Raw genomic sequence first — 110,078 nt, 5'->3', positions numbered from 1 at the left:
GAGCGTCGACGTCGACGCCGCCGACCCGGGGTTCGCGCCGGGGACGGGGACGCCCGAACCGTTCGGGCTGGAGCCCCGCGAGATGCGCGACGTCGTCCGCGCGGTCGCCCCCTCGGCCGAGGGGTTCGACGTCGTCGAGGTCAACGACAGGGACGACGGCCAGGCCGCGTCGCTGGCGGCGAAACTGTGTCGGGCGTTCGTGTACGCACACGCCGACAGCCGGGAGCGCTCCGATTGAGAGCCCGCGACCGGGGAGTACAAACCGCCGGCGGCCGACGCGCCGAGTATGGATCTGTCGACGCTCACAGACCGGCTCGACGACCGGCTCCGGACCGAAGAGTACGCCGACGTCGACGCCAGCGCCAACGGCCTCCAGGTCGGCCCCGACGACGCGGCGGTCGACCGCGCAGCCTTCGCTGTCGACGCCGCCGCGGCGACCATCGCCGAGGCCGCCGACCGGGGCGCGGACCTGCTCGTGACCCACCACGGCCTCGTGTGGGGCGGGCTGGATCGGGTGACCGGCCGGGAGTACGACGCGGTCGCCGCGCTCGTCGAGAACGACATCGCGCTGTACGTCTCGCATCTCCCGCTCGACGGCCACTCCACGCTCGGGAACGCCGCGGGGCTGGCCGACTTCCTCGACCTCGCCGACCGGGAGCCGTTCGGAGCGATGGGGCCGGTGACGATCGGTCGCCGGGGCCGCGCACCCGACGCCTACGGGGTCGACGGGCTTCGCGGGCGGGTCGCCGAGTTGGACACGGGCGGGCGGGAGCCACAGGTGCTCGACTTCGGCCCCGAGCGGATCGAGGACGTCGCGATCGTGACGGGGTCCGGCGCCGACTGGCTCGGGGAGGCCGCCGAGGCGGGCGCCGACGCCCTCGTCACCGGCGAGGGGAAACAGCAGGTCTACCACGAGGCCCGGGAGGCGGGCGTGACCGTCGTGCTCGCGGGCCACTACGCGACCGAAACCTTCGGCGTCGAACGGCTCGCGGACCTCGTCGCCGAGTGGGGCGTCGAGACCACGGTGGTGTCGCATCCGACCGGGTTGTGAGGCGAGGACGCCGGTCGGGGAGCGCAACGCACCGGATCGGCCGGCGGTGAGGAGGCCGGACCGCGGGACCTAACCCCGCGGGCCGTCCACAGGGTCGTATGAGCGACGACGGCCCCGACGGCAACGGCCACGCCGCGGACGATCACGACCCCGACCGCGAGGAGTTCCACGAGGCGCCCATCGACCACGCGCGGGTCCGGGGCGGAATGACCGTCGGCGAACTCGCAACCGAGTACGGGAAGGCCGGGATCGGCGCCGCGACGGTCGACGAGGCCGTCGACGTCTACGCGGAGATGCTGGCCCGCGAGGACGTGACCACGTTCTTCGGGCTCGCGGGGGCGATGGTCCCCAGCGGGATGCGGGCGATCGTCGCGGACTTGATCCGCGACGGCCACGTCGACGCCCTGGTGACGACGGGCGCGAACCTCACCCACGACGCGATCGAGGCGATCGGCGGGAAGCACCACCACGGCCGCGCCGACCCCGACGACCCACATCCCGCCGGCGACGGGGCACGCGGGGGTGGCGGCGCCGAATCCGGAACTCCAAGGGAGCACGACGAGACCCTCCGCGACGAGGGCGTCGACCGGATCTACAATGTCTATCTGCCCCAGGAACACTTCGCGCTGTTCGAGTCCCACCTCCGCGAGAACGTGTTTCCGGAAGCGGAGCGTCGGGTGACGATACAGGAGTTCACCGCGGAGCTGGGGCGGGCGAACGCCGAACGGAACGCCGAACGCGGCGTCGACGAGGATCCGGGGATCGCCGCCGCGGCCCACGAACACGACGTGCCGATCTACTGTCCGGCGATCCAGGATTCGGTGCTGGGGATCCAGGCGTGGATCTACTCCCAGACCTCCGAGTTCGCGCTGGACGCGCTGGGCGACATGACGCACCTCTCGGATCTCGCGTTCGACGCCGACCGGGCGGGCGCGATGGTGGTCGGCGGCGGGGTGCCGAAGAACTACGTGCTCCAGACGATGCTGACCATCCCCGACGCCTACGATTACGCCGTCCAGCTGACGATGGACCCCGACCACACCGGCGGGTTGTCGGGGGCGACACTCGATGAGGCGCGGTCGTGGGGGAAACTGGAGAAGTCAGCGCGGAACGCTACGGTCGTCGGCGACGCGACCATCACGCTGCCGCTGGTCGTCGCCGCCGCGCGCGAACGGGCCGGCGAGCGGGAGTAGCCGGGACCGCGGCGGATTCGACGCCCGGCGTCGGTTCGGTTCCCGAGCGGATCACTCCCTCCGATCGAGGTACTCGCCCGCGGCGTCGACGTCGCGGAAGCGGGAGCCGTCGGGACACGACTCGAAGAGGTCCGTCAGCGCGTCGAGGCGCAGCGGCCGGAAGTTAAGGAGTTCGCTGCTCACGTTGACGCGCCGTCGGTCGTGGGCCACGAACGGGTACGTTTCGGTGTCGTTGTTGTGGTGGTGACCGTGGAGCACCCACCCGTCCCAGCCGTCGGGGACGTCCGCCGGCCGGTGGGTGCAGTAAAAGTCGTACCCGTCGTGGGACAGCGTACAGTGGTCGACGACGGGAAACGGGGCGTCTTCGGGATCGAGTCCCACGTCGTGGTTGCCGCGCACCAGGAGGTCGGCGTCGAGTTGTTCGAAGTACGCGATGGTGTCCTCGCCGGTGGACATATCCATCGCGACGTCGCCGAGGTGGACGAGCAGGTCGTCGGTGTCGACGGTTCCGTAGTGTCTGTTGAGCAGGCTGGTGTCCATCTCCCCGACGGAGCTGAACGGTCGGTCGCAGTACTCGATGATGTTGTCGTGTCCGAAGTGGTGGTCGGAGATCAGGAACCGCGCCATACGGCGGTCTGCCCCCGGAGGGGGTAAATGGCTTGTGTACGACTTCGACAGCAGTCGATCGGGGCCGATCGCGCCGGTGCCGACAGTGGGCGGTGTAAACGCGTCACACGGAACGGATTTACGCCCCCGTATACTCCCTCTCGTATGAACTACGCAGATTCTCTCGACCGGGCGCTTTCGGAACTCCCCGAACGGAACGTAGAGGAGTCGCGGCTGAACGTGCCCGACCCCGAAGGCGAGACAGACGGCGCGTTCACACGCCTCACCAACCTCGGCGACATCGCGGACGCGCTGGGCCGGGAGGTCGAACACGTCCACCGGAACATCCAGGGCGAGTTGGGGACCAACGGGCAACTGGAGGACGACCGCGCGCGGTACAACGGGTCGTTCACCGTGGCGGACTTCGAGGCCGCGATCGACGAGTACGTGACCGAGTACGTGGCGTGTTCGGAGTGTGGCCTCCCCGACACCCGGCTCGTGACCGAGGACGGCGTGGATATGCTCCGGTGTGAGGCCTGCGGCGCGTTCCGCCCGGTCGCAAAGCGCTCGGCGTCCACCCAGAGCTCCCAGTCCGGGCCCGCCGTCGAGGAGGGGACGACCTACGAACTCGAGATCACCGGGACCGGCCGGAAGGGCGACGGCGTCGCCGAGAAGGGGAAGTTCACCATCTTCGTCTCCGGGGCCCAGGAGGGCCAGACGGTTCGGGCGATCGTCGAGCGGACCAGCGGGACGCTGGCGTTCGCGCGAGTGGTGTAGGGCGCGGAACGTTCTTTTGTGGGTGTGGCGTAGCACGGGCCGGCCGATGACGACGGCACCGCTCCGAGCCGGGGTGGCGCTCGGCGATGACGATCCCTATGAGTGCCGAGGTCTGCATCTCCTGTGTAAGGGGATGCATCCGTTATTGAACAGATGCGCAGTGGAGCGTCCATAATGGGTCTACTAAGCGGAAAATATAACAATCAACTCGGGTGTTGGCTTACGGCCGAAGGCCGGGTGCCGATTAGAGTAATCACTGAAGATTGAAACCGTAATGGCTGACAACGTATCTCAGTGGACGGCGCACGATTTGATATCACCGGTGTCGAATCTGTTAAACGGATCGGATCTAGCGATCCCGCTCAGTGACCCAAACAACCTGTATGATTTTCACCCGAATAATTAAACTGCGGTAATCCTTAGCATACCACACAATGGGGAGGGCCAGTAACGCGATACGAGTTCTTCACGTTGATGATGAGCCTGATTTCGCTGACTTGGCCACGACCTTTCTCGAACGTGAGGACGACCGGTTCAACACTGAAACAGCAACAAGCGCCGCCGAGGGACTCGACCGTCTCTCCGGCCGTACGTACGACTGTATCGTCTCAGACTACGACATGCCGGGGCAGAGCGGGAGTGAATTTCTCGAAACCGTCCGCGACGAGCACCCCGACCTCCCATTCATTCTCTTTACCGGAAAGGGAAGTGAGGAAGTCGCCAGTGACGCTATCTCCGCTGGTGTGACCGACTATCTACAAAAACAAAGTGGGTCCGACCAGTACACTCTCCTCGCCAACCGGATCAAAAACGCTGTCGAGCGGCGGGAGGCGCAACAACGACTCGAACAGGCTGAGACTATGTTCGAGAACGCTCAGGATTCATTCTTCCTTATTGATGTATCGGAGGAATTTACTTTCGAGCGGGTGAATCCAGCGTACGAGGAAGCGACGGGGCTAACAAACGGCGCGCTGTCTGGTCGGACACCCAGAGATATCCTCGGCGATGATCGGGGAGCCGAAATTGAGCAAAAGTATCGCGAATGCGTCGAGGACCGGGTGGAACTCGACTACGAGGAGACCCTCTCAATCGATGGTAAGCAGACACACTGGGAGACCCGGATTGCGCCCGTAGTGATCGATGGCGAGGTTGAGAAAATCGTCGGCGCAACTCGTAACATCACGAGTCGGAAACAACGCGAACAGAAATTACAATTGGTCGAGACATTATTCGAACACGCTGAAGAATGCCAGTTCATCGTTGACGTTGCGGACAGTGAGTTCAAACTACGCCACGCAAACAAGTATTACAAGCGTACGGTCGGACTTCCGGCCGACGAACCGGTTACAGGTCAGACACCGACTGATTTGTTCGGAGAAACTGGCGGACAGGAGATCCTTGAGCGCTACGGGGAATGCGTCGAAACACACCAGTCGGTCACGTACACAGTTGAACTACCCGTTCCGGAGGAAGGAACGGTCTACCGGACGATACTCACGCCGGTCATCACCGACGACGAAGTGACACACATCGTCGGGACAGCCCGTGATATCACCGAGCTCAGGGAACGCGAGCAAGAGCTCCGGGAAGAACGTGCCTTCATCGAGCAGTCGCTTGACGCGCTTGGCGACGTGTTCTACGTATTCAGCGCCGACAGGGAAATTCTGCGGTGGAATGATCGTCTCTCGGAGGTGACGGGATACCCCGACGAAGAGATCGCAGGGATGGAACCGACGGATTTCTTCCCGGAGGACCACCAGCCTCGGATTGCCGACGCAGTCACAGGGATCATAGAATCAGGGAGTACAACAGTTCAAGCGGACTTCCTGACAACAGACGGCGAGCGGATTCCACACGAGTTCACAGGGTTTCGATTAACCGATCCGGACGGAGAGGTGCTGGGCTTTGCCGGGATCGGACGTGACGTGAGACGGCAACGCGAATACGAGCGACAACTCGAACAGCGCAACGAACGGCTGGAAGAGTTCACGAGTATCGTCAGCCACGATCTCCAAAGTCCGTTGAACGTGGCTGACGGACGGTTAGAACTTGCCCGTGAGGACTGTGAAAGCCAACACCTGGACGAAGTCGACCGAGCTTTAGATCGAATGGACACCCTGATTGAAGACGAACGGGACAACGTGTTCGACGCAGGGTATACCACGACCGAGGAGGGGACTGGCTTCGGGTTGAGCATTGTCAAGCAAGTCGTCGACGCCCACGACTGGGAAATCCGTGTGACTGAGGGGACTGACGGAGGTGCTCGGGTCGAAATTATCGATCTGAAATTTGAATAATAAATAGAGCTACCTCGTTCGAAGATATAAGAAATATGGATGTTTGATTACTTCTCAGCGATTTTGATTTCTATCGAGCCCCTCTTAAGAGCTTCTTGAACCTCTTCAGCCGTCAAAAGGATAGACGCGCCAATGAGGTCATCGTCCCGATCCTTCCATTCGGTTACTTCATACGTTTGAGAGATCAATCACCTCCGTAATTCAGAGATTGATACTGTCGGCTATAGTCCCGTGAAGGATTTCGACACCCCGGGGTGTCGAAAATCTTCACGTAGTTATAGCCAACAGTATGAGGGTCTTGATACAGTCCAGGTACTCTTTGCGAGCGTCCTCTCGATCCACTCGCGTATAGATGTCCATCGTCTCGTTCGCCGCGTCACCGCGGATGTACCGCAGGATGTACTGTTTCATCCCTTGATTGCGCATCAGGAGTGGGAGGATTGGGCCACGCAGGTGCACGGGTCAAACTACAGCCGGCTCGCGAATGTGAAGGCGAAATACGACCCCGAGAACGTGTTCAGCCGGAACGTCACCGTTCGGCCCGCCGACTGAGCACCGGGCGACGCGGCTCCGATCCGAATACCAACCCGAGAGCTGTCCACAGACGGACGAGTCAGCGGCCGATCCCGGCTCAGAACGCGATACCCCCGAAGTGGCCGCTCAGACGGTCCCACGGACGAGCAGGTACTCGATCGTGTAGACGTTGTCCGCGAAGTAGTCGCTGGCCACGTCGACCCACTCGTCGTAGAGGGCGTCCTGGTCGGTCGCCTGCTCGAACGGCGTCCGGATGGCGCCGCTGATGTCGAGCGTGTGCTCGACCATATGGGTCGGCGAGAGCCCGTGCATATGCACCTCGCCGCGGTCGAACTCGAGGTCCTCGAAGAGGTCCGCAAAGCGGTTCTCGACGAACTCCGCGTCGCCCCAGTAGAACGGCTTGACCACGTCGTCTCCCCTCGGGTGGTAGTCGGCGAGCGCGTCGTAGGCGTCGCCGACGACGCCGTCGAGCGCGTAGGCGGTGTAGGCGACCGTCCCGCCGGGGTCGGCGGCGCGGACGAGTTCCTCCGTCGCCGTCACCGGATCGGACGTCAGGTGGTGACCGAACGACGACAGCACGACGTCGTACCCCCCGCCGACGGGCAGGTCGGTCGCGTCCCCGCGCTCGAACGCGATCTCCGCGTCGATCAGGTCGGCGTTCTCCTGGGCCCACTCCAACATATCCCCGTTGAGGTCGATTCCCGTCACGTCCGCGCCGCGGCGCGCTGCGGTGATCGCCACGTTGCCGGTGCCGCAGGCGACGTCGAGAACGCTGTCGTCCGCCGTCACGTCGGCGGCGTCGACGAGGTGTGCCGCCGCGGGCGCGACCACGCGAGCGTACTGGTGGTACGGAACGCGCGACCAGAGTGCTTCGACACGCTGTGCCTCCGTCAGTTCGGGTTCTGCATCCGACATCGCTGCTCCGGGGCCTCCCGCCCCGGGTCGACGCATTCGGCGATGGACAGTTAGTTATTATCAGTGAAATAACACGAACCGGGTAGAACGAACACGGCGGCCAGTTCCGCACGGGGTGATCGTTTCACACGGCGTGAACGGCGCGGGTGCGACCACCCCCGTTTCAGGGTTCGAGATCCTCGGCGGTCAGCGGTTCGGCGTCCGCCTTGGCCCGCTCGTACCGGGACCGGGTCCACTCGACGATCGGGTCCGCGCGGGATTCGAGGTGGACCTGTGGCTTGCTGTCCGACCCCCAGCCCGCGATGGCCGCGAGGTCGTCGAACATCCCGACGCTGTACGGTTTCGGCTGATCCTCGGGGGCCAGGTAGTAGTTTCCGCCGGCGTCGATGATCTTCTGTTTGAATTCGCGTGTAGTCGGGTCGGACCGGATCTGTTCGAGCTCCGACGGCGGGACGACCGCCTCCAGTTCGAGGGTTCCGGCCTCGATCCCCTCGTAGATCGGCTCGGCGACGATCCGTCCGGTTCGGTACGCGAACACCTCCAGCCGGTCGGCCTCCCTGATGAGCGTGATCCACCGGTCCACGATTTCGAGGACATCGACGTCGTCGGGGTCGGAGATCCGCGCCTCCGAGAGCAACCGCAGGTCGAAGTCCATCTCGTCGACCGGCAGGAGGTCGACGACCGGCCCCACGTGACACGCCACGTCCATCGTTCCCGCTAACCGCCGGTAGTCGGCGGCCAGCAGTTCCCCGACGGGTGTCGTCGTGTACCCCGTTTCCGTCTCGCGGATCCACCCCCGCTGGCGGAACGCGTCGATCGCCCGCTTGACGGTGACGTCGGAGATCCCGGTCTCGTCGGTCAACTCCTGTTCCGTGTACCGGCCCCCAGCGAGCGTTTCGAGAACCGTGATCCGGTTCTCCGACCGCGTCAGGAAGCTGATTTCCCCGAACGGATCCACCATAGCCGTTATAGCCGCTGGCGATACAAAGATCGGGGGTACGGGTCGGAGCGGACGGTGTTCCGACGGCCGAGCGCGGACCGACCGTCGATAGATTACGACGATCGAACGCGGATCGGGCGTCGGTGACAGGCCGGGCGATCGGCCGCGAGTGGCCGGGCCGCGAAACGCACAAACCCACGCGGCCGTATGAGACTGTATGAGTCAGCGACGGCGCCCACCCAACCCGCCCGAGGCCAACGTCATCAACGCGCTGCGGTTCACCCGGACACCGCTGCGGTTCTTAGAGGGCATCCAGTCGCGGTACGACGACGTCGCCGAAGTGTCGCTGCCGGTCGGCCCCTCGATCGTCGTGGTGACGAACCCGTCGCTGTGTCACGAAGCGATGGACCGGATCGACGACTTCTCGCGGGTCCCCGCAAGCGGCGCGGCGGCGCTCATCTCCGAACACGGGCTCGTCCAGACCGAGGGGCCGCTGTGGCAGAACCAGCGCGAGGACATCTCGCCGGGGTTCGGCGCCGGTCCCTTGGAGACGTACGTCGACGCGGTGGCCGACCGGGTGACGTCGCTCCGCGAGGAGTGGGACGCCGCCGTCGACGCGGGCGAGCCGGGTCGTGACCTCCACCGCGATATGACCGGCGTGACCGTGCGGGCCGCGAGCGAGGCGCTGTTCGGCACCGACATCGGCCCCGAGCGGGCGGCGGAGATGCACCGGATCGCCCGCCAGGCCGCCACCGAGTTCGAGGTGTCGGCGACGACGATCACGCCGGAGTGGTTCCCCGATCGACCCGCCGCGGAAACCCGGGGGATGGCCGCGCGGCTCCGGGAGATGGGCGAGGAGATCATCGAAACCAAGCGAGCGGAGCGCGACCCCGAGGACCCGCCGCAGGATATGCTCGACTTCCTACTGCTGGCCGAGGCCTCCGGCGATCGCGACTACCCCGAGAACCACCTCCGCGACCAGGTGGTGTCGTTCCTGATCGCGGGCCACGAGACGACCGCGCTGGGGACCACCTACACCCAGTCGCTGCTGTCGTGGAATCCCGAGGTGCGCGAACGGGTCCGCGAGGAGGCCCGCAAGGTGATCGGCGACGACAAGCCGGGGTTCGAACACGCCGCCGACCTCACGTACACCGGCAAGGTGTTCACCGAGGCGCTCCGACTATACCCACCGGCGTGGGCGGTGCTCCGTAGCGCTCAGGGGGCGCAGTCGCTCGGCGGCTACACCATCGACGACGGCTCGCTGGTGATTATGCCGCAGTGGTCGGTCCACCGCGACGGGCGGTACTTCGAGAATCCGGCGGAGTTCGACCCTTCGCGGTGGGACGACCGCGGGCCCAGCGAGCGGCCGGCGTACTTCGCGTTCGCCAGCGGGCCGCACGCCTGCGTCGGGCGCGGGTTCGCGGAGAACGGCGCGCGGGTCGCGCTGGCGACGCTCGTCCGCGACTTCGACCTTGACGTCCCGCGGGATCAGCTCTCGAACCTGATGGTGACGCCGACGCTCCGGCCGGGCGACGGCGTCGACGCCACGCTCTCGCGGGCGGAGTGAGGGCGAGGAGAGAGCCGCGACCGAGGTAGACCCTGACCTACACGGCCACGACCGGGGGTGTCGATCCCTCGGGTTTGGGGCGGATTTTTGATCGTGTGTACCGTATCGACTGTATGCACAGCGGACTCCTCTACCGCGCCTCGGTCGCGGTCTGCGGCGGCTGTCTCGGCGCGGCCGGGCTGTCGATGCTCCTGTCGGGGCACGTTACCCTTACCGCGGTGCTCCTGTCGGTCGGCGGGGTCGGGATGGTCGGAGCCGTGGCCTACGATGCGGTGGTATCGACTGGATCGCTCACGACCGTCCCCGACGACCGGGTCGTGGCGGTCACGACGACGATGGCGCTTCTCACGGTCGTCGGCGGGCTCTGGGAAGCGGTCGTATGAAAGCCGTATGAGCGGGGTGACACCCGGCGACGGGGCGGACAGCCGCGGCCGACTATCCCCCGAAGGTGCCCGAGTCGCCCGACGCGAGGAACGACAGCAGGTTGCCGGTGAACTCCTCGTTGTCGGCGTCGTAGAGTTCGGGCTGGGAGAGGAACGACCCGTCGGCGACGAACACCACCGAGTCGTTGCGGACCACCACGGGGTAGGTACCCGCCCGCCGGGTGTCGAGGGTTTTGGTCCCCTCGACGGCGGTGTAGTGGACGGCGACGTCGTCGCTGTTGGTCACGACGTACCCGCTCCGGTGGAAGGTCACCGTCTCGACGCCCTCGGTCAGCACCCCGCCGCGGGTCGGCGTCGCGTAGATGCTCTTGAAGTTGTTGTCGTTCTGCTCGTCGTTCACGTTGTAGAGGCCCTCGGCACCGACCCGGATCCCGTAGCTCTCCGATAACTCGGTCGCCCCGAAGGAGACCTGCGAGATGGTCGCGAACAGCCCGCCGCCGATCCGGGTCTGGGTCGGCTCGCCGGCGATCACCGCGTGGCCGCCCGCGTCGACGTAGTCCCGGATGGCGTCGCGCTCGCCGTCGGGGTACGGGCTGGCCGGCTGGACGATCAACAGCCCGGAGGAGTCCTCGAGGGCGTCACCGAACTCCTCGTCGTTGCTGCCGTCGAGGACCGTCACGGAGTGCCCCGCCTCGAACATCGCCCCGAGGATCGGCTCCAAGTCCGTCCGGCTCGTCCCGCTCGATCGACGGATGTCGATGACGATTCGGCTGCCGTTCTGCGTCGAGTCGACGGCGAGTTCGCCGTCCTCGGGGTCGGCGCCGATGTCGACGGCGTCGGGCTGGTACTGCGCGGGCGATTGCCCCTCGATAGTTGCCCCGTCGGGCGAGCCCGTCGGCGCCGAGCCGACCAGCGCCGAGACGGCGAACGTCCCCGCCAGCACGACCGCCAGGGCGACGATCAGCACCGCAAGCGGCTGGACGATGTTGCGGTCACTCATCGGCATCCCCCTCCGCGCCGGCCGTCGCCTCGACGGGTACGCCCCACACGGCGTAGTACCGCACCGGGCGGACGAACTCCGTCTCCCCGGCGTCGGCCTCGGTATAGTAGATGGTGTTCCCGTCGACCTCCTCGACCGCGGCGGCCTGGATCGACAGCGTGATCTGCACCGTCCGGGTCGTGTACGCGACGTCGTAGTTGTCGCCGTCGATCCGGTCGGAGCGGGCGGCGGCGGTCTCGATCGCGGAGCCGATGTCGCCGATCCGGTCGGCGAACCCGTTCTGGACCGCCTGGGTGCCGAGGTAGGTCCGGCCGTTGGCGACCTCCTCGCGGCTCAGACTGAGCTCGTCGCTGCGGTGGGTCATCACCGTTCCGACGAACGCCCGTTGGAGGCGTTCCAGATCCTCACGGAGCCGGTCCTGATCGATCTGTGCCTTGTCGGGGCCGGAGCGGACGAACGTCCCCGAGACCTGCTCGGCCTGTTCGACCGCGCTCAGCGGCGCCTGGACGATCACGCCGATGCTGCCGACGGTCGAACTGGGTTTGACGATGATCTCGTCTGCCGGGACGATGCCGTAGTAGCCGCCGGAGGCGGCCGCGCCCTCGACGTACGCGACCACCGGCATCTCCGCGGCGGTTCGGTTGACCGCGAGGTAGAGCTCCTCGCTCGGTGCGACGGGGCCGCCGGGGCTGTCGACCCGGAGAACGACGGCGGCGACGGAGTCGTTGTTCCGCGCCTCGCGGAGGGCGGTCGCGACGGCGTTGACGTTCGCGTCGGTCGTTCCACCGCGGAGCGTGATGACCTGAACCGTCGGGTTGTCGTCGGCGGCGGCCGACCCGATGTTCCACACGATCGGGGCGGCGACGGCGGCGAGGACCACCAGGACGGTCACGACCACCACGTACGCGGCCTTCGTTTCCGAGATGGGCCAGCGGTTGTCGGCCATAGACACGAGTTGGGCCACGAATTCATAAACCATTGGCCGGGGTGGCGCGTCGAACCGGGACTGATTCGGGACGAATTTTGAACAACGGTTTAGTGTACCCTCCCCGACCGTGCCCCTATGCGTGATCGAAGCACCGACGACACCCGGACGTTGCATTCCCGCCGGGCGCTGCTCGCGGCCGGCGGCGCGGCGGGAACGGCGCTCCTCGGCGGCTGTCTCGGCGGGGGCGGCGACCCCGGATCGGAATCGGGGTCGGGTGGCGACACGACGACCGACGCCGCCGGCACGGACTGGCAGTCGGTCGAGCTCGACGAAGTGCGCGGCGGGGAGACGTTCACGATCGCGGGCCTCCAATCGCCGACGATCGTCCACTCCTTTGCGGTGTGGTGCCCGAAGTGCGAGCGGCTCTCGAACCAGTTGACCGCAATCGACGGGGAGTACACGATCCTCGGGCTCAACACCGATCCCAACGAGGACGCGGCGAAGGTCCGGGAGTACGCCGAGGAAAACGACTTCGGGTGGCGGTTCGCGGTGGCGCCGACCGACCTGACCGACGCGCTCGTCGCCGAGTTCGGGTCGACCGTCGTCAACGCCCCCAGCACGCCGGTCATCGTCGTCTGTGGGGACGGGAGTACGACCTTTCTGTCGGGCGGCGACAGCACCCGGCCGACCATCACGAACACCGCCGAGGGCTGTTGAGATGCCGCTGGCCGGCGAGGTCGCGACCTCGTTCGCCCTCGGACTTGCGACCCCGCTGTCGGCGGTGTGTGTGGTTCCGTTGTACCCCGGGTTTCTGGCGTTCCTGTCGAACCAGGGCGAAGCCGCGCCGTCGGTCGCGACGCTGTCGGCGATCGTCGCGGGCGGCGTGATCGCGTTTATGAGCGTCGTCGGCGTGGTGTTCACGACGCTGCTGCAGTCGTCTTTGACCGCCGTCGTCGAGGTGGTCTCGCCGATCGCGTTCGGGCTGCTCGCGGTCCTGGGTGTCGTCCTGATCGCCGACCTCCATCCGCAGTCGCGGCTCCCGACCGTCGAGCCGCCACAGACCCGCTACCCGTCGGCGTCGGCGTTCGCGTACGGCGCGTTCTTCGGCGCGATCGTGTTACCGTGTAACCCCGGGTTCATCTCGGTGTTCTTCGCCCGGGCGTTCCTGTTTGCGGACCCGGTGGCGAGCGTCGCCAACTTCGGCGCCTTCGGGGTCGGGATGGCGGCGCCGCTTCTGGGGTTCGGGGTCGTCTCCGAGCCGTGGCGCGATCGGGTCCTCGGGGCGCTGACGCGGCACCGCCGCGGCGTCAACGCCGTGACCGGGAGCGTCCTGCTCGCGGTGTCGGCCTACTACCTGGTGGTCGTCTTCGAGGTGTTCGGGTCGGTCGGGTAGCGTCGGACCGCGGCAGTGGGGTCGGTCAGGGCACGTACCAGATCCCGCGCTCGGTGTCGAACACCGACCCGACGAGGATGTGCGGGAGCGCGACGATGCTGATGAAGACGCTCCAGAACGCGACCGCGCCGGGCAGCACCGACACCCCGGCGAGGGGGTTCGGGAACAGGAGGTAGATGGCCGCCAACACCGCAAACGTCGCGAACGCGCCGGCGACCGCGACGCCCCAGGCCCGCAGGGCCGCGGTCTCGGGGTCCTCGCCGAGGAGGTCCCACTGATCGTCGCCGACGTCGTCGCGGACGTGGTTGGTCCGGGCGACCTGGCGGGCGGAGTACCAGAACGGGAAGTAGAGTCCGACGGCGACGAGGACGGGCACCAGAGCGAAGAAGGCCGCAAGGAGGACCGACTCGCCGGCGTCGACCAGCCACGACCGGCCGCCGCCGCGGGCGTAGCCGAGGCCGACGTGGGCCACCAGACCAGTGCCGTAGCCCGCCGCGATGACCGTGCGGGTGGTGTCGAAGCCCCCGGCGTAGGTGGAGAGTCCGCCGGGGTCGACCAGCCCGACCATCAGCGAGCTGAACGTGTAGAAGGTCTCGGGCCAGAACACGATCGGGACGAGCATCACCGCCCCGCCCCGGACCGCGGCCGCGAGATACCGCTGCCCCCGTGTCCGGAGGTGGTCGGTGCCGACGGTCGCGTCCAGCACGTGGAGCCCGCCGATCCCGCCTTTCGCCATCGCGACGATCAGTGCGAGCCCCAGTCCGAGGACCGGCGCGACCACGAACAGCCCCACGAAGCCGGCGATGGCGGCGAGGTAGCCCGCGACGTACCGGAGCCGGAACTCCGGCCGGCGCCGCCGGAGGTTCTCGAAGTGTTCGTAGCCGCCGTGCGGCAGGTTCAACGCGACCATCCCGACGAGATACACCACCATCTGTGCGTCGAGCGGGATCGAGACCCCCGCCGCCCCGAGGGCGCCGAAGCCCACGGCGAGGACCGCAAGCGTCCCCCGGGAGAGCGTGAGCGACATATGCCCCCCACGGAGCCGGTTCCACGACCGAACGAACCCCGGCGTGAACGTACTCATCACCGGGAAGATCGGACCGCTGGTATATAAACCGGCGCGCCGATTCCAGGATTCTGAAAACGCCTCAATGCCCGTGTAAGCCCCTCTACCGGTACTCGGGGCCGTCAAAGATTTACAGACAAGGTCAAAAAGTCACGTATGAACAACTCCCTGTCTGGCGAGCCGACGGTGACGGTAGTCGGGGGCGGCTTCGGCGGCCTGTCGGCGGCGGCGTACCTCGCCGCCGCCGGCGCCGACGTGACGGTGCTCGAACAGCACGACCGGGTCGGGGGCCACGCGGGAGTGATCGAGCGCGACGGCTTCCGGTTCGATTCCGGGCCGTCGTGGTATCTGATGCCGGACGTTTTCGAGCGGTTCTTCGATCACTTCGACCGCGAGCCCGACGACTACTACGATCTGGAGCGGCTCGACCCCCAGTATCGGGTGTTCTGGACGGACGGCGACCGCGTCACCGTCCGCCCCAACCGCGAGAACATCCACGAGATCTTCGACTCCTACGAGGACGGCGCCGGCGACGCGCTCGCGGACTACCTCGACGAGGCCGAGCGCAACTACGAACTCGCGATGAACCGGGTGATCTACCCCGGCCGCGATTCCATCCGGGAGTACGTCGATTCCGACCTGCTGCCGTTGCTCCCCCGGTATCGCCTGTTCGGGGACATGGACGACTACGTCTCGCGGTACGTCGAGCACCCGAAGCTCCGGCAGCTGCTCGAATACACCCTGGTCTTCCTTGGCGGGGCGCCGCACAACACGCCCGCGCTGTACAGCGTGATGAGCCACGTCGACCTGAACCTGAACGTGTTCTACCCCGAGGGCGGGATCGCGGGCGTCGTCGACGCCGTCGCCGACGTGGCCCGCGAGCAGGGCGCTACGATCGAAACCGGCGTCGAAGTCGAGGCCATCCGGGGGCGGGCGGGCGAGTTCACCCTCGCGACCGGCGCGGGCGAGCGGCACGCCGACGCGGTCGTCAGCAACGCCAACCCGGCGTACGTCGAACGGGAACTTCTCGATCCCGCGGACCGCGCCGCCGACCCCGGGTACTGGGAGTCGCGGACGTACGCCCCCTCGGCGTTGCTGCTCTATCTGGGCGTCGAGGGCGACGTCGACCCGCTGGCGCATCACTCCCTGGTGTTGCCGACCGACTGGGACCCCCACTTCGAATCGATCTTCGACGATCCCGCGTGGCCGGAGAACCCTGCGTACTACCTCTCTGTAGCCTCGAAAACCGACGACACGGTCGCACCCGACGGCCACCACGCGGTGGTGGTGTTGGTCCCGATCGCACCGGGGCTCGACGACGGCCCCGAGCGGCGCGCGGAGTACCGCGACTTCGTGCTCGCTGATCTGGCCGAGCGGACCGGCGTCGACCTCCGCGACCGGATCGTCGTCGAGGAGTCCGCCTGCGTGAGCGACTTCGCCGCGCGGTTCGGCGACCCCGAGGGGACCGCACTGGGGCTCGCCCACACCCTCCGACAGACCGGGCCGCTCCGCCCGGACCGACGTGGCAGCGTCGACGGGCTCTATTACGCCGGCGCGTACACCCGCCCCGGCGTCGGGATGCCGATGTGTCTGATCAGCGGCGAACACGCCGCACGGGCCGTCGTTGAGGAAGCCCCGCACGCCACGCCGTCGGCGGCGCCGTCCCGGCCGCGATAGGATAACTATCGAGAATATCCCTTCCGAATATAATACCGCGATTCATATATCCGGCGGGGTCGACTCCCCGGTCACTCGAACGTCCACCGACCGCATCCGTACGACACGCGTCGGGAGCCTCCCGCGGGCGCCCGACCTGCTGAAGCGCCGGCAGGACGGCGAGTCGGTCGACGACGACGTGTGGGGCCGGACCCTCCGCGAGGCAACCGAATCCACGACCGAGCGTCAGGCGGCGGTCGGCCTCGGCGTCGTGAACAACGGCAAGCAGCCCCGGGTGTCGTTCAACTGGTACGTCGCGAATGTCGGGGGATCGGCGAGCCGCGGGGCGCCGCTGCGGGAGACCTCGCGGACTACCCCGAGTACGCCTTCGGAGCGGAGGTGATCGGCCTCACCGAGCAGCCGTCGGCTCCGTGGAGCACCGCGGCGACGACGCCGCCCGCGAGGAGGTCGACACCTCGTTCGAGTTTCTGAAGGTCTCGGACGCCGACTTCGAGGACACCTTCCTCGGCGGCCTCGCCGGGGATCGCGGCCGCAGCCCTGTCAACGACTTCTACGACTCCCACGAGGAGTTCCTCCACGCCGTCGACGAGGCGCTCAAACCCGAGGACGAGCGGATCGTCGACGCGGGCCGCTCCTCCTTCGACGCGCGGGATCTCCTGACCACCGGCTGCCGCGGGTTGGGGGGCCGCCCGATCGAGAAGCTGAAACCGGTGGTGCGGATGCACGTCGAGGCGCTCGAGGAGGCCACGCGGTCGATCCCCGACTGCGGGTTCGACACCCAGTCGGGGCTGGCGACGGTCCACCCCGGGATCGCGTGGGCGAGGGTCGACGCACTCGTCGACGGTGCCGCGGTCGCGACCGAGCGGCTGTTCGGGTGACGTAGGCGAGAGGCCACCGGCGGCGGGGCGTCGGCCGCGCAGTGGTTCTACCCCGAGGAGTCGGTGACTCGTAGCGGCAGGTGGCGGCGCCGGACGGTCTACGACGCGGTCCTCCTCCTCGGCGCGATGTTCGGCTACGCCGTGCGCTACCGCCCCGGATGCGCGTCTCCGAGAACGACGTCGTCACCGTTCTCCGCTCGCTGCAGGTCGTCGTCCGGACGTTCACCGCGACCGGGTTCGGCTCACTCCGCCCGAAGCCGGTCGACCACGGACGGATCCACGTCGGCGTCGATCGCCCCCGGTTCGGTCGTCGTGGCGGCGGCCGCGGCGTTCCCGAACGACAGCGCCCCCGCCAGTCCCAGCCCGTCGGCGAGCCCGCGGACCGCGCCGGCGGTGAACGCGTCGCCGGCCCCCGTCGTGTCCACGACGTCGACCTCGTAGCCGGGGTGTGCCGCCTCGGCGGGGCCCCACGGGGCGTCCTCGGTCGCCCGCGCGGTCGCCCCCGCCTCGCCCAGCGTGAGGAGGGCCGTGTGGGGGCCACGTTCGAGGACCGCATCGAGCAGGGCGTCGGGCGATCCCTCGACGCCCGCAGCCCCGAGGTCCGCCGGCGTCGCCTTCACCACGTCGGCGGCCGCGCAGGCGGCCTCGAAGGCGTCCGGGAAGCCGCCGTCCCACTGTTCGGGACGGGCGTTCGGGTCGAAAACGACGGTACAGTCCCGGTCCCCGGCGCGGTCGAGCAGGTCGAACATCGCGGTCCGTGCGGGCTCGGCCGACAGACACAGACCGCCGGAGACGACCCACGCGACGGCGTCGAGCGCCTCGTCGGGGACGGCGCCGGTGGAAAACCGGGTGTCGGCGGTGTTCTCGCGGTAGAAGCTGAACTCCCGATCGGCGTTCTCGTCGTGGGCGACGAACGCGAGCGCCGTCTTCGCGTCGGGGTCGGTCTCGACGAATCGGTCGGGAAGCCCGGCCGACTCGAGCGTCTCCGCGAGGAACGCGCCGAAGGCGTCGTCGCCGATCCGGGTCCAGAACCACGGCGCGGCCCCGAGGTCGGCGAGCCTGACGGCGACGTTCGCGGGGGCGCCGCCGGCGCGTCGGGTGAACTGCTCGACCGTCGGGAGCGCCCCCGGTCGGTCGGGGAGGAAGTCGACCAGACACTCGCCGGCGACGAGGATATCGGGTGCGTCGTCGTCGGTGACGTTCATACTCCGGCGTCGGACGTGGAGGTGGAAAACGTTCGGGTGGGCCGTCCCCGGGCGGCGAGGGGCCGACCCGCCACCGGTCAGAACCGGAATATCGCGGAGAACTGGTTGACGTGCCAGGGGCCGGGGTAGACGCCCCAGGTCTGGTCGTCGTAGTGGTACGCGCCCACGAAGTGGATCTCGTCTTCCTCGCGGAGGTCGTTGGCGATGCGTGCCAGCTCGTCGGCGTTCTGTTCGTAGTCTTCCTCTTCGCCGACGAACGGGACCGGGCCGTCCTCAACGGGGTCCTCGTCCGGAATCGGGCGGAACCCGGGGACGCCGGAGAGTTCGCCGCCCTCGGTGAAGACGTTGATGTTGCCCTTCCCGTTGCCGTCAGTCGTGAAGTCGTTCTCGGATCTCCTCTCGGCGTCGAACTTCTGGCCGAGGTTGTGGAAGCCGACGAGGCCGTTGCCCGCGGGCGTGACGAACGGGTCGTCGGGGCCGAGGTCGCTGTCCTCCGTGAGCGCGGCGAACTTCACGACCCAGATGGTGTACTGGCCGTTCGGGATCCCGTCCTTGACGTTGATGTTGACCCGTGTTCCGGTGTCGCCGTTGCCGTTGTCGGGTTTGACGCCGCCAACGGTGGCCTGGCCGTCGACGTCGTCGTACTCGCCCCACGTCACCGGGACCCAATCGTCGTCGTAGCCGTCGTCGCGGTCGTACCCCTCGGGCGGTCGGACGACGAGGTGTCGGCTGTCGTTGAGCGAGCGGAACAGCTCGGAGTCGTACTCCTCGCTTTCCGCGATGATCTCGTTGAGCGGGATCGACACCGGGGCCGGATCGAAGATCGGGGTGCCGTCGTCGAACGGCGGGGCACCACCCGCTGCGTTCGTGATGAAGTTGGGGTTCGGGAGCACATTGATGCCGGCCGTGGCCTGGGTACCGCCGTTTCCGTTCCCGTTGCCGTTGCCGTTGCCGTTGCCGTTCTTCGCGTACGCGTCCGCGGGGACGTTAGCCAGCCCCGCGAACCCGGCCGCGCCCAACAGACCGAGCGTCCGTCGGCGCGAGACGTGCTGTTCGTCGTCGGATCGATCGTCGCGTGGTTGTGACTGATCGGACATCGGGTTTTTTCTCTCGACCGCATCGGTTGACTATGACTGGTATATTGTAATGCTGATCCGGACGTGCGCCGGAGTCGGGAGGCCGCATCGGGGGCGGTCAGGGCGGACGGCTCCGCGGTCGCTCAAACGACGACCGCCCCGGCGCGCGTACGCCGTCGGCCGCGGGTGGCTTCCGGGAGCTACGTCGACGCGCTCCGCACTCGCCGCCGCATCGACCGCAGATACCCCGTCGCGGTGTCGTCGTCGGCTCCGAGGGACTCCCGGACGGTCGCGGCGCCGGCGAGCAGCCGCTCGCGTTCCTCCGGGTCGGGAACCTTGTTCCGGACGACCGTCTCCACGGTGTCGAGAAGGTCCCGGACGGTGTCGTAGGCACCCGCCGCGACCGACCCCACCGCCTCCATCAACAACTGTGCGAGGACGTCGCGGACGTCCGCGGGCAACGGCGGCGGGTCGTGGGATGGCATCACAAGTGCGTTCGAGTCACAGCCACAAACCACCTTCGCAGCGGGTCACCGGGAGCGAAGGACCGAAACGGGTCGCGACCCAACCGGGCGTATGAGCGACACAATCGACGGCGAGCCGGCGGAACTCGCACCCGATGCCGCAACGCCGCCGCCGAGGGAGTCGGAAACCGCGACCTTCGGGCTCGGCTGCTTCTGGGGGCCGGACGCCCGGTTCGGGGCGATGGACGGCGTCGTGAGGACGCGCGTCGGGTACGCCGGCGGGACGACGCCGTCCCCGACCTACCGCGACCTGGGCGACCACACCGAGGTCGTCCAGGTGGAGTACGACCCCGCCGTGCTCTCCTACGCCGACCTGCTCGACGTGTTCTGGGCGAATCACGACCCGCGGGCCTCGTCGCGGACGCGGCAGTACCGGAACGTGATCCTGGTCGACACCGTCGCCCACCGGCAGGCGGCCGAACGGACGCGGCGGGCAGTCGCGTCGAAACTGGGCGGGTCGGTCGGGACCGTGATCGAGGACCTGGCATCGTTCACGCTGGCGGAGCCGTACCACCAGAAGTACGAGCTCCGGTCGACGCCCGTCCTCGGCGACGAACTCGTCGAACACTACGGCGACGACTTCGTGGATTCGACGGTGGCCGCGCGGCTCAACGGGTTCGTCGCGGGCCACGGCGACCCCGACCGGCGGGAGTCGTTCCTCGCCGGGTTGGAACTCCCGCCCAGGGTGCTCGACGAGGTTCGGCGGCGGATCTGAGGAGTCGTACCGAGAACGCTCGGTCTCGTACGGATTATTGTAGTCAATCACCGGTCATCGCTCACACGGGATCGCCGATGACCGGTAATTCGTTACAGTAATCCGTATCAGGCAACGCGGACCGCCCGAACCGAGAGCTCCTCGCAGACGTGGTTCACGTGGTCGCTGTCGGTGTCGCTGACGAGCAGCCGCTCCTCGACGGTCCAGCCCCAGTCGGCGTCGAGGAGTTCCTGGTACGCGAGCAAGTCGCCGACCGTGCCGACCGACGACGCCCCCGGCTCGACGGCGACGAGGACCGCCGACTCGTCGGCGAAGGTGTCGGTCCCCCGGAGCGTCCGGAACGCGTCGGCCTTGTCGATGCCGAGCTCCGCGTCGCCCTCGCGATAGACGTACGGAACGCCGTCGTGGTCCGGGAACTCCTCGGGAAGTTCCGGGTCGCGGGAGGTGAGACAGACCGCGTCGACCGTCGCGTACGCTCCCGACTCGCCGACGGAGAGTCCGACCGGCACGTCGAGCCACCACTTGCCCTCCGGCGATGCGTCCGACCGGATGAACGCCTCCAAGAGCGCGCGTCTGTCGTCTGCCATCGTCGAGCGTGGGTACGGCGTCGGGGATACTGAACTTGTCCGAACGCACTCGGAAGGCGCCGCCTCGCGTTCGTGGCAGGGGACGAGTCGCCGGATCACACTTATGTGAGCCCCGAGTTGGCCCGATGTGAACCGGAGAACGCTCCTCGTCGCGGCCGCGGCGGACCTCGCCGGGTGCCTCGGTAAGGGGGCACGGTCCGGGTCGACCCCGTCGACGTCGACAGCGACGGCCGTCAGCCGAACGTCCGAGGGCGTCGCCGTCACCGTCCGGGTCGTCGACGAGCGCGCGCCGACCGACGACACCGCGAGTGCGACCGTCGAGGGCGAGCGGGTTGTCGTCACCGGGACGATGGACCCACGGGGGTGCGATCGACCCGTCCCGGCCGGAGTCACGTACGACCCGGAGGACGGTCGGCTCCGTATCGTCGGCGGCGGGGAGTCCCCCTGCGGGACCGCGAGCGTGGAGTGTGGTAACGCGAGTTTCGACTACCGGTGTACGGCGTCGGTCGACGGGGCGAACCTGCCGCCGTCTCCGTGGTCCACGAGTATGGCAGCGTCGAGCGGCAGTTCACCAGTGAACGCGGCACGGGCGCAGCCGTCGAACAAAAGGGAGCGGGGTTGTCGAAACTCCGGACTCCGCCGCCGGGAGCCGACGATCACGGCCACTCACTACCCGCCGGTGTGTAGGTGGCCGTCTGGACGCGGATCGCCGTCGTCGGGGGACGGGAGTCGGCAACGGTGGCGGGAGACGTATCGGAGCGGGCGACGACGGCGCGGTCCGGCGGGATCACGGCCACGACGGTGGCGGGCGTGACGCGACCTGAACTCTACGATTGGTGGAGCCGGAACACCTGGGCGCTTCGGGGCCTCTACGGGCTCGTGTTCCTGGGTCGCGGCCGGACCTTCCGGCGGCGGAGCGTCGCTGCGTTGGACCTCAAGCCCGGCGACAGCGTGCTCGAACTCGGCTGCGGTCCCGGAAACTCCTTCGAGCGGCTCCGGTCGGCCGTCGGTCCCGACGGGTGCGTCGTCGGCGTCGACTACAGCCGCGGGATGGTGCGGCGGGCGGCCGAACGCGTCACAGAGGCCGGGTGGGACAACGTCCACGTGATTCGGGCGGACGCGACGCAGCCGGGGATCGCGGAGGGGGCGTTCGACGCGGCCTACGCCGCGATGTCGCTCAGCGCGATGCCGGACCCGACGGCCGCGGTGACGGCCGCAGCGGCGAGTCTCCGACCGGATGGACGGCTTGCCGTGCTCGACGCGCGGCCGTTCCAGCGGGCGCCGCTGTCGCTCGTGAACCCCGTGACGAACCCTGTGTTCGAGTATCTCACGGACTGGCGACCGGAGATCGACATCCCGGGGGCGGTCGACGCCGCCTTCGAGGCGTCGTCGGTCGACAGCTACCACTTCGGGTCGATCTACGTCGCGACCGGCGTGAGGCCGCGGCCGGTCGGGTGAGAAGCGGTCCGTGTGCGCTCCGGTCCGACCGCCTGCACGACGCCGACCGCCACGGGTGAACAGCATATGTACGTGGAGATCGTACTGCTGAGTATGTCGCAGGAACACGAACACGACGCGAGAACCGCTGACGTAAGCCCGGTCGGAGCATCGCTTGCCGGCGGGTTTCTCGGCACGGTGACCGGACTGCGGAAGAGCGGCGTCGGGGGCGCCGTGGTCGGCGGCCTGGTCGGCGGGACGGTCGGGTACGTCGCCGGCGCGGCCGTGGACACGAGTTCCCCGCTGGCACCCAGTACGGACGTCGAGCCGATCAGTATCTCGACGGACGGGGACGACGACGCGGCCGACGAAGCGGACGACGACGCGGCCGACGAAGCGGACGACGAAGCGGACGACGACGTGGCCGACGAAGCGGACGACGACGTGGCCGACGAAGCGAACGACGACGCGGACGACGAAGCGGACGACGACGTGGCCGACGAAGCGGATGAGGGAGACGAGTAGCGGGTTCGCTTTCGGACGTCGACGACACGAGAACGCACGTTGCCCCACTGCCCGCGTGCGTCGGTATAGGCCCCTGAACGGCCTCGACTCCCGGCCACCTGCCGTATCCCGGTTGCCGGCGGCGTCGGGTGGGTTCGATTTCAGTTGTGCGGTCGGGTCTGCGCAGGGAGGGTCAGCGTTTAGCCGTACCGCGCCCGAGAGTCACGTATGTACTGGCGAAGACGACGTGACCTGGAAGGCGGAAAGGAACTGGGCGTCTGGCTGCTCCTCGACGGCGACGCGGTCGAACGAGAACTGTACGTCGAGTCTCACGAGTACCGAGGCGGCAGTTTCGACGTGTATACTGCCTCGCCCGACGACGAGTGGGAGCATATCGGAACCTTCGACACGGCCGAGGAGGCATTCGAGGCGGCTCTCGCACGGATCGAGGCGGGTCAGTTCCCGCTCGAAGGCGCCTGAACGCTTCCGTCCTCCCGGCGGGGGACGGCAGACGGCACGACACCCCCGGGTCTCCCGCGGACTCGCACGGGCGGATGCCCGGCAGTTCGGCCGGGTTCTGTGACAGACAGGGATGTACGTAGCAAGCCGTACGCTGGGGGCCACAACTATCCGGTCGGTACTGGTTTCATCCCGGCCCGACGCAACACGTCTCGTCTGTCAGGGGATATTTCACTCGCTGGATCAGTACTGCCGGCAGGATGCCCGGCGAGCCCTCCAGCGTCGATATCGCGGATAGCATCCGGAGCGGAGCTGATGCTGGGGCCGCTTCTTTCGCGACGCGTCTTCGGAAACCCGTAGAACCCGCGTGGTTTCGGGATGCCCGTTCCGCGGTCGCTGTGGAACGGCCGTTCGGACTCTGTACCGGGCTCTCAGCACGCTCGGTCCGCCGCTTCCGGGGCCCGAACGGCCATAGTGGCCGCGTTACCCATCGTTTCGGTGATACGGTCGTCCGCTCACTCCGGTACGCCTGGGGTGCAGGAGTCAGCCGTCGTGCGAGACCCCTGGTCGGGGAGCAGCGAGGAGTTCACGCGCTCGAAGGAGGGTCACAGCGACAACGGATAGCGCAACGGCAGCCATCAGTACTCCGAGCACCGGCGCGACGACGACCAGTACGACAGCGAGGGCGATATCGGCGGCCACGAGAAGCCCCGGGTAGAGCGGAGCGTCGAACTGTGGCATCATACATCCCCGTAGGGGCGTCGGGGGGAAGAAGCCACTCAAGACTCAAACAGCCGCTGTAGAAACGAATCGAGGGGCAGGGCTCTATCAGAGATCAGGGAGGCATACACGGTCACCGGTTGTGATTCGGGACGAAGTCCCGGATAACGTGGCGTGTCCGAACCGTCCGCTCGAAAACCGAACCCCGCTCGCTATCGCTCGCGGGTCGTTATGGGTCGGGGCGGATTCGACCCTCGATCGGACGTGCTCGCTCCGCTGTGCGCGACCTCCCTGGTTCGAATCCGCGTGACCACATCGGTCCACGAACTCCTCGCTTCGCTCGTCGTTGCGAGGGAGCAAAGGTGGGTCGGGGCGGATATGTTGCGTAGTCCGTACGGACCCTTCGCCCGCGATTTCACACGGTAGAAGTCCTTTAACTGGCGTCCGTGTCAACTATGAACACACGAGATGACGGCCTTGAGCCGCTCGAACCCAAGGCAGCAACCGAGTTGTTCCTTGAATGTAAGGCGGTGAACTGTACCGAATCGACTGTCCAGAACCACCGGTATCGGTTGAAGCACTTCCTCGCGTGGTGTGATGAGGAAGGCATCGACGATATGAACGAACTGTCCGGCAGGGACATCCAATCGATTCCCCACCGGCGTACCGATCCCGTAGATTCCGGCACTCCGCGACAGAGATATTATGCGTTCGCCCACGTGAAATCGGGGGTTCCGCGACATCGTGCGTACACTCGCCGACCAGATGCTCGTGTACACTGTTCCGAGGAACGTCACTTTCAACCGCAAGCTCATACGGCGATTTTCCGTCACGATACGCTACCCGCCACCCCTGGCACTGCTGGTCTGATACCGGATTCATTTCACTCATCTTCGTCAAACATGTCGTTGTACTTCGCAACCGTTTGCGGTCCGACACCAAGCGCAGACCCAGCCTCACTGGCCTGTAGCCGCTCCCCATTCGCTCGTGTAACAGTCAGGTACGCGCCGCCAGGAACCCCCGCATCACTGGCGGTTGTACCAACCTCGGCATCACCAGCAATGTCACGAGCCTCATCAGCATACACGGCCGGATGTTCAGCTAACGCGGCCTACAGCGTCACAATCGCTTCATTAATCGTTTGCGGCGGAAGCACATCAACCGGGACATCATCCGCTAACTCCAAGAACTGCTTGTAGCTGTTCCGGATCGAAACCGTCGTTTTGTTCACGAATTCCGCAACATCCTTCTGCCGAATATCAAGCCGGTGTTTCTGCGCGACCGCATACAGAATCGCCCCGGCAACGGTAGTCGGAGCAAGCCCGCTGTGTAGATTTCGGTCTTTTCCCCGTTCAAGCAGCTCAAAACACTCCGCTGCTAACTCATCCGAAAATCCGAACTCATCAATCCCATCCTCAAGATACGTATCAGGATCAACCGGCGTCGGCTGAATATCTAACTCAGACATTAGATTCGCGCTGAGATGCTGAATATTCTTCTATGACTTCCGCGCGTAATCCGCGATATCCGGGAGCGAAATCGGTTCATCCTGCCGTGTACACGCCAAATAGAAACACGCCCCCGCAACACTATCGATGGAATCGTACTCATACCCGGAGCGCAGCACGTTTCCACACAACCGAATCCCATCGATCATCGTCTCTTCCGCCGCCCCGAGCCGCTCTCCCATCCGTTTGACCTCACTCCCCAAGTACAATAGCGTCGATCGATCTGAATACCGCATACGTACCACTCACAAATCAAATCTATACTATATTTGCCTTTCGCTGACCCCACCCCATCCCGGCAGAACGGATCATTCAAACCAGGGAAACTGGTTATGACCGTCCCAGCGTACCACGTCTCGATACCTCAGATATCCGAATTCCACTGTACGAATCCAGACTACGAGTTCGAGATGCTGTCCGGCTAGGGATACTACATGTACGCGATTGCGGACGACGGGGAACGCATCCACTGTCCACACCCTGGCGAGATGACGCGAGCGCGAGAGGAGATTGGCAAGGACGCATCCCAGGAAGAGATCGACCGTCGCACAGGATTCAACACCTACTGCTTCTACATCCACTGCGAAACGCAGGTTGATTTAGATCTCGATCGGGATGAGAAGGAATGCTCGGAGTGTCGATCAAACGCAGTCAAGACCATCGACGAACTCGTTGACAAACAATGCTCGGTCTGCGAAGGACGGACATTCGTCGCTGAGGATACCAGCGCGATTGTATAACTGTGATAACGGAGAATATAAACGAACACCCGATCGCTGTATGAAGTTTAAATGTATGGCGTAACGATCAGTTTCGTATAAAAAGCGGTACGAACACGGACGCTGACGGTGGTGCGAGAATGTCGCTTGATATTCCGGCGTAAGATACGAGCCTCTTCAAAAGCCAGGCTGTTCACGATGTGCTCTCCTTTTTATGTCGATACCATACTGACGAGTTCGCTATAACGGAACTGGCCGAAGCAGCAGACTACTCCCGTCCAACGATCACGAAAGCAGTTGTCACGCAAACGAGGATATGAGCGCGGTACCGAGACAGCGGGTCTCCTCTGGCCAATCTTGAAGCCGGTTGATTGAGAGGTGGTTATAATCTTGGATCTACGTGGCGAGATACAAGCCAAAGTGGTGGGGAAACGAACAACACAACCTGGACTCTATCCAGACTTGCCCTGTTAAGATGTTGTATTGGCCAAGTGTAATCAAAACCGTCGTTCCTACGGCGTGAAGTATTACGCGCTGGTGGCTGACGACATATCTACAGAATCGTGACTGGACTTGACGAGTCTGGCGTTTGGCAACGAGTTTCGGCGAATACCTTGGAGTGGCCGAAGCTGTCGACTCGACAGACGCTTCCGGTCGTGAAATTCAAGCAGCCGGTTCGACGCCTGTGGTCTCTCCGTGGAGAGAACCAAGTGTCGGGACTCTTCCGAGGTGGTTCAGGGTGTCACGACTAATTTGCCGACATACCCACCGGCGAGTACGTCACGGTGGGCGCCGGCCGCGTCGGTGAAATCATAAGTATCCGCGACGACAGCAGTCAGGTCGCCTCGCGTCATAAGACGGGTGAGTCGCCGTAGAACCGGCGCTCGAACGGGGCGGTTGTCCATTCTGAGGGCTTTCACAGTCGCCTCTTTGGTGTATAGTGGGACGCCGTTTGTCTCCGGGACGTGGCCCATAATCGGGATGATCTGACCGCCCTCGGCAAGGACCTGAAGATCAAGATCAAGATACTCTTCCAACCGGTGGTCAAGGATTGTCTCGACACCCACTCCGTCGGTGGCTGCCAGGATCTCCTCTGCGAGCGACTCGCTATCGTAATCCAGTACCGTAGTCGCACCGAGATCACGAAGCCGGTCGCGGACATCCTCGGACCCGGCCGTCGTGACTACGTCTGCACCGCTGCTCGCAGCGATCTGGATAGCTGCGTGACCGACGCCACCGCTGCCCCCGTGGACGAGTACCCGGTCACCGGCCTGGATGCCGGCAAGGTCTTCAAGCGCGGTCCACGCGGTCGCGCCGACGTTTCCGAGCGCAGCGCCGACTTCGAACGAGACGCCATCCGGAAGATGGGCCAGTTTCGTCTCGGGGATTGCCGCGTACTCGGCGAACGTGCCACCCTCAGCGCGATCCATCCCCGAAGCGAAGACACGGTCGCCTTCCTCGAAGCGGTCAACGCCCGCTCCGACAGCCGTGACGACGCCGGCACCATCTCCCCCGGGAATGGTTGGAAGCGGAAGCTGACCGTACTCGCCGGCCCGAAACAGCACGTCGACGCGGTTGACGCTCGCACCCCGCATCTCGACGAGGACCTCGTCGGCATCGGGATCGGGACGGTCAATTTCATCGACGCCGAGAACGTCAGGCTTCCCGTATTCGTGGTAGCGGACGGCCCTCATACGCTGGTCACCTCTCCGGGGTGGCAGGCGGTAGTACCACTCCTGACGCAGGGGAGCAGTGACACCAAACCGCCGGGACTATGGCTGGTAGCCGTCGAACCGATGCGTGGACTGCTTGTGGGACCATCGGGCAACATTGCATTTCCAGAGAGGGGTCCCGTCCGGGTAGCGGTTCTGTGGAGTATACTCAGGGGTTTTAAGTTGTCTGAATCGCGGATGTCGAATATGAAACACATTCGAGTCACGGCACAACCGGATCTCGATAGATCGCCATCGTTCGTCGCGTATCTGCTAGACTCACCTGAAGTAGCAGAAGCGCGTGCTCTCGACTGGAACCGGGCGGACGTAACGACGAGCACACACCTCTATGCTATCAAAGGCGATGCCCGCGGGTTTCAGGACGCTGCGACCAAGACGCGCGGAGTAGAGTCCGTGACGCTCTCCGCAACTGAAGAGCCGATATCGTATTCGCTCATAGACGTGCGAGATGATGTCGTCCCGATGTTCGGTGTGATTGAAGATGCTCTCGCCCGCACTGGAATGGTCGTTCACAGGCCGCTCGTCTACCGGAAGGGTCAGATCCACGGTCACGTCGTCGGTGACCCGTCGGCGCTTCAAGCGGTTCTGGACCGGGCTCCGGAGACACTGGACATCGGTATCGATGCGATCGGTCAGTTCCCGAGCGCTCAGGTGAACCCCGCATCCCGACTGAGCGAGCGGCAGTCAGAGGCGATCGCTGTCGCGCTTGAGCTAGGCTACTACGACCAACCCCGGCAGGCTACCCACGAAGATGTTGCTGAACGACTCGGGTGCGCCCCAAACACAGCCAGCGCACACCTTCAGAAGGGTGAAGCGAAACTCGTCCGTGCGGGGATGAACACGTTCCACTCGTCAATCTGAGAGCAGTTACGATTCCGATAGCCCCGATGCGATCGCCCCGCACGAGACAATCACAACCTTTGTATGAAGTGTAGCATCGATTCCACCAGATGCCGAATGCTTCGAGCCACGATTCTGTCGCCGGTAGCCCCACATTACTGAACGAATTCGAAAATACGGATTTCGACGTTTCACCTCACGACGGATACGGCCGACACTGTTCCGATTTCCATAGCGAGTTATGTAAAACCAGCACGGTAACCGACGTATTTGTCGTCTGAAACAACCTGACGTGAAGGAAAGTGTTCGTGTTGGGATCGACAACAGCGTTCAGCCAGTGGCGCTCATCATTGATCCGAATCACTGTGAAGCCGTGGGTTTCGCCTCGAAAATTCTATAAGCCGGCGATGTGGAGACAAGTACCCACTTCAATCGCTTGCCGAGATGTCTACTCTCGCTTCACAAACTCAAGTCAATCCACGTGCTACCACCACTGAGGCGGTCGAATTCGGCTATAGACAATTCGATCCAATGACCACTTCACTCCTAACTTAACACGACAGTCGTCATATCTAACAGATTTAACTTCCGTGAGGGTAAGAACCAGACTATGGGTGGGACAGTAGGTAGGACCTCCGGTACAATTCGCGTCCTTCACGTGGATGATGACCCGGATTTTGTAGACTTGGCCGCGACATTTCTTGAAGAGGAGTATGATCAATTTACTGTCGAGACCGCAACCAGTCCCAGCGATGGACTGGATCGACTTGCCGATACCGAGTTTGATTGTATCATCTCCGACTACGATATGCCCGGTCAGAACGGTATCGAGTTTCTTGCGGCCGTCCGCACCGAGCATCCTGATCTCCCGTTTATTCTCTACACGGGGAAGGGGTCCGAGGAAATCGCCAGTAACGCGATTTCCGCGGGGGTTACCGATTACCTACAAAAAAAGAGTGGGACTGATCAGTACGTTGTTTTGGGAAACCGGGTGAAAAACGCTGTCGAGCAATTCCGCTCGCAACAGGCCCTCACCAAACGGAATCGAGAACTACAGCGGTACAAACGGATGGTCAACTCGATACACGAAGCCGCCTGTATCTACGATTCCGAGGGCCGATTCGAGCTTGTCAACGAGTATCTTGCTGAGTGGTACAACAGTACCCCAGCGGAACTTGCGGGTGAACAAAGCACTCTCATCCCCCGGATCCGTGAGCAAGCGGATGGCGATCCATTTCAGGAGCTCCTGTCGGGTAAACGAAACGAAATCCAAGGTGAGCTCGACAACACCTTCCCCGACCACGGATACGCGGTGCTGGAGTATCGGTTAACGCCATTGCGGGCGGATGGCACCATCGAAGGAGTCGTAGGCGTCGCTCGTGACATCACCGACCGTCGGGCACAACAAGCCGAATTCGAACGGAAAGACCGGGCGATGGATGCGGCTCCCGTCGGCATCACGATCAGTGATCCCTCACAGGACGACAATCCCCTCATCTACGTCAACGACCGTTTCACGGAAATGACAGGGTACCCTGAAGAAGAAGTCCTCGGTTCCAACTGCCGGTTTCTCCAGGGAGAACACACGAACCCTGAGGCAGTCGCTCAGATGCGAGAGGCGATCGCCAGCGAAGAACCCGTGACTGTCGAACTTCGAAACTATCGGCAAGACGGCACCGAGTTCTGGAATCGGGTCTCGATTGCACCAGTATACGGTGACGACGGCGAACTCACCAATTACGTCGGCTTCCAACAAGACGTGACCGAAGAAAAAGAACACGAACAGAAACTTCACGAAGAGCAGGCGTTCATCGAGCAGAGTCTCGATACCCTGGATGATATCTTCTATTTCGTCGATACCGACGGCGACTTCCAGCGATGGAACAGCAAGCTGCCGGAGCTCACCGGCTACAGTGATGCGGAGATCGGATCGATGAACGCCTTAGAGTTCTTCGAGGGCGAGCACCGCGAAGCGATTGAACACTCGATCAACGAGATCTTCGAGACGGGGTCACACGTCACCGAAGCCGAGATCACGACTGCTGACGGGCGACAAGTCCCACACGAGTTTCGAGGGGTTCGGATGACGGACGACGACGGGGAGCCGACAGGGATCATCGGGATCGCCCGCGACATCACCGAACAGAGGAAACGCGAGCGCCAGCTCGAAGAAAAAACTGAGGAACTGGAGCAGCTAGCAACGAAATTTGAGACACAGTACCGAACGCTGTTTGAGAAAGCCCCGGTGATGACAATTCTCACACGAGCAGAAGACGGCGAGCCGATCATCGAGGACTGTAACAGTCAGTTCGTCGAGACACTTGGATATGATGCGGACGCGATACTCAACCGCGAGCTCGCGGACTTCTATACGTCCGACTCGGCGGAGACATTGCTCGAAGAGGGCGGGTACAAACGCTCGGTGGAAGGGACGTTCGACAGAGAAAAACGGGAGCTGGTGACTGCCGATGGCGAGGTCGTTGAGACACTTCTGCGTGCGGTTCCACGCCGCACAGCCGACGGCGAGGTCATCGGCACGATGGCAATGTACATCGACATCAGCGAACGTGAGTCGGTTAAGCGTGCGAACGAGCGGCTCGAAGAGTTCACGAGTGTCGTCTCACACGATCTCCGGAACCCACTGAACGTCGCCACCGGACGGCTCGAACTGGTTGCCGACGAGTGTGACAGCGACCATCTCGACGATGTCGAACGGGCACTCAACCGGATGGGGACGCTGATCGATGATCTCCTGACGCTAGCCCGGGAAGGACAAGAGGTGACCGACGCTCAGCCGGTCGATCTCTCCACGATGATCAACGGGTGCTGGGAGAACGTCGAGACCAAGCAAGCGGTATTGACCACTCGTATCGATCGAAGCGTCCTGGCCGACAGAAGTCGTCTCAAGCAGGTGTTCGAGAATCTATTCCGGAACGCAGTCGAACACGGCGGAGCGGATGTGACTATAACGATTGGCGAACTAGACGACGGGTTCTATATAGAGGATGACGGTCCGGGGATTCCGGTCGACGAACGTGAAGCCATCTTCGAGGCCGGCTACTCGCGGTCGGCAGACGGAACCGGGTTCGGGCTGAGCATTGTCGAACAAGTTGTTACCGCTCACGATTGGCAGATCCGTGTCACAAACGGGTCAGACGGCGGGGCACGGTTCGAGATTACGGATGTCGAATTCGTCGCTCCGTAGATCCTCTACATTGACCAGTTCACGGACCCAGCGCAGGGATTACAACGGTTCTACGAGACCCTGTACTCTAACTACAGGATGAGTATCAGACACCCTTCCCAATCATATAAAAAAACCCAGACCGCCACCCACCCGCGGCGCGCCAGCCGTTAGCCGTCGCCGCTGAGCTGCTCGATAATCCCTTCATTCACCATCCGGATCAACTCCGGATTGACATCACCGAACCTGCCCGAACCCTCACCACCCGCGTCCCCGTCATAGTCAGCCCCCGCCACATCGTCTACACGGCCAGCCTGAGTCACACCACCGGTCCCGTCACCGTCAGCCCCTGGCTGCTCAGCAGCATCAGCATCGGCATCACGCCCAGCGTCGGCGTCCGCAGCCCCGACCGACTCTCCGGCACCCTCACTGGACGGGTCAGTCATCGCCGCCGCCTGCGGGTGCTGGCCACCGGACCCGCTGCGCCGAAACTCATCGAGCGGGAATTCGTACGCGTACGCCCGCTTGTACTTATGATACGTCGAGCGCGGCGACTGAATAGATCTCGTTGGGCACGTACCCGATACCGATTCCCCGAGCAATCTTGATCCTGTAGATCTTACAGAGAGATATGGACGACACGCTCGTTCAAGAGATGCTCGGGGATCACTCACGGAATCCACGGAATTACGGTGCCCTCCAATCACCTGATATCGAAGCCGAAATGACGAACCCGCAGTGTGTCGGCCCCACTCATCCCGATGGCGACCGTGTCTCGCTGTAAATCGCTCTTAGCGACGACGGAACCATCGTTGAGGCCGTTCGCTTCACAGGGGATGGATGTACATTGTCTCAAGCTAGTGCTTCGTTGTTATCCGAACAGATGGTCGGTACCGCTGTTTCTGAGATCATCGAGTGGGATACCGAATACATCGAAGAACGTGTTGGAATGGAGTTGACACCCAGCAGGCTCCAGTGTGCAGAATTAGTCCTCACAGCGTTTCGGCAAGCAGCTGAAGACCACGAGTAGCTCCCGAGAGCCATCGCCATAGCGTGTTGCTCACTGCCACCCACCAGCGGTCACAGTGAAGCCAACATCCCGAAGTCGATCACCGAGCGGATCACCAATCCCCGAAGCGGGCGTCAGAATGCCACCGTCTAGCGGTGACTCCGTCTCACCTCGCAGCAAGCACATCCCAGCCTCTCCAAGCATCCGGGCGGTTGCACCATAGCCAGGATCCAGCTCGGCTCCGATCTCACTCGCGACAGTGAATGGCCCGTCGGTCGTTGTCCCGCGGCCGATGACACGAACCAAGAAGTGACCTGATTTGCGCTTCGCTTCCGAGGGCCCTGTGCCCGGCTCAGGGAACACGAACCGACGCAATCCACGCCGAAGCACCCGACTCTTCATCGCAGCGGTTCCGACACCCAAGCCGAGTGCGATCCCGCCAGCTGCTGCGGCACCGCCGATCCCAGACCCGGTTGGAATGACCTCTGTACACCGAAACTCTCGGCCCCACGGATACTCCAAGAGGGCGTTACTCCGTCGGATGACCCGTTCGTTGACGGCTGCCATCGGCGAGGGAGCCGTCCATATCGAGCGGATGGAATCCCGCTGTGGTCGTCGCTGTTCGCCTGTATCGACACCGCAGCGTTCGCCCGGTGGAGCCAACGAGTACGGATTCGATACTGTTTCCCGGGCAATCGGATCAGTCGCAGCGGCTTCGAATAATTCGGCCGCACTAGCTAAAGTGCCGCCACTCACCCCACCCTCTCCCTCTTCGAGATAGATACGAACGAACTCACAAGCATCTCCAAACTCCTCGGTAGCGTACGATTGCAGCAGGTTAACCCCGAGGTCGGATGGGATCGAATCGAACCCACAGCTGTGGACGATTTTCACGTCAGCAGCCACAGCATCGTCGTGATAGCGGTCGATCATCTCTCGAACCCAGTTAATCTCCCCGGTGAGATCACAGTAGTCGGTTTCAGCCTCAATACAGGCTTCGACGAGTGGGGTCCCGTACGTTGTGTAGGGCCCGACTGTCGTACAGATGACCTTCGTTTGGCCGGCTATCTTACCGAGGCTCGCCGGGTCGGTGGCATCACCGACGACAACGGCGATCTGCTCTCGATCAGACTCATCTGTAAGCTCTTCTGCGAGCCGGCGGAGCTGGGATTCATTTCGACCACCAAGAGCAACAGACAGTTCAGCAGCGGGGTAGTGACTGGTGAGGTGTTTGGCGACGAGTTGGCCAGCGAATCCTGTGGCTCCCCAGACCACGATATCGTAGTTGGTTGGTGTAGATGACACGAGTTTCTACTACCAATAGGACGTGAAGACCCTCAACTGTTCGGGCAAGGCTCTGGCCGGAGACCGTGGAACCATCTTCTCCGGGTTCTACCAGGGACTGCCGTGCCAGATGGAGAGGTTCTATACAGCAGTTGGTCGTTGGTTGTTCCACCCCGCCAGCGTTGAAACACCCGTCAGGTGAACGTGCGTACTTTCCTATTATAAGAACATCCGCCAAGCCGTTACCCGCAGTTTGTCGTCCCGAGGGTGGTTCGTTACTTAGTCGTCGTCAGCGGTGTACGCGCCGCCACGGCGCTTGACACGTGCGACGACAAGCCGCTGGTCGGTCTTCCGGAAGCTCACGGACAGCCGAAACTCACCGATACGGATTTTCTTGTAGGGACTGTTCTGGAGTGGCTCGCCGTAGTCCGGTGGGTCACGCCACGGTGAAGAGACGATTTCATCAAGCTTGTCGAGTATCCGGTCTTGCTCAGCGGGTGACAGTCCATTGAGGTCCTCTTCGGCTGTTGAGGAGAGTTCCCACGTCCACCCGTCGTAACTCATCGCTCGTCCCGAACCGCTCGCGGGCTTCCTCGGCGCTGGTTGTCCGTCCCTCTCGAATGTCTTCCTCGGCTTCGAGTAGCGCAACGAGTTCGTCGCGGTCGAACGTCGGGAATTCGACCGCATCTCGGAGCGTATACCGGATGAATTCGCTTCGGCTGTTGAATCCGCGTCCCTGCCACGTCTCGTCGATCTTGGCGAGGAACGACTCGGTGACTTTGAAGTTCACAGTGGCGATGTCGTCCGTGTCGTCGTCATCTGTGGTCGCTCCGGACATATAGATGTAATACATTGGTCTTACCAATAGTCGTTTCGCCGGAATACAATCGGCTGATGTGATTACTCGATACATAGACTCCCTGTATTGATCGATCGGTGAGTCCCCTGTGTTGAATGAATCCTGTGTGGTGTGCGAAGTCTTCTATGACACCCTCAAAGACAAGCTTATTGAATCAAGCAGGATAACAGGATACGAAACTGAATGGTCTTTTCATTTGACACCACGTACAAAGAGTTAGACTCAAGTCTATATTCGAGGGTAACGCCGGAACGTATCGCTCATCCCGAAGTTTTGCTTTGTAATGACGAGGTGTGTGCTGATCTTGGATTGGAGACAGCGGAACTCGATGCAGAGATGTTAGCAGGTCAGGATCGCTTGGAAGACCCGATTGCGCAAGCATACGCAGGCCACCAGTATGGAAGTTTTACCATTTTGGGCGATGGGCGAGCGATGATACTTGGCGAGCATATATATGATGGGGAGAGGTACGACATTCAGTTGAAAGGGGCTGGTCAAACGCCGTATTCCGGACGAGGCGATGGTAGGGCTACGATCAGTTCAATGCTGAGAGAGTATCTGTACTCATACGCGATGCAGCATCTCAACATCAAAACATCGCGGAGTCTGGCCGTCGTCGAGACCGACGAAGCAGTCGAACGGCGCCGGACAGAACCCGGTGCCATCCTTGTCCGAGTGATGAACAGCCACATTCGATACGGAACGTTCCAGTATGTTGCCAGCCAAGCACCCGATGAACTACAGCGCTTCACTGACTACGTTATCGACAGGCACTACCCGCAGCTGAACGCAGCGGATCGTACGTATCTAGAGTTCTTCGATGCAGTTATGCAGTCGTCGATTGAGATGGTTGTTGACTGGTTGCGTGTCGGATTCATTCACGGCGTGATGAATACGGACAATATGAGTATCGATGGAGAAACATTCGATTACGGCCCGTGTGCGTTCATAAATTACTATGATGAGGAGACAGTGTTCAGTTCAATCGATAAGCACGGGCGGTATGCATTCGGGAACCAGCGGCCGATCTTGCGGTGGAATCTTGAACGGTTTGCAGAGGCACTCCAACCGCTGTGTACACAGTCACCGCTCACGTCTGCTGAACTTGAAGACAAACTGGACGAGTTTGCGGAGCGATTCGATGCGCAGTACTACGCGATGATGCGCAAGAAACTGGGGATCGCCGCAGATGGCGAGGAAGAACTCGTTGATGAGTTTGTGGAGTGGCTTCGCACGTCGAACGCTGACTACACCAATACGTTCCTCGAATTAGAGACGCCTGGAACGTGTGATGACTCAGTGTTTGCAACAGCAGAATTCGAACAGCTTCGGAATCGATTGGCTGCTGTCGGCCTAGATCAGGAGTTGATGCAGGAAGCCAATCCACAATATATCCCCCGCAACTATCTGGTTGAAGAGGCACTAGATGAGTATCTCGACACTGGGGAGTTATCCAAGTTCACGGAGTTGTTGACCGTGTTGGAAAATCCCTACACATCGAAGGATATGGGTTCGAAATTCCAGCAACCACCGCCACGGGAGTTCGATGCAGAGTATACAACGTACTGTAATACGTGAGCGGATATTATAACCGGAGTTCTGGATATCCTTCCGCTATACATCACCCGCTACTCGGGGTGTAGATCTTGTGTGAGAGGGCCCCAACTGCTGAACAAGACACATCCCTACGACAAGGAGACCGATCACACCCATTATTACTCCCAGCACTGGAGCAACCAGAAGGAGGACTCCAGCGAATCCAAGATCAAGTAAGCCTATCGACACGGGATAGAGTGTTTCCTGCGTCATCTTGTACTCGTATAGAGTCGGGATCGGCAAAAAGTCGCTCAATGCTCAAAGAGACGCTATACATACTATCGGGCTGAGTCGGGAAGCCATTTTCTAACCCTTCAGCAGTACACGTTTAATCCGGTCTTCTCGTAACGATCACTCCGGTCTCTTACTGCCGAGCGCCGTCACGTGGGGTAGCGCTCGACGATACTCACTCAGAGTACTCGTTATTACGGGGGTTTTCGCGTAGTTTTAGCCGTGGACATTCACGTCCGTACGTACCGTGTGATACTCACCCACACAGTTATTAATCATTAATATCATCTTCTTGTATGAGGTATCGAGTGAAATGCGATAACTGTGACCTCAGCGAGGAACTACACAAGCACGACGCCTACGGTCGAGCGAAGGAACACGAAAGTCAGTATACGTCCCACACAGTTGCTGTCGTCCGGCCGCGTGAGTGATCTGGTTCTGTGCCGATGTGTTCCTTCAAGAGAGCACCGGTGTATTGCTGATTGATTCAGACGTTGTGTTGACAGTGTCATCGTGGACGAGGACGTAAGATCGGTCGCCAAGTAGGTCGAATAAATCTTCCATATCATTGTCCTTCCAGACGATCTTCGGGTTTTCAACAGCGAATTCGGCGACCCGTGTGCTCGCACCGCCAGGATCGCTCAACACAGTGTCGGTTACGAGTAGCGCGCAGGCGATGGATTGGAAGGAGACGACACCGACGAACTCGCCGTCGCGTGTCAACCCCATCTGGGAGAATTTCCGTGAGAGCATCGACTCAATGACCTCGCCAACCTGAGCATCAACCGGGACGGTTTCGAGCGGTGGTGCCTCGATTTCACCGACTTCCGCGATCGCCATAGGTGTCGTCCACTCGGAGCACTGGCAAAAACGCTGCCACCGAATAGTATGCTTCTTGAGAATATCTAGAGGTAAATTTATTACCGAATAGAATTATACAGTGTATTGTGATGTCTCAGACGGATACGGATACGGAGTCGGACCTCACGGCGCTGCCGCATCTGTACACGGTACACGATAGCATTCCGTACGGTGTCGCCGCACGGATCCGGAATCACGACGCGGTTCCTGGCAACGCGATTGCCGAAGGCGCGGCTGCGTACCACCGGTACTTGGAGACCTCTGACGAGGAGATCGTGGCCGTACATCCAGACGGGTTTGCGACAGCGGTTCATCTCGGGTCGATGACGATGGCCACGGTCTCGCTGGATGCGGCCCCCCAAGACGTGCTCACCGCAGTCGCTGACGAAATCGACCTTGAGTCGTACTCGCTGTTAGTGTTCGGACGGCCCTCACGGACGCCCGATCACTCGATTCAAGAGTATATCTGACTGGCTCTCCTGAGTTGCGTTCAGAGGAACTGGGAGCCCGCTCCCGTCACGGGATGTTGTAGCGATCGGAGGTAACGGCAGTGTTTTCGATGGTGATGAGCCAGGCGACTCTATCAATAGGATCGTTGTTTGTGCTCATCTGTTCTGCTGCGCCGGTGTACTGTACTGGAATCTCTTCCCAGGTATCTTTGGCTGCGTCGTGATGGTGCCCTGAAAAAACATAGTCAAACTGGTCGGGAAATCGGTGGGCAATACGTGCGAGGTCTACAGCCTGTGAGTTGTCGGCGGTTAACTGTTTGAGAGTTTGGTGGAGCAGCAGGATGGAGACCGATTCATCAACAGTTTCTGGGAAGGTGAGTGTTTTCCACGGGAGATCGCCATTGGCGTGGTGATTGATGCCGAAGAGACGGACGTGTGAGTTGAGTGGTGTGCCGGTGGTGGTGAGGGTGGTGACGAGCGGCCCGGTGCGCCGGGTGAGAAGATCATCGCCCGGTTCTGAACTGTGGTTTCCCGAAACGTAGTAGAACGGAATGTCTGCGGCTGCTAGTGGGGCGAAAATGTGCGTGTCGATGTACTCCGCGTCATTGTTGTCAGCCGATCCGTGGAAAATATCACCGGCGTGGACGACCGCCTCAACGTCTTCCTGGACTCCGTAGTGAACGGCGGTTTTAAACGCTTCACGCGGGTTGATCGTTTCTTCAAAGCCCGAACCAGGGTGTTTGTCTCTCCCCACGTGCGTGTCTCCCAGCACGAGTAGTTGCGTGGTCTGCGTGTTGCCGAGTGGCGTGACTCGGGTTTTCGTGCTGGACGCAAGATGGACTTTGATTTCTCCGCGGCCTTTCTGGACGCCGCACCGTGAGATCCTGTACCGGTGCCCGAGAGTCCAGTCCACTGTAAGGTTCGCACCGTCGTAATCGATGAACCGGATCTTCTCACCTGTGGAGTCGGTGAGTATCACTTCTGCACGGCGGGACTGCCCAGGATGCCACTCGATATCGGTGACTTCGAGACTGATCGAATCAGGTAGCGGCTGTCCAGCGGACAGCTCAGCAACCGTGAGCAAGAACAATCACTGTGTTTGTACCCGAGAATGGAGCCCGACAAGGATGTGTCGGTGGCTCCTCGCCATCTCAACTCTACGCCAACCTGTGGTTGTCTGTTTGAACCCGATCCAAGCTTCTCAGAACCACCGGAAAGACGCGATGATCCAGGGAAACCTCCAGGTCGAGGGCAAGACGTATCCCCGCGACTGCTGAGGCGTGTGGTACGGGAACTTAGATGACTTCGTCGGAATTACCGCCGAACGAACTAGCGGATCGGTATGAAGCGTTATCCGCGGTGCTGAACCAACTACCAAGTGACACACACCCAGCGTGGCAGACCGCGATCAAGGCTGTACTTTTCGGTGGTGAAGGATTGACCGCCGGAGTGACGTGTTACGGTGAGCAGCAGGCTGAACGGAACGGATTCAAACTGTCGGAGTACCGGGCACAGTACGGTGATGGCGACCGGGTCAAAGAGTTCCCGGCGATCGAAATGACCCGGCCGGCGAAGTCCGATCGGCAGTACGTGGATGAGTCTTTTCGGGTGCCGGTTACACCGGAGTCAGGTACGGCACTGCCGTTGGTTGTCGATGCGGACACGCTACCAGGCGCGATTTCACTGCTGAACGAGTTCCCGGTAACGCCCGCAGCCGACACACCGGGTGACGGTGGCGCACAGTTGCTTGATCCTAACCAGATTCTTGAGGTCTCTGCGTCGTCAGGAGATGCTGACGACCTGTCGGCGTCTGAAGGTTCTGAACAGTCGAGCAGTGAGATACCGGCGAATGAGCTTGCGGACCTCTACGATGGGTTGTACGCGCTATTAGAACGGATGCCTGAAACAGCGCATCCAGGATGGCGAACAGCTGTGGAGTCGGTGGTGTTCACTGGCGAGTATTTGCGTCCGAAGGTTCGTTCCTACGGCACCCAACAGAGGGAACGGAACGACTTCGGGATGCCCGACTACAGGGAGCAGTACGGCAACGGCGAGCACGTAACGGAGTTTGAAGTGATCCAGACCGCTGACCTGCTGCCGGACGAGACCCACCACGACAAGGGCGGTATCACACGACCGGTTGCGCCCGAGTCAGGAGTGGCTTTACCGATCGCCCCGACGGCAGAGGAATTGTCTACAGCACTCCAGTTGCTCAACGAGTTGCCAGTGGCACCACAGGCTGACCTCGATTCGGCCGGTGGCGAATCACTGCTTGACGTTGAGGCGATTCTCGCAGACTACTCCGATCTCGACCAATCAGCCCCCTCGGGTGACGCACGGTCGTCCCGTACCACAGGAGATGGATCCACGGACTCGGACCGAACCTCATCACCTACGGGTGATGACGTCAGTGTAGACACGGCTACTGTACAAACACCTGAAGTGGAAGAGTCCGGAACGAAGGAAACAACTGCTGACTCTGGAGATACCACGGCGGATACAACGGTGCTGCGTGCTGAGACGGCTGGTGAAAGTACTGTTCCGCCTTCGAATCAAGAATCCTCTGAGAGTACCGAGACACGGAAGTATGAAGATCCAGAGGCAGAACGTGCCCACCGTCAAGCACGACAACGTGATCCATCAGACGTGGTCGAATTAGGTGAGGAAATCACGCTGATACTCAAAGAAGTGGATTACAGCTCCCGTCCACCAACGGTAATGGGGACGAAAAACAGTTTGAAAGTGTTTGTTACCGATGCCCCACAGGACCTCTCGAAGTACGATGCCATCCGCGTGAAGGTCACTGATTACGGCGGAACAAAGACCACCGCTGAAGCAGCATTCTCCGACTACGTAGACTAACGACAGAAACCGACCAATCAGCGTGGATTATGTCATCTGTCGTTTGTGTTATTTCATTGCTCGGTGAAATATAACGGAGTAGCGGCTGCGTCGGCATTCAACACTTCTGCGGCGGGCATTCCGACGCCGAGCAGGTCCGTTTCGCCGTCAGTGAGCCGAATCGTGTTGTACGGTGCTAGCCGGCGGCGGACCTCAGCCGGGATCTCCCACCCGCCCCACGTCGGCGTGGTGAACTGCGTTTCCGTGACGACGTACGTGCCGGTGTCCGTATCGAGGTCGGGGTACAGCGTGTCTTTCGCGGCAGCGAGCACGGCTGGTTCGGTGAGTGTGGCTGCCATTTCGTCGGTATTGTTACCCACTCAATATGAAGATGGGTTGTGGGTAGAGGAAACTCAATCAGCGGTGTCGGTGTAGATGTCGGTGAGAACCGATTCAATACATAGACAGGCTTCGTGGATGAGTATCTCCCGCGGGTCCGGACCGGAGAGTTCATCGAATGGCACAGTCGATTCAAGATGGGTCGTGACGCTCCACGGGCAGAGATCGTGATCCTCATAGAGTGCTGTGGCGGCTTCATACTCGCCGTATTCATCGGTGTCGGCGCGGTACTCGGCGGCGACCTCGGCGACGAAGGCACGGAGTTCGGCTTCCGAGTCGAAGTGCCGGTCAGTCATTAGGTGGTCTTGGTGTGGGCCGTGGACATAGGTCCGAGGGTCTCCAGCCAGTTGATGCTGAAGCGGCGTCGTTTGCGCCGGGGTGTGTGGGTGTCTCGGCGGTCATCTTACGTGACGTTGGGTATCGGTCTGTCTCCGGTGTGTCATAGAAGAGGTGTCACGGTGTTTCTTTCACGACCTCACAGCGGAATCAGGCGTGGGATTGTGCCTGCGCACTGCTGGCTTCATTTGTACCTTCTATCTCCGAGGCCTGTCGAGATCGTGTATCATTCTGCGAGCGACGCGAGCGGTAAATCGTCTCCTCGAAACCGTGTGCCCCTACCGGCAAAGACTGAAGACCACCGCACTGGTATTCGTCACTATGTCGAAGCAGCTGAACACCGTCGTCTCAGGTGACGAGTCGGACATTCACGACGAGCCCCACATTCGAGACCGACGAATCACCGTGAGTCACATCCACGCGCTGGTCGAGGAGCGCGACCTCGACGCGCAGACGGTGGCGGACCGCTTTGACCTCACTGTTTCGGACGTCTACCACGCATTGGCGTACTATCACGACCATCCCGAAGAGATGCGGGCGGTCGAAGAACGCCGTCGAGAGCTTTACGAAGCTGCAGACGACGATCCGAGCATCATTACCGGCCCCGGTGACCTGCCGGAATCGTCGTGATGCAGGTGTCGTTTCTTCTTGACGAGAACATCGCGGCGCCGTTGGCTGACAAACTTGAGAAAGCGGGCCACGACGTAGAGCGTGTCGTTGACGTGGACGAACTGGGAGAAGGTGTCGACGACACAAAAATTCGCCTGTACGCCGTTCGAGAGGGGCGCCTCCTCGTCACCAGCGACGACGACTTTGTCCAGATGCCGGCAGACTCACACAGCGGCGTATTCTACGTCCCCGACCAGTCGCTTTCCTCGCACGAACTCTACCATATCATCCAGCGAGTTATCGAAGCGTTCCCCAACCGCGAGACAATGGAGACAGTGACGTATCTTACTACCGACTGGTTGTGAATTACGAGGCAAGCGAGCGGTACGTGACTCATCCGTTACGAGCAGCGGGCGAGCGATAGACTGGAACGAGACGACACCGACGAACTCGCCGCGCGTGTCAACCCCATTTGGGAGAATTGCCGTGAGAGCATCGACTCGATTACGCGACCGAGCTGTACATCGACCGAGACGGTTTCGAGAGGTGGTGCCTCGATTTCTCCGACATCCGCGATCGCCATAGGTGCCGTCCAGTCGGCGCACTGGCAAAAACATCCCCACCGTGAAGTATGCTCGTTGAGAATATTAACAGACAATTTTATTACCCAAAAGAATCATATTGCGTAGTATGATGTCTCAGACGGATACGGAGTCGGACCTCACGCCGCCGCCGCATCTGTACACAGTACACGACAGCATCCCCTACGGCGTCGCCACGCGGATCCGGACTCACGACGCCGTTCCCGATGACGTGATCGCTGAAGGCGCGGCCGCGTACCGCAGGTACGCAGAGACACCTAACGAGGAGATTGTCGCCGCACACCCCGACGGGTTTGCGACAGCCGTTCACCTCGGCTCGATGACGATGACGACGGTATCGCTGGATGTAGTCCCGGACGACGTGCTTACAGCAGTCGCTGACGATATCGACGTTGAGTCGTACTCGCTGTTAGTGTTCGGACGGCCCTCACAGACGCCGAATCACTCGATTCAGGAGTATACCTGATCGGCTCTCCTGATCTGAGGTTCAGCGAAACTGAGTGTCCGTTCTCGTCACGGGATGTTGTAGCGATCGCAGGTAACGGCATTGTTTTCGATGGTGATGAGCCAGGCGACTCAACCGGTGGCCAAAATCTAGACTAACATCAGCGTAGCATCGGGTGCTTTGACGCTGATGTTCAGATCGCGTGCGAGGGGGTGTGCCCGGTCCCTGATGCTTTGGATCGGGGCAGCGACGTACCCGATGTGGACTTCAGACAGTGTTGACGGCTGGTTATCCGCCTGGTCGTCTGAATGTGTAGGTCACAGTGTCAGCTTCGACCGTGAGCGTGCCAGTGTCGTGATCCAGGACGATTACAGCGGTATTGGCGTGTGCAAAATCGTGGAGCGGCATTCCAGTCCTGAGCGTCCCGTCCTTCGTCACCTCGATATATGCGGAGCCGAAATCGATGTGAATCCGATCATCAGCAACCGTTACGTCACCTGTGTCACCAAACCGGCGCAGTTCAGCGCTGAGGGTGTCCCATTCGTTGAGTTTCACGCGTGGTGTCATCTGTCGTGTAGTCACAACTTTCTGTCCAGGGAAAGAGTTGCTGAGTGATCAAGCCATCCGTCCTGGAACAAGGTATCGGGAACTACGTGATCGGCGTAAACGAGAGTGCCCAAGCGGTGTAGACAAGGCAGGTGAGGTACGCAGCTTTCATCATATGAACAGGGGCAGCAGATGCATATTCACCGGTTTCAGAGAACTCGTCAATCCGGGCCTGGCCCGCTACTGGATCATCGTCTTCGTCCTCAAGTGATTGTAAGAACGGATCGTCAATATCATCAGCGTCACCAGTCCGTAGTGCTTCGACCCGCCTGACGAATGCCCGACGTTCCGATGGCGTTGGTGGGTCACGCTCCGCCGCTAAAGAAGCGAACCGAGACGGATCGTAATCCACTTCGGCAGGTGGATCTGGAGTCCGCGGATTGATTACCGGCCCAGGGTCAAAGGGGTCCTCTCGTTGCTTCGGATTCGTTTCACGGGGATCGAACGACTCACCAGCTAGTGGCCGCGGATCAAGAGACACGAAATCAATAGTCTCGACAGAAACAGGCTCTTTCCCGACCGCATCACGCATTTTGTCTACCAATTCGGTCCGTGACTGCGCACGATACGGGTGTACATCAGCCTCACGCAACCACCCACCAACATCACGCATAGCCTTCGAATCAAGATTCAGATCAGCCCAGAAGGTCAGACCAGTCGCACGCAGCCCGTGAAACATCACGTCACCACGCTCCAAAAACCGGGCGTTCGGGAGAATATGCTCTTTCATTGTCCGCTCAACCCATTTGTAGTTCTCATCAATCACATCGTGATGCTCGAAGAAATCTTCCAATGCGGCTGTGATCCTAAGACTCCAACTGAACGGAACAGCGCGACCACCATTCTCGCTTTTCGGTGAGAAACGATTGTGGTAGTGGTAATCAACAAACGTTTCAACGGCGTCGTTTTCCTCACCGTCTGGATCAAAATTCCTCTTAGAACGGCTCCAGCAGTACCCACACCCACACGGCTCGAAGGTTGGAATGTCGATGACCCCACGTTCCCAATCAATCCAACCTTCGTGAAGGTGCAGTACCTCACCCACGCGCATCTTCAGACGGCCACAACAGAGAACCAGTATAATTGCAACACGACGCCGATAATCGTCGTCGATCTGAAGAGCGGCTGTATAGAGGTCGAGGTAGAGTACTCGATCGAGCGCGTCTTCTTTGGAGTGTCTTGGTTTGCTCACAAACTAGTTCTCACTCAGTTATTTAAATGATTAAGGGCGGATTGGTTGACATTTTCGTGTCGAAGCGGTGCTGTCAACTTCGACATATACGTGTCGGATGAAGGCGAGATGGCCGACAATCCTACCGTAAGGGTGGCAAATACCCAATTCAGTCAGTCCGAGCGACGATGATCCGTCCTGCGAGATCGATTGTCGCTCTACATTGTGACTTCCTCAAATTATTCGAGTAACTACGGACAGGATCAGTACAGGAAATATTGATCCATACGGTATACGTATGCTCGTGATTGTATACCGGCACTAATTATTTATATTCAACCACCGATCATTAACACGGATGCCAAGACGGGGACGACCCGCGTGAACTAACCGTATGCCTTCACGAGAATTCGGGACTTCTGGTCACCTAGCGAAAATCAGAAATTTGCCGGTAGAGTCCCTATCGAGTGGAGAAACAGCGGAAATACAGTCCATACGTACCGCGTATGGGTCGGGGCGGATTCGAACCGCCGGCCTGCTCCGTGTGAAGGAGCCGTCATAACCGGACTAGACCACCGACCCGCAGGCTGAAATTCCTCCGTGCCGGACTTAAGCGTTCTTCTTCGGGGGCTCGCCCGCGTCAGTACGTCGGCGACTCCTCGGGAACCTCGTCGCGGGCGTTCACCAGCCGCGCGAGGACGAACAGCCCGTCGGAGAGCCGGTTGAGATACCGGATCGCCTCCTCGTTCACCGGCTCGTCGGCCGCCAACGCGACCGCGCGGCGCTCCGCACGCCGGGCCACCGCGCGGGCGTGGTGCAGGGTCGCGCCGGCGTCGCTGCCGCCCGGGAGGATGAACGACTCCAGGGGGTCGAGTTCGGCCTCCGCCTCGTCGATCGCGTCCTCCAAGCTCTCGACGTGAGCCGCCGTCACTTCGGGGTCGTCCTCGTCGGGATCGGGGTTCGCGAAGTCGGCCTGGACGATGTGGAGCTGGTTCTGGATCGATGCGAGCGTCCCGTCGACGTCGTCGTAGCCCGTCGGGCGCGCGGTCCCGATCAGCGCGTTCGCCTCGTCGACGGTGCCGTACGCCTCGATCCGGGCGCTGGTCTTCGAGACCCGCGACATATCCCGGAGGTCGGTCATTCCCTCGTCGCCGCGGCCGGTGTAGATCTTCATCGGTCTGTCGCGAGCGTCTGCTCGATGTACGTCAGGATGTTCTCGCTCTCGGACATCGTGACTCCCCGCTCGTCGTCGATCAGGACGGGCACCGCGCGCTGGCCGCTCACCCGCTTTACCGCGTCGCGCTCGGAGTGGAGCGCCTCGACCCAGGAAGTCTCGTAGTCGATCCCGTGATCCGCCAGGGCGTCGTGGACTGCCTCGCAGTACGGACAGCCGTCGAGCGCGTACAGTTCGATGCTCATACGCCCATATGGCATCGCCGCGTCAAAGAGGTTTGCTCGGGGCGACGGGCCGACCGGAGGCGGATCGACCCCGCGACTGAAGTGCGTTCGGTCCGAAACGTGTGTATGAGTGTCACGGGGCTCTGTCAGGTATGCGAGACCCGGGAAGCCGAGTACGCCTGCCACCAGTGCGGGGCGGCAGTGTGTCCGGTACACTTCGAGCAGGACCGCGGCGTCTGTGTCCACTGCGGCGACCCGAACGGGACCGAGGACGTGTTCGCCGAGACCGACGGCGACCGCGACGTGCCGGGGTTCCGGTAGCCGGCGGGGAACGCTTCGGCGCCGCGGTCCGTCCTATCCGTCCGACCGGTACTGGTTCAGCCGGGTTCGGAGCCGCTTGGCCGCCGCGCCCGCCGCGCCCGCGAACGACTCCCCCCGGTCTTCGCCCGCGAAGATGATCCCCCGCGAGGAGTTCACGAGGCCGACGCCGTCCGCCAGCCCGTGTTCGACGGCCGCCTCGGCGTCGCCGCCCTGTGCGCCGACGCCCGGGACCAGGAACGGAATGTCGGGGACCTGCTTGCGGAGGTCGGCCAGTTCCTCGGGCGCGGTCGCGCCGACCACGAGCCCGACGTTGCCGTGTTCGTTCCAGAGGTCCGCCAAAGCGGCGACCCGCTCGTAGACCGGCTCCCCCGAGGCGAGTTCCAGGTCCTGGAGGTCGGCGCCGCCGGGGTTCGAGGTCCGGCAGAGCACGAACACGCCCTTGTCTGCGCGCGTCAGGAACGGTTGCAGCGAGTCCCGCCCCAGGTAGGGGTTGACCGTGATCGCGTCGACCTCGTCGAGGAGGTTGGCGTACTGTCGGGTCGTGTTCCCGATGTCCGCGCGCTTTGCGTCGAGCAGCACCGGAACGTCCTTGCCGTGGGCGTACGCGACCGTCTCCCGCAGCGACCGCCACCCCTCGCTGCTCTCGTAGAACGCCGCGTTCGGCTTGTAGCAGGCGGCGTACTCGTGGGTCGCGTCGATGATCCGGCGGTTGAACGCCCACTGCGGGAGGTCCCTCTCGCGGAGATGCTCCGGAATCCGGTCGGGGTCGGCGTCGAGGCCGACCGAGACGACGCTGTCGATCCGCTCGATCCGCTCGCCGAGTCGCTCGAAGAAGGCCGCGGTCATATCCGTGTCTCCGCGCCGGGCGCCGAGTAGGTTTCCATTCGTCGGCGCGTGAGGGGTCGGGGCAGGCGGGAGCAGTCCGCGCCGATCGGCAGTCGACTGTCAGCGGCCGTCGGTCCGGAACGACACGTCGAGGCTCGGCGCGCTGTGCGTCAACGACCCCATCGAGACCACGTCGACGCCGGTCTCGGCGTACGCCGGGAGCGAGTCGAGCGTGATCCCGCCGCTGGCCTCGGTTGCGACGCCGTCCGGTACCTTGTCGACCGCCTCCCGGACCTCGGTCGGCGGGAGGTTATCGAGGAGCACCACGTCGGCCCCCGCCTCGGCCGCACGGACCGCCGCCGCCGGGGATTCGACTTCAACCTCCAGGTTGGTCGCGAAGGACTTCCGGTCGCGAAAGAACTCGACGGCCGCTTCGAGCCCCATCTCCGCGATGTGGTTGTCCTTCACCATCACCAGCCCCGAGAGGGTGAGCCGGTGGGTGTCGCCCCCGCCCGCCGCGACCGCCCGCTTCTCGACGCCGCGGAGCCCCGGGGTGGTCTTCCGCGTCGCGGCCACCCGGACCGACTCCGAGGCCGTCCGGGCGGCGCGCACCGCCCGTTGGGTCCGCGTCGCAACGCCCGCGGCGTGGCCGACGAGGTTGGCGGCGGTGCGCTCGCCGCGGAGCACGTCCCGGGCACGCCCCGATACGTCGAAGACCGTCTCCCCGGCCTCGACCTCGTCGCCGCTGGCGGCGGTCGACGTCGGGTCACAGTCGAGGTAGTCGAACACCGCGGCCGCGGCGTCGAGGCCGGCGACGACCCCCGATTCGGTCGCGACGAGCCGGCCGGAAGTCCGTCCCGGCACGTGGTTCGTCACGTCGCGGTGGCCGACGTCCTCCCGGAGCCACCGCTCGACCGTCTCAGTCGTCAGCATACTGGGCCCCGTGGCCGGCGTCGCGGTCGTCGGCGTCGACGACGTGGTGACACCCCGCCGAGGGGGCCTCGCTCGCCGCGCGGGCGACGAGAAGGCCACACACCGCGGCGTTCCGCAGTTCGTACAGCGACCGCGACACGCGGGTTCGGGTGTACGCGTCGACCTCGCCTTTCAACCGCCTGAGGGTCGACCGCGCCCGCTCCAGTTCCGAACGGGTCCGCGTGAGGCCGACCGCCGACTCCATCGTCTCCCGGAGCCGTTCGTATTTCGCGTCCGCGAAGGCGTCCGGCAGTCCGGGGTCGCGGTCGAGCGGGTCCGGGGTCTCGATCGGCTCGACCGCCCCCGCGGCCGCCGCCGACTCGCCCGCCCGGAGCCCCCAGACCAGCCCTTCGAGCAGGCTGGTGGAGGCCAGCCGGTTCGCGCCGTGGACGCCCGTGCGGGCGCACTCGCCGGCCGCGTAGAGCCGATCGAGCGTGGTGTGGCCGCGGTCGTCGACCGCGACCCCGCCGCAGAGGTAGTGTTCGGCGGGCGCGACGGGGATGCCGTCGGCGGGGTCGATCCCCCGGTCGGCACACAGGTCCGCGAGGTCGGGAAACGCCGTCTCGAAGCCGGGATCGAGCGGCGAGACGTCGAGTCGGACCTCGCCGCCGCCTGCCCGCTCGTCGGCGACGGCGCGGGCGACGACGTCCCGCGGGGCGAGTTCGGCGTCGTCGTGGACCGCGGGCATAAATCGCTCGCCTGCGGCGTTCCGGAGGACCGCCCCCTCGCCGCGGACCGCCTCGCTGACCAGGAACGGGTCGGGGCCGGGGTAGGCGGTCGGGTGGAACTGCACGTACTGCATGTCCGCGATCCGGGCGCCCGCGAACGCCGCCATCGCGACCCCGTCGCCGGTCGCGCCGTCGGGGTTGGTCGTGGTTCGGTAACACGCTCCGATCCCGCCGGTCGCGAGGACGGTCGCGCCCGCGAAGGTCGGCTCGACGGCGCCGTCCCGCAGCACCGACGCGCCGTGGACCCGCCCCTCGTGTGTGAGCAGGTCCAGCGCCATCGCGTCCTCCAGGAACGTGACGCCCGGACGCTCGCTGAGGTGGGCGAGGAACGGCCGGAGCACGTGTGAGCCGGTGGCGGCGTTCACGTGGAGGATCCGGGATTCCGAGTGGGCGGCCTCCCGCCCGCGGTCGTAGGCGTCGACGTCGGCACCCGGGGGCGCGCCGTCGAACGGGACGTCGAGGGTGTCGACGAGCACGTCCGCCACGGCCTCGCGGGCGTTCGACACCAGCACGTCGACCGCGTCGGGGTCGGCGGTGCCGTCGCTGGCGGCGCGGATGTCCGCCCGGAACGCCTCGGGGTCGCTGCCGGTGACCGCGACGCCGCCCTGGGCCCAGTCGGTGGCGGCGTCCTCGGGCTCGGTCGCCTTCGTGGCGACGAGCACGTCCGCGCCCTCGCGGGCGGCCGCGAGCGCCGCGGCGCAGCCGGCGATGCCCGAGCCGATCACTAAGACATCGGTCTCCCGGGTCATAGTTCGAGCATCCGGTCGAGGGCGGTCGCCGCCAGTTCCTTCTCCTCCGGGGCGACGGCCACCTCGTTGTGAACCGTCCCCTCGGCGAGCGATTCCAGCAGCCACGTCAGGTAGTTCGGGTCGATCTGTCGCATCGCGTTGCAGTCCATACACGCGTCGCCGCACAGCGGGAGCACGTTCACCTCGGGGTGCCACCGCTGTAGGTGGTTCACGAGGTGGATCTCGGTGCCGACCGCCCAGGTCTCGCCGGGCGCCGCGTCGGCGATCGTCTCGCAGATCTGGCTCGTCGACCCCGCGGCGTCGGCCGCGACGACGACCTCCCGGCGGCACTCGGGGTGGACGATCACGTTGGCACCGTGGTCCTCCCTGACTGTCTCGACGTGGTCGACCTCGAACCGCTCGTGGACCTGGCAGTAGCCGTCCCACAGCACCACATCCGCGCCCGCGGCGTCGGCCGCGTCTGGGGCGTCCGCGCTCCAAGGGTCCCACTCCGCGACGGCGTCGGGGTCGATGCCGAGCTCCGCAGCGGTGTTGCGGCCGAGGTGTTTGTCTGGCAGAAACAGGACCGCGTCCCCGCGGTCGAGGGCCCACTCGAAGGCGTCGGCCGCATTCGAGGAGGTACAGACTAGCCCGCCCTGCTCGGCGCAGAAGGCCTTCAGGTCGGCGTAGGAGTTCATATACGTGACCGGGATCACCTCGCGGTCGCCGGTCGCGTCGTCGATCCGCTGCCAGGCCGCGTCGACCTGTAGCGCCTCCGCCATCCCCGCCATCGGACACGACGCCTCCATCGACGGGAGGAGCACGGTCTGGTCGTCGTCGGTGATGATGTCGGCGCTTTCAGCCATGAACGTCACGCCGGCGAACACGACGTACTCGGCCTCGGAGTTCGCAGCGCGTTTCGAGAGTTCGTAGGAATCGCCGATGAAGTCGGCGTGGTCGACGATCTCGCGGCGCTGGTAGTTGTGGCCGAGGACGATCACGTCGTCGCCCAGCGCCTCGCGTGCGGACTCGATCCGGGCGGCGCGGTCGGCCTCGGTGAGGTCCCGGTACTCCTCCGGGAGTCGTTCGAGGTTGTCGTACTTGAACAGACTCAGGTCGGATTCGAAGCCGGCGGTTTCTAGCTCTGCCATAGGTGTAGGTATCTACCCCTCACAACCGAACGTTGAAAAATATTCTTCTTCGATACGTCTTTCGAATATAAATATTTCTATATTGGTATTTTGAAGAGATTATTGTCTCTGAATGGTATACCGAATCTCGTTGGTTCGCTGGACCGTCTCTGTGAGTGATTAATCGAGACCAGTTTCGGCAAATGAGAAATCGATGCCGTCATCGGCCCGCCGGAATCGGGCGGCCGCGTCGGGCCGAGGGCTCCCGCGGGCGCCGGGACCCGACCGCCCGAACCCGAAACCGTTAGGCCCGCGACGCGGAACGGACGGGTATGACAGACGCCGCAGCCCTCGCGGCCCGCGTCCGCGAGGGGGAGCTTCGGCTGCACGAACTGGACGATCACGCCGACCCCGACGTCGCCGCCGCGGCGCGCCGCCACCTCGTCGAGTCCGAGACCGACGCCTCGCTCGACGCGGTCGGCAACTACGGCTTCCCCGCGGCCGCCGCCGAACCCAACGTCGAGAACATGATCGGCGCGGTCCAGGTGCCGCTGGGGGTCGCCGGTCCCGTCGCCGTCGACGGCGGCGCCGCCGACGGGGAGGCGTTCCTCCCGCTTGCGACGACCGAGGGCGCGCTGCTGGCGAGCGTCAACCGCGGGTGCTCGGTGCTCAACGCCGCGGGCGGCGCCACCGCCCGGATCATCAAGTCCGGGATGACCCGCGCGCCGGTGTTCCGGGTCGCCGACGTGGTCGAGGCGGAGGCCTTAGTCGAGTGGGTCCGCGACAACGTCGACCGGCTTCGGGCGGCGGCCGCCGAAACCACGAACCACGGCGAACTCCTCGATGTCACCCCGTACGTCGTCGGCAACTCCGTCTACCTCCGGTTCCGGTACGACACCAAGGACGCGATGGGCATGAACATGGCCACGATCGCGACCGAGGCCGCCTGCGACGTGGTCGAAGCCGAGACCGAGGCGTCGCTGGTGGCGCTGTCCGGGAACCTGTGTACCGACAAGAAGCCCGCCGCGATCAACGCGGTCGAGGGGCGGGGCCGGAGCGTGACCGCGGACGTCACCGTTCCCCGGGAGGTCGTCGAGGATCGGCTCCACACGACTCCCGAAGCGATCGCCGAGCTGAACACCCGGAAGAACCTGATCGGGTCGGCGAAGGCCGGAAGCCTGGGGTTCAACGCCCACGTCGCGAACGTGGTGGCGGCGATGTTCCTCGCGACCGGCCAGGACGAAGCGCAGGTGGTCGAGGGCGCGAACGCGATCACCACCGCCGAGGTCCGCAGGGCCGAAGCGTCAGCGGGGTCGGACGGCGACCTCTACGTGTCGGTGTCGCTGTCGTCGCTGGAGGTCGGCACCGTCGGCGGCGGGACGAAGCTCCCGACGCAGGCGGAGGCGCTCGACGTGCTCGGGATCCGCGGCGGCGGCGACCCGCCGGGGTCGAACGCCGACGCGTTCGCGGAGTACATCGCTGCGGGCGCGCTGGCGGGGGAACTCTCCCTGCTGTCGGCGCTTGCGTCCCAACACCTCTCCAGCGCCCACGCCGAACTCGGGCGGTAACGACCTACTCCTCGGGTCCGACGAGTCCGGTGGTGAGCAGCGTCCCGATCCCGACCAGCCCTGCGCCGACCGCGAGCAGCGGCGTCCCCGGCAGTGCGACGCCGCCGTTCACCGCCGCGAGTCCGACCGACAGCGCGAGCCACCCGAGCCCCGACAACGATAACCCCGCACCGCGGCGACGCTGCCCCTGGATCACCGCCGCGCCCGCAAGCAGGGTGTGTGCGCCGAGAAACGCGACCCCCGCGATCACCAGCCGGCCGGTGAGCGCGAGCCCCGCGCCGCCGACGAAACAGACCGCGACGAGCCCACGGACGATCCGCCCGGCCAGGTCCGGCCCGAGCGACGTCGTCCGGCTCATAGCAGCCGGTAGGTCCCGTTCGACTCGGCGACCTCCCCGCGCCGGGCCAGCCTCTCAAGCAGTTCCTCGGCCTTCGCGCCGGGAACGCCGTGGGACTCGGCGTAGGCGGTGACGTCCACGGCCGTCGGCGCCTCCTGCTCCCGGATGGCGTCGCGGACGACCTCGTCGCGGCTGCGTGACTCCGATCGCGACGGGGCCCGCTCGCCCGCCGACGCGACCGCGTCGGCGTCCAGCCCCGAGCCTTCGAGGTACTCCCGGTCGTCGACGCCGCTGTCGTCGATCCGTGACTCCATCTCCGCGACGTGGGCGGTCTCGGCGAACGCCTCGCTGTTGCCGCCGCGCTTTGCGAGCAGCGCCGCCCGGGCCTGCCGGGCGGCCTCGCGGTCCTCGTCTTCGGCCAGCCGGCGGAGCTTCTTCGTCCGGTGGGTCCGGCCGCACCGCGGGCACGTGGCCGTCTCCGCGGCTCGGGGGTCCGAGAGCAGCCAGAGGTGGTCGCACTCCGAACAGCCGACGACGGCGTACATACGCTACCGTTCCGCGGCGTCCGGTTTGAAACTTCGGCTGGAAGCAGGTGGCGGCGACTACTCGTCGACCGGGTCAAACCCCGCATCACCGCCCTCGAACGTCAGCCGCTCCCGGCACTCGACGGTTACCGCGTCGCCGACCTCTTCGAGGAGTGCCTCGGAGACGCGGAACGACGACAGGTGCGAGGTGTCGCGGACCCACGCGATCCGGGCCGTTGCAGGGTCGTAGTGCCCGGCGGTCGCCACCGCGGCGCGGAGCGCGTGGCGGTCGGAGGGGAGGACGATCGGGATCGACGAGCGCGACAGCGACCCGCTGGTCAGCGCGTTGGTGTACATCTGGTCGAGATCGAGTTCGGCAGCGACGCCGGCGGTCGTCACGTCCGCCAGCCCGATGCCGTGGCCGTTGCCGTGGGTTGCCTCCGTCAGTCCGAGCACGGCGATCCGATCGATGTCGGGCGTCGCGGGGTCGGCGGCGTTCACGACACCGTACCGGCCGATCACGTTCGTGTCCATCCCCGATCCCGACACGTCCTTGCCGATCTTCTCGACCACGAGAGCGTCGAGGTCGTCGACGGGGAGCGTCGGCAGGTACTCCCGCGCCCGGTCTAAGAGGTCGGCCTCGGCGTCGGGGAGGTCGGCCGCGGGGATGCCCTCCACGTGCGCCGTCCGGTCGTGGAAGTTCTCCACGACCGCGACGCCGCCGATGACCGAGGCGTTGTCGCGGACGACGTCGAGTGCCCGTTCGATGGTGTCGACGTAGCCGTGGGTCACGGCGGCCTCGTGGAACGCCCGCGCGCCGGCCCGCTTCCCGAGGCCGACGGTGAGCATCTTCGAGAGCCCGCTTTCGACCCGCCCGGAGAAGTTGGTGTGCGGCTTCACCCGGTTGACGACGACGATCCCGTCGGCCGCCAAGGCGGCGGACGCGACCGACACCTCGTGGCCGCGGTCGGTCGACCCGACGGCCTCGGCGTCCATCCGCGCGTCGATCGGACACCCCAGCGCCTCTTCGGTCAGCCCGAGTGCCGCGAGCGTCCGGCGCTGGCCCGCCGCCGTCGACCCGCCGTGGCTCCCCATCGCGGGCACCACCACCGGGTCGTACCCCGCGGTCGACAGCTCCGCGACCACCGTCTCGGCGATCGGCTGGATGTCGTGGATCCCGCGGCTCCCGAGGCCGACGGCGACGGTGCCGCCCGCGGGGACATCCGAGAGCGGCAGCGATGCGACCGCCTCCCGCGTCGCCCCACGGACGTCGTCGAGTTCGGGCGTCGCGGGGTCGTAGGCCACCCGCGCGAACGTCGGGAACCGGACCTCGGGGAGGGCGGCGTCGACGGTGTCGGCGTCGGGGAACTCCATACGCGTCCCTGTTCGGGAAGTCGGAAAAGCGACCGGGGTCCGTCGTGGCCGGTGTGTCTCCGTTCAGGCTAGGTCGTGAATCCGCTCGACGACGGCGTCGGCGAACTCCGAGGTGGCAAGCTTCGTGCCGCCCTCGATCTGTCGGTGGAGGTCGTAGGTGACCTCGCCGGAGGCGATGGTGGCCTCGACGGCGTCGCGGATCAGGGCGCCGGCGTCGTTCCACCCGAGGTACTCGAACAGCAGCCGGCCCGAGAGGATCATCGCGGTGGGGTTGACCTTGTCCTCGCCGGCGTACTTCGGCGCGGAGCCGTGGACCGGCTCCGCGAGACACAGCCCGTCGCCGAAGTTGGCGCCGGGGGCGATCCCGAGGCCGCCGATCTGGGCGCCCGCGGCGTCCGAGAGGTAGTCGCCGTTGAGGTTCATCGTCGCGATGACGTCGTACTCGCCGGTCCGGGTCAGCAGCTGCTGGAGCATATTGTCCGCGATCCGATCGTTGACGACCAGTTTGTCGTCGGGCGCCTCGCCGTCGTACGCCTCCCAGAGTTCCTCTTCGGTGATCGCGACGTCGCCGTACTCCGCTTCAACGAGTTCGTAGCCCCAATCGCGGAACGCGCCCTCGGTGAACTTCATGATGTTTCCCTTGTGGACCAGGGTCACCTTTTCGCGGTCGTTCTCCAGGGCGTACTCGATCGCCTGCCGGACCAGCCGCTTCGTTCCGAACTCCGTGATCGGTTTGACGCCGATCCCGATCGGGCCGTCGTGGAAGATCTCGTCGTACCCCATTCCCTCGACGAACGACTTGACCTCCGCGACGCCGTCGGTTTCCGCCTCCCACTCGATGCCGGCGTAGACGTCCTCGGTGTTCTCCCGGAAGGTGACCATGTCCATCTCCTCGGGGTTCTTCACCGGCGAGGGGACGCCGTCGAGGTAGTAGGTGGGTCGGACGTTGGCGTAGAGGTCGAGCTTCTGGCGGAGCGCGACGTTCAAAGAGCGGAACCCGGAGCCCACCGGCGTCGTGAGCGGGCCCTTGATCGCGGCGCGGTGCTCGCGGATGGCGTCGACCGTATCCTCGGGGAGGTTCTCGTCGTACGTCTCGCGGGCGGCGCTGCCGGCGTAGAGCCGCATCCACGCGACCGACCGGCCGGTCGCCTCCGCGGCGGCGTCGAGCACCTGCTGGGCGGCGGGGCCGACGTCGGTCCCGATGCCGTCCCCGTGGATGATCGGGATGATGGGAGTGTCCGGAACGTCCAACTCGCCGGTCTCCGGATCGGCGAGCGTGATCTTCGATCCCTCCTCGGGGACCGTGACCTGATCGTAGCTCATAAACACCCGCTACTTTCCGCACCGGCCATAAATGGGTGCCGCTACCGTATCGGCCGGCAAATGATGCCGGAGTCCGACGGACCACGGGGCCCCGGCGGCCGGATCGCCTCGCCGACGGCCCGGGGCGACCCCACGGTCGTGAGTCCGGGACTCACGGACGGCCGGGGTTCTTGTACGCGCGCCGCCAACCGAGCGGTGATGAGCAACACACCCGACGCATCAGCCGGGAGCGACGAGTCGACGGGGACGATCACGGTCTACTCGGACTACGTCTGTCCGTTCTGCTACCTCGGCCGGCGGTCGCTCGAAACCTACCAGTCCGGCCGCGAGACCGAACTGGAGATCGACTGGCGGCCGTTCGACCTGCGGGCGGGCAAGCGGAACCCAGACGGCACGATCGACCACGACGCCGACGACGGCAAAGGCGAGGCGTACTACGAGCGCGCAAAGGAGAACGTCCGCCGACTGCAGGAGGAGTACGGCGCCGACGGGATGGAACTCGACCTCGCGACCGACGTCGATTCGCTGCCCGCACAGCTCGTCTCCGTCGCGGTTCGGGACACGTACGGCTACGACACGTGGCTCGACTTCGACGAGGCCGTCTTCGAGGCCCTGTGGCACGACGGCCGCGACGTCGGCGACGAGGACGTGCTGGCGGACCTGGCGGCAGATGTGGGCGTCGACCCCGGCGATGTCCGCGAGGCCCTCGCCGACGAAGGGCGCCGGGACGCGATCCGCGAGCAGTTCCGGGCGGCACAGTCGGCGGGGATCAGCGGCGTGCCGACGTTCGTGGTCGACGGCCACGCCGCCCGCGGCGCCGTGCCGCCCGAGCAGCTCGAACGGCTGGTCGAAGGGACGTAACCAGGAGGTCGGTTCGTTGCGGCGGAGCTATTCTGCCGGCGTTCCGTCGTCGGTCTCGCCGCCGTCCGCGGCAACCGCCGCCGGATCCTCGCCGGTCGGCGAGGCGTGGAGCCACTCGTCGGCCCACGCCTCGATCTCGTCGAACACCGGACACAGCGACCGCCCCTTCGGGGTCAGCGAGTAGAAGGTCGCGACCGGTGCGTCCTCCTCGAGGCGGCGGTTCACGAACCCGAGTTCCTGGAGGTCGTCCAGCACCCGCGAGAGCGTCCGGGAGCTGGCGTCGGTGGAGCGTTTCAGTTCGTTGAACCGCTTTTCACCCCCCTGGAGGTCGTGAAGCACGATCAGCCGCCATTGGGAGCCGATCTGTTCCAGCGAGTCGATGACCGAGCAGGGCTCGTCGGCGTCGTCGGTCGAGTCGGATTCGGGGGGCACGGGTGTCACCTGGTGGTGCTTTCGTCCGCGAAGGTACAAACCCTTTCGGTACTATAGTAGGTAACGGAGCGATACCGGACCGGCCGGCATCGCGCTCGGAGACATCACGCGGAGACAGCACAATGCAGACACACGGATTACACCACGTTACGGCCGTCGCGGGCGATCCGCGGGAGAACCACCGGGGTTACACGGAGGATCTCGGACTGCGGCTCGTCAGGCGTACGGTCAACGTCGACGACGTCACGACGTATCACCTCTACTACGGCAACCGGACCGGGGAGCCGGGCACCGCGCTGACGGGGGTCCCCTTCGCAGACGCGCACCCCGGCCGCGGGCAGGCGGTCGCGACGGCGTTCGCCGTTCCCTCCGGGAGGCTCGACCACCGGGGAGACCGGCTCGCAGCCCCGAAGGCGCCCGCCGACGGAGGGGTGGACGGATGAGCACGGCCGACCCCCACGACGGCCAGCCGATCCGGACGGCCGGTGCCGCCCTCGACGAGGCCAACGCTGCAGTCGTCCTGGTCCACGGCCGCGGGGCGCGCGCCGACGGGATGCTCCGGTTCGCCCGGGAGTTCGGGCGCGAGGGGCTCCACTACGCCGCCCCGCAGGCCCAGCGCGGCACCTGGTACCCCAACTCCTTTCTCGCGCCGGTCGGGCGGAACCAGCCGCATCTCGACTCGGCGCTGGCCCACGTCGGGCGGGCGGTCGAGCACGCCCGCTCCGGCGGGCTTCCCCCCGAAAAGGTGCTCCTCGTCGGGTTCTCCCAGGGGGCGTGTCTGGTCTCGGAGTTCGTCGCCCGCGACCCGCAGCGGTACGCCGGGCTGGTGTTGCTGTCGGGCGGGCTGATCGGCGCGGAAGGGACCGACTTCGACTACGACGGCGACGTCTCCGGGATGCCGTTCTTCCTGGGGGTCAGCGACGACGACCCCCACATCCCGGTGTCGCGCGCGGAGGAGACCGTCGAGGTGTTCGAGCGGCTCGGCGCCGACGTCAGGTTCGACGAGTACCACGGCCGCGGCCACGGGATCTTCGAGGAGGAGATCGACTATCTCCGCGAGTTGGTCGGGTCGATCGTCGGGTAGGGACGTCGCTGCCGCCCACCCGAGGCGACACGTTCGGAACCTCTTTGGGTCGTTCGGTCCACGATACGGCTATGAGTCACGGCTCGCTCGACGACGGGACGCTGGAGAAGTACAGGCACGCCGGCACCGTGCTCCGAGGGGTCCTCGACGACGCTGCAGACCTGATCGACCCCGGCGTCACCCATCTCGAAGTCGCGGAGTTCGCGGAGGAACGGATCTACGAGGAAGCTGACGGGTGTGCCTTCCCCGCGAACATCAGCATCGACGAGGAGGCCTCCCACGCCACGCCCGCTGCCGACGACGACACCGAGTTCGGCGAGGAACTGGTCTGTCTCGACTGCGGCGTTCACGTCGACGGATACATCGCCGACGCCGCCGTAACGGTCGACCTCTCCGGGAACGGGGAACTCGTGGAGGCCGCCGAGGAGGCGCTCGACGCCGCGCTCGACGTGGTCGGCCCCGGCGTCGAGACCGGCGAGGTCGGCGCCGCGGTCGAGGACGTGATCCGCGGGTACGGCTATACCCCGGTCCTGAACCTCTCGGGCCACGGCGTCGCCCAGTGGGACGCCCACACCGGCCCGACGATCCCGAACCGCGGGACCGACCGCGGGGTCGAACTCGAAGTCGGCGACGTGGTCGCGATCGAGCCCTTCGCGACGACCGGCCGCGGGAAGGTTTCGGAGGGCTCGAAAGAGGAGATCTACAGCCTCGAAGCCGACCGGTCGGTCCGGAACCGCACGGCGAGACAGGTGCTCGAACAGGTGACAGAGGAGTACCGGACGCTGCCGTTCGCGACCCGGTGGCTCGACTCCCCGCGGGCGGAGATGGCGGTCCGGCGGCTGGAACAACGGGGCGTCCTCCACGGCTACCCCGTCCTGAAGGAGGACGACGGCGAGTTCGTGAGCCAGGCGGAACACACCGTCGTGATCACCGACGACGGGTGTGAGATCCTCACGGCGTAACCCGGGATGGACCGGATCTTCGCCCCCTGGCGGATCGAGTGGGTCGAACGCGACCCCGCCGAAGACGACGTCGACGGCTGTCCGTTCTGCGTGTTGCCCGAGCGCGACGCCGACCGGGAGAGCCGGATCGTCGCCCGCAGCGACCACGCCTTCGTCATCCTGAACAACTACCCGTACAATCCCGGCCACGTGATGGTGATTCCCCGTCGCCACACCGGCGAGTGGGCGGCACTCTCGGACGCCGAACTCCTGGATCACGCCCGGCTAAAGGTCGCGACCATCGACGCGCTCCACGACGGCCTCGGCCCCGACGGCATCAACGCGGGGGAGAACCTCGGCGGCGACGCCGCCGGCGGGTCGATCGAGGACCACGTCCACACCCACCTCGTGCCGCGGTGGCGCGGCGACACGAACTTCATGCCCGTGATCGGCGACACCGGGGTGATCGTGGAGGCGCTCGAGGACACCTACGACCGGCTCCACGCCGCGTTCGCAGGGCATCCGGACGCGGTCGGCGAGGCGGGCGACGGCGACGAACCCCCCGACCGCGCGGTCAGGCTGGCGTTCGGGGCGACCGACGGCTCCGGCGACGCGCTGTAGTCGGCCGCGGACGGCGACCGGAACTACGGGACGAGCACCACCGGCGTGGCCCGTTCTTCGAGCACCCGCTCGGGGGTACTCCCCGCGAAGACCGCGTCGGCGAACGTGTCCTCCTCGTAGCCCATCACGACGGCATCTACTCCGTCCGTCCCGATCAGGTCGAGCACCTCCCGTTGAAGCGCCTCGATCGAGTCGGCGTCCTGGACCGAGTGGACCGAAACCTCGGCGTTCACGTCCAGTTCGTCGGCGATCGACCGGATGTCCGCGGCCCCGAGGTTCTCCTCCAGATCGATCGCGTCGGTCGAGAGGGAGACCGCAGTGACCCGTAGTTCGTCGTGGCGGCCGTACGTCTCGAAGGCGTATCGGATCGCGCGTTCGCTGGCCGGTGCGACGCCGAAGGCGTCCTGCGGAACGCGGCTGTCCGTCGGGACGATGTCGAAGGGGATCAGCAGGTGCATACGTGACGCTGACCCCCGGTCGCCCCTAAAGCTGGCTCCGATTCCCGGCCGGCGGGAGGACCGAAGCAGCTTGTACTGTCGGCTATAGTCCCGTGACGGATTTCGACACCCCGGGGTGTTGAAACTCTTCACGTAGTTATCGCCAACAGTATTAGCCGTCGAGCGGATACGGTCGGACGATGAGCGACGATCGGAGGCGCACCGTCCGCCGCGTGGGTGCCGTCGTGCTCGCCGTCAACCTGCTTCTCGTAGCCGCAAAGGGCGGGGTCTGGTGGGTCACGGGGAGCCTCGCGGTCGGGTCGGAGGCGGTCAACAGCCTCGCCGACGTCGCCTACAGCCTGATCGTCCTCGCCGGGTTGTATCTCACCACCCGCCCGCCGGACTTCGAGCACCCGCACGGCCACGAGCGGATCGAGCCGTTCGTCTCGCTTTTCGTCGCGCTCGGCGTCTTCGTTGCGGGCGGCGTGGTGCTCTGGAACGCCGCTACGTCCGTCCTGAACGGGACCTACGGCGTCGAGGCGGGCGCGGCCGGCGCCGCCGTGTTGGCCGTCACCGCCGGGGTGAAGGTCGGGCTCTACCGGTACTGCCTCGCGGTCGGTCGGGAGCGGCACTCGCCGGCGATCGTCGCCACAGCCCTGGACAACCGCAACGACATCCTCACCGCGGGCGCGGCGCTCGTCGGCGTTGTCGGCGCGTCGTTCGGCGCGCCGGTGCTCGACCCGATCGCCGCGGGGGTCGTCTCGGTCGGCATCTTCTACACCGGCTTCGAGATCGTCCGCGACAACGTCGGCTACCTCGTCGGCGCCGCGCCCCCCGAGGACCTCCGCCGGGAGATCATCGAGCGCGCGCTGGACCACCCGCGGGTCCGGGGCGCCCACGACGTGGTCGCCCACTACGTCGGTCCCGAGGTGGACGTGAGCCTCCACATCGAGGTCGAGGGGCATATGTCGCTGTTCGAGGCCCACAACATCGAATCGGAGGTGGTCGAGTCGATCCGATCGATCCCGGAGGTCGACGACGTGTTCGTCCACGTGGATCCGAAGGAACTCGGCGAGTGGAAGGCCGACGACGCCGACCCGGCGGGCGGGAGGGGGGTCGCCGGACCGGAAAGCGCCCCGCCGGAACGGGGTCGCAAGGAGGGATCCGCTCGGTCGGAGGCGGCCGACGGCCCCGAAAAACGGGACTGAACCCGGTGATGCGTCGCTTGGAACGGCCGTCGGTCACCGAGAGAGGTCAATCCCGAAACGGAGCGACTCCGACCCGGCGTCGGCTGGCGGTTACAGCCGCGACCGGAGGTCGGCGGCGACATTCCCGGTTCCGGCGCTCCCCCCGATGTCGGGAGTCCGCGGCGCCGACTCGTCGGCAAGCTGGTCGGTGACGGCGGTCCACAGCGCGTCGGCGGCAGCCGTCTCGCCGAGGTCGTCGAACAGCATCGACCACGACAGCACCGTCGCCAGCGGGTTCGCGACGCCGTCGCCGACGATGTCGGGGGCGCTGCCGTGGACCGGCTCGAACATCGATGGGTTCGCGTCGCCGGGGTGGACGTTTCCGGACGGCGCGAGCCCCATACTCCCGGTGATCTGCGCCCCGATGTCGGTGAGGATGTCGCCGAAGAGGTTCGAGGCGACCACCACGTCGAACTCGTGGGGACGCCGGATCAGGTCCATCGCGGCCGCGTCGACCAGAAGGCGCTCGACGTCGACCGACGGGAACTCCTCGCTCACCTCCGCGACGACGTCGTCCCAGAACACCATGCTGTGTGCCTGTGCGTTCGACTTCGTGATGGAGGTGAGGTGGCCCTCCCGCTCCGTGGCGGCCTCGAACGCGGCGCGGGCGATCCGCTCGGTGCCGCGACGGGTGAAAAGCGCCGACTGGACCGCGGTCTCGTGGTCGAACCCGCGGTGTTCCCGCCCGCCGACGCTGGCGTACTCGCCTTCGGTGTTCTCCCGGTAGACCACGAAGTCGACGTCACCCGGGCCGTACCCCCGGAGCGGGCTCTCGATCCCCTCGAAGAGCACGTTCGGACGCTTGCAGACGTACTGGTCGAGCCCCTTCCGGATCGGGAGAAGCAGGCCGTGGAGCGTGACGTGATCGGGGACCTCGGGGTGGCCGACCGCGCCGAGGAAGACGCTGTCGAACCCGCGCAGCCGATCGATGCCGTCGTCTGGCATCATCTCCCCGCGGTCGAGGTAGCGTTCGGTCCCCCAGTCGAACCGCGTCGTCCCGATCTCGAACCCCGCGTCGGCGGCCGCCGCCTCCACCACCGGGAGCGCCGCGTCGACGACCTCCACCCCGATGCCGTCGCCCGGAATCACGGCGATCTCGTACGAGTCCATACCCCGCCGGTTCGTCGGGGACGGGTTTGAATTTTTGTGCTGTCCGTCCCTTTCGGGCGGGTCAGACGGCCGCGGGGTCCGGGTCCCGGCGACGCTGGCCCCCCGCCTCCGCACAACCCGCACGTCGGCCACGAACGGTGAACCGAGCGGTCCCGGTTCCCGTCTGACTCACTCGAACGCCCAGAGCAGGGCCGAGAGTCCCGCTGCGACCGCGAGCGCCGCGGTGAGCAGTAGGAACGCCGGCCGGAACCCGGCGGTCTCCGAGATGACGCCGACGAGCGCCGGCGACGACGCCCCGGCGATCATGAGCAGCGTCCGGACCGCGCCGAGGCTCCCGCCGGCCACCGACGCCGGGATGGCCGACATCAGGTACGCGCCGCGGACCGGGCGGTACCCGTGCGAGCCGAGTCCGAGACAGACGATGGCCGCCCCCAGCGCCGGCGGGCCGGCGACGCCGGTGAGCAGCACGATCGACCCTAATCCGAGGGTCGCGAGCCCCAGCGTGACCACGATCATCGGGAGTGAGCCGGTTCGGTCGCTGGCCTCGCCGGTGAGGAGTTGGACGAGGCTCACCGCGAACAGCGCACCGAAGAGCAGGTTCGCCGTGTCGGACGCGAGCCCGGCCGCCCGGGTGAGATACAGCGGGAGGAACGCGATCACGGCGTTGTACGCGAACGAGAACAGGATCGTGACCGCGACGAAGGTGGAGAACCGCCAGCTCCGGAACATCGCCGCGTACTCCCGGATCGGAACGCCGCCGTCGCCGTCAGCGCCGCCGGCCTCCTCGGGGATGCGTGCCGGAACCCGCGTGACGAACGCCGCGGTCACGCCGAGTCCGACGACGCCCGCGAGCAGGAAGGTGGTCCGCCAGCCGGCCCCGACGACCCCGGGGAGCCCCGCGAAGACGACGACCACGGCCGGGGCGGCGACGCCGCCGAACGCGCCGAAGGTATCGAACACCCCCAGCGCCCGCCCGGTCTGGTCCGGATACGTCCGGGAAAGCAGCCGGACGCCGACGGTCTTGAGCGTCCCCGTCCCCGCCCCGATCACCAGCATCGCCCCGATGAGGACCGCGAGCGGGGTATCGACCGCCAGCGCGAGCGCCCCCAGCGCCGCGAGCGCGGCCCCGCCGCCGAGGACGGTCACGGAGCCGAGGCGGTCGGCGAGCAACCCCGAGGGGAACTGGAGAACGGCGTAGACCATCAACAGCCCGCTGAACGCCGTTCCGAGGCCCGCAGTAGAGATCGCATAGACGTCGGAGATCCGCTCGAAGAGCGGGGGAAAGGAGAACCGGACGAACTTCCCCAAAAACCACAGCGCGGAGGTGAGGACGATCGCGTCGAAGCGACCCAACCGTGCGAGACGCGAGCGTTCGAGGCGGCTCACCGCCACCCCCCTCGGCGGCCGGCGTCGGGGTCCGGTCCCGCGGGTCGGGGGTCCGCAGTCGGGGCGGTGGAGCGCCCCCCCAGCGGGGTGCCGGAGTGAAGTCGCTCGGTAGACATATCGGCGGGTTCGATCCCAGGGTTGATAACGATGATGACTCATAGATGCGACAGCGATGGTTCGACACGAACACGGAGACGAGCCGGTCTCGGTGTCCGACGGCGGTCCGTTTCTCCCCCGGGCGTGGTCCGGGAGGCGACGGTGACGCTCCTCAGTGTCGAGGACCTGCGGGTCAGGTACGGGACCGACGAGGGGGCGCTCCACAGCGTAAACGGGGTCTCGTTCTCCATCGACGACCGCGTCAACTACGCGCTGTCCGGGGAGTCGGCGTCGGGGAAGTCGACGACGGCGAAGGCGATCCTCGGGTTGCTCCCCGATCACGCCACGATCGAATCCGGCGAGATCGAGTTCGCCGGCCGGGACCTCCGGGCGCTGACGCCGTCGGAGCGACAGGACCTCCTCTGGGAGGAGGTCGCGTTCATCCCCCAGACCGCGATCGACGCCCTGGACCCGGTGATGACTGTCGGCGCACAGATCCGGCAGGCGATCCAGACCCATCGGGAAGTCTCCGAGCGGAACGCGCGCCGACGGGTACGGGAGCTGTTCGAGACCGTCGGCCTCGACACCGACCGCGTCGACGACTACCCCCACCAGTTCTCCGGGGGGATGCGCCAGCGGGTGGTGATCGCGATGGCGCTGGCGCTGGACCCGAAGCTCATCATCGCCGACGAGCCCACCACGGGGCTGGACGTGATCGTCCAGGACAAGATCATCGACAACATCCTCCAGATCCAAGAGGAGACCGACAGTTCGTTGCTTCTCATCACCCACGACCTGAGCGTCATCGCGGAGACCTGCGACGAGATGTCGGTACTGTACGGCGGCACGGTGCTGGAACAGGGCCGCGTCGACCACCTGCTTCTCAACCCGACGAACCCCTACACGATGGGGCTGAAGAACGCGTTCCCCGACCTCAACAGCGATGGGGACGACCTGGTTTCGGTTCCGGGGGAGCCGCCGAACCTGGAGTCGACGCCGACCGGCTGCGCCTTCGAGCCCCGGTGTCCGTTCTCGACCGAGACGTGTGCGACGGAGCGGCCGGAACTCGAGTCGCTGCCTTACCGGAGCCAGCGGGTCGCGTGCCACGAGGCCGATCGGGCCGCCCGGATGCGCCGGGAAGCCGACCGGGCTGCCACCTGGGGGGGTGCCACCGAGGGATCACGGTCGACCGGCGGCGACATCCTGCTCGAGGTCGACGGGCTGGAGAGATCCTACGAGCGTTCGGAGTCGCTCCTGGGGCAGCTCCCGATCGGCGGCATCTCGCCGACGGTGACCGGGCTCACGAACAGCCTCAGGCGGTGGTACGAGCAGCGCGGCGAGTTCGTCAAGCAGGTGTTCGACGACGACACCGCCGAGGTCCGTGCTGTCGACGGCGTCTCCCTGTCGGTGGCCCGCGGCGAGATCCTCGGCGTCGTCGGCGAGTCGGGGTGCGGGAAGTCGACGCTGGGGCGGACGCTCGCGCTCTTAGAGGAGCCGACCGGTGGCGGGTTCAGGTTCGACGGCCGGCCACACAAGTACTACCGCGACGGGAACCTCCAGGCGTTCCGCCAGCGCCTCCAGATTATCTTCCAGAACCCCTACGAGTCGCTGAACCCCCGTCTCACCGTCGGACAACTCGTGAAAGAGCCCCTGACGATCCACGGCTATCGGACGGGCGAACGCGATGCGGCAGTCCGGGAGACGCTCGAACGGGTCGGGATGGCCCCCGCCGAGCGGCATCTGGACAAGTACCCGAACGAGCTCTCCGGCGGCCAGCGCCAGCGGGTCGCGATCGCGCGTGCGCTGGTCGTCGACCCGGATTTCCTCATCTGTGACGAGCCGGCGTCGATGCTCGACGTGTCGCTCCAGGCGGAGGTGTTGAACCTGCTTCGGAGCCTGGCCAACACCGAAGGGATCGGCGTCGTCTACATCTCCCACGACCTCGCGAGCCTCACCCGGATCGCCGACCGGCTGTCGATCATGTACCTCGGCCGGTTCGTCGAGACGGGAGCGACCGACCGCGTCGTCGCCGACCCCAAACATCCGTACACGGAGGCGTTGCTCGCGGCCGTCCCGGAGACCGATCCCCGCGGGAGCCGCGACCGCGTCACGCTCGGCGGCCGCCCCCCGAGCCCGGAGGCGCTCCCGACCGGGTGTCGGTTCGCGCCGCGGTGTCCGAAGGCGACCGAGGAGTGCCGGGAGTCGGAGCCGGGGCTCGACGAGTGGCGGCGGGCGGATCACGCCGCGGCGTGTTTCCACCCGGCGGAGGGCTCGGAAGCCGGCGATTCGACGGGGGACTCGACCGTCGGAAACCCGACGGGGGGACCGGACATCGGCGGCCCGGCGCGACCCGGCCGGTCGGACGATGGGGAGTGACCCTCTATTACCGGGTCGCCCGCACCAGCAGCTTGTGGTTTGCGAACGACTCGACCGCCCCGTCGTCGCCGCGGCGGATCTCGAACGCCTCGGCCGCGCCGTCCGGCGGGTCCGCGAACGCGGACGCGACGCGCTCCCGGCGCTCCGGCGGTGCGTCGACGGTTTCGAGCCACGTTCCGTAGTCGAGCGTCCGGGCGACGACGCCGGTCGCTTCGACCGCGAACCCGGCGTCCTCGAGCCAGCCGAGCCAGTCGGCGACGGCGTGTGACCGGACGTGGGTCGGATCGCGGAGTCGCTCGACGGTATTGAGGAACGTATCGAGCGCCGACTCGTCGGGGGCGACGTTGTCCTCGAAGGCGAACGTCCCGCCCGGTTCCAGCACCCGCGCGACCTCCGCGACGAACGCGGCCGGGTCGGGGAAGTGATGGGCGGCGATGCGGCACGTCGCCGCGTCGAGGATATCGGTGGCGAACGGCAGCCGCTCGGCGTCGGCGACGACGGCCTCGACGGCGGGATACGACGCCGCAGCGGTCGCGAGCATCCGCGGGGCGGCGTCGGCGGCGACGACTCGGTCGACGCCCGCCTCGACGAGCGCGCCTGCGGTGTGACCGGCCCCGGTCGCGACGTCGAGCCCGTACTCGGCGCCGGCACACCACGCCGCGAGCCGGTCGAGGTCGTCGCCGTCGCGGTGGATGTCGCTGTCGCGGTACGCGTCGGCGTGCGCCCCGAACGCCGACGCCGCCGACCGCTTCCGGTCTCCGTCCTCGGCCATACCCGTACCGTCCGGGCGGCCACGCAAACGTGTTGCGGAGGGGCGGCCCCGACCGACGCCGCCGGACCCCGGGTTTTTCGCTTCCCCGGGCGTGTGGCCGGTATGGTTCGGCGATCGCTGCTGTACTGCCCCGGCGACGACCGGGGGATGATGGAGAACGCGGTCGAAACCGGGGCCGACGCGGTGATCTTCGACCTCGAGGACGCCGTCGCACCCGCCGCGAAGGACGGGGCTCGCGCGACGGTCCGGTCGGCACTCGACGGGCTCGACGGCGGTGGGCCCGACCGGTGCGTTCGGATCAACCCCTACAGTCGGCGCGGGCACGCCGACGTCGAGGCGGTCGTCGGCGAGGTGTCGACCCCGCCAAACGCCGTTGCGCTCCCGAAGGTCGACGGCCCCGACACGGTCGAGGCGCTGGTCGATCACCTCGCTGAACTCGGCGCGGCCGACGTGGACGTCATCCCGCTGATCGAGACGGCTGCAGGCGTCGTAGCCGTAGAGGAGATCGCAGCCGTCCCCGGCGTCGATGCGGTCGCTTACGGCGATCAGGACTTCACCGCCGACATCGGGGCGACGGTGACCGACGACAAGACCGAGTCGCTGTACGCCCGCCAGCGGACCGTGGTCGCGGCCGCCGCTGCCGGGGTGGACGCGATCGACACCGTCTTCACCGACATCGGCGCCCTCGACGGCCTCCGCGAGCAAGCCGAGTTCGTCGTCGACATCGGGTTCGACGGGAAACTCGCGATCCACCCGGATCAGGTTCCGGTGATCAACGACGCGTTCACCCCGACGACGGAGCAACTCGAGTGGGCCGAGGCGGTGCTCGACGGCCAGGCGCGCGCCGACGACGCCGAGTCGGGCGTGTTCACCGTCGACGGCCAGATGATCGACCCGCCGCTGGTGGAGCGCGCGCGGACGTTCATCGAGCGGGCGGAGGCCGCCGGGATCCGGTGAGTTCAGGACGACCGGAAAACGGCGCCAGCGACGCGAGCAACGACGGCGGCGCCAGCAACGCGAACAACGACATCGGCGCCAGCGACGCGAACAACGACGGCGGCGACAGCTACGCGACGGCGTGTTCGGCCGCGATCCGCCGCATCGCCTCGTTGAGCCGGTCGCGGTAGGTGTCGATGTCGGCGGCCTCGATCGGGTTGCCGTGGATCGGGCCGACCGCGGCCACGTCGAACTCGGCGAAGATGTCGTCGAGGGTCCGCTCGACCTTCTCGGGGGCGACGTACCGCAGCCACACCAGGTTGTCACGGTGGTACGCGTACACCTCCTCGGCGGGCGTCGCGTCCGTGAAGTCGCCGGAGAGGTAGTCACACTGTCCGGGGTCGTGGTAGTTGCCGAAGCCGTCGGCGGTGAACAGCACCCCGTCGCCGTGGTCGTAGATCCAGGTGGTGTGCGACCGGTCGGCGAGCGGCGGGTCGATGAAGCTGAATTTCCGGCCCTGGACGGTGAGGCTGCCGCCGATGTCGCATTTCCGGGCCTCGGGGAGGCCCTGCTGGGCGGGCGACCCCGAGGAGGCGACCAACTCCACCGCGTCGGTGTCGCCGCCGAGCGGGGCGACGTTCGCCGCGTGCGGGTAATCCGAGTGCGAGAGGACGATCGCGTCCGGACCCTCGCCGCCGGTCGCCTCCTCGACGGCGGCGGTGATCTCCTCGCGGTGGTAGAAGGAGCCGGAGTCGATCAGGACCGTCCCCTCCGGGGCGCGAACGAGGTACAGCGAGACGTGCTCGTGTTTCCCCTCGTGGTCGTAACACTGGTTGATCCACTCCACGTTGGGCGTGACCTGGACCGTCATCCTCGCACCTCGGTCACGGTGACGTCCCTCATCGAGTCACCCCAGGGTTCCGATGCGTTCCCGGCCGTCGATCTCCCGGGTGACCGCTTTCATCATCTCCATGTATTCGGTGGCGTTCTCCCGGATGACGAGCCCGTGGGAGGGCGCGATGATCTCCGGGTCGAACTTCCGGATCAGGTTGTCGATCTCGGCGTTCGTCTTCTCGACGTCGATGTACTGGTACCAGAACAGCACCCGTCCGTGGAACTCCACGAGCCGGCTCCGATCGAACTCCCCGTCGAGTTCGTCGACGAAGGTCAGGCGCTCGTCGTCGAGGTGGATGAAACCCATCCAGTCGACCGGGAACAGCGTCTCGGTTTCGGTCTCGGTCATCCACACCGAGACCGGCGAGTCAAGGAAGGTGGCCTCGTGGAACTTCACGGTCCGGTTTCCGAGGTCGAGTTCGTCGCCCTCGTCGACGTGGAGCCCGTCGTCGAGGTGGTAGAGTTCGTGGTCGTTGCCGTAGGCGGGCGCGACCAGCGTCGTCTCCGGGTGTTCCTCAAGGATCGCGAGCGTGTTCCCGGCGTGGGGGACGTCCGGGTGCGAGACCGCCAGGTAGTCCAATCCCCGATCGCCGACGATGTCGTCGACGGCGTCGAGGATCTGGTCGGTGCTCGCGGGCGAGAGCGTATCGAAGAGCAGCGTCTCGTCGCCACCGTCGACGAGGTACGCACACTGCGGGACGTACGCCTCCTCCCCGGGCTCGTACCACCCGGGATTACGATCGTCGAGGTCCCACGATTCAGTCCTGTCCGGCCCCGGCTCGTAGATCCAGTGGATCCCGGGGGTTATCTCTCGCGGCACACCGATTCATAACGATCTTACGTATAAAAACCTGCAGGCCGACCGCCTCACCGATCGGTCCGGAACCGATCGAGCGTCGCGCGGTCGATCTCGATCCCGAGTCCGGGGCCGTCGGGGACCGGGACGTCGGTCCCGTCGTTTCTGATCGGATCGACCGCGAGTTCCTCCCGGATCGGGTTCGGCGTGCGGTCGAACTCCAGCCGCGGTGATCCCGGGAGCGTCGCGATGAGTTGGAGGCTCGCCGCGAGCGCGACCGCGCTCCCGAAGACGTGGGGGTAGGTCGCCACCCCGGCGGCATCGCCAATCTCGGCGGCCCGGCGCGCCGACGTGAGCCCGCCCGCGCTGGTCACGTCGGGCTGGAGGACGTCGGCGGCACCCGCGTTCGCCGCCCGTCGGAACTCCGGCGCGAAGGCCCAACACTCCCCCCCGGCGATGGGGACCGGACTCCCCAGGTTCAGGCGGGCCCAGGCGTCGATCCGGTCGGGGGAAAGCGGCTCCTCGAAGAACGCCGCGTCCACCGCCCCGAGTCCGTCGGCGACCCGGCGGGCCGCAGGGAGGTCGTAGGCGTGGTTCGCGTCGGCCATCAGCGTGACGTCGTCGCCGACGGCTTCGCGGACCGACCGGACGAGTTCGAGGTCGTACTCCGGGCCCCACCCGAAGTGGCGCTCCAGCCCGATCTTCAGCTTGAGTGCGTCGAAGCCCGCGTCGACGTGCGAGCGGGCCTCCGCGACGACCGATTCCCGCACCGCGTCGAAGTCGTCGGCGGGCGGCCAGAAGTGACCGGTGGCGTAGGCGGGCACCGACTCCCGGCGTTTCCCGCCGAGGAGCGTTGCCACGGCGGTCCCGGCGGCCTTCCCGCGGAGGTCCCACAGCGCGAGGTCGACCCCGCTGACGGCCCCCGCCGGCACCGTCGAGTGGTACGCCGACCGGAGATCGAAGACGAGGTCCTCGTGGATGGATTCCACGGCCGTGGGGTCGCGGCCGCGAAGTAGCGGCGCGATCCGCTCCTCGATGAGCTCCCGGGTGCCGGCGATCGGCCCCCAACACTCGCCCCACCCGACCGCGCCGTCGGCGGTTTCGATCCGGACCAGACAGTACTCCCGGTGGGTGATCCACTTCTGTGCGTTCGCGAACCGCTCGTCGAGCTCCCGGCGCAGCGGGACCGCGTCGATTGTTCGTATCTCCATAGACCTTTCAGCGGTGGTGTGTCGGACCGATAATAAAGTATGATTATCATTGTAGCGGTTCGGGGGTAGGTTCAGGCCGGTCCCTGGGGAAGTCGTGGGTATGGCAGGACACAGCGCGGAGTCAGTTGCAACCGCAGCCGTCCCGGAGTTGGATCCGCTCTTCGACCCGGAGTCGGTGGCGGTCGTGGGTGCCAGTCCCGACTCCTTCTACTCGGGGAACCTCGTCGACAACCTGCTGGACTACGGGTTCGAGGGGACGCTCTACCCGGTGAACCCGGGGCGCGACGAGGTGTGGGGGCGTCGGTGTTACGACGACATCGGCGACATCCCCGAGACGGTCGACCTGGCGGTCGTGAGCGTCCCCCGGGAGTACGTCGTCGACGTGGTGACCACGGCGGGCGAACGCGGCGTCCCGACGGCGCTCGTGTTGACCGCCGGGTTTTCGGAGGCCGACGAGGAGGGCGCGGCACTCGAAACGCGGCTGGCCGAGGCCGCCGCGGACGCCGGGATCCGCGTGGTCGGCCCCAACTGTATCGGTGTGATGGCCGCACGGGGGGCGACGCTCACCTCGACGTGCTCCCGCAACCCCGAACCCGGCCGGATCGGGCTGGTGAGCCAGTCCGGCGCACTCGCGTTCACTACCTTCTTCGAGCGGGCCGCCGACCGGGACCTCCACTTCAGCCACATCGTCTCGACGGGGAACGAGGCCGACCTGGGGCTGACCGACTACGTCGCGTACCTCGCCGAACAGGACGCCGTCGACGTGGTGTGCACCTACGTCGAGGGGGTCGACGACCCCGAGCGGTTTATGCGGGTGGCCGGGCGGGCGGTCCGGAACGGCACGCCGGTCCTGACCGTGAAGATCGGACAGTCCGACCTCGCGGAGGAGGCCACCCTCTCGCATACGGGGTCACTCACCGGGAGCGACGCGGGGTGGAACGCCGCGTTCGACCAGACCGGCGTCCAGCGGGTTCCGGACATCCCCGATCTGCTGTCGCGGGCCACCGCCCACACCGCCTACGACGACCCGGACGGCGACCGAGTCTGTATCGCCTCGACGAGCGGCGGGCTCGCGAGCCTGCTCGCGGATATGGCCGCCGAGCGGGACTTGGCGCTTCCGGACATCGACGGCCGCACCGAGGAGGAGCTCCTCGACATCGAGGAACTGCTGACGTACGGCGAGTTCCACAACCCAGCCGACATCCGGGGGTACGGCGCGGAGGTACTCCCCGAGATCGCCGACGCACTGTGCGACGACGACGCCTTCGACGCCTACGTCTTCGCGATCGGGCTCCCCGGCGTCGACGAGCGCGCCGAGACGATCGCGGCGGACCTCGAATCGATCGCCGCCGACGCGGACGATCCGGTGTACGTGCTCTGGACCGGCCGGAAGGAACCCGACGACACGACCGAGACGCCGCCGTACGCCCGCCTCAGGGAGTCGGTGCCGGTCTACGAGGATCCGGGACGGTGTCTCGACGCCGTCGCCTCGACGGTGCAGTACGTCGAGGACCGCGGCCGCGTGACGGCCCGCCCGGCGAGGGGCGACCTCGCCGCGGACCGCGCCGACCCCGGCATCGATCTGCCCCGCGAGCGCGTCCTGACGTGGGCGGAGGCCCACCCGCTGCTCGACGCGTTCGACGTCCCGACCGTCGAGACCCGGACCGCGACCGACGCCGAAGCGGCGGTCGCCGCCGCCGAGGACCTCGGGTTTCCGGTGGTCTGTAAGGTCGACTCCCCGGCGCTGCCCCACCGGACGGACGTCGGCGCGGTGGAACTCGGCCTCGACTCCCCCACGGCGGTCCGGGCGGCCTACCGCGACGTGATGGACGCCGCACTGGCCCACGTGGACGAGGACGACATCGCCGGCGCGTTGGTGCAACCGATGGTCGACGACGGCGTCGAGGCGATGGTCGGCGTTGCGCCGGGGGCGGTGTTCGGCTCCCTCGTCACGGTGGGGCCCGGCGGTGTGTTGGTGGAGGCCTTCGACGGGAGCGAGACGCTCGTGCCGCCCTTCTCGCGGGCCGACGCCCGGCGCGCGATCGAATCGACCGCGGTCGACGACCTCCTGACCGACCGTCGCGGCGGGGAGCCACTCCCCGTCGACGGCGTCGTCGACCTGCTCGTGAACGTCGGCGGCCTCGCGGCGTCGGTCGACGCCGTCGCGGAACTCGACCTCAACCCCATCGTGATCACGGGGGACGGCCCCGTCGCCGTCGACGCGCTGGTTCGAACCGATTAAGAGTCCCGAAAACGGACCTCGAAGCCGCTTACGTCGTCATCTCGCTCTCGAGGACTTCAGACACGTCGTCCTCCCGCTCGGCGATGTAACGTTCGAGCACCTCGGTCTCGATGTCCTCCACCGGGTAGTGGCAGGCCGCCTCGTGATCCCCGTCGGCGAACGCCGACCGAGCCGGCTCCTCGCCCCGACACGTCTCGTCGGCCTTCGGGCACCGCGGCGCGAAGTTGCAGCCGTCGGGAAGGTCGACCGGGTCCGGCGGCTCCCCCGGGAGCAGCACCCGCTTTCTGTCGGCGTCTGGGTCAGTCCGGGGTGATGCGGACAGCAGCGACGCCGTGTAGGGGTGTTTGGGCGTGCGAACCACGTCCTCAGTGGCCCCGATCTCGGCGATCCGACCGAGATACATCACCGCCAACCGGTCGGCGATCTGGGTGAGGCTCGCGAGGTCGTGGGAGATGTAGACGATGCCGATGTCGCGCTCGTCGGCCTTCTCCCGGAGGATGTTGAGGATGTTCGCCTTCAGCGACACGTCGAGCATCGACGCCGGCTCGTCGCAGATCAGGAGCTTCGGGTCGAGCACAAGCGCCTGTGCGATCGCGACCCGCTGGCGCTCGCCCCCGGAGAGTTGAGCGGGGAGTTGGTCGAGATACTTTTCAGCGGGCTCGAGCCCGACGTCCTCGATTGTCCGTCTGACCCGGCGATCGATGGTCTCGGGGTCGTGACCCTGGATCTTCAGGGGCTCCGAGACCGCCGCCCGGACCCGCTGTCGGGGGTTCAACGAGTCGAACGGGTCCTGGAAGATGAACTGCACCTGCGAGCGGAACTGCTTGGTGCTCCGGTCAAGCAAGTCGTCGATCGGGGTTCCGTCGATGTGGATCTCGCCGCCGGTCCGGTCCTGGAGGGCGGCGATCACCTCCGCGAGCGTGGATTTCCCGCACCCCGACTCGCCGGCGACCCCGACGATCTCGCCCTCGTGGACGGTGAGGTCGACCTCGTTGACCGCCTTGACGTAGTCGGGGTCCTTCCCCCGAAAGTCGTCGAGGATGCCCTGTGGTTGCTCGAACCACTTCTCGAGGCGATCGGTTTCGAGGATGACGTCCCCGACCTCCCCCGTCCGTTCCGTCTCGTCGCGGACGTCGATCCCCCAGGTCTCGGGGTCGGCGGCGCGCTCCCGCATCCCGTCGGCGTCGTCGACGTGGTGGCAAGCCGACAGCTGCTCGTTGGCCGTGACCAGGTCGGGGTGGCTCGCCTCGCACTCGTCGGTCGCGAACGGACACCGGTTGCTGAAGACACAGGAGGTGGGCTCCTCGGTGAGATCGGGCAGCGACCCGGGGATCGAGATGGCCTGCTCGTCGAACTCGTCGACCTCCGGGAACGCGTTCTTCAGCCCCATCGTGTAGGGGTTCGTCGGGTTCCGGAACACCCGGTCGGTGTCGCCCTGTTCCATCACCTTGCCGCCGTACAGCACCGACACCTCGTCGCAGGTCTCGGCGACGACGCCCACGTCGTGGGTGATGAGAAGCAGCGAGCTGCCGAGTTCCGCCTGAAGCTCCAGCAGCTTGTTCAGGATCTTGTCCTGGACGATCACGTCCAGCCCCGTCGTCGGCTCGTCGGCGATGATGAGATCGGGGTCCAGCGCCAGCGCCATCGCGATCGTGACGCGCTGGCGCATCCCCCCGGAGAACTGGTGGGGGTAGTCGCCGGTCCGGCCGGGGTCCAACCCGACCATCTCGAACACCTCGGCGACGCGGTCGTCGGCCTCAGCCTTCGAGACGTCCCGGTGTTTCCGGATCGCCTGTCGGATCTGCGCGCCGACGCTCATCACCGGATCCAGCGAGTCCATCGCGCTCTGTGGGATGTACGCGATGTCCTCCCAGCGGACCGACTGCCAGTCCCGTTCCGAGAGCTCGAGCAGTTCGTCGCCGTCGAACCGGATGCTCCCTGACCGGACCTCCCCGTTGTCGTCGAGGAGCCCGAGGATGGACTTCGCGAGCGTGGACTTCCCACATCCCGACTCGCCGACGAGCCCGTAGTTGTCCCCTTCGTCGATCGAGAAGGAGACGTTGTTGACCGCGTGGACGTCGTCGCCCGGCATCCGGTACGTGATCTTCACGTCGTCGACTTCGAGTAAGCTCATTCTTTGTCCGTTTGGAGGTCGGGGTTGACTATCTCCTCGAACGCCCGTCCGACCAGGAAGACGCCCGTGGTGACGGCGCCGATGCCGATGGACGGCGGGAGCACCCACCACCACGCCACCCGGATCGCGCCCGACCGGAACACCTGCTGGAGCATCCGGCCCCAGGAGGTCGTCGTCGGGTCGCCGAAGCCGAGAAACGCCAGCGACGCCCCGGCCACGATCGACCAGCCGACGGCGTAGGCGGTGTAGAGGAACCCGATCCCGAGCACGTTCGGCGCGACGTGGAGGAACATCGTCCGGAGGTGACCCGCACCGCGGGCGCGGGCGGACTTCACGAACGTCCGCTCCTTGACCGTCATCACCTCCGAGCGGATAACCCGGGCGGGCATCTTCCAGAGGAAGGTCACCAGGACGGCGGTGATGAGCCAGATGCTCGGCGTCACAAAGGAGAGGATCACGAGCGCCATCGGGAGGAACGGCAGCGCGAACGTGAGATCCGTCAACCGCATCAGGAACTCGTCGACGCGCCCGCCGAAGTACCCGCTGGTGAGCCCGACCAGAAAGCCCACGACGCCGGTGCCGACCCCGCCGAACAGGCCGACGATAAGCGTCGGGCGCGCGCCGGCGAGGAACTGGCTCAACACGTCCTTGCCGAACGACGTCGTCCCCAGGACCGCCTTCCCGCCGGGCGGCTGGAGCCGCATCATCGAGCCGCCCTGGCGGAGCGTGTCCTCGATCGGGTGATACGGCGCGATCATCGGGCCGAAGATCCCCAGGAACCCGAAGGTGAGGATGGCCGCGAAGCCGGCCTTTGCGGCGTTGTCCTGCAGGACGAATCGGAGGGTCCGCCAGGCCCGCTCGGCCTCCGACCGGAGCCGTTCGATCGCGGTCTCGGGATCGAAGGAGTATCCCGACGACATCAGACGTCACCTGCCTCCACGGTCGGGTCCAGTTTCGCGTACGCGATGTCGGCTGTGAGGTTCATAACGATCACTGCGAGCGCCATAATGAACACGGCGGCCTGGACTGTGGGGTAATCCTGGTTGAGGATGGCCTGTACCAACGCGCGGCCGATCCCCGGCCACGCGAAGACGACCTCCAGGGTGATTACCCCCTGGAACAGCATTCCAGTCCGGAGCGCGAAGTAGGTGACAAGCGGCAGAAGCGAGTTCCGGCCGGCGCGGCCGAGCTGCTCCATCTCGGAGAGCCCCTTCGCGCGGTGAAGCATCAGGAACTCCGACCCCATCCGCTCGACGACCGAGTTGCGCGCGAGCATCAGGAAATCGCCGCTGTAGAACAGCACCGTCGCGGTAAAGGGGAGGATGTAGTGTTTCAGGAAGTCCACGGAGAGGTACGTCTCGAGGTAGCCGTCGGGGTTCGCGAGCGGACTGCGCATCCCGAAGGCGGGCAGCCAGCCCAACCCATAGGAGAAGACGATGAGCAGGAGGATCCCCGTCACGAAGATCGGCGTCGCGCGGAACACCGTGGTGGCGACGATGCTCGACTGCTCGAACCACGACCCGCGGTTCCAGCCGGCGTACATCCCGGCCAGCGAGCTGATGATCGCAGTGGTGACGAGCGCCGGCAGCAGCAGCACCATCGTGTTGACCAGGGCGGGGATGATGATCTCGCCCACCGGGCGTTGCTGGGTGAGGGAGATCCCGAACTGGAACGTGAAGAGGTTCTGGATGTACTTGAAGTACTGGACGTATATCGGCTCGTCCAGCCCGTACATCGCGCGTAACTGTGCGACCTCCTCCGGCGTGAGCGAGCCCGACGCGACCAGGGCGCTGAACGGGTCGGCGGGCAGCATCCGGAGGGTGGCGAAGATGACACTGACCGCGATCAGCGTCAGCAACGCCGCAATAACCGTTCGCTTGATCAAAAACCGTCGAAAACTCATTGGTTGATCTGTTCTCCGTGTACCCTGTTAGGAGAAGTCGGGCTGATCCAGGTCCTGTCGGCTCGCGTGGCCGTTCTCCACTCGGTCGGCGAAGGCATCCCACGCGTCGCCCTCTGGCCACACGAGGTTGTCGTCGCCGTCGAAGGTGTACCCGGCCTGCTGGAGCATCTCCTGTGCCATCTCGGGGTTGTACTCGTAGGGCTCGGTCTCCGAGTAGTACGGCGTCAGAATCGGCGTGATCAGGTTCTGGCCGTCGATTGCCTCGCCGCGGCCGCCGAGGGTGTTCTCGACGAAGCCTTCCTTGTCGAAGGCGTGGCTCAAGGCGACGCGGAACGTCTTGTCACGGAACAGCGGCACCAGGTGACTGAGGTGAACGTCCGTGGGGACGTAGTTCCGCGCGGTCTGCTTTTCGACGCCGCTTGCGCTCGCCGCGCGGTCGGCCTGTGCGTTCGAGACGGTGGTGCCGATGGCGTCGATGTCGCCGGACTGCATCGCGCCGATGAGCGTCGAGACGTTGCCGACGTTCGCCCAGACGATCTCGTCGATGCCGTCGCCGGCGACGAAGTACTCCTCGCCGACGAGCTCCCGCCGGATCTCGTCGTCCCACATCCAGTTGTTTTCGTGTTTCTCCATCCGGAGCTGTGACCCCTGCTCCCAGCTGACGAACGAGAAGGGCCCGGTGCCGACCGGGTTCTCGGGGTTGTACTCCGCGGGGCTGTCGACGTCGGACCACCGGTGTTCCGGGATGATGGCGCTGCGGACCACCCGCTGGGTGAGGAACGCGGCGTCGGGTTCGGTGAGCGTAAACCGGACGCGGCCGCCGCCGGTCTCCGACAGCACCTCGACACTGTCGATCGTCCGCACGAACGCGGCCTGCTGGGGCGCGTTGTTCTCCTGGTAGTATTCGACGCTGAACTTGACGTCCTGCGGGCCGAAGGACTCGCCGTCGTGCCACTGGACGCCCTCGCGGAGGTCCATCTCGACGGTCGTGTCGTCGACGACGTCCGCGTTGGTCGCCAGGGCGGGCACGATCTCGAGCTGCGGGGAGGCGTCGAACAGCCCGTCGTAGGTGTTCAGGAGGCGCTTTTCCTCCTGGCCGCCGCTGGAGAACGGCAGGTTGGTGCCCTGGATCCCGGAGGTGACGCCCTTCACCCAGGTGGTGGAGTCGCCCTGCGGCTCGAGGTTGACCTGCGTCCAGATGAAGGAGTCGCGGGTCGTCCCGTTCCCGGGGGTGGGTACGTACCCCTCCCAGTCGGCGGTGTTCGCCACCGTGATGACTTCCGGAAAGTTGGCCGAGATGAGGTATGCGTCCTCGCTGAGCAGCTGTTGAACCTCCCCGCAAATCTCGGCTCGGGCCTCCTGGTCGCCGATCGTCGACGCCTGTTCGTCGAGGAGTTCGGTGACCTCGTCGTTCTTGTAGTTGTAGTAGTTTCCACCCGTCTCCGGATGTGCGCGCATCAGGAACGGGTTGGGGTCGAGCCCGCGCTGCGGGTCCGGGCCGTGGAGGTTCATCGTGACCGGCATCGGGTGGCCGATGTCGGCCCGCCAGAATTCGCCGTACCGGGTGCTCGGCTGGACGTTGATGAGGTTGACCGGAACGCCGACGTCGTTGAACGACTGCTGGACCTGCAGGGCGAACTCCCGCATCCACGGCGTCTCCGCCTGCGCGAAGTGGGTCCCGACCTCGGGCACCGCTTCGCCCTCGACTGCGGTGTACTCGAACTGGATCGCCTCGTCGTTGACGTCTACCCCCTTGGTGTCGGCGGGCCACTCCTCCCAGAACCGCGTCTCGATGGACTCGGCGTCGCCGCCGCCACCGCCGCCGTCGTCGCCGCCACCGCCGCCGTCGTCACCGCCACCGCCGTCGTCACCGCCGCCGCCACCGCCGTCGTCACCGCCGCTCCCGCAACCGGCCATCCCCGCGAGGCCCGCTGCCCCCGCGATCTGGATGAACCGCCGTCGCGATGAGACTCCCGTTTCGATCTCGAAGTTCTTGTCTTGCGACATCCCGGCTGATCAATCATCAGGGATTAGTTTGAACCTATCCCCGATGGCCCCGAATGATCATCATCCTTTATCAGTGGAACCGGAAACGAAGCGTGCATCGTCTACGTCGACCCCGCACGGCTAGCTAATACCGGTTACTGAACCGATGGAACGGCCGGAACGGGGGTGGGTCCCGACAGTGAGAGCCCGGGTCCGTCGACATCGGCACATTGGCCACTGTATCACTCGCCGGCGGCGTCGGCCGGCGGTTCCTCGGTGCGCGTGAAGACCAGATCGAACAGCCGTTTTTCCGCCAGCCGGAGCCGTTCGGACAGCGTCGACTGGGCGATGTCGAGTTCGGCGGCGATGTCCTCGGCGGAGGTCCCCCGCGGCACCTCGAAGTACCCCAGCCGGTGGGCGGTGCGGAGGACGGTGAGCTGTTCGGGCGAGAGTTCGTTCCGAAGCACGCGCGCGAGTTGTCCGCTGCCGAGCGCCGCCCCGGTGGTTTCGACCTGGTTCACGCTCAGAAGCTCGAACCGGCCGAACCGGTCCTGGATCCTGTCTGCGAGCTCCCGGAAGGCGTCCCACTCCTCGACCGTGACGACGCCGTCGAAGTACTCCTGGCGGAGTTCCAGCCGGTTCGGGATCGCATTGCCCCTGAGGATCTCCCCGAGGAGGAAGGGGTACGGCTCGTGTGCGACGACCGTCAGTCGGTGGGTCGGGCGGTCGGTCGACCCAACCGTCACCCGCTCGTGGTGGAAGAGTTCGACCCGGGAGAGCCCCTCCGTGGCCGCGTCCGGGTCGAACGACTGCCCCGAGGTGACGAGCAGCGACTCGATCCAGTTTCCCTCGTCGGCGTAGAACACGTTCTCGAACTCGATCCGCCGGACGTCCGGCGTCCGGTCCAGCAGTTCGCTCGCGACACCGGAGGGAACCGTCTGAAATTCGATGCGGAGAATGGATGATCACCCCGTCCGGAAGTACCGGATCTACCGCTGGTGCGCACATAAACCCTCGTCCCAGAGTGTCGCTGCGGCCCTACACCGGGTCGCCGAACGCGTAGACGGTCTGGTGGCTCGTGACCTCGACGTCGAGGGTGTCGCCGGGTTCGATCCCGCGGTCGGCGGCGTCGCGCACGATGATCTGGCGGTAGGCGTCGTCGCGGCACTTCATCGAGTCACCGGTTCCCTCCCGGATCGCCATCACCTCCCTGACGTCGCCGAGCATCGACTCGTAGGCCTCCGCGACGACCTCCCGCTTCAGTTCGGACATCTCCTTCGAGCGGTCCTTCTTGACCTGCCCGCCCAGCCCCTTCATATCGGCGGCGTCGGTGCCGGGGCGCTTCGAGAACCGGGTGACGTTCGCCTTCTCGGGGCGCACCTCCCGGAACAGCGCCATACTCTGTGCGTGGTCTTCGGGCGTTTCGGTCGGAAAGCCCACGATGAAGTCGGTCGACAGCGTCCAGTGGTCGAGTCGGTCGTCGAACGTGTCGACGATTTCCACGAACTTGTCGACGCGGTGCTGGCGGCGCATATCCTCCAGTACCGTGTCCGAGCCCGACTGGACCGGCAGGTGGACGAAGTTGTAGAGTTCGTCGTGCCGGGCGAAGACGTCGGCCAACTCCTCGCGGATCCCGTGGATCCCGCCGGGGTTGGCCATCCCGAGCCGGACCCGGAACTCGCCGTCGATCTCCGAGCAGATCCGGTCTAGGAGTTCGGGAAGCTTCCGCTCGCCCTCGTCCCACCCGTAGACGCCGGTGTCCTGGCCGGTGATCCGGAGCTCCTTCGCGCCGGCGTGGACCAAGGCGCGGGCCTTCTCGACGTTGTCCTCCACCGGCGGGGAGTCGACGCGGCCGGTCGCGAACTTGGTGATACAGTACGAGCAGTTCGACAGGCAGCCGCGGGCGATCGGCAGGATGCCGACCACGCCGTCGAGGACGGGTTCGGTGTCGGGACCCGGCGTCGGGCACTCGCCGTTCGTGACCGCGGCGGGCACGTCGTCCCAGTGGAGGATCTGGGCGTCGACGCCCTCCTCGCGGAACTCCTCGCTCTGTGCCAGGGCCATACACCCGGTGACGATCAGGTCCGCGGTTTCGGATTCGAGTTCCTTGGCCCGGCGGAGCATGTTCCGCTCGGTCTTCTCGACGACCGTACAGGAGTTCATGATCGCGACGTCGGCCTCGTCGGGGCCGTCCACGGGGTAGTGGCCGGCGTCGCGGAGCGCGGTCTCGATCCGCTGGCTCTCGCCGCGGTTCGAGGCACAGCCGTACGTCTCGATGTGGTACCGGGCCATTCGGTCGATAAGGTATACCGGATCCGCAAGCAAAAGCGCCGCGGTTCGGCGGGAGTTAGTCGGTGACCACCTGCTGAATATAGAAGATGGGTGCAACAGAGGCTCCGTTCGTTCGTTCCAAACTGATCTGTGATGAATCAGCTGTGAGAGTGCACTCGGAGGTCGTGGGAACCACGATTCAGTTCTAAAGCCAGCAGTTGTCGATCGACAGCGCGCCGCGTCGTCGGCGAGGGGGCCGGTCCTGCAGTCGAAAAGGAGCGCCAGTTGGAGTTGCGCAGATCAGCCCCGCGGGGTGGTGAGTGTGGAGTGTACTCAGTACCCACGTCGGATGGATCGCCGCTGTCGGGCTTACCGCGCCGCCCGACGACCGAGGACGAAAATCAACAGCGCGACTAAAATCGGGCCAACCATCGCCTCAGCGACGATCACAAACTCACCGACCACCCCTGTGGGTTCGAGCAACTGGTTGCCAGCGAAGAACACTAGGGTACTGTGATGTAGCGCTCTAATCAGTAATACTGGCGAGTCCGCGACCACCTCGGGTCGCAAGGAGGTCCCGCCGTTCGTCTCGACGATACCCGTGGTCAGGTACAGCAGCCAGCCCAGCAGAATCGTCACCAGAGAGATCCCCAGAATCCGTCGGAAGCTCTCTCCATAGTTGAACAGTAGCCGCTGAACGCCCGCAAACAGGGCACTCAGGGTTCTCCCTTCGGCAGCCAACAGTTCACGGCGCGCCTCCTGCCGCCGGACGAACATCTCCGATTGTAGGTCCGGATACCCGTTCGTGCTGGCCAGCGTCTCCAACCGCCGGTAGGTGCTTCGGGCGCGGCGGGCCCGGATTTCTTCGAGCGATTCGTCACGGTTCTTAAACGCCTCGGCACTCTCGGCGACAGTTTCGATTGGGTCGGCCGGGTGGGCATCGGTATCGTAGCGGCAGTGATTTGCAGTGTCCAAATCCGCAACCGGGCCCTCGGTGGAGAACTGTGTCCCGCCGTCGATGCGAGCACCGTCGAAAGTCGTGCCGAAGAGGTGCGCCTCGGAGAAGTCGGCGCGGACCAGGTCGGTGGTATCTAACGACGCTCGGACCAGCGTCGTCTCGTTGAATGTGGCGTTCTCGCAGTTAGCACCCGTGAGGTCGGCTTCGTTCAGGGCCGCCTCCGACAGGTCGGTCTCTTCGAGGTTCGCGTCGGTCAGGTCGGCCTCTTCCAAGTCTGCCCTGGACAGGTCGGCCTCTTGTAGGGTCGCCTCGGACAGGTCGGCCTTTAGCAGGACCGCCTCGGACAGGTCGGCCCATTCCAGGTTCGCGTCGGTCAGGTCGGCCTGTTTCAGGTCTGCCCCGGACAGGTCTGCCTCTCGCAGGTCCACCCCGGACAAGTCGGCCCCTCGCAGGGCCGCCTCGGCTAGGTCGGCATCGTACAGGTCCGCTTCGGTCAGGTCGGCCTCTCGCAGGGTCGCCTCGGCTAGGTCGGCATCATACAGGTACGCCTCGGTCAGGTCGGCGTCGTTCAGGGTCGCCCTGGGCAGGTTAACTTCCGACAGGTTCGCCTCGGACAGGTCGGCTCCTACCAAGTCTGCCTCGGCTATGTCGGCCTTTTGTGGGTTCGCTTCGGACAGGTCGGCCCTTCCCAGGAACGCCTCAGACAGGTCAGCCCAGGCCAGATTCGTCTCGGACAGGTCGGCATCAGACAGGGTCGCCTCGGCTAGGTCGGCCTCTGCCAAGTCTACCCCAGACAGGTCGGCATCATACAGGTTCGCCTCGGCCAAGTCGGCGTCATACAGGTTCGCCTCGGCCAAGTCGGCGTCATACAGGTATGCCTCGGACAGGTCGGCCTCTAGCAGGGCCGCCTCGGCCAGGTCGGCCCCTTCCAAGTTCGCCTCGGCCAAGTCGGCCCGATTCAGGTTTGCCTCGGCCAGATTGGCATCATACAGGTCTGCCTCGGTCAGGTCGGCCCAGGCCAGATTCGCCTCGGACAGGTCAGCCCCTTCCAGGTTCGCCTCGGCCAGGTCGACATCCCTCAGAAGTGAAACGTTACTCCAATTCACGTACGTTGCGAACTCACCGGGCAGAATCGCGCCGTCTATTGAGACTCCACCCGGTGAGCCAGCGTTGAGAGACTCGGTTTTGTATTCAGTATCGTCTGGATCGGCGTGAATCTTGCATCGCCCCGAATCTGGCAGTGGGGGTCGAACGCAGCTGTTCGAGCGTTGGGTATATTCGGGATCGTACTCAGCCGGATCAAAGTCCTCGGGATACGTATAGCCACACCGGTCGTCTGGAACGTCGCCGGCAGGCTGGTCTGACGACATACTCACTGGAGAAAAGCGGGCCTGTCTAATAACCGTCAGGTCATATAGGGACGAGACGGAGCCTTTCGTTACACGCAGGAAGGTCTCACATCCTTTCTCCGAGCGGACGCGGTCCGCTTCTGATTGCTCGGTCGACGATTAAACCGAATCCGTGTCATCAGCCGCGACGGCTTCGGCGTCGTCGATCTGGTCGAAGAAGTCGTCGGGGGAGGTCAGGCCCCGACACCTCCCGGAACAGCCACTGCTGTGTCTATGACTATACTGTCATTCGGAGTAATCCCGTCGGCGGATCGAAGCCGGATATTTTCTGAGCGTCCTACTGGTGATGTGGCCGAAGGTTGAATCCGGAGCAGCCGCTGAGGGCCGGTAGAGAACTTAAAGAAGTGTAGATATTCGGGACTAGTTGTTGAACATCTCGCGCATCATCGGGTGCATCTCCATCAGCTGCTCCTCGGCGATCTCCTCGTACAGTTTGTACGTGATCGAGACCGTAAGCAGCAAGCCGGTGCCGGAGACGCCGCCGATGGTGCCGAGCATGTTCGCCAACACCGCGAGCAGGCCGACCAACGCCCCGCCGATGACGGTCACCTGCGGGATGTACCGCTCCATCACCTTCTCGATGACCTGCGGGTTCCGCCGGAACCCGGGGATCTGCATCCCGGAGTTCTGGATCTGCCGGGCGGTCGCCTCGGGGCCCATCCCGGTGGTCTCAACCCAGAAGATCGCGAAGATCGCGCCGCCGATGATCATGAACGTCAGGTCGATTGCGACCCGCAACGCGATCGCGCCGGGATCCTGGGAGGTGAACCCCAGGAACCACATCCAGTCCTGTCTGGACTGGATCGGCGCGAGATACCAGAACAGCCCGCCGGTGACCTGGCCCTGGCTGTACTGGCCGACCCACGCGGGCATCCCCGTCCACCAGTTGTTCAGGATCTGCCCCAGGAACTGGATGTTGGCCTGAAGCGCCCGCACGAGGATCATCGGCAGGACGCTGGCGTAGATGAGCTTCACCGGGAAGCGGCCCCGCGCGCCCTTCACGTTCGCGTGCGACAGCGGGATCTCGACGCGGACGCTCTCGGCGTAGACGACGATCCCGAAGATCAGAAGCGTCGTGATCAACGCCAGGATCTGCCCCTGACCGAGGAACAGATCCGAGAGCCCGCCCGGCGTCAGCGGCGACCCGATGTCGACGGCGCCGGTGACGATCCCGATCCAGGTCGGGAAGAAGCCGCTCTGGCCGCCCAGCGACTGCCAGCTGAACAGCCCGGCGACAAGCTGTTGGCTGACGCCGGCGATGATGAACAGCCCGACGCCGGACCCGACGCCCCACTTGCTCACGATCTCGTCCATGAAGAGGATGAGGACGCCGCCGACGAAGATCTGCGCGAAGATCAGCGCCCGCACGCCGCCCGTGCCGATCCCGAGCGACTGCCCGAGCGCCTGGCTGGGCGGCAGGAAGTTCCCGCCGAACACCATCGGCAGTCCGGTCAGACAGATCATCACGACCACGAGCAGCTTCTGGAGCCCCTGATAGAGGATCTGATCGCGCGGGTCGTCGGTGTCGAGCCCCAGCAGGTCGGCGCCGCCGAGCAGCTGCAGCACGATGCTCGCCGTGACGATCGGCCCGATCCCGAGCTGGAGGATCGACCCCTGTGCGCCGGCGAGGATGCTCCGGAACTGCCCGTAGAAGTCCCCGCCCGCGCCGCCGGTCTGCAGCCCGAACAGCACCACGTTCGTCAGGAAGAAATACAGCACCAGGATGCCGGCGGTCCACCCGATCTTCCGCTTGAACGGGACGTGCCCCTCCGGACGGGCAACCGAGGGCATCCGCGTTAGCACCGGTTCGGCGGCCTCCTTCCATCCCATAGGTTACTCCTCTGTGTCGTCGTCTTCGGCGTCGGCTTCGGCCTCGGCGAGCAGCTCCTCGCCGCGCTCGGTGAGTTCGACGCTGCCGCCGGCCTCGGCGATCAGTTCGGCCGCGCTCTCGGTGAACGCGTCGGCGACGAGGTGCAGCTCCTGGCGGACCTGTCCGCCCCCGAGGACCTTCACGACGTCGGCGTCCTCGGCGTCCTCCGCGACGTCGCGGGCGTCGATGTGGTAGGCGTCGCCGTCGGCCTCCGCGAGGCCCTCGGCCGCGAGCAGCGCCGCGTCCTCGTCGAGCTCGGAGACGTTGACCTCGGCGACCGTGCGGACGGAGTCCTCGGGCCGTTTGAACCCGTGTTTGCCGATCGGCTCGTAGTTGTGGAACTCGTGTTTGTCCCGTCCCGCGCGGCCGCGGCCGCCGCGATGCCCGGCGCCGCGCCGGTTCTTGTGGCTGCCGCCGCCGTGGGTCCGGGAGCCGCGCTGGCGTCGCTTCTTCGACGTCATCGCATCGCCTCCAGGAGTTCGTCGATCGCCTCGGTACTGTGCTTCCCGAGCTGTCCGCCCTCGGTGGTCGGATGCTTCTGGCCGCGGTGCCCGCCCCGCGGCGGGTGGAGCCGGAGCGCCGGCGAGAGGCCCTGCTCCCGCAGGGTCGTCTCCTCGTCGACGAGCGCCGCCGCGAGCGACTCGAAGTCGTCGTAATCGGTGTGCTCGGCCAGCCACGCCTCGTCGACCTCGGCGTCGCCCTCCGCGGGCTCCGCGCGCGTCGAGAGCACCGTCTCGACGGCGTCGACGCTCGGCTCGCCGTGAGCGACGTAGTCGTTCACTTTCGTGATCATCCCGCGGTACGTCTCCGTCTCGGGGACGAACGCGCAGTGGTTCACGCGGTGGATGTTGAGCATCTTGAGCGTGTCGTGGACGTCGCCACTCATATTCACTTCGCCGCGGATCTGGACGATCGCCTGCATCACTCCTCGACCTCCGCTTCGCGCTGTTTGGCCGCCGCGCGCCGCGGGGTCCGCGATTGGGAGGCGTTCTGCAGGGCGTTGTACGTCGCCTTCGCGAGGTTGACCGTCGTCCGGGTGTTCCCGTTCGAGCGGGTCCAGGCGTCCTCGACGCCCGCGAGTTCGAGGATGTTGCGGACGGTCGGCGCCGCCGCCAGCCCCAGCCCCTGCGGGGCGGGGATGATCTCGACGGTGACCGAGCCGGCTTTCCCCTCGGCCTTCCGGGTCAGGGAGTTCACGCCGCCGGCCGAGTCCTCCCACGAGCCGGAGCCGCGGTCCACCGAGATGATGTTCAGCTTCGCGACGTCGATCGCCTTCTGGATCGCGGAGCCGACCTGGTCGTCGCGGCCCTCGGCGTACCCGAGGAACCCGTCGCGGTTGCCGATCGCGACAACACACCGGAACTTCACCCGGCGGCCGGAGTCGGTCATCCGCTGGACCATGTTGATGTCGAGCACCTCGTCGTCCAGCCCCGGCAGGAGCTGGTCGACGAGCTCCGGCTCCTTCAGCGGGAGACCGGTCTCTAAGGCCTGTTCCATCGACGTCACGTCGCCGTCCTGTACCATTCGGCCGAGCCGCGTTCGCGGCGTCCAGCCGTCGTTGTTGCGTTGGCTCATACGTCCTCCTGTAGTCGCCCGAGCACGTCGTCGAAGTGCTCCGGGAGGTTCGTGGCGTCGAAGTCCCCGCTGTACAGCGGCTCGTCGAGTTGCTCGGCGTAGTCGGCGATGTGCTCGCCGCGGTTACGTGGCCACTCGGCGAGTACCGAGTCGTTGTGGGGGATATCGAGGCCAGCGTCGATCGCTCCTTCCTGGACCGCGAACACCTTGTTGCCGGGCGTCGCGGTGTTGAGTCCGATGTCGAGGACGGCCTCCGCGAGGCCGGCGTCGACGGCGCGGGTTCCGGCGAGGAAACCCGTGAGGTACGCGCTGGGCAGGTTCCCCGTGGGGGCCTCCCAGCCGTACTCTCCGAGCTCCTCGCTGGAGGCGGCCGCGTGCGTTTCGTCTCCGTCCGGTCCGGGGGTGATCAGCTGCGCCCTGACGTGGTTGTTGCTCACGCGAGCAACGAGGCGGGGTTTGCCCGATTTCAGCAGGCGCAACCTCTGGTGGTAGTCCGTCCGGACCTCGCGCCGACGTCGCATCGGCACCGTGTAGCGTGGTCCTGTTGCCATTATGCTGTCTCCGTATCGATGTCGTGTTCGTTCCGCAGGTACGCTTCGAGCCGCGCCACGTCCTCGAACTCGCCGCCCGACGCCTTGTTGTACGCTTCGCGGTACTGCGTCGGGGTGAGCGGGCCGTCGTCGCGCAGTTCCTTCAGACGACGGCGCTGGGCGCGGATGCGGCTGACCCATTCGTCCTTCTCCGCCTTCCGGCCGCCGGATTTGCCCTTGCGGGTGCCGGCGCCCGTCCGGTGGCCGTAGCTGCGCTTCTCGGCGCGCTCGCGGGCCCGACCCTTGGAGTTGCCCTTCGCGTCCTCCGCGCGGATGACTCCCTGGTCGACCAGATCGCGGATGTCCTCGCGGGTGATCGCGTCGGCGATCTCCGACTGCTCGTCGGGATCGAACCAGACACGGTCCTTGCCCACGTCGAGGACGTCTGCGGCCATTCGTTTCTGTGCTCGTAGGTTCGTCATTCTTCGACCTCCACTTCGACGTATGTGGGGTTGAGGACGCGGATTTCCTCCTCTTCGGCGACCTCTTCGATTCGCTCGCGCTTCCGTGCACCGACCTTCGAGTCGATGCGGACGGCCTGGGTGTCGCCGTCGACGCCCTCGAGGTCGTCCACGTTGTGGACGTGGACCTCCTCGAAGCCGGACGGATGCAGGCCGCGGGCGGCCGTCGGCGAGCGGAAGCCCGCCTCGACCATCGCGCCTTTGCCCTTGATTCCCCGGCGCTGCTTCGAGAGGTTGCCGCGGGGTTTCCGCCACGATTCGGGCACGCGCTTCTTGGCGTGGTACTTCTGGCGACGGAACGCGGGTTTGCCCTCGCGGTGCTTCTGTGCGAGCGCCCGCGCCGTCTCGTCGTCGAGGTCGGGCGTCTTGTCGGCGTGGCCGCGGGGACGGAGCTCCGTCTCGACGGCCTCGTCTTCGTCTTCCTCGGCGCTCTCGTCTTCGACCTCGGCCTCGGTCTCCTCGGAGACCTCGAGGCCGCCGACGTCGGCCTTGATCCGGGCCGCCAGGGCGTTGCCGACCCCGTCGACGTCCGACAGCTCCGCCTGGCTCGCGGCCTTCACGTCGTCGATCGACTCGTAGCCGGCCGCCCGCAACGCGTCGGCCTTCGAGGGGCCGACGCCGCTGATGTCCGCCAGCGAGGTGAGTTCGTCGCCGTCGTCCACGTCCGTCCCCTCGGCGTCGTCGCTGTCGTCGGGCTCGCCGGCCTCCACAGCTTCGTCGACGTCTTCGGTCTCGTCGACGTCTTCGGTCTCGTCGACGTCTTCGGTCTCGTCCGCGACCTCCTCGGTCGCTTCCGTCTCGTCGACGTCGTCGACGCCCTCGAGTTCCTCCGTGTCGTCGTTCTCGGTTGGTTCGTCGTCGGACATCGATCAGGCACCTCCCGTCTGGGGTTTCTGCGTGATGTAGACCCCGTCCTGGAAGACGCGGTTGTCCTTGTCGGTCACGCGGGTGAGCTGTTCGATGTCGGCGGCGGTCTGCCCGACGTCCTCCTTCGATGGACCGCTCAGGGTGACCACCTCGCCGTCGACCTGTACCTCAGTGTCTCCGCGGACGGGCGTCCGTCGCTCGGAGCGCTCCCCGAGGAAGTTCTCGATGACGACCTCGTCGCCCTCGACGTTCACCTGCATCGGGAAGTGGGCGTAGTAGACTTCCATCTCGTACTCCCAGCCTTCGGTGACCCCGTGGATCATGTTCGACACGTGGCTCTCGAAGGTCCCGACGGTGGCGTTCGTCTTGGCGTCGTCCGCGTCGGTCGTGATGACGACGTCGCCGTCCTCGACGCTGACGCTCACGGAGGGGTACCACAGCGTCCGCGTGACGCTGCCGTTCGGCCCCTCGACCGTCAGATCGAGGTTGGACACCTCGGCGGAGACCTCGTCCGGAATCTCGATTGCTGTTCCCGTCATTGTCAGTACACGTAGGCGATTACCTGGCCGCCGACGCCCGCCTCGCGGGCGTCGTAGTGGCTCATCACGCCGTGGCTCGTCGTGACGATGAGCGTCCCGTAGTCGCGGGCGGGGAGGTATCGCTTCTCCCACTGCTCGAACTCGTCTGCGCCCGCCGAATAGCGGGGCTTGACGACGCCACACTCGTTGATTGCGCCGTTCAGTTCGACCTCGAAGCGGCCGGCCTTGCCGTCGTCGACGAACTCGAAGCCGCCGATGTACCCGCGGTCGTAGAAGACCTCGAGGACGGAGCCGATGACGTTCGAGGCGGGCTGTATCTCGTGGGACAGGTGGCCGACGCTCTCGGCGTTGTCGACGCCTGCGAGCGCGTCCGCCAGTGGATCGTTTCCTGCCATACTATCGGTACTTCTTGAATCCCATCTCGCGGGCGACCTCACGGAAACACTGCCGGCACAGGTAGATGTCGTACTTGCCGACGAGGCCCTGGTTGCGGCCACACCGTCGACACTCGTGGTTCTGCCCCGTGCGGCGAGTGGCGTGTTCGCCCGTCGCTTCTGCTTCTGATTCGCTCATTCTGTGTCCTCCGCGATGTCGACGTCGAACGTCTCCTCGATGAACGCGACCGCGTCCTCCGGCGTCAGCCGGTGGCTCGACGGGATCGACCGCGAGGCCTTGTCGCGCTTTGTGACCCGGTAGCCGGGTCGCGTGAGGTTGACCGTCACGTCCAGGCCGTAGATCCCGATCTGGGGGTCGTACTCCTGGGAGGGGAACTCGGTGTGTTCCTCGACGCCGAAACTGAAGTTCCCGGTGTCGTCGAACTGCCCGGCGGAGAGGTCCGTGAAGGCCAGCGCGGTCTCTAAGAACTCGTGGGCCGCGTCGCCGCGAAGGGTGACCTTCGCGCCGACCGGGTCCCCCGTCCGAGCCCCGAACTGCGTGGCGGCGCGGGTGGCGGTCGTCCGGACCGCCTCCTGGCCGGCGATCTCCTCTAAGATCTCCTCGGCGTTCGCGAGTTCGCGACCGCCCTCGCCGACGCCCATGTGGACGACGACCTTCTCGATCTGCGGCTCGCGCATCTCGTGGAACGACTCGCTCATTCGTCGTCACCTCCGTCGGCGGACTCTGCTTCGTCCGCGTCAGCGGACGCCTCGTCCGCTTCCTCGCCGTCGACGAACTGCTCGTCGATGACCACGACGTACTCCTCGATCGTCTCGAAGGCGCCGTCGTCCGTGTCGACGGTGACGGTGTTGTCGCCGCTACCGGCGGTGACGGTGATCTCGTCGATCCGGCCGATGTCCCCCGAGTGCGACCCGTCGACCGCGGTCACTAAGGCACCCTCCTCGTAGGGGAAGTGCGCGACGATCTCGCCGGAATCGTTGTCGACGACCAGCGAGTCCTTCGTGTCGTAGTCGACGTCGGCGTCCTCGAGCCGGACGTTCTCGCCGTCGTGCAGCGTCAACTGGGTGGCGCCGCCGGCGACCTGCCGTTTGCCGACGATCTTCCCGAGGCGGCTGCCCGCGGCCTCGGCGTCGATCGGCGTCAGTGCCAGGCGGCCGCCCTCCTGGGGGAAGACGCGGTAGTACTCTTCGCGCTCGGTGAACGCGAGGATGTCGAACATCCCCACCGGGCGCTGCTCGTCGGAGACGGCGTCGCCGTTGACGAGGACCGACCCCTCGTTGAGGGCGTAGCGCGCCTCCTTCGTCGAGTCGACGTAGCCGAGCACGTCCCGCAGCAGGACGACCAGGGGAACCCCTGCCTCCCCGTGCGGGCCCGCGCCGGCCTTGACGGTGAACGTGGCCGTCTTCCGCTCGACGGGCCAGGCGTTCGGTGCCGAGAGTCGCTTCTGATGTCGGGTCATTCGGTGTCCTCCTCGAGCCGCTCCTTGCGGCGGTCGTCCTCGAGGTCCAGATCCGTCACGCGGAGGTTCGACGCGTCGAGCGGCCGGGGGACCTCCTCCCCGTCGGCCTTCTCGACGGTCACGTCCTCGACGTGAACAACCGTATCCCGGAGGTCGACCGTGAGAACCTCGGCCTCGGTGCCGGCGTCGTCGCCGCGGAGCACCTCGACGGTGTCCCCGGCGTTGACCCGGACGTTCCGCTGGCCGTACTCCTCGCGGAGGTCCTCCGAGAGGGTCGCACGGACCTCGTTCTGCCGCTCGTGCAGCGGCGCGTTTCGTTTCTGGTTTCGCTGTTTGCGTGGTTGTTCACTCATACTATACGATCATCGTCGCCGTGGATGCGATGCTCCCGAAGCGCTCTGCAACCTCACGCGCGACGGGGCCCTTGATCTCGGTCCCGCGCGGCTCCTCCATCTCGTCGATGATGACGCCGGCGTTGTCCTCGAACTTCACGCGCGTCCCGTCCGGCCGGCGGATCGGCTTCCGCTGGCGGACGACGACGGCCTGGAGCACCTGGCGGCGCATCTCGGGCGTCCCTTTGGTCACCGAGACGGTGATCTGGTCGCCGATGCCCGCTTTGGGGTGTCGGTTCTTGGTTCCGCCGGAGCCCTTCACGCTGATTACCTTCAACTGGCGTGCGCCAGTGTTGTCCGCGCAGGTGATGAGCGAGCCCCGTTCGAGGCCCTTCGTGACGTCGGCTTTGAGTGCCTCCATCACGCGTCACCTCCGAGGGTCTCGACCACGACGTGCGCCTTGGTCTTCGACAGCGGTCGGGTCTCCGCGATGCGTACCGTGTCGCCCTCCGCGAGGTCCACACACGGTGGTGCGTGGGCCGGAATGCGACTACGCCGCTTCATGTAGCGGTCGTACTTGGGCACGTGAACGTCGTATTCACGCTCCACAACGACGGTTTTCTCCATATCTGTGGAGGCCACCGTTCCTTCGAGCGTCTGTCCGCGCACGGAAAGCGTCCCGTGGAACGGACAGTTCGCGTCGGAGCACGGCTCCTCCGGTTCTTCTACGTTCAGTCCTATCGCCATAGTGAATCTCCTCGCTTCTCGGTCCGCAGTGCGGGTCGTGAGAGCAACCGTGTGCCATCCACCGTAACGTAGGCCGCGCCCTGGCAACGGCCAGACTGACCAGCGTCCAATCCGCTGGCAGTTTCCGACCGAAGTTCGGACGCGGTCCCCGACGCCTTCGCAACGTCGGCGGCTTCATCTGTGCACTCGGGGTCGTCGCCCGGTGGGAGCTCGAACTCGAACGTCGAGCCCCGCTTGGGCACCTGCTTCACCCGGGACGCCGCGACGGACGCGTCGCTCGCTCCGTCGCCCGGAGCGCTGGGTTCGACGGCGACACGCAGCGTCCGCATCGTCTCGCCGACGACGCGGCCAGCGGTCCCGACGAGGTCGGGGTTGGGCGCGTCGACGACGGCCACGCGGAGGCCGTTGAGTTCGTGTCGCGTGAGTGTCTCGGGTGTCAGTGCCATCGTCGTAACTTAGTTCTCGTCGAGGTCGCCTTCTTCCTGCTGGATCGTCTTGATCCGCGCGATCGTCCGTTTCAGCTCGCCGACGCGGCCGGGGTTCTCCGGCGCGCCACCGGCGGCCTGGACCGCCCGCGCGTTCAGGAGTTCCGTCTCGAGCTCCTCGAGTTCGGCCTCCCGCTCGGCGGCGGTCATATCACGGATCTCCTCGGGGTAGAGAATCGCCATCGTCAGGCGTCCTCCTCGTCTTCGCCTTCCATCTCGTCTAAGAGCTCCTCGGCCTCGGCCTCGACGTCCTCGTCGAGGTCGTCGAGGTCGGGCTCTTCGTCGTCGTCATCGCTGTCGCCCGTTTCGACCGGCTCCTCTTCGGTCTCGTCGATGACCTCCTCGACGACGTCCTCGTCGATGACCTCCTCGGGCGTCTCGTCGGGGACTTCGACCTCGTCGTCCTCGGCACCTGCCTCGGGGACCTCCTCGGGTTCCTCTTCGAGCAGGGCCTCGACGCCCTCGCTTTCTGCGACCTGCTCGACGGGCTCGACGTCGACGTCCTCGCGGATCTCGAAGTCGTCGGGCAGCTCCGCACCCGGCGGGATGATCTTGACCGTTACCCCGATGGTGCCGAGCTTCATCACCGCGACGCCCTGCCCCTCGTCGACGATCTCCTGGGCGGGCTCGCCGTTGTGCTTGATGTAGCCGCGGTTGAACTTCTCGACGCGCGACCGGGCGCCGGTTACCTTCCCGCTCAGGACGATCTCCGCGCCGAGCGCGCCGGCCTCCATAATCCGGTCGATCGTGGTGTGGCCCGCCTTCCGGAAGTACCACCCTCGTTCGAGGGCGTTGGCCAGGCGGTCCGCAACGATGCGGGCGTTGAGATCCGGCTCGTCGACCTCCTGGACGTCGATCTGTGGGTCGTCGAGGTCGAACCGTTCCTCGAGTTCGCTGGTGACCTTCCGGATGTTCTTCCCGCCCTTGCCGATGACCATGCCGGGCTTCTCGGCTTTGAGGACGATCTGGGTCCCCATCGGCGTCTTCGCGACGTCCATCCCGCCGTAGCCGGCTCGGCCGAGTTCGTCCGCGAAGAACTCGTCGATCTGGGAGCGCTGGAGGCCGTCCTCGATGAACTGGTGTTCGTCCGCCATCAGGCTTCGACCTCCTCGGGCTCCTCGATGATCAGTTCGACGTCGCAGATCGGCGTGTTCCACGGGTCGGCGCTGCCGAACGCCCGGGGCTTCCGGCCCTGGCGCTCGCCGACCTTGTGGGGGGCGACGTGTTTGATCGCCATCTCCTCGCCGTCGAACCCCTGCTCGTCGGCGTTCGAGGCGACGTTCTCCAGCAACTCCAGGAACGCCTTCGAGGCCTTCTCGGGGTAGCGGCCCGCGTCCCACCCGTCGATGTCCGACCGGTGGCCGACGCCGGAGTTGTGCTGCTTGAACGGGACCGACTGGACCTCATCGATGACGTCCTGGAGGTACGACTGCGCCTCCGCGACGGTCCGTCCCTTGATCTGCCGTGCGATGGCCTTGCTGTGCTTCAGGCTGATGGGCCGATCGCGGAGCATCCCCTTGGCGGTGGTCTCCGGGTCGGCCTCGACGCTGTAGTTGATACCCATGGGTTATTTGAGCGGCACGAACTTCGAGGACCGGGTCGCGCCGATGCCGGCCTGGCCGTGTTCCACCGACGTCCGTGTCAGTTGGAACTCGCCCAGGTAGTGGCCGATCATTTCGGGTTCGACGCGGACGCGCTCGAAGGACTGGCCGGTGTAGACCTCGAACGTGAGGTCGACGAACTCCGGCAGGACCGGCATGTCCCGGAGGTGCGTCCGGATCGGGTCGTTGGCCGTCTCCTGTTCGCCGGCCTCCCGAGCGCGCTCCCGAAGCTTCTCCTGCTGGACCGAGAGCCCTCGCTGGATGGTTCGCCGCTGGCGTGCGGGGAGCAGTTCCGCGACCTCGTCGAGCGACATCTCCTGCAGCTCGTCGAGCGTGTGGCCGCGGTAGGTGAACTCACCCTCGCGGCCGGTTCGGTATTCGGAACTCATGAGTTGTCCTTGCCTCCTTTGCCGCCGCGACCGGTTCGCTTCGAGGCGATGTCGCCGACCTTCCGTCCCGGCGGGGCGTCCCGCGAGACGGACTTCGGCTGTCCGGGGTGCTGGCGGCCGCCGCCGCCGAACGGGTGGTCGACGGCGTTCATGGCGACCCCGCGGACCCGGGGCCACTTGGTACCGCGTGATTTCATCTTGTGGTGCTTCTTGCCGGCCTTCACGAACGGCTTTTCGGTTCGGCCGCCGCCCGCGACCACGCCGACGGTTGCGCGGCACTCGGGGTTCAGCCGCTTGGTCTGGCCCGAGGGCAGCTTCACCGCCGTCACGTGACGGTCGTGGGTGATGATCTGGGCGCTGGTGCCCGACGCGCGGGCGAACTTCCCGCCGTCGCCGGGCTGGCGCTCGATGTTACATACCGGCACGCCCTCGGGGATCTCCGCGAGCGGCAGCGTGTTGCCGGGTTTGATCTCCGCGCTGACCCCGACCTGGATGGAATCGCCGACGGCGACACCTTCCGGCGCGAGCACGAGCCGCTGGTCGCCGTCCTCGAACTCGACGGCGACGACCGGCGCGCTGCGTGCGGGGTCGTGTTCGATGTCGACGACCGTCCCGGAGACGGTGTCGTCCGATTCGTCCTTCTTGTGCGAGAGGTCGGACTTGTAGCGGTGCGACGGCGCCCGGAACGTGGACGTGCCGCGGCCGCGACGTTGCCCCTGGATTCGTCGTCCCATCTTAGAACACCCCGATCCGCGAGGCGACTTCCTGTGCGTCGTCGTCGTCGCCGAGTCGGACGGTCGCCTTCTTCTTGCCCTGCGGTGTCACCTGCGTGTTGACGCTCACGACCGACACCTCGTAACGCGACTCGACTTCCTCGACCACGTCGTTCTTCGTGGCGTCGATGTCGACGATGAACTGGAGCTTGTTGTCGAAGTCCATCTCGTCCATCGCCTTCTCGGTCACGAGGGGATGTTCGATGATCGTGCTCATCGGTCCGCCACCTCCTCGATCGCGCTTTCGGTGTACAGCGCGAGCCGGCCGGCGTGCGTGCCGGGCGCGAGATCCTCCGCGCTCACGTTGTCGGCGGTGACCACGTCCGCGCCGGCGAGGTTCCGCGCCGCCTTCGAGGGCTCCTCCGAGGTCACAAAGAGGATCGACTTCGGCCGGGTGTACTTCCGGCCACGCGTCTTGCCGCGGCCCGCCTTCACCTTCTTGTTCCCGTCGGACCGCTCGATGTCGGCGTGGACGCCGAGGGATTCGAGCAGGTCGACGACCTCGCGGGTCTTCACCAGCTCCTCGAAGTCGTCGGAGACGACCACGGGGAGTTCGACATCGTCATCGAACTCGTGGCCGCGGTCGGCGACGCGCTCCGCGTCGGCCGTGGCGGCCAGCGCCGATCGGACGGCGAGTTTCCGCTCCTTGTCGTTGATGTCTTTGCCCTGGTCCTTCTCGGCCTTCGGCGGGTGTGCCTTCCGGCCGGAGACAGCCTGGGGGACGCGCCGAGCCTGCCCGTTCTCGCGGGGGACGTGCGCCATCCCGCGGCCGCTGCCGAACGACTCCGCGGGGGTTCGCAACCCCGCGTAGGGGTCGGCACCGTACGCCTGTTTTCGGTTGGCCTGCGCGGCGACCACGGCGCGCTCGATGAGGTCCGGACGGTAGGCGGTCTCGAAGACCTCGGGGAGGTCGAGCGTGCCGGCGTCGTCGCCGTTCAGGTCGCGAATTGTTGCTTGCATAGTTTAACCCTGGTTCGATTCGGTCGACACGTAGCGTACCTCGGGATCGAGGCGCGGCTGGTCGCTCGGCCGGACGGCGGGCCGGAACCGCAGCAAGCGCTTGTCGGGGCCCGGGAGCGAGCCCTTGATCAGCGCGTACGGTCCGTCGACCTCGCCGTAGCCGACGAAGCCGCCGTCGACTGTCGGTTCGCTCCCCGAGCCGATCGCGAGGAGGCGCTTGTTCAGTTCGGTCCGCTGGTGGTAGCCCGTCTGCCCCTGCTGGGGGACGGTCGAGCGCACGCGGGAGGGGTTCCACGGACCGAGGTTGCCGATCCGGCGCCGCCATCCCTGGCGGGCGTGTTTGCCCTTCCGCTTCTGGACGCCCCACCGCTTGACGGGGCCCTGGGTTCCCTTCCCCTTGGTGACGCCGGCGACGTCGAGATACTCGCCGGAACGGAAGACGTCCGAGAGCTCGTGGTCGCCGCCGTCGCCGACGAGATCGAGCGCGAAGTCGACGCGCTCCTCAAGGGAGCCGCCGCCGACCCGGGTCTCCATCACGTCGGGGTCCTTCTTGGGGACGTTCCGCATCTCGGCGGGAACGGTGTGGGTGATGAGGCGGACATCGTCGACGTCGCCGGCCTCGACGGCCGAGCGGAGGTCCTCTGCGTCCGACTCGAAGGTGTCCTCGTTGGGGAGATCGAGCACGCGATCGAGCGACTCGGCGAACTCCCCGGTCCACACTTCGGTCAGTGGCTTTGCACCGTACGGCGTGTCCTCGTAGGCTCGAAGGGCGACGGCGCGCATCGGCGGCGTCTCCACGACGGTCACCGGCACGGCCTCCTCCATCCCTTCGCGGGGGGAGTTGGCCTGGTCGTTGACCATCATCACCTGGGTCATTCCGGCCTTGTAGCCGGCGAACCCCTGGATGGCCGGGGCCCCGTCGTCGTCGGGCCACGACCGGATACGCGGGACCTCGCTGGCCGCGCGCTTCCGCGGGCTGAAGCCCATCGAACCTTTTCGTGGTCTGCTTGGTTGTGGCATATGATCACTCCGTGAGTGTCAGGGCAGCAAGCGTGGCGAACACCGCTTCCTCGGTGCGTACCGTCTCGCTTCCCTGCCGCGGAATCGTATTCAGCCAGAGGTCGAACCCCGGATCGGCTCCGGGTTCGACCGCCCCCTCGGCGACGGCGTCGGTGCCGACGCCGAGGATGGCCGGAAGCCCGCGGCCGGGCGACCCGAACGCGACTGTCGCGCCCGCCCGGTCGACCCGGGCGGCGAGCTCGGGCAGCCGCGTGGTGGTCAGCGCCTCGCCGTGGCGGGACGTGGCGATCCCGATCCCGGCGTCGGCGCGGCCGAGCGCTTCCTCGAGGTCCATACGGGACACGTCGAAGCCCGGAGGGGGCCGATCGACGATCCGCGCACGGACCGGTTCTCGCGAAGAGATCCTGATGGCGACGCGTTCGCCCTCCGCGACCTCCATCGACGGAGGCGCGCGGAGGGTGAGTGGGTGTTGCAGTTCGCAATTGACCCGGACGCGGCCGTCAGGTCCGACCTCGGTCACGATTCCCTGTGTTAACGACCCCGAACCGTTCGATTCGGAGCCGGTCGTAGACGGGACGCGGAGGGGTGGTAGGACGCCGACGTACTCGAGTTCGTCGCGTCGCCCCCAGACCTCCTTTCGGAGCCCCGGCGGCGTGGCGGCGTATCGCAGCACCGTTTCGACGAACTCGCCCCCCCAGCGCCGCTCGCCTTCCCGGTCGGGGAAGACGGCGAGCCGATCCGCCCGGAACACCGCCGCCGCGCGGGCGACGTACCCGAGTTTGCGAGTTGCCTCGCGTTTGTCCTCGGCTTCCCGGACGAGGGAGGACGGCACGAGTACGGTCAGCGTCATACCGGTCCCTTCAGCGTCACGTCTAGACTGTACAACGGATACCGCAGGGGAACCTAAAAGAGTAGCGAAAGCTGGCGCCGACTGTGAGGCCGTCACACGCCGGGTTGTGGCGGTTTCGCGGTCCGGAGTCGTGCGGATCGTCCCCACGCCGTCCCCCGACGCGTCCACGGTCCGCAAGCCTTATTTATGAATCCCGACTTCTCACGAGTGCACACTCGCGCTGGTAGTGTAGTGGTATCACGTGACCTTGCCATGGTCACAACCCGGGTTCAAATCCCGGCCAGCGCAGTTCTGTCGACGCCGACCGGCGAGCGGAGCGAGCCGCGTCGCGAGACGAAATCGCTCCAGGTATTTGAACCCTGCCGGGCGTGCACAGCGACCGTCGGGAGCGAGCACGTCCGGTTCCGGTTCAACATCCCGGCCAGCGCAGTTCCCCGGACTCCATCCCGAGAGCGACCGCGTTGCGTGTCGCTCGATACGGCGAATTCGGTGTATGCGACACCCGGATTTGAACCAAGGAGCGTTGCGAGCGAAGCGAGCAGAGCGACCGTGGTTCAACATCCCGGCCAGCGCAGTTCTGTCGACGCCGACCGGCGAACAGCCACGTTCACAGTCCGGACCACCGTGTCTTGGCAGGCATCGAAGCTGAACTCACCGGTTTCGGGATGACGGGCATCACCGCTTCGTTACCGGAAGACACAGGTGATAGTCCGACCGGCGCCACTCCAGGATGGCCCAGAGGACGGTGGCGCCGAACGCGACAGCGACGGCGACGAGGCTCACGAGCGATATCGGATACCGGGCGAGGGCGAACGAGACGGCGTTGACCACCCGGTCGGGGAAATACCGTTTCGTGGCGACGAGCGGCGCTGCCTGCCCGCTGCTGCCGGACGCGGGTTCGAGCCCTGCGCTCGTCGCCGAAGGACCGCCGGTGCTCTCGGGTCCCGAGCCGAACCGCTCGGCCTCGTACGGTAGCGGCACACTCCGTCGCCAGACCACATTGCCCGCGCGGTTAACCTCGATCACCTCGTTGTCGCGGGAGTCGGTGATCAGGGTGTTGCCGTTCGGCAACCGGTCGGCGTCACGGGGCCAGTTCAGCCCGGGGTTGTACTCCCACGTCCGGGTCCAGTTCGTCCCGCGCCGCTGGAACTCCACGACGCGGTTGTGCTCGCTGTCGGCGACGAGAACCGATGGACCGCCGCGGCGCCGTGGGATGTAGTCCGGATTGTGCTGTTCGTACAGCGTCTTGTTCGCGGATTCCGGACTGTGGTCCTGCCCGAGCGTCCAGGGCTTCTCGATGCCGGTTTCGGGGTCGATGAAGATCACCTGGTCGTGGTTCCGGACGGAGACCATCAGCCGGCCGTCCGGGAGGACCTCGACATCGTTGATATGCGTCCAGTCCTGGGCGGTCCGGCCGCCGCTCGAAGCGTCGTACGCCTGGTGTGCCTGCCACTCCCAGGTGATGAGCCCGGTCGAGGTGTTCGCGATGAAGACCCGGTCGCGAGCGAGGTCCGCGACAACGATCCGTTCTGGGCCGACGTAGTCCGCGTCGTGCCACTGCTCGTCGTCGTACCGCTTCGTCGTCATACTGAACAGGACGCGGCGCTCGCCGGTGCTGAGGTTGTAGCGCACGACCCGGTTCTCGATACACTCCGTCGGAAATCCACACCTGCGGGCCGGTCGGTAGTTCGCCGCGGTGTAGAGCACGGTCCGGTCGCCAGCTTCGGGAAGCCGGTCGGCGTCGAAGTACGTGTCTTCGTGGGTTAACTGGGCGATCACGTCGCCACCCTCCGCGAGGAAGAAGAGCCCCTCGGACTGGGAGCTAACCATCGTGACCCCGTCGAGCGAGCGGCGCTGGATCGTCTCGCTCTCCGCGGAGGGGACCGGATCCGATAGCACCATCGCGTCCACGCCGACAGCGACACCCGAGAGTACGACGACGGCTGCGAACAGGAGCCGGACGGCTCGTGTGGTCACTGTACCGCAGGTACGTACCCGTCGCCGTTTACCGGTTTTGGATCGCCGGTGTTCGGTCTCGCAACGACGAATTGGAGGCAGAACATCCCGTACGGTTTTGTGCCTCGTGGCCGGAGAGGGGGTATGCCGTACGATCGCATCCTCGCGCCGACCGACGGCAGCGACCCGTCGAACCGGGGTGTCGACCGCGCGATCGAACTCGGAGACCGGTTCGGCGCGACCGTCCACGCGCTGTACGTGGTCGACCAGGCGAACCGGGCCGGCGACTGGGACATCGTCGTCGAACGACAGGAGACGGAGGGCGAAGCCGCCTTGGACGCCGCCGCCGAGCGGGCGGAGGCGGCCGGGGTCAACCTCGAAAAGCACCTCCGTCGGGGCTCTCCCGCCGAGGAGATCCTCGGGTTCGCCACGGCGGCCGACGTCGACCTGATCGTGATGGGGACCCACGGCCGGAGCGGGATCGATCGGATCCGACACGCCGGCAGCACGACCGAGCGGGTGATCCGCGGCGCGTCGATCCCGGTGTTCGCGGTGCCGCCGGAAGAGGGCTGAGCGGCCGGTCAGGAGCCGAGGCTGTCGGCCGGGGACGGGAGGGCGATCGGCGCGGCGTCAGCGGCGACGGCGAGCAGGCCGCGGACGACCAGGCAGGCAACGAACGCGATCGTCCCGAGCTTCCCCCCGAACCCGACGAAGGCCGACCCGGCGGCCGCGACGAGCAGCCCGCAGAGCGCCCCGGCGAGCGCCATCGTCCCCTCGCTGGGGATCCGCTCGGGGCGCGCCATCCCCGCGAACGACGCACAGAACACGACCGCGGCGATGCCCTCCCCGGCGGGAAGCGCCGGGCAGATGAGCCCGCCGACGAGGCCGACCAGCGCCGACGCCTGCACCGGGCCGTGGTCCAGCCGGACGGAACTGACGTAGGTGATCCCGGCGGCGGCCGCGCCGGCGAACACGTACCCGAGGACGGTCGGCCCCGTGACGACGCTGCCGGACCCGCCGTCCGCGCCGAGCGCCAGCGCGGCCACCAGGCAGCCGACGAACGCCGTGGTGCCGAGTTTGCCGCCGAACCCGTCGAACACCGGGTCGGCCGCGACGAACACGACCCCGGCGACGAGCCCCGCAGCCGTCACGGCGAGCAGGTCCGAAAACAGGGCTGGCGAGGCCATCCCGACGAACGCCCCGCAGTAGACGGCCGCGCCGTACGACGGAACCAGGCGGTCGGCGAGGAGCCCGACCAGGGCGGCCGCGACGACCACGCCCAACCCGAGATCGACGGCCAGAAGCCGGGTGAGCGGCGCGCCGGCAGCCACCGCGAGGACTGTGGCCGCGTCCGTCGCGTCCGGCGCTACCGACTCGGCGGTCCGGAGGGCGGTGTCGGCCTCCAACCCCGCGACGTAGGCGACGCCGGCGACGGCCGGCGACGCGACGAGCCAGACCACGGGGGTCGGGACGGACCCGACGACCCGGGCGGGCCCGAGCGCGGCCGCGACGAGCAGGACGATCGGTGCGACGGTCAACGAGAGGTGGCTGAGTCCCCGAACGGCGGGTGGCATACGTATTCGAGTACCCCCGGCCGTCGGGTGTGTCCTCGCCGTAATGTTGCGCCGTTTTATATACCGGTGGGGGTACGACCCGCCGACGACGGCGGCGGCTGACCCCCGTCGCGAGGGGAAAGACGGCGGCGCTCGCGGGGGGATCGATCGGGGGACGACCGCGTCCGCGGTAGTGCCGGAACATAAAGGACCGCAAAGTTCGGGGTAACGCTCGGGCCGGCAGCACCCCTAAGACCACGCGATGGTGGGAACTGATGACCGAGGCTGACCGTAGCGTCGAGGCGCGCGACAGCATCTGTCCGTTCTGTGGCGTCGGCTGTAGCCTCTCGTACGCGGAGCGGACCGGCGGGTCGACCGGCACGCCGGGGCCAGTCAACGCCGACGGCGAGATCTGCCCGAAGGGCGCCGCGGCGTTCGACGTGGTCACGCACGAGGACCGGCTGACTCGGCCGTTGCTCCGGAGTGACGACGGCTTCGTCGAGGCGTCCTGGACGGCGGCACTCGACCGGATCGAGACGCGCATCGGGGAGATCGTCGCCGAGCACGGCCCCGACGCGGTCGGATTTTTCGCCTCCTCGAACTGTACGAACGAGGAGAACTACGCGCTCCAGAAGCTGGCGCGGATCCTCGGGACCAACAACGTCGACAACTGTGCACGGCTGTGTCACGCCTCGACCGTCGCGGCGATGCAGGAGCGGTTCGGGGCGGGCGCGATGACGAACACCCTCGAAGACCTCGGCGAGGCGGACGCGTTCCTCGTGACGGGCGCGAACCCGGCCGAGCAGCACCCGGTGGCCTTCCGGTCGTATCTGCTGCCCGCAATCCAGGACGGCACCACCTTGATCCACGTCGATCCGCGGGCGAACGACACCACGGAGGCGGCCGACGTTCACCTGCCGGTCCGCCCCGGCCACGACATCCCGCTGCTGAACGCGATGGCCGCGGTACTCCTTGAGGAGGGACTGGTCGACGAGGCGTTCCTCGAGCGCCGGACCGAGGGGTTCGACGAGTTCCGCGCGTGGCTCGCGGACGTCGACGTCGCCGAGTGTGCGGAACTCGCGGGCGTCGACGAGGACGACCTCCGCGCGGCGGCCGTGGCGTACGGCGAGGCCGACCGCGCCGCCGCGTTCACCGGGATGGGGATGAGCCAGCACCGGTGTGGGACCGACAACGTCCACGCCCTGCTCAACCTCGCGCTGCTGACGGGGAACGTCGGCCGCCGCGGCACGGGCGTCAACCCCCTCCGGGGGCAGAACAACGTCCAGGGCGCCAGCGACGTCGGTGCGCTCCCGGGCGTCCTCCCCGGCTACCGCGACGTGACCGATCCGGAAGCGCGCGCCGCGGTCGCCGAGGAATGGGGGATCGAACCGCCGGCGACCCCCGGACGCACCGAGGTCGAGATGACACACGCCTTCGGCGACGGGGTCCGTGCGGCGGTCGTCCTGGGTGAGAACCCGGCGGCCACCGAACCCGACGGCAACAGCATCGCGACACACTTCGAGGACCTGGAGTTTCTCGTCGCCGTCGACCTGTTCGAGACCGAGACCACCCAGTACGCCGACGTGATCCTCCCCGGGAGCGCGTGGGCCGAGAAGGGCGGCACCGTCACCAACACCGACCGGCAGGTGTTGCGGATGCGACCGATGACCGACCCGCCCGGCGGGGCACGCCGCGACCTCGACGTCGTTGCGAGCCTCGGCGAACGGCTGACCGGCCACGACTTCGCGTCGGAGCCGGCGGCCGTCTTCGCGGAACTGACGCGGGTCTCGCCCATCTACGCCGGAATGTCCTACGAGGGGATCGGCGACGGCGGCCAGCGGTGGCCCTACCCCGCCGGCGCCGACTCCGGGACCGAGGTCCTCCACCGGGACCGGTTCGCGAACGGCGACCGGACGGCCCCGCTGGTCCCGGTCGACCACGTCCCGCCGGCCGACGACCCCGCAGACGACGAACTGGTGCTCACGACCGGCCGCATCCTCACCCACTTCAACAGCGGCGCGCTCACCCGCCGCTCGGCGACGCTCACGCGGATGGCGAGCGAGGACGCCCTCCGGATCCATCCGGACGACGCCGCCGCCAGAGGAGTCGCAGACGGTGACGCGGTCCGGGTGGCGAGCGATCAGGGAACCGTGACCGTCCCGGCCGAGGTGACCCCCTCGATCCGGCGCGGGACGGTCTTTCTGACCTTCCACTTCGCGGACTCGCCGGTCAACCGGGTCACGTCGGACGCGCTCGACCCGACGGCGAAGATCCCCGAGTACAAACACACCCCGGTCACCGTCGACCCGGCGTAGACGCACCCCGTCGGCGCCTCACTCGGCTCCGGCCGCTTCGTTGCCGCCCCTGAAGACCTCCGTCAGGAGCCGCGATTGGGCCTTCGAGAGGTGTTCCGCGAAGGTCGAGTCGGTGATGTCGAGCGCGTCGGCGACCTCGCTGGCGTTGGCACCGCCGCGGTACTCGAAGTAGCCGAGCCGGTAGGCGGTCCGGAGCACCTCCGATTGCCGCTCGGTCAGCGCGCCGCGGTCGACCACTACCGTGTCCCGCGGGTCGCCGTCGGCGTCCGACCGGACGAGATACTGAACCGACACCCGGTTTGCGGCCTCGTCGAGCGCCGCGACGACGTCCCGGAGCCGGTCGATGTCGGGCAGGTACAGCGTGAAAAGCAGCGAGCCGTCGGACGCGTGGACGTCCGCGATCGGGCAGTCCAGCCGCTCGATGACGTCGCACGCACAGGGAGCGTCAGCGTCGCGCTCGAACTGGTAGACGCGGTCGTTGCCCACCTCCATCACCGGGTCGGCGCCCGGCACCGCATCGGGGTTGTCGGCGGCGACCGAGGCGTCGACGCGGAACTCCTCGGTGACCCTGCCGTCGGTCGCCTGCGCCCAGGTCACGTCACGGACCACGGGCGACTCCCGGTCCCCGCCGCCCTCAGCGGCCGAGAGCTCCGCCACCGGACAGGCGGTCGCCACGTCCACAGCCAGCTTCACGCAGATGCCGTCGGCCATCGTGTCCACGTGCGGACCGGAGTCGAAAGTGTATAACGGCCGTTCCGGGGTGAAATCGGGCGTCGTACGCCGCGATCGAACCCCCTTCGAGAAAGCGTTTTTGCGGCTCCGCGGCCGAAGACAGGTATGACAGTCGTCGCATTACTCAGCGTCGCACCCGTAATCGAAGGGAGTATGTCCGGGGAGGTCGCCAAGGCCGTCGACGCCCTGGAGGCGTTCGACGTGCGGTACGAGACGAATCCGATGGGGACCGTGATCGAAGCCGACGACGTCGGAACGCTGTTTACGGCCGCACAAGCCGCCCACGAGGCAGTCGACGCCGATCGGGTGAGCACGGTGTTGAAGATCGACGACAAACGCGCCGAGGCGGGTCGCGCACACGAGAAGGTTGACGCCGTCGAGGAGCATCTCGGCCGGCCCGCCCGCGGCGGGGAGTGAGGGAGTCCGGACGCCGGCGTGCGGTCAGTCCCGGCGCACCGCCAGCAGCGCGGCCGCCGCGAGCGCCACTACGGCGGCCACGACCCCGAAGCCGGGCGTGGTGGCCGGCGTCTGGACCGTCGGCACCTCGGTCGTCGTGGTCGGCGGCGACGTCGTCGTGGTTGTCGTCGTGGTCGTCGTCGTCGTGGTCGTCGTGGTCGTCGTGATCACCGTCGTTTCGGCCGGCGTGTCGGTCGTCGGCGTCCGGATCACCGGCTGGACCGTCCCCTCGACGGTCAGCTGCGATGCGGGGCCGATATCGTCGACCTCGATCTCGTAGCTGTCGCCGGGGCTGGTGTCGTTGAACGACAGCGTGACCAGGAACTGCCCGTCCTCGTCGACTGTCGTTTCGGCGGTCTTCAGGAAGGCCGGCCGGACGCCGTCGGCGCTCCGAACCCGGATGCTGACCTCGGTGCCGGGGGCGACTGTCGCCTCGCCGAAGATCTCCTGACCGCTCGTCTCGGTCACGTTGAACGGTTCGGACATCGACAGTTCCGCGGCGGTCAGCGAGTGGGTGGTTTCGACCACCTCGTCCTCGCCGTCGGTGGTCAGATCGAGGTCGTTCTCGTCGTCGCCGAAGACGGTGAACGTCGCCCGGAGGTCGTCGTCGCTGCTGATCTCCCCGTAGTCGGTCTCACTGGGGTCGATCGCGCCGTCGTCGTCCTCGTCCTCGACGGCACTCGGACCCTCGTCGCCCGTCTGCGTGATCACGTAGTAGCTGTCGTTCGCCGAGTCGGCCACGACGCGGCTGTTGGAGTCGTTGAGCTGCAGGAGCAGCGGCTGCTGGTTCGGCCCGGGGTCCTGCTGGGCCACGGCGAACTGGGCTGCGGGGTTGCTCCCGGAGCCGTTCGCGAAGTCGTAGAACTCGGAGGTGACGGTCTCCTCGTTGCGGGCGTCGAGGGCCCCTTCGAGCCCGGAGGCCCGGATCTCGTAGACGACCGTGTCGCCGACCGCGACCTCGTCGGTCCGGGTCAGCCACTCGCCGCTACCCTCGCGGACGTCCTCGGGAGCGTCGAGGTCGCCGTAGCGGTTCCGCGGCGCCGTCCAGGTTCGGATCGCGGTCGTCTCGCGCGGGCCGAGGGTGAGCAGCTGGATGTCGGTCTCGCGGCCCTCGGTTTCGAGCGACATATCGTACGACTCCGCATCGAGGAGGTTCGAGACGCCGATGCTGAGGTCGCTGCTGACGAGTTGGTCGTCGTCGCCGACGCTGAACACGTCGTTACTACTTCCGAGGTCGCCCTCGCTCGCCGTTGAGGCCGCGTAGGTGTTGAAGTAGATCGTCACCCGGCCGTCGTTGTTATCGTCACGAACGGTCGCGTTCGCCCGGAATCCGAGGTTCTCGCTGCCGATGGTCAGCGTCGCCTCCCGGGTGTTGTCCAGTTCGATCGGGATCGCCGCCACGTCGCCCCGGGATTCGGAGAGGCCGCTCGTGGGGAACGTCGCCTCGGTGTCGCCAGCCTCGCGGACGACGACGGTGTCGGACTCGACGGTGACGCCGGAGGTGGTGTCGGTCGCGCGGATGATGTACTCGCCGGTCTCGACGTTCAGCGACTCGAGGTCGTAGCTGAACTCGTAGTTGCCCTGCCCGGAGAGATCAACGATCCGGTCGTCGACCTCGTCGACCGCCTCGCCATCCTCATCGAGGAACGCGAGTCGGATGGGGCGACCACCGGCGCGGGCCTCGACGGTGCCTTCGAGGTTCTGGAGGTTCGTGACGTTCCGGTCGTCGATACTGACGTCGAGGCCGAGGCTCCGGACCGTGATGTCGGCGACCCCCTCGCCGCTGATGTCGGCCTCGTAGTCGCCGGCGTCGCGGTCGGCGGTCGCGAACACGAAGATCCGGCTGTTGGTGCCGGTCGAGCCGTCGAAGAAGTAGTCAGTGTCGTCGTCGACGCCCTCCAGTTGGACGCCGGTGTTCGACGCCGACGCGACGATCGAGACGTTCGCGCCCTGGTATGCGTTGGTGCTGCCGCCGGCGAACACCGAAGTCGGCGCAAACCGGACGGAGGTGTTGCCGACGTCGCTGGAGACCAGGCTGTTCCCGTCGGGGTCCTGAATTCCGCTCCCCAACTGGAGCGTCATCGGCTGGCTGTAGGCCTGATCGAGTGTGATGACGGCGCGACCCTGGGCCTCGGAGGCGCTGACCTGGCCGCCGCTCAGCCGACCCTCGCCCTCGACGTAGAGGTCGTAGTTCGACGCGAAGTTCTGGACGTCCTCGGAGAAGGCGACCTCGACCGCGGGCGTGCCGTCGGACTGCTCGTACTGGATCGCGGATTCGAGTTCGGGGTCGCCCGGCTGGCCGCCCTGGAAGGAGACGGTGAGCGGGTTCGTCACGGAGTCGCTCCCACCCGCGTCGCTCGCACTCGCGGTGATGTCGTAGGTCTGCTGTTCGGTACCCTCTGGGAGTTCGGGGCTGGTCAGGTTGATCGTCCCCGCAAGGTACACCGTCGGTGCCCCGGTGTCGTCGATGATAGTCAAACTGTTGCCGCTCACGTCCGGCGTCGCGTTCAGCGTCGCGCCGGAGACGTCCTTGAGTTCGAGGTCGGTGTCAGTGATCGTCGATCCCGGCGGGCCGGACAGCTCGAACGTCGTGTCGCTGGTCGTGCTGAGGCCGGTGAAGGAGTAGTTGAACGAGTGCTGGTTCGTGGTCTGTTCGTCGGCCTGGTCGGGGTCGAACTCCGAGATGTTGGCCGCAGTGAGCGCGGTATTCTCGATTGTGAACGGTACCGTCGTTGACGCGGTATCACCGTCGTTATTTCCGCTAACCGTGATATCGCTCGTTGTATCCCCGTTGACGGGCGAGGAGGAGACCGTCACAATACCGCTGACATACACGACGTCGGTGGGGTTGTTACTGCTGACGGTAACTGTCTGGGTGGTGCCACTCGTGTCGTTGCTGTCGAGTTCGGTGCCACTGGAGTCCAATAACGATATTTCCGGATCCTTGAGACTGAGGTCGTTCTGAGCCGAAATCGAGATATCAGTCGTCCCTGTAGTGTTGACGCCGGTGAACGAGTAGTTGATACCGTACTTGGTATCGGTGTTCTCGTCGATCGTTGTCGGAGAAAACGCGGTCACATCCGACACCGAAAAGTCAGCCTGTACGG

At 65.9% G+C, this 110,078-nt stretch carries 120 protein-coding genes, 2 tRNA genes and 1 pseudogene (2 of these 123 only partly in view); 44 read left to right on the top strand and 79 right to left on the bottom strand.

What is annotated here, in order from left to right:
• The 3 genes from H5V44_RS01175 to H5V44_RS01165 all read left to right on the top strand — a co-directional run.
• Positions 1-238: the 3' portion of an arginase family protein gene (locus tag H5V44_RS01175; protein WP_185191307.1), read on the top strand. Its footprint begins 671 nt before the window's first position; the window shows 238 of its 909 coding nt (coding positions 672-909); the start codon falls outside the window, past its left edge; it ends in the stop codon at positions 236-238.
• A gap of 48 nt (positions 239-286) precedes the next feature.
• Complete coding sequence (locus H5V44_RS01170) at positions 287-1,051, top strand: Nif3-like dinuclear metal center hexameric protein (protein ID WP_185191306.1); 765 nt, start codon at positions 287-289, stop codon at positions 1,049-1,051.
• Positions 1,052-1,149: 98 nt separating this feature from the next.
• Positions 1,150-2,244, top strand: coding sequence for a deoxyhypusine synthase (locus H5V44_RS01165; protein ID WP_185191305.1), 1,095 nt, complete (start codon positions 1,150-1,152; stop codon positions 2,242-2,244).
• A gap of 51 nt (positions 2,245-2,295) precedes the next feature.
• Here H5V44_RS01165 and H5V44_RS01160 read toward each other — a convergent pair whose 3' ends face one another.
• Positions 2,296-2,871, bottom strand: a complete 576-nt coding sequence (locus tag H5V44_RS01160; protein ID WP_185191304.1) for a metallophosphoesterase — start codon at positions 2,869-2,871, stop codon at positions 2,296-2,298.
• 144 nt (positions 2,872-3,015) lie between these two features.
• On the opposite strand from H5V44_RS01160, the gene H5V44_RS01155 reads away from it, so the two are divergent.
• Positions 3,016-3,627, top strand: a complete 612-nt coding sequence (locus H5V44_RS01155; protein WP_185191303.1) for a translation initiation factor IF-2 subunit beta — start codon at positions 3,016-3,018, stop codon at positions 3,625-3,627.
• A 434-nt stretch (positions 3,628-4,061) separates the two neighbouring features.
• Positions 4,062-5,924, top strand: coding sequence for a PAS domain-containing protein (locus H5V44_RS01150; protein ID WP_185191302.1), 1,863 nt, complete (start codon positions 4,062-4,064; stop codon positions 5,922-5,924).
• Positions 5,925-6,191: 267 nt separating this feature from the next.
• On the opposite strand, the gene H5V44_RS01145 is transcribed toward H5V44_RS01150, so the two are convergent.
• Positions 6,192-6,350, bottom strand: a complete 159-nt coding sequence (locus tag H5V44_RS01145) for a hypothetical protein (RefSeq protein ID WP_246403615.1) — start codon at positions 6,348-6,350, stop codon at positions 6,192-6,194.
• A gap of 27 nt (positions 6,351-6,377) precedes the next feature.
• On the opposite strand from H5V44_RS01145, the gene H5V44_RS18040 reads away from it, so the two are divergent.
• Complete coding sequence (locus tag H5V44_RS18040) at positions 6,378-6,476, top strand: BBE domain-containing protein (protein WP_185191301.1); 99 nt, start codon at positions 6,378-6,380, stop codon at positions 6,474-6,476.
• 108 nt (positions 6,477-6,584) lie between these two features.
• Here the strand turns inward: H5V44_RS18040 and H5V44_RS01135 are convergent, their stop codons facing one another.
• Positions 6,585-7,373, bottom strand: a complete 789-nt coding sequence (locus H5V44_RS01135; RefSeq protein WP_185191300.1) for a class I SAM-dependent methyltransferase — start codon at positions 7,371-7,373, stop codon at positions 6,585-6,587.
• A gap of 163 nt (positions 7,374-7,536) precedes the next feature.
• Positions 7,537-8,334 (bottom strand): helix-turn-helix transcriptional regulator, encoded by a 798-nt coding sequence (locus tag H5V44_RS01130; RefSeq protein ID WP_185191299.1) that lies wholly within the window; start codon positions 8,332-8,334, stop codon positions 7,537-7,539.
• Between the two features lie 196 nt (positions 8,335-8,530).
• Between H5V44_RS01130 and H5V44_RS01125 the strand changes: the two genes are divergently transcribed.
• Together H5V44_RS01125 and H5V44_RS01120 are read left to right on the top strand one after the other, a co-directional pair.
• A complete protein-coding gene (locus H5V44_RS01125; protein ID WP_185191298.1) occupies positions 8,531-9,880 on the top strand; it encodes a cytochrome P450 in 1,350 nt (449 codons plus the stop codon).
• Between the two features lie 113 nt (positions 9,881-9,993).
• Positions 9,994-10,263, top strand: coding sequence for a hypothetical protein (locus H5V44_RS01120; RefSeq protein WP_185191297.1), 270 nt, complete (start codon positions 9,994-9,996; stop codon positions 10,261-10,263).
• 52 nt (positions 10,264-10,315) lie between these two features.
• On the opposite strand, the gene H5V44_RS01115 is transcribed toward H5V44_RS01120, so the two are convergent.
• Both H5V44_RS01115 and H5V44_RS01110 read right to left on the bottom strand, forming a co-directional pair.
• Positions 10,316-11,263, bottom strand: a complete 948-nt coding sequence (locus H5V44_RS01115) for a DUF4350 domain-containing protein (protein ID WP_185191296.1) — start codon at positions 11,261-11,263, stop codon at positions 10,316-10,318.
• Complete coding sequence (locus tag H5V44_RS01110; protein ID WP_185191295.1) at positions 11,256-12,209, bottom strand: S49 family peptidase; 954 nt, start codon at positions 12,207-12,209, stop codon at positions 11,256-11,258. Before H5V44_RS01110 ends, H5V44_RS01115 begins: the two co-directional genes overlap by 8 nt.
• A gap of 117 nt (positions 12,210-12,326) precedes the next feature.
• Here H5V44_RS01110 and H5V44_RS01105 point away from each other — a divergent pair, with 117 nt between their 5' ends.
• Entirely contained in the window at positions 12,327-12,908 is a 582-nt protein-coding gene (locus H5V44_RS01105; RefSeq protein ID WP_185191294.1) for a TlpA family protein disulfide reductase, read from the top strand.
• 1 nt (position 12,909) lies between these two features.
• On the top strand, positions 12,910-13,584 hold the full coding sequence (locus tag H5V44_RS01100) for a cytochrome c biogenesis CcdA family protein (protein WP_185191293.1): 675 nt from the start codon (positions 12,910-12,912) through the stop codon (positions 13,582-13,584).
• Between the two features lie 25 nt (positions 13,585-13,609).
• Here H5V44_RS01100 and H5V44_RS01095 read toward each other — a convergent pair whose 3' ends face one another.
• On the bottom strand, positions 13,610-14,668 hold the full coding sequence (locus H5V44_RS01095) for a Brp/Blh family beta-carotene 15,15'-dioxygenase (protein WP_185191292.1): 1,059 nt from the start codon (positions 14,666-14,668) through the stop codon (positions 13,610-13,612).
• Between the two features lie 138 nt (positions 14,669-14,806).
• On the opposite strand from H5V44_RS01095, the gene H5V44_RS01090 reads away from it, so the two are divergent.
• The 3 genes from H5V44_RS01090 to H5V44_RS01080 all read left to right on the top strand — a co-directional run bounded on the left by H5V44_RS01090 (position 14,807) and on the right by H5V44_RS01080 (position 17,205).
• Positions 14,807-16,327 carry a phytoene desaturase family protein gene (locus tag H5V44_RS01090; protein WP_185191291.1) on the top strand — a complete coding sequence of 507 codons (1,521 nt, stop codon included), beginning with the start codon at positions 14,807-14,809 and terminating at the stop codon, positions 16,325-16,327.
• Between the two features lie 178 nt (positions 16,328-16,505).
• The gene (locus tag H5V44_RS01085; RefSeq protein ID WP_185191290.1) at positions 16,506-16,709 is read left to right on the top strand and encodes a hypothetical protein; all 204 of its coding nucleotides are present in this window, start codon (positions 16,506-16,508) and stop codon (positions 16,707-16,709) included.
• A 28-nt stretch (positions 16,710-16,737) separates the two neighbouring features.
• Positions 16,738-17,205 (top strand): hypothetical protein, encoded by a 468-nt coding sequence (locus H5V44_RS01080; RefSeq protein WP_185191289.1) that lies wholly within the window; start codon positions 16,738-16,740, stop codon positions 17,203-17,205.
• A 242-nt stretch (positions 17,206-17,447) separates the two neighbouring features.
• Here the strand turns inward: H5V44_RS01080 and H5V44_RS01075 are convergent, their stop codons facing one another.
• From H5V44_RS01075 to H5V44_RS01065, 3 genes are all read right to left on the bottom strand, one after another.
• The gene (locus H5V44_RS01075) at positions 17,448-18,410 is read right to left on the bottom strand and encodes a carbohydrate kinase family protein (protein ID WP_185191288.1); all 963 of its coding nucleotides are present in this window, start codon (positions 18,408-18,410) and stop codon (positions 17,448-17,450) included.
• A gap of 77 nt (positions 18,411-18,487) precedes the next feature.
• Complete coding sequence (locus H5V44_RS01070) at positions 18,488-19,507, bottom strand: hypothetical protein (protein WP_185191287.1); 1,020 nt, start codon at positions 19,505-19,507, stop codon at positions 18,488-18,490.
• 179 nt (positions 19,508-19,686) lie between these two features.
• Positions 19,687-19,971, bottom strand: coding sequence for a hypothetical protein (locus H5V44_RS01065; protein ID WP_185191286.1), 285 nt, complete (start codon positions 19,969-19,971; stop codon positions 19,687-19,689).
• Between the two features lie 91 nt (positions 19,972-20,062).
• On the opposite strand from H5V44_RS01065, the gene msrA reads away from it, so the two are divergent.
• A complete protein-coding gene (gene msrA, locus H5V44_RS01060) occupies positions 20,063-20,725 on the top strand; it encodes a peptide-methionine (S)-S-oxide reductase MsrA (RefSeq protein ID WP_185191285.1) in 663 nt (220 codons plus the stop codon).
• Positions 20,726-20,832: 107 nt separating this feature from the next.
• Here the strand turns inward: msrA and H5V44_RS01055 are convergent, their stop codons facing one another.
• On the bottom strand, positions 20,833-21,312 hold the full coding sequence (locus tag H5V44_RS01055; protein ID WP_185191284.1) for a hypothetical protein: 480 nt from the start codon (positions 21,310-21,312) through the stop codon (positions 20,833-20,835).
• A gap of 687 nt (positions 21,313-21,999) precedes the next feature.
• On the opposite strand from H5V44_RS01055, the gene H5V44_RS01050 reads away from it, so the two are divergent.
• From H5V44_RS01050 to H5V44_RS01040, 3 genes are all read left to right on the top strand, one after another.
• On the top strand, positions 22,000-22,770 hold the full coding sequence (locus H5V44_RS01050) for a class I SAM-dependent methyltransferase (RefSeq protein ID WP_221625518.1): 771 nt from the start codon (positions 22,000-22,002) through the stop codon (positions 22,768-22,770).
• A 93-nt stretch (positions 22,771-22,863) separates the two neighbouring features.
• Positions 22,864-23,274: a hypothetical protein gene (locus H5V44_RS01045; protein ID WP_185191283.1), complete on the top strand. Its 411-nt coding sequence runs from the start codon at positions 22,864-22,866 to the stop codon at positions 23,272-23,274.
• A 207-nt stretch (positions 23,275-23,481) separates the two neighbouring features.
• Positions 23,482-23,733 (top strand): hypothetical protein, encoded by a 252-nt coding sequence (locus H5V44_RS01040; protein WP_185191282.1) that lies wholly within the window; start codon positions 23,482-23,484, stop codon positions 23,731-23,733.
• A 522-nt stretch (positions 23,734-24,255) separates the two neighbouring features.
• On the opposite strand, the gene H5V44_RS01035 is transcribed toward H5V44_RS01040, so the two are convergent.
• From H5V44_RS01035 to H5V44_RS01025, 3 genes are all read right to left on the bottom strand, one after another.
• Positions 24,256-24,453, bottom strand: a complete 198-nt coding sequence (locus tag H5V44_RS01035) for a hypothetical protein (RefSeq protein ID WP_185191281.1) — start codon at positions 24,451-24,453, stop codon at positions 24,256-24,258.
• A gap of 1,090 nt (positions 24,454-25,543) precedes the next feature.
• A complete protein-coding gene (locus tag H5V44_RS17205) occupies positions 25,544-25,900 on the bottom strand; it encodes a hypothetical protein (protein ID WP_221625517.1) in 357 nt (118 codons plus the stop codon).
• Between the two features lie 1,493 nt (positions 25,901-27,393).
• Positions 27,394-28,353 (bottom strand): NADPH:quinone reductase, encoded by a 960-nt coding sequence (locus tag H5V44_RS01025; RefSeq protein WP_185191280.1) that lies wholly within the window; start codon positions 28,351-28,353, stop codon positions 27,394-27,396.
• 225 nt (positions 28,354-28,578) lie between these two features.
• Between H5V44_RS01025 and H5V44_RS01020 the strand changes: the two genes are divergently transcribed.
• Both H5V44_RS01020 and H5V44_RS01010 read left to right on the top strand, forming a co-directional pair.
• Entirely contained in the window at positions 28,579-29,253 is a 675-nt protein-coding gene (locus H5V44_RS01020; protein WP_185191279.1) for a helix-turn-helix domain-containing protein, read from the top strand.
• Positions 29,254-29,842: 589 nt separating this feature from the next.
• Positions 29,843-32,437: a PAS domain S-box protein gene (locus H5V44_RS01010; protein WP_185191278.1), complete on the top strand. Its 2,595-nt coding sequence runs from the start codon at positions 29,843-29,845 to the stop codon at positions 32,435-32,437.
• Positions 32,438-32,586: 149 nt separating this feature from the next.
• On the opposite strand, the gene H5V44_RS01005 is transcribed toward H5V44_RS01010, so the two are convergent.
• Positions 32,587-32,862: a hypothetical protein gene (locus H5V44_RS01005; RefSeq protein WP_185191277.1), complete on the bottom strand. Its 276-nt coding sequence runs from the start codon at positions 32,860-32,862 to the stop codon at positions 32,587-32,589.
• Between the two features lie 185 nt (positions 32,863-33,047).
• On the opposite strand from H5V44_RS01005, the gene H5V44_RS01000 reads away from it, so the two are divergent.
• Positions 33,048-33,200, top strand: coding sequence for a hypothetical protein (locus H5V44_RS01000; RefSeq protein ID WP_185191276.1), 153 nt, complete (start codon positions 33,048-33,050; stop codon positions 33,198-33,200).
• Entirely contained in the window at positions 33,201-33,446 is a 246-nt protein-coding gene (locus H5V44_RS18035) for an iron-sulfur cluster assembly scaffold protein (protein WP_185191996.1), read from the top strand. It begins immediately after the preceding gene.
• Between the two features lie 30 nt (positions 33,447-33,476).
• On the opposite strand, the gene H5V44_RS00990 is transcribed toward H5V44_RS18035, so the two are convergent.
• The 3 genes and pseudogenes from H5V44_RS00990 to H5V44_RS00980 form a co-directional block, all read right to left on the bottom strand.
• Positions 33,477-34,730, bottom strand: a complete 1,254-nt coding sequence (locus H5V44_RS00990) for a saccharopine dehydrogenase NADP-binding domain-containing protein (RefSeq protein ID WP_185191275.1) — start codon at positions 34,728-34,730, stop codon at positions 33,477-33,479.
• A gap of 258 nt (positions 34,731-34,988) precedes the next feature.
• Complete coding sequence (locus tag H5V44_RS17345) at positions 34,989-35,273, bottom strand: type II toxin-antitoxin system RelE family toxin (protein WP_185191274.1); 285 nt, start codon at positions 35,271-35,273, stop codon at positions 34,989-34,991.
• A pseudogene (locus tag H5V44_RS00980) lies at positions 35,269-35,547 on the bottom strand (ribbon-helix-helix domain-containing protein); the annotation flags it as partial. The pseudogene H5V44_RS00980 and the gene H5V44_RS17345, both read right to left, overlap by 5 nt.
• 204 nt (positions 35,548-35,751) lie before the next feature.
• Between H5V44_RS00980 and H5V44_RS00975 the strand changes: the two are divergent.
• Both H5V44_RS00975 and H5V44_RS17730 read left to right on the top strand, forming a co-directional pair.
• Positions 35,752-37,146 carry a protein adenylyltransferase SelO gene (locus H5V44_RS00975; RefSeq protein ID WP_185191273.1) on the top strand — a complete coding sequence of 465 codons (1,395 nt, stop codon included), beginning with the start codon at positions 35,752-35,754 and terminating at the stop codon, positions 37,144-37,146.
• Between the two features lie 72 nt (positions 37,147-37,218).
• Positions 37,219-37,341, top strand: coding sequence for a hypothetical protein (locus H5V44_RS17730; protein ID WP_281381225.1), 123 nt, complete (start codon positions 37,219-37,221; stop codon positions 37,339-37,341).
• A gap of 510 nt (positions 37,342-37,851) precedes the next feature.
• On the opposite strand, the gene H5V44_RS00970 is transcribed toward H5V44_RS17730, so the two are convergent.
• The gene (locus H5V44_RS00970) at positions 37,852-38,235 is read right to left on the bottom strand and encodes a CBS domain-containing protein (protein ID WP_185191272.1); all 384 of its coding nucleotides are present in this window, start codon (positions 38,233-38,235) and stop codon (positions 37,852-37,854) included.
• 110 nt (positions 38,236-38,345) lie between these two features.
• Between H5V44_RS00970 and H5V44_RS00965 the strand changes: the two genes are divergently transcribed.
• Positions 38,346-38,726 (top strand): hypothetical protein, encoded by a 381-nt coding sequence (locus tag H5V44_RS00965; protein ID WP_185191271.1) that lies wholly within the window; start codon positions 38,346-38,348, stop codon positions 38,724-38,726.
• Between the two features lie 46 nt (positions 38,727-38,772).
• On the opposite strand, the gene H5V44_RS00960 is transcribed toward H5V44_RS00965, so the two are convergent.
• Complete coding sequence (locus H5V44_RS00960; RefSeq protein ID WP_185191270.1) at positions 38,773-39,795, bottom strand: metallophosphoesterase; 1,023 nt, start codon at positions 39,793-39,795, stop codon at positions 38,773-38,775.
• A 209-nt stretch (positions 39,796-40,004) separates the two neighbouring features.
• On the opposite strand from H5V44_RS00960, the gene H5V44_RS00955 reads away from it, so the two are divergent.
• Entirely contained in the window at positions 40,005-41,567 is a 1,563-nt protein-coding gene (locus tag H5V44_RS00955; RefSeq protein WP_185191269.1) for a hypothetical protein, read from the top strand.
• 53 nt (positions 41,568-41,620) lie between these two features.
• On the opposite strand, the gene H5V44_RS00950 is transcribed toward H5V44_RS00955, so the two are convergent.
• On the bottom strand, positions 41,621-41,905 hold the full coding sequence (locus H5V44_RS00950; RefSeq protein ID WP_246403613.1) for a hypothetical protein: 285 nt from the start codon (positions 41,903-41,905) through the stop codon (positions 41,621-41,623).
• A 54-nt stretch (positions 41,906-41,959) separates the two neighbouring features.
• Positions 41,960-42,241 carry a hypothetical protein gene (locus H5V44_RS00945; protein WP_185191268.1) on the bottom strand — a complete coding sequence of 94 codons (282 nt, stop codon included), beginning with the start codon at positions 42,239-42,241 and terminating at the stop codon, positions 41,960-41,962.
• A gap of 361 nt (positions 42,242-42,602) precedes the next feature.
• Here H5V44_RS00945 and H5V44_RS00940 point away from each other — a divergent pair, with 361 nt between their 5' ends.
• The 3 genes from H5V44_RS00940 to H5V44_RS00930 all read left to right on the top strand — a co-directional run bounded on the left by H5V44_RS00940 (position 42,603) and on the right by H5V44_RS00930 (position 43,958).
• Positions 42,603-42,911 (top strand): DUF433 domain-containing protein, encoded by a 309-nt coding sequence (locus H5V44_RS00940; RefSeq protein WP_185191267.1) that lies wholly within the window; start codon positions 42,603-42,605, stop codon positions 42,909-42,911.
• A complete protein-coding gene (locus H5V44_RS00935) occupies positions 42,911-43,255 on the top strand; it encodes a DUF5615 family PIN-like protein (protein ID WP_185191266.1) in 345 nt (114 codons plus the stop codon). Before H5V44_RS00940 ends, H5V44_RS00935 begins: the two co-directional genes overlap by 1 nt.
• 328 nt (positions 43,256-43,583) lie before the next feature.
• Positions 43,584-43,958, top strand: coding sequence for a hypothetical protein (locus tag H5V44_RS00930; protein ID WP_185191265.1), 375 nt, complete (start codon positions 43,584-43,586; stop codon positions 43,956-43,958).
• 267 nt (positions 43,959-44,225) lie between these two features.
• On the opposite strand, the gene H5V44_RS00925 is transcribed toward H5V44_RS00930, so the two are convergent.
• From H5V44_RS00925 to H5V44_RS00905, 5 genes are all read right to left on the bottom strand, one after another.
• A complete protein-coding gene (locus H5V44_RS00925) occupies positions 44,226-44,492 on the bottom strand; it encodes a hypothetical protein (protein ID WP_221625516.1) in 267 nt (88 codons plus the stop codon).
• Between the two features lie 94 nt (positions 44,493-44,586).
• The gene (locus tag H5V44_RS00920; protein WP_185191263.1) at positions 44,587-45,735 is read right to left on the bottom strand and encodes a hypothetical protein; all 1,149 of its coding nucleotides are present in this window, start codon (positions 45,733-45,735) and stop codon (positions 44,587-44,589) included.
• A 486-nt stretch (positions 45,736-46,221) separates the two neighbouring features.
• Positions 46,222-46,296 (bottom strand) — tRNA-Val (locus H5V44_RS00915).
• Positions 46,297-46,354: 58 nt separating this feature from the next.
• Positions 46,355-46,888 carry a cob(I)yrinic acid a,c-diamide adenosyltransferase gene (locus H5V44_RS00910; RefSeq protein WP_185191262.1) on the bottom strand — a complete coding sequence of 178 codons (534 nt, stop codon included), beginning with the start codon at positions 46,886-46,888 and terminating at the stop codon, positions 46,355-46,357.
• The gene (locus H5V44_RS00905) at positions 46,885-47,133 is read right to left on the bottom strand and encodes a glutaredoxin family protein (protein WP_185191261.1); all 249 of its coding nucleotides are present in this window, start codon (positions 47,131-47,133) and stop codon (positions 46,885-46,887) included. The genes H5V44_RS00910 and H5V44_RS00905 overlap by 4 nt, the downstream gene beginning before the upstream one ends.
• Positions 47,134-47,238: 105 nt before the next feature.
• On the opposite strand from H5V44_RS00905, the gene H5V44_RS00900 reads away from it, so the two are divergent.
• Positions 47,239-47,433, top strand: a complete 195-nt coding sequence (locus H5V44_RS00900; RefSeq protein WP_185191260.1) for a zinc finger HIT domain-containing protein — start codon at positions 47,239-47,241, stop codon at positions 47,431-47,433.
• Positions 47,434-47,466: 33 nt separating this feature from the next.
• On the opposite strand, the gene pyrF is transcribed toward H5V44_RS00900, so the two are convergent.
• The 4 genes from pyrF to nadA form a co-directional block, all read right to left on the bottom strand.
• Positions 47,467-48,279, bottom strand: coding sequence for an orotidine-5'-phosphate decarboxylase (pyrF, locus tag H5V44_RS00895; protein WP_185191259.1), 813 nt, complete (start codon positions 48,277-48,279; stop codon positions 47,467-47,469).
• Positions 48,280-48,378: 99 nt separating this feature from the next.
• On the bottom strand, positions 48,379-49,191 hold the full coding sequence (gene nadC, locus H5V44_RS00890; protein ID WP_185191258.1) for a carboxylating nicotinate-nucleotide diphosphorylase: 813 nt from the start codon (positions 49,189-49,191) through the stop codon (positions 48,379-48,381).
• On the bottom strand, positions 49,178-50,707 hold the full coding sequence (locus H5V44_RS00885; RefSeq protein ID WP_185191257.1) for an L-aspartate oxidase: 1,530 nt from the start codon (positions 50,705-50,707) through the stop codon (positions 49,178-49,180). The genes nadC and H5V44_RS00885 overlap by 14 nt, the downstream gene beginning before the upstream one ends.
• Positions 50,704-51,837 (bottom strand): quinolinate synthase NadA, encoded by a 1,134-nt coding sequence (nadA, locus tag H5V44_RS00880; protein WP_185191256.1) that lies wholly within the window; start codon positions 51,835-51,837, stop codon positions 50,704-50,706. Before nadA ends, H5V44_RS00885 begins: the two co-directional genes overlap by 4 nt.
• A gap of 311 nt (positions 51,838-52,148) precedes the next feature.
• Here nadA and hmgA point away from each other — a divergent pair, with 311 nt between their 5' ends.
• Positions 52,149-53,384 (top strand): hydroxymethylglutaryl-CoA reductase (NADPH), encoded by a 1,236-nt coding sequence (gene hmgA / locus H5V44_RS00875; RefSeq protein WP_185191255.1) that lies wholly within the window; start codon positions 52,149-52,151, stop codon positions 53,382-53,384.
• Between the two features lie 4 nt (positions 53,385-53,388).
• On the opposite strand, the gene H5V44_RS00870 is transcribed toward hmgA, so the two are convergent.
• The 4 genes from H5V44_RS00870 to icd form a co-directional block, all read right to left on the bottom strand.
• Entirely contained in the window at positions 53,389-53,742 is a 354-nt protein-coding gene (locus H5V44_RS00870; protein WP_185191254.1) for a hypothetical protein, read from the bottom strand.
• Positions 53,739-54,266, bottom strand: coding sequence for a DUF5817 domain-containing protein (locus H5V44_RS00865; RefSeq protein ID WP_185191253.1), 528 nt, complete (start codon positions 54,264-54,266; stop codon positions 53,739-53,741). Before H5V44_RS00865 ends, H5V44_RS00870 begins: the two co-directional genes overlap by 4 nt.
• A gap of 57 nt (positions 54,267-54,323) precedes the next feature.
• Positions 54,324-55,619, bottom strand: coding sequence for a lactate racemase domain-containing protein (locus H5V44_RS00860; protein ID WP_185191252.1), 1,296 nt, complete (start codon positions 55,617-55,619; stop codon positions 54,324-54,326).
• 63 nt (positions 55,620-55,682) lie between these two features.
• A complete protein-coding gene (gene icd, locus H5V44_RS00855) occupies positions 55,683-56,942 on the bottom strand; it encodes an isocitrate dehydrogenase (NADP(+)) (protein WP_185191251.1) in 1,260 nt (419 codons plus the stop codon).
• 198 nt (positions 56,943-57,140) lie between these two features.
• Between icd and H5V44_RS00850 the strand changes: the two genes are divergently transcribed.
• Complete coding sequence (locus H5V44_RS00850; RefSeq protein WP_185191250.1) at positions 57,141-57,803, top strand: DsbA family oxidoreductase; 663 nt, start codon at positions 57,141-57,143, stop codon at positions 57,801-57,803.
• Positions 57,804-57,830: 27 nt separating this feature from the next.
• Here the strand turns inward: H5V44_RS00850 and H5V44_RS00845 are convergent, their stop codons facing one another.
• Positions 57,831-58,235, bottom strand: a complete 405-nt coding sequence (locus H5V44_RS00845) for a winged helix-turn-helix transcriptional regulator (protein ID WP_343067683.1) — start codon at positions 58,233-58,235, stop codon at positions 57,831-57,833.
• Positions 58,236-58,357: 122 nt separating this feature from the next.
• On the opposite strand from H5V44_RS00845, the gene H5V44_RS00840 reads away from it, so the two are divergent.
• The 4 genes from H5V44_RS00840 (at position 58,358) to H5V44_RS00825 (ending at position 60,881) form a co-directional block, all read left to right on the top strand.
• Positions 58,358-58,678 (top strand): VOC family protein, encoded by a 321-nt coding sequence (locus H5V44_RS00840; RefSeq protein WP_185191248.1) that lies wholly within the window; start codon positions 58,358-58,360, stop codon positions 58,676-58,678.
• Positions 58,675-59,319: an alpha/beta hydrolase gene (locus tag H5V44_RS00835; RefSeq protein WP_185191247.1), complete on the top strand. Its 645-nt coding sequence runs from the start codon at positions 58,675-58,677 to the stop codon at positions 59,317-59,319. Before H5V44_RS00840 ends, H5V44_RS00835 begins: the two co-directional genes overlap by 4 nt.
• 71 nt (positions 59,320-59,390) lie before the next feature.
• Entirely contained in the window at positions 59,391-60,281 is an 891-nt protein-coding gene (map, locus tag H5V44_RS00830; RefSeq protein WP_185191246.1) for a type II methionyl aminopeptidase, read from the top strand.
• Positions 60,282-60,287: 6 nt separating this feature from the next.
• Complete coding sequence (locus tag H5V44_RS00825) at positions 60,288-60,881, top strand: HIT family protein (RefSeq protein ID WP_185191245.1); 594 nt, start codon at positions 60,288-60,290, stop codon at positions 60,879-60,881.
• 23 nt (positions 60,882-60,904) lie between these two features.
• On the opposite strand, the gene H5V44_RS00820 is transcribed toward H5V44_RS00825, so the two are convergent.
• Entirely contained in the window at positions 60,905-61,339 is a 435-nt protein-coding gene (locus tag H5V44_RS00820) for a universal stress protein (RefSeq protein ID WP_185191244.1), read from the bottom strand.
• A 179-nt stretch (positions 61,340-61,518) separates the two neighbouring features.
• Between H5V44_RS00820 and H5V44_RS00815 the strand changes: the two genes are divergently transcribed.
• Positions 61,519-62,526, top strand: a complete 1,008-nt coding sequence (locus H5V44_RS00815) for a cation diffusion facilitator family transporter (RefSeq protein WP_185191243.1) — start codon at positions 61,519-61,521, stop codon at positions 62,524-62,526.
• Positions 62,527-62,616: 90 nt separating this feature from the next.
• On the opposite strand, the gene H5V44_RS00810 is transcribed toward H5V44_RS00815, so the two are convergent.
• Positions 62,617-63,675 carry an isocitrate/isopropylmalate dehydrogenase family protein gene (locus tag H5V44_RS00810; protein ID WP_185191242.1) on the bottom strand — a complete coding sequence of 353 codons (1,059 nt, stop codon included), beginning with the start codon at positions 63,673-63,675 and terminating at the stop codon, positions 62,617-62,619.
• A gap of 168 nt (positions 63,676-63,843) precedes the next feature.
• Positions 63,844-65,061, bottom strand: coding sequence for an MFS transporter (locus H5V44_RS00805; protein WP_343067665.1), 1,218 nt, complete (start codon positions 65,059-65,061; stop codon positions 63,844-63,846).
• 258 nt (positions 65,062-65,319) lie between these two features.
• Here H5V44_RS00805 and H5V44_RS00800 point away from each other — a divergent pair, with 258 nt between their 5' ends.
• Positions 65,320-67,533, top strand: coding sequence for a dipeptide ABC transporter ATP-binding protein (locus H5V44_RS00800; RefSeq protein WP_185191240.1), 2,214 nt, complete (start codon positions 65,320-65,322; stop codon positions 67,531-67,533).
• A gap of 7 nt (positions 67,534-67,540) precedes the next feature.
• Here the strand turns inward: H5V44_RS00800 and H5V44_RS00795 are convergent, their stop codons facing one another.
• Complete coding sequence (locus H5V44_RS00795; RefSeq protein ID WP_185191239.1) at positions 67,541-68,305, bottom strand: class I SAM-dependent methyltransferase; 765 nt, start codon at positions 68,303-68,305, stop codon at positions 67,541-67,543.
• Positions 68,306-68,407: 102 nt separating this feature from the next.
• On the opposite strand from H5V44_RS00795, the gene H5V44_RS00790 reads away from it, so the two are divergent.
• The gene (locus H5V44_RS00790) at positions 68,408-69,262 is read left to right on the top strand and encodes an HpcH/HpaI aldolase/citrate lyase family protein (protein ID WP_185191238.1); all 855 of its coding nucleotides are present in this window, start codon (positions 68,408-68,410) and stop codon (positions 69,260-69,262) included.
• Complete coding sequence (locus tag H5V44_RS00785) at positions 69,259-69,432, top strand: hypothetical protein (protein ID WP_185191237.1); 174 nt, start codon at positions 69,259-69,261, stop codon at positions 69,430-69,432. Before H5V44_RS00790 ends, H5V44_RS00785 begins: the two co-directional genes overlap by 4 nt.
• Here H5V44_RS00785 and H5V44_RS00780 read toward each other — a convergent pair.
• The 3 genes from H5V44_RS00780 to H5V44_RS00770 are packed head-to-tail and all read right to left on the bottom strand — an operon-like array spanning position 69,372 to position 72,142.
• Entirely contained in the window at positions 69,372-70,112 is a 741-nt protein-coding gene (locus H5V44_RS00780; RefSeq protein WP_185191236.1) for an MBL fold metallo-hydrolase, read from the bottom strand. The genes H5V44_RS00785 and H5V44_RS00780 overlap by 61 nt on opposite strands.
• Before the next feature lie 36 nt (positions 70,113-70,148).
• A complete protein-coding gene (locus H5V44_RS00775; protein WP_185191235.1) occupies positions 70,149-70,955 on the bottom strand; it encodes an MBL fold metallo-hydrolase in 807 nt (268 codons plus the stop codon).
• A 47-nt stretch (positions 70,956-71,002) separates the two neighbouring features.
• Positions 71,003-72,142 (bottom strand): mandelate racemase/muconate lactonizing enzyme family protein, encoded by a 1,140-nt coding sequence (locus tag H5V44_RS00770; protein ID WP_185191234.1) that lies wholly within the window; start codon positions 72,140-72,142, stop codon positions 71,003-71,005.
• Between the two features lie 100 nt (positions 72,143-72,242).
• On the opposite strand from H5V44_RS00770, the gene H5V44_RS00765 reads away from it, so the two are divergent.
• Positions 72,243-74,384, top strand: coding sequence for an acetate--CoA ligase family protein (locus tag H5V44_RS00765; RefSeq protein ID WP_185191233.1), 2,142 nt, complete (start codon positions 72,243-72,245; stop codon positions 74,382-74,384).
• Positions 74,385-74,412: 28 nt separating this feature from the next.
• On the opposite strand, the gene H5V44_RS00760 is transcribed toward H5V44_RS00765, so the two are convergent.
• From H5V44_RS00760 to H5V44_RS00605, 32 genes are all read right to left on the bottom strand, one after another.
• Positions 74,413-76,518, bottom strand: coding sequence for a dipeptide ABC transporter ATP-binding protein (locus H5V44_RS00760; protein WP_185191232.1), 2,106 nt, complete (start codon positions 76,516-76,518; stop codon positions 74,413-74,415).
• Positions 76,515-77,438 carry an ABC transporter permease gene (locus tag H5V44_RS00755; RefSeq protein ID WP_185191231.1) on the bottom strand — a complete coding sequence of 308 codons (924 nt, stop codon included), beginning with the start codon at positions 77,436-77,438 and terminating at the stop codon, positions 76,515-76,517. Before H5V44_RS00755 ends, H5V44_RS00760 begins: the two co-directional genes overlap by 4 nt.
• Complete coding sequence (locus H5V44_RS00750; RefSeq protein WP_185191230.1) at positions 77,438-78,421, bottom strand: ABC transporter permease; 984 nt, start codon at positions 78,419-78,421, stop codon at positions 77,438-77,440. Before H5V44_RS00750 ends, H5V44_RS00755 begins: the two co-directional genes overlap by 1 nt.
• A 27-nt stretch (positions 78,422-78,448) precedes the next feature.
• The gene (locus H5V44_RS00745) at positions 78,449-80,428 is read right to left on the bottom strand and encodes an ABC transporter substrate-binding protein (RefSeq protein ID WP_185191229.1); all 1,980 of its coding nucleotides are present in this window, start codon (positions 80,426-80,428) and stop codon (positions 78,449-78,451) included.
• A 221-nt stretch (positions 80,429-80,649) separates the two neighbouring features.
• Positions 80,650-81,273 carry a helix-turn-helix domain-containing protein gene (locus H5V44_RS00740; protein ID WP_343067664.1) on the bottom strand — a complete coding sequence of 208 codons (624 nt, stop codon included), beginning with the start codon at positions 81,271-81,273 and terminating at the stop codon, positions 80,650-80,652.
• Positions 81,274-81,445: 172 nt separating this feature from the next.
• Entirely contained in the window at positions 81,446-82,699 is a 1,254-nt protein-coding gene (locus tag H5V44_RS00735) for a tRNA (N(6)-L-threonylcarbamoyladenosine(37)-C(2))-methylthiotransferase (RefSeq protein WP_185191228.1), read from the bottom strand.
• 348 nt (positions 82,700-83,047) lie between these two features.
• Positions 83,048-85,006, bottom strand: coding sequence for a pentapeptide repeat-containing protein (locus tag H5V44_RS00730; protein WP_185191227.1), 1,959 nt, complete (start codon positions 85,004-85,006; stop codon positions 83,048-83,050).
• A 399-nt stretch (positions 85,007-85,405) separates the two neighbouring features.
• Entirely contained in the window at positions 85,406-86,875 is a 1,470-nt protein-coding gene (gene secY, locus H5V44_RS00725; protein WP_185191226.1) for a preprotein translocase subunit SecY, read from the bottom strand.
• Positions 86,876-86,878: 3 nt separating this feature from the next.
• A complete protein-coding gene (locus H5V44_RS00720; RefSeq protein WP_185191225.1) occupies positions 86,879-87,376 on the bottom strand; it encodes an uL15m family ribosomal protein in 498 nt (165 codons plus the stop codon).
• The gene (locus tag H5V44_RS00715) at positions 87,373-87,837 is read right to left on the bottom strand and encodes a 50S ribosomal protein L30 (RefSeq protein ID WP_185191224.1); all 465 of its coding nucleotides are present in this window, start codon (positions 87,835-87,837) and stop codon (positions 87,373-87,375) included. Before H5V44_RS00715 ends, H5V44_RS00720 begins: the two co-directional genes overlap by 4 nt.
• A complete protein-coding gene (locus tag H5V44_RS00710) occupies positions 87,837-88,490 on the bottom strand; it encodes a 30S ribosomal protein S5 (RefSeq protein ID WP_185191223.1) in 654 nt (217 codons plus the stop codon). The genes H5V44_RS00715 and H5V44_RS00710 overlap by 1 nt, the downstream gene beginning before the upstream one ends.
• On the bottom strand, positions 88,487-89,041 hold the full coding sequence (locus H5V44_RS00705; protein ID WP_185191222.1) for a 50S ribosomal protein L18: 555 nt from the start codon (positions 89,039-89,041) through the stop codon (positions 88,487-88,489). Before H5V44_RS00705 ends, H5V44_RS00710 begins: the two co-directional genes overlap by 4 nt.
• Positions 89,041-89,502, bottom strand: a complete 462-nt coding sequence (locus H5V44_RS00700) for a 50S ribosomal protein L19e (protein WP_185191221.1) — start codon at positions 89,500-89,502, stop codon at positions 89,041-89,043. Before H5V44_RS00700 ends, H5V44_RS00705 begins: the two co-directional genes overlap by 1 nt.
• Complete coding sequence (locus H5V44_RS00695; RefSeq protein ID WP_185191994.1) at positions 89,499-90,203, bottom strand: 50S ribosomal protein L32e; 705 nt, start codon at positions 90,201-90,203, stop codon at positions 89,499-89,501. The genes H5V44_RS00700 and H5V44_RS00695 overlap by 4 nt, the downstream gene beginning before the upstream one ends.
• A gap of 207 nt (positions 90,204-90,410) precedes the next feature.
• Positions 90,411-90,947, bottom strand: coding sequence for a 50S ribosomal protein L6 (locus H5V44_RS00690; RefSeq protein ID WP_185191220.1), 537 nt, complete (start codon positions 90,945-90,947; stop codon positions 90,411-90,413).
• 2 nt (positions 90,948-90,949) lie between these two features.
• Positions 90,950-91,342, bottom strand: coding sequence for a 30S ribosomal protein S8 (locus H5V44_RS00685; RefSeq protein ID WP_185191219.1), 393 nt, complete (start codon positions 91,340-91,342; stop codon positions 90,950-90,952).
• Between the two features lies 1 nt (position 91,343).
• Positions 91,344-91,520: a 30S ribosomal protein S14 gene (locus H5V44_RS00680; RefSeq protein ID WP_185191218.1), complete on the bottom strand. Its 177-nt coding sequence runs from the start codon at positions 91,518-91,520 to the stop codon at positions 91,344-91,346.
• Positions 91,517-92,041 (bottom strand): 50S ribosomal protein L5, encoded by a 525-nt coding sequence (locus H5V44_RS00675; protein ID WP_185191217.1) that lies wholly within the window; start codon positions 92,039-92,041, stop codon positions 91,517-91,519. Before H5V44_RS00675 ends, H5V44_RS00680 begins: the two co-directional genes overlap by 4 nt.
• Positions 92,038-92,802: a 30S ribosomal protein S4e gene (locus H5V44_RS00670; RefSeq protein ID WP_185191216.1), complete on the bottom strand. Its 765-nt coding sequence runs from the start codon at positions 92,800-92,802 to the stop codon at positions 92,038-92,040. The genes H5V44_RS00675 and H5V44_RS00670 overlap by 4 nt, the downstream gene beginning before the upstream one ends.
• Complete coding sequence (rplX, locus tag H5V44_RS00665; protein ID WP_185191215.1) at positions 92,799-93,155, bottom strand: 50S ribosomal protein L24; 357 nt, start codon at positions 93,153-93,155, stop codon at positions 92,799-92,801. The genes H5V44_RS00670 and rplX overlap by 4 nt, the downstream gene beginning before the upstream one ends.
• A 1-nt stretch (position 93,156) precedes the next feature.
• Positions 93,157-93,555: a 50S ribosomal protein L14 gene (locus H5V44_RS00660; RefSeq protein WP_185191214.1), complete on the bottom strand. Its 399-nt coding sequence runs from the start codon at positions 93,553-93,555 to the stop codon at positions 93,157-93,159.
• Positions 93,555-93,881 carry a 30S ribosomal protein S17 gene (locus tag H5V44_RS00655; RefSeq protein ID WP_185191213.1) on the bottom strand — a complete coding sequence of 109 codons (327 nt, stop codon included), beginning with the start codon at positions 93,879-93,881 and terminating at the stop codon, positions 93,555-93,557. The genes H5V44_RS00660 and H5V44_RS00655 overlap by 1 nt, the downstream gene beginning before the upstream one ends.
• On the bottom strand, positions 93,872-94,327 hold the full coding sequence (locus tag H5V44_RS00650; protein ID WP_185191212.1) for a ribonuclease P protein component 1: 456 nt from the start codon (positions 94,325-94,327) through the stop codon (positions 93,872-93,874). Before H5V44_RS00650 ends, H5V44_RS00655 begins: the two co-directional genes overlap by 10 nt.
• Positions 94,328-94,336: 9 nt before the next feature.
• Positions 94,337-94,549, bottom strand: a complete 213-nt coding sequence (rpmC, locus tag H5V44_RS00645; protein ID WP_185191211.1) for a 50S ribosomal protein L29 — start codon at positions 94,547-94,549, stop codon at positions 94,337-94,339.
• Positions 94,550-94,551: 2 nt separating this feature from the next.
• Entirely contained in the window at positions 94,552-95,460 is a 909-nt protein-coding gene (locus H5V44_RS00640; RefSeq protein WP_185191210.1) for a 30S ribosomal protein S3, read from the bottom strand.
• Positions 95,460-95,930 carry a 50S ribosomal protein L22 gene (locus tag H5V44_RS00635; RefSeq protein WP_185191209.1) on the bottom strand — a complete coding sequence of 157 codons (471 nt, stop codon included), beginning with the start codon at positions 95,928-95,930 and terminating at the stop codon, positions 95,460-95,462. Before H5V44_RS00635 ends, H5V44_RS00640 begins: the two co-directional genes overlap by 1 nt.
• Before the next feature lie 3 nt (positions 95,931-95,933).
• Positions 95,934-96,356: a 30S ribosomal protein S19 gene (locus H5V44_RS00630; RefSeq protein WP_185191208.1), complete on the bottom strand. Its 423-nt coding sequence runs from the start codon at positions 96,354-96,356 to the stop codon at positions 95,934-95,936.
• Positions 96,353-97,090: a 50S ribosomal protein L2 gene (locus H5V44_RS00625; RefSeq protein WP_185191207.1), complete on the bottom strand. Its 738-nt coding sequence runs from the start codon at positions 97,088-97,090 to the stop codon at positions 96,353-96,355. The genes H5V44_RS00630 and H5V44_RS00625 overlap by 4 nt, the downstream gene beginning before the upstream one ends.
• 1 nt (position 97,091) lies before the next feature.
• Entirely contained in the window at positions 97,092-97,346 is a 255-nt protein-coding gene (locus H5V44_RS00620; RefSeq protein WP_185191206.1) for a 50S ribosomal protein L23, read from the bottom strand.
• On the bottom strand, positions 97,343-98,089 hold the full coding sequence (rpl4p, locus tag H5V44_RS00615; RefSeq protein WP_185191205.1) for a 50S ribosomal protein L4: 747 nt from the start codon (positions 98,087-98,089) through the stop codon (positions 97,343-97,345). The genes H5V44_RS00620 and rpl4p overlap by 4 nt, the downstream gene beginning before the upstream one ends.
• A 3-nt stretch (positions 98,090-98,092) precedes the next feature.
• Complete coding sequence (locus H5V44_RS00610) at positions 98,093-99,109, bottom strand: 50S ribosomal protein L3 (RefSeq protein WP_185191204.1); 1,017 nt, start codon at positions 99,107-99,109, stop codon at positions 98,093-98,095.
• Positions 99,110-99,113: 4 nt separating this feature from the next.
• Entirely contained in the window at positions 99,114-99,959 is an 846-nt protein-coding gene (locus H5V44_RS00605) for a putative RNA uridine N3 methyltransferase (RefSeq protein ID WP_185191203.1), read from the bottom strand.
• Positions 99,960-100,176: 217 nt separating this feature from the next.
• Between H5V44_RS00605 and H5V44_RS00600 the strand changes: the two genes are divergently transcribed.
• A tRNA-Gly gene (locus H5V44_RS00600) sits at positions 100,177-100,247 on the top strand.
• Positions 100,248-100,634: 387 nt separating this feature from the next.
• Here H5V44_RS00600 and H5V44_RS00595 read toward each other — a convergent pair.
• A complete protein-coding gene (locus H5V44_RS00595; protein ID WP_185191202.1) occupies positions 100,635-101,936 on the bottom strand; it encodes an aryl-sulfate sulfotransferase in 1,302 nt (433 codons plus the stop codon).
• 123 nt (positions 101,937-102,059) lie between these two features.
• Here H5V44_RS00595 and H5V44_RS00590 point away from each other — a divergent pair, with 123 nt between their 5' ends.
• Complete coding sequence (locus H5V44_RS00590) at positions 102,060-102,488, top strand: universal stress protein (protein ID WP_185191201.1); 429 nt, start codon at positions 102,060-102,062, stop codon at positions 102,486-102,488.
• Positions 102,489-102,496: 8 nt separating this feature from the next.
• Here H5V44_RS00590 and H5V44_RS00585 read toward each other — a convergent pair whose 3' ends face one another.
• A complete protein-coding gene (locus H5V44_RS00585) occupies positions 102,497-103,489 on the bottom strand; it encodes a hypothetical protein (RefSeq protein WP_185191200.1) in 993 nt (330 codons plus the stop codon).
• Positions 103,490-103,743: 254 nt separating this feature from the next.
• Between H5V44_RS00585 and fdhF the strand changes: the two genes are divergently transcribed.
• Positions 103,744-105,783, top strand: a complete 2,040-nt coding sequence (gene fdhF / locus H5V44_RS00580) for a formate dehydrogenase subunit alpha (protein WP_185191199.1) — start codon at positions 103,744-103,746, stop codon at positions 105,781-105,783.
• 18 nt (positions 105,784-105,801) lie between these two features.
• On the opposite strand, the gene H5V44_RS00575 is transcribed toward fdhF, so the two are convergent.
• A complete protein-coding gene (locus H5V44_RS00575; protein WP_185191198.1) occupies positions 105,802-106,494 on the bottom strand; it encodes a helix-turn-helix domain-containing protein in 693 nt (230 codons plus the stop codon).
• A gap of 126 nt (positions 106,495-106,620) precedes the next feature.
• On the opposite strand from H5V44_RS00575, the gene H5V44_RS00570 reads away from it, so the two are divergent.
• Positions 106,621-106,932, top strand: coding sequence for an MTH1187 family thiamine-binding protein (locus H5V44_RS00570; protein ID WP_185191197.1), 312 nt, complete (start codon positions 106,621-106,623; stop codon positions 106,930-106,932).
• 24 nt (positions 106,933-106,956) lie between these two features.
• Here the strand turns inward: H5V44_RS00570 and H5V44_RS00565 are convergent, their stop codons facing one another.
• Positions 106,957-110,078 carry the 3' portion of a DUF7827 domain-containing protein gene (locus H5V44_RS00565; protein ID WP_185191196.1) on the bottom strand. It continues 481 nt past the right edge of the window, so 3,122 of the gene's 3,603 nt are visible here — the last part of the coding sequence; its start codon lies off the right edge, out of view; the stop codon is at positions 106,957-106,959.

It is taken from the genome of Halobellus ruber (assembly GCF_014212355.1).
Lineage (GTDB): Archaea > Halobacteriota > Halobacteria > Halobacteriales > Haloferacaceae > Haloquadratum > Haloquadratum rubrum.
This window is presented reverse-complemented; position numbering and strand designations above follow the sequence as displayed.

Coding starts and splice junctions, on each gene's coding strand:
- H5V44_RS01170 (WP_185191306.1), top strand. CDS start 287: ATGGATCTGTCGACGCTCACAGACCGGCTCGACGACCGGCTCCGGACC.
- H5V44_RS01165 (WP_185191305.1), top strand. CDS start 1,150: ATGAGCGACGACGGCCCCGACGGCAACGGCCACGCCGCGGACGATCAC.
- H5V44_RS01160 (WP_185191304.1), bottom strand. CDS start 2,871: ATGGCGCGGTTCCTGATCTCCGACCACCACTTCGGACACGACAACATC.
- H5V44_RS01155 (WP_185191303.1), top strand. CDS start 3,016: ATGAACTACGCAGATTCTCTCGACCGGGCGCTTTCGGAACTCCCCGAA.
- H5V44_RS01150 (WP_185191302.1), top strand. CDS start 4,062: ATGGGGAGGGCCAGTAACGCGATACGAGTTCTTCACGTTGATGATGAG.
- H5V44_RS01145 (WP_246403615.1), bottom strand. CDS start 6,350: ATGCGCAATCAAGGGATGAAACAGTACATCCTGCGGTACATCCGCGGT.
- H5V44_RS01135 (WP_185191300.1), bottom strand. CDS start 7,373: ATGTCGGATGCAGAACCCGAACTGACGGAGGCACAGCGTGTCGAAGCA.
- H5V44_RS01130 (WP_185191299.1), bottom strand. CDS start 8,334: ATGGTGGATCCGTTCGGGGAAATCAGCTTCCTGACGCGGTCGGAGAAC.
- H5V44_RS01125 (WP_185191298.1), top strand. CDS start 8,531: ATGAGTCAGCGACGGCGCCCACCCAACCCGCCCGAGGCCAACGTCATC.
- H5V44_RS01120 (WP_185191297.1), top strand. CDS start 9,994: ATGCACAGCGGACTCCTCTACCGCGCCTCGGTCGCGGTCTGCGGCGGC.
- H5V44_RS01115 (WP_185191296.1), bottom strand. CDS start 11,263: ATGAGTGACCGCAACATCGTCCAGCCGCTTGCGGTGCTGATCGTCGCC.
- H5V44_RS01110 (WP_185191295.1), bottom strand. CDS start 12,209: ATGGCCGACAACCGCTGGCCCATCTCGGAAACGAAGGCCGCGTACGTG.
- H5V44_RS01105 (WP_185191294.1), top strand. CDS start 12,327: ATGCGTGATCGAAGCACCGACGACACCCGGACGTTGCATTCCCGCCGG.
- H5V44_RS01100 (WP_185191293.1), top strand. CDS start 12,910: ATGCCGCTGGCCGGCGAGGTCGCGACCTCGTTCGCCCTCGGACTTGCG.
- H5V44_RS01095 (WP_185191292.1), bottom strand. CDS start 14,668: ATGAGTACGTTCACGCCGGGGTTCGTTCGGTCGTGGAACCGGCTCCGT.
- H5V44_RS01090 (WP_185191291.1), top strand. CDS start 14,807: ATGAACAACTCCCTGTCTGGCGAGCCGACGGTGACGGTAGTCGGGGGC.
- H5V44_RS01075 (WP_185191288.1), bottom strand. CDS start 18,410: ATGAACGTCACCGACGACGACGCACCCGATATCCTCGTCGCCGGCGAG.
- H5V44_RS01070 (WP_185191287.1), bottom strand. CDS start 19,507: ATGTCCGATCAGTCACAACCACGCGACGATCGATCCGACGACGAACAG.
- H5V44_RS01065 (WP_185191286.1), bottom strand. CDS start 19,971: ATGCCATCCCACGACCCGCCGCCGTTGCCCGCGGACGTCCGCGACGTC.
- msrA (WP_185191285.1), top strand. CDS start 20,063: ATGAGCGACACAATCGACGGCGAGCCGGCGGAACTCGCACCCGATGCC.
- H5V44_RS01055 (WP_185191284.1), bottom strand. CDS start 21,312: ATGGCAGACGACAGACGCGCGCTCTTGGAGGCGTTCATCCGGTCGGAC.
- H5V44_RS01045 (WP_185191283.1), top strand. CDS start 22,864: ATGTCGCAGGAACACGAACACGACGCGAGAACCGCTGACGTAAGCCCG.
- H5V44_RS01040 (WP_185191282.1), top strand. CDS start 23,482: ATGTACTGGCGAAGACGACGTGACCTGGAAGGCGGAAAGGAACTGGGC.
- H5V44_RS01035 (WP_185191281.1), bottom strand. CDS start 24,453: ATGCCACAGTTCGACGCTCCGCTCTACCCGGGGCTTCTCGTGGCCGCC.
- H5V44_RS17205 (WP_221625517.1), bottom strand. CDS start 25,900: ATGTCTGAGTTAGATATTCAGCCGACGCCGGTTGATCCTGATACGTAT.
- H5V44_RS01025 (WP_185191280.1), bottom strand. CDS start 28,353: ATGAGGGCCGTCCGCTACCACGAATACGGGAAGCCTGACGTTCTCGGC.
- H5V44_RS01020 (WP_185191279.1), top strand. CDS start 28,579: ATGAAACACATTCGAGTCACGGCACAACCGGATCTCGATAGATCGCCA.
- H5V44_RS01010 (WP_185191278.1), top strand. CDS start 29,843: ATGGGTGGGACAGTAGGTAGGACCTCCGGTACAATTCGCGTCCTTCAC.
- H5V44_RS01005 (WP_185191277.1), bottom strand. CDS start 32,862: ATGACTGACCCGTCCAGTGAGGGTGCCGGAGAGTCGGTCGGGGCTGCG.
- H5V44_RS01000 (WP_185191276.1), top strand. CDS start 33,048: ATGGACGACACGCTCGTTCAAGAGATGCTCGGGGATCACTCACGGAAT.
- H5V44_RS17345 (WP_185191274.1), bottom strand. CDS start 35,273: ATGAGTTACGACGGGTGGACGTGGGAACTCTCCTCAACAGCCGAAGAG.
- H5V44_RS00975 (WP_185191273.1), top strand. CDS start 35,752: ATGGTCTTTTCATTTGACACCACGTACAAAGAGTTAGACTCAAGTCTA.
- H5V44_RS00970 (WP_185191272.1), bottom strand. CDS start 38,235: ATGGCGATCGCGGAAGTCGGTGAAATCGAGGCACCACCGCTCGAAACC.
- H5V44_RS00965 (WP_185191271.1), top strand. CDS start 38,346: ATGTCTCAGACGGATACGGATACGGAGTCGGACCTCACGGCGCTGCCG.
- H5V44_RS00955 (WP_185191269.1), top strand. CDS start 40,005: ATGACTTCGTCGGAATTACCGCCGAACGAACTAGCGGATCGGTATGAA.
- H5V44_RS00950 (WP_246403613.1), bottom strand. CDS start 41,905: ATGGCAGCCACACTCACCGAACCAGCCGTGCTCGCTGCCGCGAAAGAC.
- H5V44_RS00945 (WP_185191268.1), bottom strand. CDS start 42,241: ATGACTGACCGGCACTTCGACTCGGAAGCCGAACTCCGTGCCTTCGTC.
- H5V44_RS00940 (WP_185191267.1), top strand. CDS start 42,603: ATGTCGAAGCAGCTGAACACCGTCGTCTCAGGTGACGAGTCGGACATT.
- H5V44_RS00935 (WP_185191266.1), top strand. CDS start 42,911: ATGCAGGTGTCGTTTCTTCTTGACGAGAACATCGCGGCGCCGTTGGCT.
- H5V44_RS00930 (WP_185191265.1), top strand. CDS start 43,584: ATGTCTCAGACGGATACGGAGTCGGACCTCACGCCGCCGCCGCATCTG.
- H5V44_RS00910 (WP_185191262.1), bottom strand. CDS start 46,888: ATGAAGATCTACACCGGCCGCGGCGACGAGGGAATGACCGACCTCCGG.
- H5V44_RS00905 (WP_185191261.1), bottom strand. CDS start 47,133: ATGAGCATCGAACTGTACGCGCTCGACGGCTGTCCGTACTGCGAGGCA.
- H5V44_RS00900 (WP_185191260.1), top strand. CDS start 47,239: ATGAGTGTCACGGGGCTCTGTCAGGTATGCGAGACCCGGGAAGCCGAG.
- pyrF (WP_185191259.1), bottom strand. CDS start 48,279: ATGACCGCGGCCTTCTTCGAGCGACTCGGCGAGCGGATCGAGCGGATC.
- nadC (WP_185191258.1), bottom strand. CDS start 49,191: ATGCTGACGACTGAGACGGTCGAGCGGTGGCTCCGGGAGGACGTCGGC.
- H5V44_RS00885 (WP_185191257.1), bottom strand. CDS start 50,707: ATGACCCGGGAGACCGATGTCTTAGTGATCGGCTCGGGCATCGCCGGC.
- nadA (WP_185191256.1), bottom strand. CDS start 51,837: ATGGCAGAGCTAGAAACCGCCGGCTTCGAATCCGACCTGAGTCTGTTC.
- hmgA (WP_185191255.1), top strand. CDS start 52,149: ATGACAGACGCCGCAGCCCTCGCGGCCCGCGTCCGCGAGGGGGAGCTT.
- H5V44_RS00870 (WP_185191254.1), bottom strand. CDS start 53,742: ATGAGCCGGACGACGTCGCTCGGGCCGGACCTGGCCGGGCGGATCGTC.
- H5V44_RS00865 (WP_185191253.1), bottom strand. CDS start 54,266: ATGTACGCCGTCGTCGGCTGTTCGGAGTGCGACCACCTCTGGCTGCTC.
- H5V44_RS00860 (WP_185191252.1), bottom strand. CDS start 55,619: ATGGAGTTCCCCGACGCCGACACCGTCGACGCCGCCCTCCCCGAGGTC.
- icd (WP_185191251.1), bottom strand. CDS start 56,942: ATGAGCTACGATCAGGTCACGGTCCCCGAGGAGGGATCGAAGATCACG.
- H5V44_RS00850 (WP_185191250.1), top strand. CDS start 57,141: ATGAGCAACACACCCGACGCATCAGCCGGGAGCGACGAGTCGACGGGG.
- H5V44_RS00840 (WP_185191248.1), top strand. CDS start 58,358: ATGCAGACACACGGATTACACCACGTTACGGCCGTCGCGGGCGATCCG.
- H5V44_RS00835 (WP_185191247.1), top strand. CDS start 58,675: ATGAGCACGGCCGACCCCCACGACGGCCAGCCGATCCGGACGGCCGGT.
- map (WP_185191246.1), top strand. CDS start 59,391: ATGAGTCACGGCTCGCTCGACGACGGGACGCTGGAGAAGTACAGGCAC.
- H5V44_RS00825 (WP_185191245.1), top strand. CDS start 60,288: ATGGACCGGATCTTCGCCCCCTGGCGGATCGAGTGGGTCGAACGCGAC.
- H5V44_RS00820 (WP_185191244.1), bottom strand. CDS start 61,339: ATGCACCTGCTGATCCCCTTCGACATCGTCCCGACGGACAGCCGCGTT.
- H5V44_RS00815 (WP_185191243.1), top strand. CDS start 61,519: ATGAGCGACGATCGGAGGCGCACCGTCCGCCGCGTGGGTGCCGTCGTG.
- H5V44_RS00810 (WP_185191242.1), bottom strand. CDS start 63,675: ATGGACTCGTACGAGATCGCCGTGATTCCGGGCGACGGCATCGGGGTG.
- H5V44_RS00795 (WP_185191239.1), bottom strand. CDS start 68,305: ATGGCCGAGGACGGAGACCGGAAGCGGTCGGCGGCGTCGGCGTTCGGG.
- H5V44_RS00790 (WP_185191238.1), top strand. CDS start 68,408: ATGGTTCGGCGATCGCTGCTGTACTGCCCCGGCGACGACCGGGGGATG.
- H5V44_RS00780 (WP_185191236.1), bottom strand. CDS start 70,112: ATGACGGTCCAGGTCACGCCCAACGTGGAGTGGATCAACCAGTGTTAC.
- H5V44_RS00770 (WP_185191234.1), bottom strand. CDS start 72,142: ATGGAGATACGAACAATCGACGCGGTCCCGCTGCGCCGGGAGCTCGAC.
- H5V44_RS00765 (WP_185191233.1), top strand. CDS start 72,243: ATGGCAGGACACAGCGCGGAGTCAGTTGCAACCGCAGCCGTCCCGGAG.
- H5V44_RS00760 (WP_185191232.1), bottom strand. CDS start 76,518: ATGAGCTTACTCGAAGTCGACGACGTGAAGATCACGTACCGGATGCCG.
- H5V44_RS00755 (WP_185191231.1), bottom strand. CDS start 77,438: ATGTCGTCGGGATACTCCTTCGATCCCGAGACCGCGATCGAACGGCTC.
- H5V44_RS00750 (WP_185191230.1), bottom strand. CDS start 78,421: ATGAGTTTTCGACGGTTTTTGATCAAGCGAACGGTTATTGCGGCGTTG.
- H5V44_RS00745 (WP_185191229.1), bottom strand. CDS start 80,428: ATGTCGCAAGACAAGAACTTCGAGATCGAAACGGGAGTCTCATCGCGA.
- H5V44_RS00735 (WP_185191228.1), bottom strand. CDS start 82,699: ATGGCCCGGTACCACATCGAGACGTACGGCTGTGCCTCGAACCGCGGC.
- H5V44_RS00730 (WP_185191227.1), bottom strand. CDS start 85,006: ATGTCGTCAGACCAGCCTGCCGGCGACGTTCCAGACGACCGGTGTGGC.
- secY (WP_185191226.1), bottom strand. CDS start 86,875: ATGGGATGGAAGGAGGCCGCCGAACCGGTGCTAACGCGGATGCCCTCG.
- H5V44_RS00720 (WP_185191225.1), bottom strand. CDS start 87,376: ATGACGTCGAAGAAGCGACGCCAGCGCGGCTCCCGGACCCACGGCGGC.
- H5V44_RS00715 (WP_185191224.1), bottom strand. CDS start 87,837: ATGCAGGCGATCGTCCAGATCCGCGGCGAAGTGAATATGAGTGGCGAC.
- H5V44_RS00710 (WP_185191223.1), bottom strand. CDS start 88,490: ATGAGCCAACGCAACAACGACGGCTGGACGCCGCGAACGCGGCTCGGC.
- H5V44_RS00705 (WP_185191222.1), bottom strand. CDS start 89,041: ATGGCAACAGGACCACGCTACACGGTGCCGATGCGACGTCGGCGCGAG.
- H5V44_RS00700 (WP_185191221.1), bottom strand. CDS start 89,502: ATGACGAACCTACGAGCACAGAAACGAATGGCCGCAGACGTCCTCGAC.
- H5V44_RS00690 (WP_185191220.1), bottom strand. CDS start 90,947: ATGACGGGAACAGCAATCGAGATTCCGGACGAGGTCTCCGCCGAGGTG.
- H5V44_RS00685 (WP_185191219.1), bottom strand. CDS start 91,342: ATGGCAGGAAACGATCCACTGGCGGACGCGCTCGCAGGCGTCGACAAC.
- H5V44_RS00680 (WP_185191218.1), bottom strand. CDS start 91,520: ATGAGCGAATCAGAAGCAGAAGCGACGGGCGAACACGCCACTCGCCGC.
- H5V44_RS00675 (WP_185191217.1), bottom strand. CDS start 92,041: ATGAGCGAGTCGTTCCACGAGATGCGCGAGCCGCAGATCGAGAAGGTC.
- H5V44_RS00670 (WP_185191216.1), bottom strand. CDS start 92,802: ATGACCCGACATCAGAAGCGACTCTCGGCACCGAACGCCTGGCCCGTC.
- rplX (WP_185191215.1), bottom strand. CDS start 93,155: ATGAGTGAACAACCACGCAAACAGCGAAACCAGAAACGAAACGCGCCG.
- H5V44_RS00660 (WP_185191214.1), bottom strand. CDS start 93,555: ATGGAGGCACTCAAAGCCGACGTCACGAAGGGCCTCGAACGGGGCTCG.
- H5V44_RS00655 (WP_185191213.1), bottom strand. CDS start 93,881: ATGGCGATAGGACTGAACGTAGAAGAACCGGAGGAGCCGTGCTCCGAC.
- H5V44_RS00650 (WP_185191212.1), bottom strand. CDS start 94,327: ATGGCACTGACACCCGAGACACTCACGCGACACGAACTCAACGGCCTC.
- rpmC (WP_185191211.1), bottom strand. CDS start 94,549: ATGGCGATTCTCTACCCCGAGGAGATCCGTGATATGACCGCCGCCGAG.
- H5V44_RS00640 (WP_185191210.1), bottom strand. CDS start 95,460: ATGGCGGACGAACACCAGTTCATCGAGGACGGCCTCCAGCGCTCCCAG.
- H5V44_RS00635 (WP_185191209.1), bottom strand. CDS start 95,930: ATGGGTATCAACTACAGCGTCGAGGCCGACCCGGAGACCACCGCCAAG.
- H5V44_RS00630 (WP_185191208.1), bottom strand. CDS start 96,356: ATGAGTTCCGAATACCGAACCGGCCGCGAGGGTGAGTTCACCTACCGC.
- H5V44_RS00625 (WP_185191207.1), bottom strand. CDS start 97,090: ATGGGACGACGAATCCAGGGGCAACGTCGCGGCCGCGGCACGTCCACG.
- H5V44_RS00620 (WP_185191206.1), bottom strand. CDS start 97,346: ATGAGCACGATCATCGAACATCCCCTCGTGACCGAGAAGGCGATGGAC.
- rpl4p (WP_185191205.1), bottom strand. CDS start 98,089: ATGCAAGCAACAATTCGCGACCTGAACGGCGACGACGCCGGCACGCTC.
- H5V44_RS00610 (WP_185191204.1), bottom strand. CDS start 99,109: ATGCCACAACCAAGCAGACCACGAAAAGGTTCGATGGGCTTCAGCCCG.
- H5V44_RS00605 (WP_185191203.1), bottom strand. CDS start 99,959: ATGACGCTGACCGTACTCGTGCCGTCCTCCCTCGTCCGGGAAGCCGAG.
- H5V44_RS00590 (WP_185191201.1), top strand. CDS start 102,060: ATGCCGTACGATCGCATCCTCGCGCCGACCGACGGCAGCGACCCGTCG.
- H5V44_RS00585 (WP_185191200.1), bottom strand. CDS start 103,489: ATGCCACCCGCCGTTCGGGGACTCAGCCACCTCTCGTTGACCGTCGCA.
- fdhF (WP_185191199.1), top strand. CDS start 103,744: ATGACCGAGGCTGACCGTAGCGTCGAGGCGCGCGACAGCATCTGTCCG.
- H5V44_RS00575 (WP_185191198.1), bottom strand. CDS start 106,494: ATGGCCGACGGCATCTGCGTGAAGCTGGCTGTGGACGTGGCGACCGCC.
- H5V44_RS00570 (WP_185191197.1), top strand. CDS start 106,621: ATGACAGTCGTCGCATTACTCAGCGTCGCACCCGTAATCGAAGGGAGT.